Annotated in this window: 104 protein-coding genes and 4 tRNA genes (2 of these 108 only partly in view); 51 read left to right on the top strand and 57 right to left on the bottom strand. The window is 44.8% G+C overall.

Annotated features, from left to right (window positions below; genetic code table 11):
- A protein-coding gene (locus FRZ54_RS12640; RefSeq protein WP_228462466.1) for an EamA family transporter crosses the window boundary here: on the bottom strand, window positions 1-665 show its 5' portion. The gene continues 379 nt to the left of window position 1, outside the view; the window shows 665 of its 1044 coding nt (coding positions 1-665); it begins with the start codon at window positions 663-665; its stop codon lies off the left edge, out of view.
- A gap of 7 nt (window positions 666-672) precedes the next feature.
- On the bottom strand, window positions 673-1152 hold the full coding sequence (locus tag FRZ54_RS12635; RefSeq protein WP_187359616.1) for an Lrp/AsnC family transcriptional regulator: 480 nt from the start codon (window positions 1150-1152) through the stop codon (window positions 673-675).
- A gap of 211 nt (window positions 1153-1363) precedes the next feature.
- Here FRZ54_RS12635 and FRZ54_RS12630 point away from each other — a divergent pair, with 211 nt between their 5' ends.
- Window positions 1364-1852, top strand: a complete 489-nt coding sequence (locus FRZ54_RS12630) for a hypothetical protein (RefSeq protein WP_147031961.1) — start codon at window positions 1364-1366, stop codon at window positions 1850-1852.
- Between the two features lie 21 nt (window positions 1853-1873).
- Here the strand turns inward: FRZ54_RS12630 and FRZ54_RS12625 are convergent, their stop codons facing one another.
- From FRZ54_RS12625 to FRZ54_RS12610, 4 genes are all read right to left on the bottom strand, one after another.
- Window positions 1874-2236 (bottom strand): helix-turn-helix domain-containing protein, encoded by a 363-nt coding sequence (locus FRZ54_RS12625; protein ID WP_147031960.1) that lies wholly within the window; start codon window positions 2234-2236, stop codon window positions 1874-1876.
- A 110-nt stretch (window positions 2237-2346) separates the two neighbouring features.
- On the bottom strand, window positions 2347-2709 hold the full coding sequence (locus FRZ54_RS12620; RefSeq protein WP_147031959.1) for a hypothetical protein: 363 nt from the start codon (window positions 2707-2709) through the stop codon (window positions 2347-2349).
- Window positions 2710-2835: 126 nt separating this feature from the next.
- The gene (locus tag FRZ54_RS12615; protein WP_147031958.1) at window positions 2836-3627 is read right to left on the bottom strand and encodes a hypothetical protein; all 792 of its coding nucleotides are present in this window, start codon (window positions 3625-3627) and stop codon (window positions 2836-2838) included.
- Between the two features lie 90 nt (window positions 3628-3717).
- Window positions 3718-4422, bottom strand: coding sequence for a 3-keto-disaccharide hydrolase (locus FRZ54_RS12610; RefSeq protein ID WP_147031957.1), 705 nt, complete (start codon window positions 4420-4422; stop codon window positions 3718-3720).
- Between the two features lie 307 nt (window positions 4423-4729).
- Here FRZ54_RS12610 and FRZ54_RS24480 point away from each other — a divergent pair, with 307 nt between their 5' ends.
- The gene (locus FRZ54_RS24480) at window positions 4730-4885 is read left to right on the top strand and encodes a hypothetical protein (RefSeq protein WP_187359615.1); all 156 of its coding nucleotides are present in this window, start codon (window positions 4730-4732) and stop codon (window positions 4883-4885) included.
- Between the two features lie 55 nt (window positions 4886-4940).
- Here the strand turns inward: FRZ54_RS24480 and FRZ54_RS12605 are convergent, their stop codons facing one another.
- The 3 genes from FRZ54_RS12605 to FRZ54_RS12595 all read right to left on the bottom strand — a co-directional run bounded on the left by FRZ54_RS12605 (window position 4941) and on the right by FRZ54_RS12595 (window position 7268).
- Window positions 4941-5744 (bottom strand): DUF5995 family protein, encoded by an 804-nt coding sequence (locus tag FRZ54_RS12605; protein WP_147031956.1) that lies wholly within the window; start codon window positions 5742-5744, stop codon window positions 4941-4943.
- Between the two features lie 117 nt (window positions 5745-5861).
- Window positions 5862-6371, bottom strand: coding sequence for a GNAT family N-acetyltransferase (locus FRZ54_RS12600; RefSeq protein WP_147031955.1), 510 nt, complete (start codon window positions 6369-6371; stop codon window positions 5862-5864).
- Window positions 6372-6518: 147 nt separating this feature from the next.
- Complete coding sequence (locus FRZ54_RS12595) at window positions 6519-7268, bottom strand: adaptor complexes medium subunit family protein (RefSeq protein ID WP_147031954.1); 750 nt, start codon at window positions 7266-7268, stop codon at window positions 6519-6521.
- A 117-nt stretch (window positions 7269-7385) separates the two neighbouring features.
- On the opposite strand from FRZ54_RS12595, the gene FRZ54_RS12590 reads away from it, so the two are divergent.
- A complete protein-coding gene (locus tag FRZ54_RS12590; RefSeq protein ID WP_147031953.1) occupies window positions 7386-7955 on the top strand; it encodes a hypothetical protein in 570 nt (189 codons plus the stop codon).
- A 75-nt stretch (window positions 7956-8030) separates the two neighbouring features.
- Here the strand turns inward: FRZ54_RS12590 and FRZ54_RS12585 are convergent, their stop codons facing one another.
- Both FRZ54_RS12585 and FRZ54_RS12580 read right to left on the bottom strand, forming a co-directional pair.
- Entirely contained in the window at window positions 8031-8447 is a 417-nt protein-coding gene (locus FRZ54_RS12585; protein WP_147031952.1) for a VOC family protein, read from the bottom strand.
- A gap of 103 nt (window positions 8448-8550) precedes the next feature.
- Complete coding sequence (locus tag FRZ54_RS12580; RefSeq protein WP_147031951.1) at window positions 8551-9243, bottom strand: S24 family peptidase; 693 nt, start codon at window positions 9241-9243, stop codon at window positions 8551-8553.
- 266 nt (window positions 9244-9509) lie between these two features.
- Here FRZ54_RS12580 and FRZ54_RS24475 point away from each other — a divergent pair, with 266 nt between their 5' ends.
- Together FRZ54_RS24475 and FRZ54_RS12575 are read left to right on the top strand one after the other, a co-directional pair.
- Window positions 9510-9680, top strand: coding sequence for a hypothetical protein (locus FRZ54_RS24475; protein ID WP_187359614.1), 171 nt, complete (start codon window positions 9510-9512; stop codon window positions 9678-9680).
- Between the two features lie 85 nt (window positions 9681-9765).
- The gene (locus tag FRZ54_RS12575) at window positions 9766-10176 is read left to right on the top strand and encodes a hypothetical protein (RefSeq protein WP_147031950.1); all 411 of its coding nucleotides are present in this window, start codon (window positions 9766-9768) and stop codon (window positions 10174-10176) included.
- Window positions 10177-10251: 75 nt separating this feature from the next.
- Here FRZ54_RS12575 and FRZ54_RS12570 read toward each other — a convergent pair whose 3' ends face one another.
- Window positions 10252-11526, bottom strand: a complete 1275-nt coding sequence (locus FRZ54_RS12570) for a metallophosphoesterase (RefSeq protein WP_147031949.1) — start codon at window positions 11524-11526, stop codon at window positions 10252-10254.
- Between the two features lie 118 nt (window positions 11527-11644).
- Window positions 11645-13330 (bottom strand): patatin-like phospholipase domain-containing protein, encoded by a 1686-nt coding sequence (locus FRZ54_RS12565; RefSeq protein ID WP_147031948.1) that lies wholly within the window; start codon window positions 13328-13330, stop codon window positions 11645-11647.
- A gap of 251 nt (window positions 13331-13581) precedes the next feature.
- Between FRZ54_RS12565 and FRZ54_RS24470 the strand changes: the two genes are divergently transcribed.
- Window positions 13582-13725: a hypothetical protein gene (locus FRZ54_RS24470; RefSeq protein ID WP_187359613.1), complete on the top strand. Its 144-nt coding sequence runs from the start codon at window positions 13582-13584 to the stop codon at window positions 13723-13725.
- An 82-nt stretch (window positions 13726-13807) separates the two neighbouring features.
- On the opposite strand, the gene FRZ54_RS12560 is transcribed toward FRZ54_RS24470, so the two are convergent.
- The 4 genes from FRZ54_RS12560 to FRZ54_RS12545 all read right to left on the bottom strand — a co-directional run bounded on the left by FRZ54_RS12560 (window position 13808) and on the right by FRZ54_RS12545 (window position 17909).
- Window positions 13808-14083 carry a hypothetical protein gene (locus FRZ54_RS12560; protein WP_147031947.1) on the bottom strand — a complete coding sequence of 92 codons (276 nt, stop codon included), beginning with the start codon at window positions 14081-14083 and terminating at the stop codon, window positions 13808-13810.
- A gap of 117 nt (window positions 14084-14200) precedes the next feature.
- A complete protein-coding gene (locus FRZ54_RS12555) occupies window positions 14201-15415 on the bottom strand; it encodes a DUF1015 family protein (RefSeq protein WP_147031946.1) in 1215 nt (404 codons plus the stop codon).
- A 194-nt stretch (window positions 15416-15609) separates the two neighbouring features.
- Complete coding sequence (locus tag FRZ54_RS12550) at window positions 15610-16260, bottom strand: DUF998 domain-containing protein (protein ID WP_147031945.1); 651 nt, start codon at window positions 16258-16260, stop codon at window positions 15610-15612.
- 182 nt (window positions 16261-16442) lie between these two features.
- Window positions 16443-17909, bottom strand: a complete 1467-nt coding sequence (locus tag FRZ54_RS12545; protein ID WP_147031944.1) for an ATP-binding protein — start codon at window positions 17907-17909, stop codon at window positions 16443-16445.
- 160 nt (window positions 17910-18069) lie between these two features.
- Between FRZ54_RS12545 and FRZ54_RS12540 the strand changes: the two genes are divergently transcribed.
- The 4 genes from FRZ54_RS12540 to FRZ54_RS12525 all read left to right on the top strand — a co-directional run bounded on the left by FRZ54_RS12540 (window position 18070) and on the right by FRZ54_RS12525 (window position 22265).
- Window positions 18070-18471 carry a BlaI/MecI/CopY family transcriptional regulator gene (locus tag FRZ54_RS12540; protein ID WP_147031943.1) on the top strand — a complete coding sequence of 134 codons (402 nt, stop codon included), beginning with the start codon at window positions 18070-18072 and terminating at the stop codon, window positions 18469-18471.
- 4 nt (window positions 18472-18475) lie between these two features.
- The gene (locus tag FRZ54_RS12535; protein WP_147031942.1) at window positions 18476-20191 is read left to right on the top strand and encodes a M56 family metallopeptidase; all 1716 of its coding nucleotides are present in this window, start codon (window positions 18476-18478) and stop codon (window positions 20189-20191) included.
- A 154-nt stretch (window positions 20192-20345) separates the two neighbouring features.
- The gene (locus FRZ54_RS12530; protein ID WP_147031941.1) at window positions 20346-21209 is read left to right on the top strand and encodes a hypothetical protein; all 864 of its coding nucleotides are present in this window, start codon (window positions 20346-20348) and stop codon (window positions 21207-21209) included.
- A gap of 171 nt (window positions 21210-21380) precedes the next feature.
- Entirely contained in the window at window positions 21381-22265 is an 885-nt protein-coding gene (locus tag FRZ54_RS12525) for a cell envelope integrity protein TolA (protein WP_147031940.1), read from the top strand.
- Here the strand turns inward: FRZ54_RS12525 and FRZ54_RS24465 are convergent.
- The 3 genes from FRZ54_RS24465 to FRZ54_RS12515 form a co-directional block, all read right to left on the bottom strand.
- A complete protein-coding gene (locus FRZ54_RS24465) occupies window positions 22262-22402 on the bottom strand; it encodes a hypothetical protein (RefSeq protein WP_187359612.1) in 141 nt (46 codons plus the stop codon). The genes FRZ54_RS12525 and FRZ54_RS24465 overlap by 4 nt on opposite strands.
- 134 nt (window positions 22403-22536) lie before the next feature.
- Entirely contained in the window at window positions 22537-23328 is a 792-nt protein-coding gene (locus tag FRZ54_RS12520; protein ID WP_147031939.1) for a hypothetical protein, read from the bottom strand.
- Between the two features lie 342 nt (window positions 23329-23670).
- Entirely contained in the window at window positions 23671-24717 is a 1047-nt protein-coding gene (locus tag FRZ54_RS12515) for an alpha/beta fold hydrolase (RefSeq protein WP_147031938.1), read from the bottom strand.
- A gap of 154 nt (window positions 24718-24871) precedes the next feature.
- Between FRZ54_RS12515 and FRZ54_RS12510 the strand changes: the two genes are divergently transcribed.
- Window positions 24872-25357 carry a peptide deformylase gene (locus FRZ54_RS12510; RefSeq protein WP_147031937.1) on the top strand — a complete coding sequence of 162 codons (486 nt, stop codon included), beginning with the start codon at window positions 24872-24874 and terminating at the stop codon, window positions 25355-25357.
- A gap of 5 nt (window positions 25358-25362) precedes the next feature.
- Here the strand turns inward: FRZ54_RS12510 and FRZ54_RS12505 are convergent, their stop codons facing one another.
- Window positions 25363-26058 (bottom strand): CPBP family intramembrane glutamic endopeptidase, encoded by a 696-nt coding sequence (locus FRZ54_RS12505; RefSeq protein ID WP_147031936.1) that lies wholly within the window; start codon window positions 26056-26058, stop codon window positions 25363-25365.
- 92 nt (window positions 26059-26150) lie between these two features.
- Between FRZ54_RS12505 and FRZ54_RS12500 the strand changes: the two genes are divergently transcribed.
- Window positions 26151-27308 carry an MFS transporter gene (locus tag FRZ54_RS12500; protein WP_228462464.1) on the top strand — a complete coding sequence of 386 codons (1158 nt, stop codon included), beginning with the start codon at window positions 26151-26153 and terminating at the stop codon, window positions 27306-27308.
- A gap of 61 nt (window positions 27309-27369) precedes the next feature.
- Here FRZ54_RS12500 and FRZ54_RS12495 read toward each other — a convergent pair whose 3' ends face one another.
- The 3 genes from FRZ54_RS12495 to FRZ54_RS12485 form a co-directional block, all read right to left on the bottom strand.
- Window positions 27370-27957, bottom strand: a complete 588-nt coding sequence (locus FRZ54_RS12495) for a hypothetical protein (RefSeq protein WP_147031935.1) — start codon at window positions 27955-27957, stop codon at window positions 27370-27372.
- Window positions 27958-28090: 133 nt separating this feature from the next.
- Window positions 28091-29326, bottom strand: a complete 1236-nt coding sequence (locus FRZ54_RS12490) for a BamA/TamA family outer membrane protein (RefSeq protein WP_147031934.1) — start codon at window positions 29324-29326, stop codon at window positions 28091-28093.
- A gap of 144 nt (window positions 29327-29470) precedes the next feature.
- Window positions 29471-30709 carry a BamA/TamA family outer membrane protein gene (locus FRZ54_RS12485; protein ID WP_187359610.1) on the bottom strand — a complete coding sequence of 413 codons (1239 nt, stop codon included), beginning with the start codon at window positions 30707-30709 and terminating at the stop codon, window positions 29471-29473.
- 234 nt (window positions 30710-30943) lie between these two features.
- Between FRZ54_RS12485 and FRZ54_RS12480 the strand changes: the two genes are divergently transcribed.
- Window positions 30944-32665 carry a glycoside hydrolase family 13 protein gene (locus tag FRZ54_RS12480; RefSeq protein ID WP_228462462.1) on the top strand — a complete coding sequence of 574 codons (1722 nt, stop codon included), beginning with the start codon at window positions 30944-30946 and terminating at the stop codon, window positions 32663-32665.
- A 19-nt stretch (window positions 32666-32684) separates the two neighbouring features.
- Here FRZ54_RS12480 and FRZ54_RS12475 read toward each other — a convergent pair whose 3' ends face one another.
- Entirely contained in the window at window positions 32685-33938 is a 1254-nt protein-coding gene (locus FRZ54_RS12475) for a BamA/TamA family outer membrane protein (protein ID WP_147031932.1), read from the bottom strand.
- Window positions 33939-34151: 213 nt separating this feature from the next.
- On the opposite strand from FRZ54_RS12475, the gene FRZ54_RS12470 reads away from it, so the two are divergent.
- From FRZ54_RS12470 to FRZ54_RS12460, 3 genes are all read left to right on the top strand, one after another.
- On the top strand, window positions 34152-34685 hold the full coding sequence (locus FRZ54_RS12470; RefSeq protein WP_147031931.1) for a carboxymuconolactone decarboxylase family protein: 534 nt from the start codon (window positions 34152-34154) through the stop codon (window positions 34683-34685).
- Window positions 34686-34770: 85 nt separating this feature from the next.
- Window positions 34771-35184 (top strand): nuclear transport factor 2 family protein, encoded by a 414-nt coding sequence (locus tag FRZ54_RS12465; protein ID WP_147031930.1) that lies wholly within the window; start codon window positions 34771-34773, stop codon window positions 35182-35184.
- Window position 35185: 1 nt separating this feature from the next.
- A complete protein-coding gene (locus FRZ54_RS12460; RefSeq protein ID WP_147031929.1) occupies window positions 35186-36067 on the top strand; it encodes a helix-turn-helix domain-containing protein in 882 nt (293 codons plus the stop codon).
- A gap of 27 nt (window positions 36068-36094) precedes the next feature.
- Here the strand turns inward: FRZ54_RS12460 and FRZ54_RS12455 are convergent, their stop codons facing one another.
- From FRZ54_RS12455 to FRZ54_RS12430, 6 genes are all read right to left on the bottom strand, one after another.
- Entirely contained in the window at window positions 36095-37186 is a 1092-nt protein-coding gene (locus FRZ54_RS12455; RefSeq protein WP_147031928.1) for a fatty acid desaturase family protein, read from the bottom strand.
- A 216-nt stretch (window positions 37187-37402) separates the two neighbouring features.
- Entirely contained in the window at window positions 37403-37984 is a 582-nt protein-coding gene (locus tag FRZ54_RS12450; RefSeq protein WP_147031927.1) for a TetR/AcrR family transcriptional regulator, read from the bottom strand.
- A gap of 109 nt (window positions 37985-38093) precedes the next feature.
- A complete protein-coding gene (locus FRZ54_RS12445) occupies window positions 38094-38843 on the bottom strand; it encodes an SDR family NAD(P)-dependent oxidoreductase (RefSeq protein WP_147031926.1) in 750 nt (249 codons plus the stop codon).
- 36 nt (window positions 38844-38879) lie between these two features.
- Window positions 38880-39629, bottom strand: a complete 750-nt coding sequence (locus FRZ54_RS12440) for an SDR family oxidoreductase (RefSeq protein ID WP_147031925.1) — start codon at window positions 39627-39629, stop codon at window positions 38880-38882.
- Between the two features lie 166 nt (window positions 39630-39795).
- Complete coding sequence (locus tag FRZ54_RS12435) at window positions 39796-40257, bottom strand: RES family NAD+ phosphorylase (RefSeq protein ID WP_147031924.1); 462 nt, start codon at window positions 40255-40257, stop codon at window positions 39796-39798.
- Between the two features lie 38 nt (window positions 40258-40295).
- Window positions 40296-40808, bottom strand: coding sequence for an antitoxin Xre/MbcA/ParS toxin-binding domain-containing protein (locus tag FRZ54_RS12430; protein ID WP_187359609.1), 513 nt, complete (start codon window positions 40806-40808; stop codon window positions 40296-40298).
- 180 nt (window positions 40809-40988) lie between these two features.
- On the opposite strand from FRZ54_RS12430, the gene FRZ54_RS12425 reads away from it, so the two are divergent.
- Window positions 40989-41420: a terminase small subunit gene (locus FRZ54_RS12425; RefSeq protein ID WP_147031922.1), complete on the top strand. Its 432-nt coding sequence runs from the start codon at window positions 40989-40991 to the stop codon at window positions 41418-41420.
- 6 nt (window positions 41421-41426) lie between these two features.
- Here FRZ54_RS12425 and FRZ54_RS12420 read toward each other — a convergent pair whose 3' ends face one another.
- Complete coding sequence (locus FRZ54_RS12420) at window positions 41427-42005, bottom strand: lipocalin family protein (protein WP_147031921.1); 579 nt, start codon at window positions 42003-42005, stop codon at window positions 41427-41429.
- A 57-nt stretch (window positions 42006-42062) separates the two neighbouring features.
- Between FRZ54_RS12420 and FRZ54_RS12415 the strand changes: the two genes are divergently transcribed.
- The 7 genes from FRZ54_RS12415 to FRZ54_RS12385 all read left to right on the top strand — a co-directional run bounded on the left by FRZ54_RS12415 (window position 42063) and on the right by FRZ54_RS12385 (window position 50210).
- Window positions 42063-43289, top strand: coding sequence for a PBSX family phage terminase large subunit (locus tag FRZ54_RS12415; RefSeq protein WP_147031920.1), 1227 nt, complete (start codon window positions 42063-42065; stop codon window positions 43287-43289).
- 49 nt (window positions 43290-43338) lie between these two features.
- Window positions 43339-44031, top strand: a complete 693-nt coding sequence (locus FRZ54_RS12410) for a hypothetical protein (RefSeq protein ID WP_147031919.1) — start codon at window positions 43339-43341, stop codon at window positions 44029-44031.
- A 270-nt stretch (window positions 44032-44301) separates the two neighbouring features.
- On the top strand, window positions 44302-44748 hold the full coding sequence (locus tag FRZ54_RS12405) for a hypothetical protein (RefSeq protein ID WP_147031918.1): 447 nt from the start codon (window positions 44302-44304) through the stop codon (window positions 44746-44748).
- Window positions 44749-44796: 48 nt separating this feature from the next.
- A complete protein-coding gene (locus FRZ54_RS12400; RefSeq protein ID WP_147031917.1) occupies window positions 44797-45264 on the top strand; it encodes a hypothetical protein in 468 nt (155 codons plus the stop codon).
- A 67-nt stretch (window positions 45265-45331) separates the two neighbouring features.
- Window positions 45332-47404 carry a hypothetical protein gene (locus FRZ54_RS12395; protein WP_147031916.1) on the top strand — a complete coding sequence of 691 codons (2073 nt, stop codon included), beginning with the start codon at window positions 45332-45334 and terminating at the stop codon, window positions 47402-47404.
- Between the two features lie 97 nt (window positions 47405-47501).
- The gene (locus tag FRZ54_RS12390) at window positions 47502-49571 is read left to right on the top strand and encodes a hypothetical protein (RefSeq protein ID WP_147031915.1); all 2070 of its coding nucleotides are present in this window, start codon (window positions 47502-47504) and stop codon (window positions 49569-49571) included.
- Between the two features lie 78 nt (window positions 49572-49649).
- Complete coding sequence (locus FRZ54_RS12385; RefSeq protein WP_147031914.1) at window positions 49650-50210, top strand: hypothetical protein; 561 nt, start codon at window positions 49650-49652, stop codon at window positions 50208-50210.
- A gap of 62 nt (window positions 50211-50272) precedes the next feature.
- Here FRZ54_RS12385 and FRZ54_RS12380 read toward each other — a convergent pair whose 3' ends face one another.
- On the bottom strand, window positions 50273-50935 hold the full coding sequence (locus FRZ54_RS12380; RefSeq protein ID WP_147031913.1) for a hypothetical protein: 663 nt from the start codon (window positions 50933-50935) through the stop codon (window positions 50273-50275).
- A 150-nt stretch (window positions 50936-51085) separates the two neighbouring features.
- On the opposite strand from FRZ54_RS12380, the gene FRZ54_RS12375 reads away from it, so the two are divergent.
- Both FRZ54_RS12375 and FRZ54_RS12370 read left to right on the top strand, forming a co-directional pair.
- Window positions 51086-53386, top strand: a complete 2301-nt coding sequence (locus tag FRZ54_RS12375; RefSeq protein ID WP_147031912.1) for a coiled-coil domain-containing protein — start codon at window positions 51086-51088, stop codon at window positions 53384-53386.
- Between the two features lie 129 nt (window positions 53387-53515).
- On the top strand, window positions 53516-53746 hold the full coding sequence (locus FRZ54_RS12370) for a hypothetical protein (protein ID WP_147031911.1): 231 nt from the start codon (window positions 53516-53518) through the stop codon (window positions 53744-53746).
- Window positions 53747-53837: 91 nt separating this feature from the next.
- Here the strand turns inward: FRZ54_RS12370 and FRZ54_RS12365 are convergent, their stop codons facing one another.
- Window positions 53838-54131, bottom strand: a complete 294-nt coding sequence (locus tag FRZ54_RS12365; protein WP_147031910.1) for a hypothetical protein — start codon at window positions 54129-54131, stop codon at window positions 53838-53840.
- 331 nt (window positions 54132-54462) lie between these two features.
- Window positions 54463-55194 carry a hypothetical protein gene (locus FRZ54_RS12360; RefSeq protein ID WP_147031909.1) on the bottom strand — a complete coding sequence of 244 codons (732 nt, stop codon included), beginning with the start codon at window positions 55192-55194 and terminating at the stop codon, window positions 54463-54465.
- A 474-nt stretch (window positions 55195-55668) separates the two neighbouring features.
- Here FRZ54_RS12360 and FRZ54_RS12355 point away from each other — a divergent pair, with 474 nt between their 5' ends.
- The 9 genes from FRZ54_RS12355 (at window position 55669) to FRZ54_RS12315 (ending at window position 59887) form a co-directional block, all read left to right on the top strand.
- A complete protein-coding gene (locus tag FRZ54_RS12355; RefSeq protein ID WP_147031908.1) occupies window positions 55669-55980 on the top strand; it encodes an ATP-dependent Clp protease proteolytic subunit in 312 nt (103 codons plus the stop codon).
- 569 nt (window positions 55981-56549) lie between these two features.
- Window positions 56550-57035 carry a lysozyme gene (locus FRZ54_RS12350; protein ID WP_147031907.1) on the top strand — a complete coding sequence of 162 codons (486 nt, stop codon included), beginning with the start codon at window positions 56550-56552 and terminating at the stop codon, window positions 57033-57035.
- Window positions 57032-57301, top strand: a complete 270-nt coding sequence (locus FRZ54_RS12345; protein ID WP_147031906.1) for a hypothetical protein — start codon at window positions 57032-57034, stop codon at window positions 57299-57301. Before FRZ54_RS12350 ends, FRZ54_RS12345 begins: the two co-directional genes overlap by 4 nt.
- Before the next feature lie 64 nt (window positions 57302-57365).
- The gene (locus FRZ54_RS12340; RefSeq protein ID WP_147031905.1) at window positions 57366-57818 is read left to right on the top strand and encodes a hypothetical protein; all 453 of its coding nucleotides are present in this window, start codon (window positions 57366-57368) and stop codon (window positions 57816-57818) included.
- 103 nt (window positions 57819-57921) lie between these two features.
- Window positions 57922-58005: transfer RNA gene (locus FRZ54_RS12335), tRNA-Leu, on the top strand.
- 98 nt (window positions 58006-58103) lie between these two features.
- Window positions 58104-58187: transfer RNA gene (locus FRZ54_RS12330), tRNA-Leu, on the top strand.
- Window positions 58188-58267: 80 nt separating this feature from the next.
- Window positions 58268-58702, top strand: coding sequence for a DUF2147 domain-containing protein (locus FRZ54_RS12325; RefSeq protein ID WP_147031904.1), 435 nt, complete (start codon window positions 58268-58270; stop codon window positions 58700-58702).
- On the top strand, window positions 58699-59703 hold the full coding sequence (locus tag FRZ54_RS12320; RefSeq protein ID WP_187359608.1) for a WD40/YVTN/BNR-like repeat-containing protein: 1005 nt from the start codon (window positions 58699-58701) through the stop codon (window positions 59701-59703). The genes FRZ54_RS12325 and FRZ54_RS12320 overlap by 4 nt, the downstream gene beginning before the upstream one ends.
- Before the next feature lie 111 nt (window positions 59704-59814).
- Window positions 59815-59887 (top strand) — tRNA-Lys (locus FRZ54_RS12315).
- A 124-nt stretch (window positions 59888-60011) separates the two neighbouring features.
- On the opposite strand, the gene FRZ54_RS12310 is transcribed toward FRZ54_RS12315, so the two are convergent.
- From FRZ54_RS12310 to FRZ54_RS12275, 8 genes are all read right to left on the bottom strand, one after another.
- On the bottom strand, window positions 60012-63269 hold the full coding sequence (locus tag FRZ54_RS12310; protein WP_147031902.1) for a GH92 family glycosyl hydrolase: 3258 nt from the start codon (window positions 63267-63269) through the stop codon (window positions 60012-60014).
- Between the two features lie 2 nt (window positions 63270-63271).
- The gene (locus FRZ54_RS12305) at window positions 63272-64399 is read right to left on the bottom strand and encodes an acyltransferase family protein (RefSeq protein ID WP_147031901.1); all 1128 of its coding nucleotides are present in this window, start codon (window positions 64397-64399) and stop codon (window positions 63272-63274) included.
- A 14-nt stretch (window positions 64400-64413) separates the two neighbouring features.
- The gene (locus FRZ54_RS12300) at window positions 64414-67344 is read right to left on the bottom strand and encodes a beta-galactosidase (protein WP_147031900.1); all 2931 of its coding nucleotides are present in this window, start codon (window positions 67342-67344) and stop codon (window positions 64414-64416) included.
- Window positions 67345-67361: 17 nt separating this feature from the next.
- Window positions 67362-69557 carry an alpha-N-acetylglucosaminidase gene (locus FRZ54_RS12295; protein WP_187359607.1) on the bottom strand — a complete coding sequence of 732 codons (2196 nt, stop codon included), beginning with the start codon at window positions 69555-69557 and terminating at the stop codon, window positions 67362-67364.
- 115 nt (window positions 69558-69672) lie between these two features.
- A complete protein-coding gene (locus FRZ54_RS12290; protein ID WP_147031898.1) occupies window positions 69673-70545 on the bottom strand; it encodes an inositol oxygenase family protein in 873 nt (290 codons plus the stop codon).
- 110 nt (window positions 70546-70655) lie between these two features.
- Window positions 70656-72167, bottom strand: a complete 1512-nt coding sequence (locus FRZ54_RS12285; RefSeq protein WP_187359606.1) for a RagB/SusD family nutrient uptake outer membrane protein — start codon at window positions 72165-72167, stop codon at window positions 70656-70658.
- 73 nt (window positions 72168-72240) lie between these two features.
- Window positions 72241-75468 carry a SusC/RagA family TonB-linked outer membrane protein gene (locus FRZ54_RS12280; RefSeq protein ID WP_147031896.1) on the bottom strand — a complete coding sequence of 1076 codons (3228 nt, stop codon included), beginning with the start codon at window positions 75466-75468 and terminating at the stop codon, window positions 72241-72243.
- A 99-nt stretch (window positions 75469-75567) separates the two neighbouring features.
- Complete coding sequence (locus FRZ54_RS12275) at window positions 75568-78924, bottom strand: VCBS repeat-containing protein (RefSeq protein ID WP_147031895.1); 3357 nt, start codon at window positions 78922-78924, stop codon at window positions 75568-75570.
- Window positions 78925-79214: 290 nt separating this feature from the next.
- On the opposite strand from FRZ54_RS12275, the gene FRZ54_RS12270 reads away from it, so the two are divergent.
- Window positions 79215-80255 (top strand): LacI family DNA-binding transcriptional regulator, encoded by a 1041-nt coding sequence (locus FRZ54_RS12270; protein ID WP_147031894.1) that lies wholly within the window; start codon window positions 79215-79217, stop codon window positions 80253-80255.
- Window positions 80256-80315: 60 nt separating this feature from the next.
- On the opposite strand, the gene FRZ54_RS12265 is transcribed toward FRZ54_RS12270, so the two are convergent.
- On the bottom strand, window positions 80316-86978 hold the full coding sequence (locus FRZ54_RS12265) for a putative Ig domain-containing protein (protein WP_187359604.1): 6663 nt from the start codon (window positions 86976-86978) through the stop codon (window positions 80316-80318).
- Between the two features lie 571 nt (window positions 86979-87549).
- On the opposite strand from FRZ54_RS12265, the gene FRZ54_RS12260 reads away from it, so the two are divergent.
- Window positions 87550-88686: a DUF4249 domain-containing protein gene (locus FRZ54_RS12260; RefSeq protein WP_147031892.1), complete on the top strand. Its 1137-nt coding sequence runs from the start codon at window positions 87550-87552 to the stop codon at window positions 88684-88686.
- Between the two features lies 1 nt (window position 88687).
- Here the strand turns inward: FRZ54_RS12260 and FRZ54_RS12255 are convergent, their stop codons facing one another.
- The 3 genes from FRZ54_RS12255 to FRZ54_RS12245 are packed head-to-tail and all read right to left on the bottom strand — an operon-like array spanning window position 88688 to window position 94528.
- The gene (locus FRZ54_RS12255; protein WP_147031891.1) at window positions 88688-91075 is read right to left on the bottom strand and encodes a hypothetical protein; all 2388 of its coding nucleotides are present in this window, start codon (window positions 91073-91075) and stop codon (window positions 88688-88690) included.
- Entirely contained in the window at window positions 91075-93840 is a 2766-nt protein-coding gene (locus FRZ54_RS12250) for a TonB-dependent receptor (protein ID WP_147031890.1), read from the bottom strand. Before FRZ54_RS12250 ends, FRZ54_RS12255 begins: the two co-directional genes overlap by 1 nt.
- 1 nt (window position 93841) lies before the next feature.
- The gene (locus FRZ54_RS12245) at window positions 93842-94528 is read right to left on the bottom strand and encodes a hypothetical protein (protein WP_147031889.1); all 687 of its coding nucleotides are present in this window, start codon (window positions 94526-94528) and stop codon (window positions 93842-93844) included.
- A gap of 266 nt (window positions 94529-94794) precedes the next feature.
- Here FRZ54_RS12245 and FRZ54_RS12240 point away from each other — a divergent pair.
- A tRNA-Gln gene (locus tag FRZ54_RS12240) sits at window positions 94795-94865 on the top strand.
- 59 nt (window positions 94866-94924) lie between these two features.
- Here FRZ54_RS12240 and FRZ54_RS12235 read toward each other — a convergent pair.
- Entirely contained in the window at window positions 94925-95452 is a 528-nt protein-coding gene (locus FRZ54_RS12235; RefSeq protein WP_147031888.1) for an OmpA family protein, read from the bottom strand.
- Between the two features lie 237 nt (window positions 95453-95689).
- On the opposite strand from FRZ54_RS12235, the gene FRZ54_RS12230 reads away from it, so the two are divergent.
- The gene (locus FRZ54_RS12230; protein WP_147031887.1) at window positions 95690-96292 is read left to right on the top strand and encodes a DUF1684 domain-containing protein; all 603 of its coding nucleotides are present in this window, start codon (window positions 95690-95692) and stop codon (window positions 96290-96292) included.
- A 30-nt stretch (window positions 96293-96322) separates the two neighbouring features.
- Here the strand turns inward: FRZ54_RS12230 and FRZ54_RS12225 are convergent, their stop codons facing one another.
- The gene (locus tag FRZ54_RS12225) at window positions 96323-96553 is read right to left on the bottom strand and encodes a DUF4287 domain-containing protein (protein ID WP_147031886.1); all 231 of its coding nucleotides are present in this window, start codon (window positions 96551-96553) and stop codon (window positions 96323-96325) included.
- A 109-nt stretch (window positions 96554-96662) separates the two neighbouring features.
- A complete protein-coding gene (locus FRZ54_RS12220) occupies window positions 96663-97865 on the bottom strand; it encodes a glycoside hydrolase family 172 protein (RefSeq protein WP_228462710.1) in 1203 nt (400 codons plus the stop codon).
- 144 nt (window positions 97866-98009) lie between these two features.
- On the opposite strand from FRZ54_RS12220, the gene FRZ54_RS12215 reads away from it, so the two are divergent.
- From FRZ54_RS12215 to FRZ54_RS12205, 3 genes are all read left to right on the top strand, one after another.
- The gene (locus tag FRZ54_RS12215) at window positions 98010-98471 is read left to right on the top strand and encodes a DUF6252 family protein (RefSeq protein ID WP_147031885.1); all 462 of its coding nucleotides are present in this window, start codon (window positions 98010-98012) and stop codon (window positions 98469-98471) included.
- Window positions 98472-98615: 144 nt separating this feature from the next.
- Window positions 98616-99122: an OsmC family protein gene (locus FRZ54_RS12210; protein WP_147031884.1), complete on the top strand. Its 507-nt coding sequence runs from the start codon at window positions 98616-98618 to the stop codon at window positions 99120-99122.
- Between the two features lie 337 nt (window positions 99123-99459).
- Window positions 99460-100293, top strand: a complete 834-nt coding sequence (locus tag FRZ54_RS12205) for a hypothetical protein (protein WP_147031883.1) — start codon at window positions 99460-99462, stop codon at window positions 100291-100293.
- 79 nt (window positions 100294-100372) lie between these two features.
- Here FRZ54_RS12205 and FRZ54_RS12200 read toward each other — a convergent pair whose 3' ends face one another.
- A complete protein-coding gene (locus tag FRZ54_RS12200; RefSeq protein WP_147031882.1) occupies window positions 100373-100825 on the bottom strand; it encodes a hypothetical protein in 453 nt (150 codons plus the stop codon).
- Window positions 100826-101004: 179 nt separating this feature from the next.
- A complete protein-coding gene (locus FRZ54_RS12195) occupies window positions 101005-101538 on the bottom strand; it encodes a putative periplasmic lipoprotein (protein WP_147031881.1) in 534 nt (177 codons plus the stop codon).
- A 172-nt stretch (window positions 101539-101710) separates the two neighbouring features.
- On the opposite strand from FRZ54_RS12195, the gene FRZ54_RS12190 reads away from it, so the two are divergent.
- Both FRZ54_RS12190 and FRZ54_RS12185 read left to right on the top strand, forming a co-directional pair.
- Entirely contained in the window at window positions 101711-102244 is a 534-nt protein-coding gene (locus FRZ54_RS12190) for a hypothetical protein (protein WP_147031880.1), read from the top strand.
- 61 nt (window positions 102245-102305) lie between these two features.
- Window positions 102306-103400, top strand: coding sequence for a substrate-binding domain-containing protein (locus tag FRZ54_RS12185; RefSeq protein WP_147031879.1), 1095 nt, complete (start codon window positions 102306-102308; stop codon window positions 103398-103400).
- 5 nt (window positions 103401-103405) lie between these two features.
- Here FRZ54_RS12185 and FRZ54_RS12180 read toward each other — a convergent pair whose 3' ends face one another.
- From FRZ54_RS12180 to FRZ54_RS12160, 5 genes are read right to left on the bottom strand one after another with little or no spacing between them, the layout of a single operon-like run.
- Window positions 103406-103864 (bottom strand): QcrA and Rieske domain-containing protein, encoded by a 459-nt coding sequence (locus FRZ54_RS12180; RefSeq protein WP_147031878.1) that lies wholly within the window; start codon window positions 103862-103864, stop codon window positions 103406-103408.
- Window positions 103865-103882: 18 nt separating this feature from the next.
- Window positions 103883-104812 (bottom strand): DUF5777 family beta-barrel protein, encoded by a 930-nt coding sequence (locus FRZ54_RS12175; protein WP_147031877.1) that lies wholly within the window; start codon window positions 104810-104812, stop codon window positions 103883-103885.
- A 47-nt stretch (window positions 104813-104859) separates the two neighbouring features.
- Window positions 104860-105405: a YceI family protein gene (locus tag FRZ54_RS12170; protein WP_147031876.1), complete on the bottom strand. Its 546-nt coding sequence runs from the start codon at window positions 105403-105405 to the stop codon at window positions 104860-104862.
- A 1-nt stretch (window position 105406) separates the two neighbouring features.
- Window positions 105407-106801: a porin family protein gene (locus FRZ54_RS12165; protein WP_147031875.1), complete on the bottom strand. Its 1395-nt coding sequence runs from the start codon at window positions 106799-106801 to the stop codon at window positions 105407-105409.
- 57 nt (window positions 106802-106858) lie between these two features.
- Window positions 106859-107503, bottom strand: coding sequence for an RNA polymerase sigma factor (locus FRZ54_RS12160; RefSeq protein WP_147031874.1), 645 nt, complete (start codon window positions 107501-107503; stop codon window positions 106859-106861).
- A 269-nt stretch (window positions 107504-107772) separates the two neighbouring features.
- Between FRZ54_RS12160 and FRZ54_RS12155 the strand changes: the two genes are divergently transcribed.
- The 7 genes from FRZ54_RS12155 to FRZ54_RS12125 form a co-directional block, all read left to right on the top strand.
- Window positions 107773-108573: a glycosyltransferase family 2 protein gene (locus tag FRZ54_RS12155; RefSeq protein ID WP_147031873.1), complete on the top strand. Its 801-nt coding sequence runs from the start codon at window positions 107773-107775 to the stop codon at window positions 108571-108573.
- A gap of 91 nt (window positions 108574-108664) precedes the next feature.
- Window positions 108665-110074 carry a lipopolysaccharide biosynthesis protein gene (locus FRZ54_RS12150; protein ID WP_147031872.1) on the top strand — a complete coding sequence of 470 codons (1410 nt, stop codon included), beginning with the start codon at window positions 108665-108667 and terminating at the stop codon, window positions 110072-110074.
- A gap of 91 nt (window positions 110075-110165) precedes the next feature.
- A complete protein-coding gene (locus FRZ54_RS12145; protein ID WP_147031871.1) occupies window positions 110166-111815 on the top strand; it encodes a hypothetical protein in 1650 nt (549 codons plus the stop codon).
- A complete protein-coding gene (locus tag FRZ54_RS12140) occupies window positions 111805-112767 on the top strand; it encodes a glycosyltransferase family 2 protein (protein ID WP_147031870.1) in 963 nt (320 codons plus the stop codon). Before FRZ54_RS12145 ends, FRZ54_RS12140 begins: the two co-directional genes overlap by 11 nt.
- Window positions 112767-113855, top strand: a complete 1089-nt coding sequence (locus tag FRZ54_RS12135; RefSeq protein WP_147031869.1) for a glycosyltransferase family 4 protein — start codon at window positions 112767-112769, stop codon at window positions 113853-113855. The genes FRZ54_RS12140 and FRZ54_RS12135 overlap by 1 nt, the downstream gene beginning before the upstream one ends.
- Complete coding sequence (locus FRZ54_RS12130; RefSeq protein WP_147031868.1) at window positions 113852-114988, top strand: DUF1972 domain-containing protein; 1137 nt, start codon at window positions 113852-113854, stop codon at window positions 114986-114988. The genes FRZ54_RS12135 and FRZ54_RS12130 overlap by 4 nt, the downstream gene beginning before the upstream one ends.
- Window positions 114960-115343: the 5' portion of an O-antigen ligase family protein gene (locus FRZ54_RS12125; protein ID WP_187359821.1), read on the top strand. The gene runs 933 nt beyond the window's last position; the window shows 384 of its 1317 coding nt (coding positions 1-384); the start codon lies at window positions 114960-114962; its stop codon lies off the right edge, out of view. The genes FRZ54_RS12130 and FRZ54_RS12125 overlap by 29 nt, the downstream gene beginning before the upstream one ends.

The raw sequence follows: 115343 nt of genomic DNA, 5'->3' as shown, positions 1-115343 counted from the left end.
AGGTTAAGTCCCGAAAATTCGTGATTCAACAGGCTTCCTGGTAAAAATACTATACCCGCTATGATCATTTGCCACGCTACATTCACTGCCGCCGATCCTTCGCTTGGATGGTGTTTTGAATATATCGACCCGGCCGACCATGAAATTGACCCGAAAATAAGCAGTACCATTGAAAATATCTTTACGCCCGAATTACTACTTCCAAACATGCCATCCAGTTGTTCGCCAAACAGCAGCAAAACGCCGATAAATCCAACAATAAGACCGATGACGGTGGATCTGCTCCTGAAGTTGATGCCCCAGTTCTGCCTGTCCAGCAATACAAACCATATAGGTGCGGCCGAGACCAGTATGGCAACCATGGCGCTTGGCAGCGTTTGTTCTACCCATATTACAACCCCGTTGCCCCCACCCAGCAATAGCAAACCCACAATAGCCGACGTAATGAGACTTTTGCGGATAAATATTTTCTCTCCCTTTATAATACACCAGGTAAGCATAATGATACCGGCTGTGAAGAATCGCATAGCACCCATAAAAAGCGGTGGGATACCTTGTATAGCCATGCGAATAAAAAAGTACGTTGAGCCCCAAACCAAGTACACCGTTGCGAAGGCAATGATGACCATTAAAGTTGAGGTCTGTTTGGTTTTGTTGAGTGTCATGATAGATTTATTCTTCAGGTATTACTAATTGTTGTTGTTCTTTCACCGTCTCCAGCACAATAGTAGTACGTGTGCTTAACAGGTTCGGTATCTTGCTGAATTTGCCGCGCATCAGGCTCATCAGTGTCGATGAATCATAAGTACGTACCTTAACCAGGTAACAATCTTCGCCGGCTATGTGATGTACTTCCTGCACTTCGGGTATCCCGGCCAGCATCTTAGCCGTATCATTGCAGCCCGGCCCATCGGCGGCTTTCATAAAAATAAAAGCCAGCAGTTTTTGTTGCAGTGCATTCGGGTTAATGTGAGCCGTATATTGCAGTATAACGCCCTTTTGCTCCAATTTCTTTACACGTTCCAACACGCCGGATGGCGCCATGCCCAGTTCCCGGGCCAGGTCGGCATTGCTGATACGGGCGTTTTCCTGCATCAATCGCAGAATGTGCAGGTCAACTTTGTCAAGCGTAAATTCCGTTTCTGTTATCATACAATAAATGTACAGCACAATCGAACATAATTCATAATACTATTATAAAAAATGAATTTAATTCGACAAAAACTAGCAATATGTGTTTAAACGCCTATTTAAAGTTCTCATAACTTATCCGTTATCATCGGCTAAGCAGCACAAATTTGAAGAAATCTTCGGCCAGGCAATTCACTTTTCAATGATGATTATTTGTTAACTTTGGGTACTTATGAAAATAAAATCATCGCTCTTCGCTTTGCTGATCATTGCCTCATTCAGTGGCTGCCTGAAGGATAGTAAGCAACCGGTAAGCCATGGCAACGACGTAAATGTTAGTCTAACGGGCTCCTGGACCGCAGCTTCAGGAAAGATAGTTTATTATGATGCGACAGGCAATGTTGCATTTAATGCAATAGTGACACCAAACAACCTTGAATTTGACGGCAGTTCGTCAGTTAAAGAAACGGATGGAACTGGCTCATCCACGCCAGGAACCTACAACATCAGTACAACAGGCAATGTTGATTATATAACGATCCAGGAAGCTACAGTTAATGACAAATATGCTATAGTGAGTCTGCAGCCCAGGAAATTGACCTTATCCGAAACCATTTCGTATCCGGATGGGAATAGCCTGCAGGCCGGAGAAAATACTATCATTTACTATTCGTCCGTACAGATAAATACGTATGCAAAAAATGATTTGCCCAGGAACTGAGCGGGCTTGAGAACGTAACGATCAAACAGCTTTGCGCCCCTCACCTTCCAGGCTTGTGCGCAGTTCTTTCATTTCTATTTCATAAACGCGCATGCGTGCCTGTAGTATATCCACCTCGGTACGGAGCATTTGGATCTCGGTGATGAGCTTGGCCGAATCGGGCTTGTCGAGCTTTTTTTCACCGGTGCCAATAATCAGCCATTCAGGCGAATACTTGAGTTGGAAACACAGTTTACGGATAAGGTAATAGCTTACCTCCTGCTTTCGGTTGATCACTTTACTGATAAACCCCTGGTCGACGCCAATAGCATTCGCCAGCGCAAGCTGTCCACCATGATCCTTTACGATGATCTTTAACCTTTTTACTATTGCGTCGTCGGTCATGCCGCTCTTTTTCTGCAATAATAGTCAAAGCCTTTATAAAAGCAAATATTAAATAAAATCCGGATTGTCCTCAGTCCGCAGATGTGAAAATATGGGATTTTGAAATGAGATCAGGAAACCTCAACTCCATCGGATACACCCCGCAATTCGTTTACTTTTATAAGTAATGCGCCAAGCCGGGTATAATAAATTGCGAGGGTTATTTCGCGGTTTTTGTAATCGTCCATTAACTGGTCAAACTGTGCTCTTACTTCTTTTGCTCCCTGCTGATCGACCAATTCCATCGCCGGGTTACTCAACGCTGCTTTAATGGCGTTTACCTTTAATTCGGCCGACCTGAGCATAAAAAGTGGTGGTACGTTTTTATTGGCTCTTAAGATCACATCAACTTTATTAGAATTTTGCTTGTCGTAACGGGCAATCAGGTAGATGACAGCAAAACCTACTACCAGGAAAAGTATAACAACATTCATAAACCGTAATAAATAAGTTAAAAGAATACCACCGGTGGATATTTTATCCCCCTGTTCGTTTTCTACGTGAACACAGTCAATAAGTTACAGAAATATTCAGGATTTTTTGAATACCACCGCGTGTTATTACGGAACTCTCCAGCCGGTTGTGGTTTTTATCTCCTGGTAATCATAGCCGATATTACCGGCCATGGGTATGCCATTATAAAAGGCATAAAATGAAGTTTTTGTGTAATCGCCGCCAACATCAATAGAAAGCTCATCACCCTCCTTACCCACAAATTCGTAAGTGAACGTACCTTTCATATCTGCCCTGTTGCTTAATATGATCGAAGTATCGGCCGGAGCTGCCAATGCAGCATGGCGCACGGCAATTATTACACTATAAGTAACAGATGAATCGCTTTTAACCACAACCCTAACAATGTTTCCGTTAACATCGGCACCGGTTTGCTTTTTCAGCAAAATATTTGATATACTTTGCGCAGATACAGGTGTACTGTTTGTATAATAGATATAAGGCTGGCTTACAACAAGTTTCAGCGTTTGCCCATCGGCAAATAGCACTTGGTAGTTTACATCGGTACCATCCGGCTCTGTAACATCCAGGTATACAAAACCATTGGTGGTGCTAAGTGTGTAGGTGCCTTCTACTTTAGTTTGAATATCTTGAAAAATAGTTACGTGTGAAAACCCATCGAATTGTAACGCTGGCGAAGCAACATATTGTAAAGGCGCCAATGCTTTGCCTGTTGTATCCACTATCTTTTGGCTTTCAATAGGGAACAGCCAGATACCCTTAAGCTGGGCGTTGATGTGCGAAAGGTCGGCAGGTGTGATATTCACTACCGTGCTGATATCCTTTTTGCAGCCTGCGAAAATAGCCGCCGCAAACAAAACGTATAAAAACTTTTTCAACTTACTGAATATTAACTTACACTAAAGTATTTATACGCTGTTGCGGCGGTATTGTTACAGGTTTTACTAATAAGTAATGGGCAACAGGAATTATAACTGGCGTATTTTAATATTGCGGAACGAAATATGATGCCCGTGATCTTGCAAAGCGATATGACCTTTATGAAAAGCAGCAAAGCCTTTCCAGTTCTTGAATTTGCTTTTGGCGACCAATTCGGGCCAGTTAGCATCCCAAAGGTCTGTTTTTACCGTTTGCGTACCATTTAACCAAAAGGTCAGTTCGCCGTTTTTCATGCGGATCACGGTGTGGTTCCATTCGCCAGCCGGGTTCTCAACTTCTTTTGATGGTGCTATAATGTCATAAAGTGAGCCCGCCAGGTGATTTTGCTGTTTGTTGTCTTCAGCTTTTTTATCGTCAAGCAACTGATATTCCGGGCCGGTCAGGTAAGTGGCGTCGTATTGCTTGTCTTCATTCACCAAAAAGATTATTCCGCTGTTGCCTTCTTCGGATATATTCCAATCTATCGAAAGTTCAAAATTCTCATACTCGCCGTCGGTAACAATATCGCCCCTGTCGTCTTTAACCGACGGATCAAGTTGCAACACGCCATCGCTCACGGCCCATCCCGGCCCCGCCGTTGGTTTATGGAAAGTGTGCCAGCCCGTGGTGGTTTTCCCGTCAAACAGCAAGTGCCATCCCTGCTTCTTTTCTTTGGCGGTTAGCTCATTGTTGGTTTGCGCAAGCAGGCTGCTGCATGCAACAAGCATTGCAGGAACGATAAGTAGTTTTTTCATAAATAAATGTTTTGAGGTTATCTGGTAAAAATAGAAAAACCGGAATGATTTACCTGTCTGAAGAACAATAATTTTACATCGGCGGCAATGGCTATGCAAATTTTTCGCATAAATACTATTTAAAAGAGTAGAACCCTAGGCGTGAGTCAAAACCGGCTTTTCATTTGTAACATTTTTGTTATTGAAATTCAGTGATTTAAGCCTCTAAACAAAAAATTTCTTGAATTGAAATTAAATTTCTCAAAACATTAACAAAATTATCGTGTTGCTTTTTTAATTGTCTAATTGATTAACTTAATAAAACACTATGAAAAAGTTATTTGCAGCGTTGATCTTATCAACATTTACTTTAGGGGCATTTGCGGCGACCGGACCTGTGATGAAACAGGACACCAGTAAGCACAAAATGAAAAAAGACACCACGATGAAGAAGGATACTTCAAAAAAACCACCAAAGAAATAAGGTTCACTTCATCCTTTCGAAAGCCCGGAATATCAATATTCCGGGCTTTTTTGTGTTAGTCCTGTGAGTTTATAACTATTTTCTTTTTCCGGTAATCATTCAATATCCCTATTGCCTTTCTTACATTACCCGTCTCGAAAAGATGAATAACCCAAACAGTAAAACGAGCAAAACCTTTTGTGTGCGCCAGGCTTTCGCCTAACCTCCGGATGGTCGTATCGCGCCGGGCAATAAATTCGTCCCGGTCAGGGCCTTTTTTCTGCGAAAGATCTTCGGCAAAACACCACGCACCGTCCCTGGCATTATCGATACTGAATTGAATGAGCGCGAAATTGCTGTTGGACGCGTGCAGGCCCAGTAGCGACAGCAATGGTGATACTTGTCCCAGCTCGTTGAGTACCTGGTTGGTTAGCGACCCTATAACCAGGTTAATGGCATCAAAATCCGATTTTAAAACAGCTATCGGCCTGTCGCCGCAAACATCGGCGGCTGCTATGCCGAGATCGAAGTTGATATGCGCATTCATCCCCAGCAGCAAGTGCTGCAAGATGAGCACCTGCGAACTTTCGGCTTCCTCAAATGCAATGGCCCACGATTTTGACGTCGGCTGTTTATTTTTCCATTGGCTGTAAGCCTCCAGGTAGCGGTTAGCGAACATCACATCCAGTTCGCCCAATTGCTTTCCGTCGCTAAACTGGCCCGATTCAATACCTTCCTTTACCGCTTTGGTAACCTTCAGGTACAAGGCGGCAAAATAGCCCAGGCGGCTTTTGCTGCTGATACTTTCAGCAATGATATGATCAAGTGCCGTTATTACATCGTCGATAGTTTTTGCAGGGCCGGTCTGTTTAAACTCCATTTCAATTGGTTGGATGAATTGCAATTAAAGCTATTGTAATATTACCAATAAACCAATAGGTATTAAACGGTCATTCGAAACGCAATACAGCAATAAAACAATATAACAATGCGACAATTATTTCGTATCCAGCCTCTTTTCATAGCAGAAAAACCTCAAGCCCAGCCTGAAACCCAACCCTATCTCGCCTGCAAAAACATAACCCATCTTTGGGAAAAGGCGTTGGGTGGCAGCGTTGGCTGTATTGGTATCCACCCGAAGGATTTTGATGCCGTGCCTGATAGCTTCCTCTTCTGCCTGCTGCATTAACAGTCCGGCTATGCCCTGTCCCTGGTAGCGGGTGCTTACGGCAAGGCGATGCGTTACGATGGACGTCTCATTTATGTCCCAGCCCACCTCAGCATATTCAGGCTCCTGTTCGGTTGTAATGGCGGATACACCGGCTATGTCGCCTTCGGCATCGGCAACCCAAAGCCGGTTCAACCGGATATCTTTTTCAAATACAGCGGCATTAGGGTAGGTACTGTCCCATTGAAAGTTGCCGGCAGCATTCATAATGGGCACCACTTCGGCAATCAATTTCATTATACCGGGAATGTCTTTTAAAGTGGCCGGGCGAATGTTCATGCTTTGAAAATAGCTAAAGCGGAGTGTAGTAATTTTCTTACTTTGATGTATGACTTTTGATTGACGAAAAATTCCCCTAAGCCAATTTAAAGGCTTCTTTATTGGATTTCACAAAAAATCAGGCAATAATTTATAACGCAATTAAAATCACTTTTCCATCAATTTTTTAATCAAGGCAATTAGGATAATAAGAATAAAAACAGTTGGAGCTATCAATAACCGTTTATTAGCCACAACTTGATGGCGCTTTATTTTGTCATATCCTGACTTGAACACCAAGGCCACTCCGCTAATAATAAAAAGGGCGACAATGCTTTCAAGTATCTTGTTTGTCAAGGCAAGCATAGTTAACAGCATGGCAACAAACAAAAAGACCGTTGCAAGACTATATTTTTGATAAATAGAATACGGCCCATCAATCCAAATCGGCGAGCTTTCTGCAATTACCTTTTTTAGTTCATCATATCCATCAATGGCATAGGGTATCACTAAAATATTCTTTTTTGAGTCATAAACGAAAAGGCTTCCCCTGGAGGTCTTAACTACATACGCTATTTGGGAAAGCTCTATTATTTTGTTTTGGTTATTCTTATTGGTTTTTCCAATAACTCTGTCGTTCAATGTAATCATATAACCTTCATATTTCGAGCCTGCGGTAAAATAGATAATGACAACTGTTATTACGGAAAGGATAGTAAACTGAGCGACATTTAGCCAAAGGTTCAGAGTTGGGGATACATTTTTACCATCACTTTGCCAACTACCTGGTGCGATTTGATCTATTATAAATAGCAATACCCAAATTGATGTTGCGAATACGATGTATTTGCGTTTAATGCCTCGCACAAATTCACCATTTATATGGTATTGCTGAAGTAAGTCTGTATTAGCTGCCATAATTCAGGTTAGTTACCGCAAAATACAAATTTTCGGTTTTTGTTGCATGATACGGATATTTTACTTTACTTTGAATAACAAAGTACTTTTACAATAATCACTTCAATTATTCAAGTCATGAAAAAAATTGCTCCTGTATTCAAAAGCTGGTTCGCCTACGCGACGGCTATTACATTGGTATGCGGTATCATTTACGTTACCGTGCAGCAGAGTTACCGTACGTCGGCCAACGACCCGCAATTACAAATGGCCGAAGATGCCGCCAATGCTATAAGCAAAGGCGCTGCGCCTAAAACCGTTATCGGTGCGGCAACACCGGTTGAGATATCTGAAAGCCTGTCACCCTACCTTGTTATCTATGATTCGGCCGGCAATATGGTAGCCAGCAATGCCAGCCTGAATGGCGCACCGCTGAGGATACCCAAAGGCGTGGTGGATTATGTAAACAAGTATGGTAAAGACGCCGCCACATGGCAGCCCGAACCCGGAGTGCGCCAGGCCATGGTGGGAATACGAAGCATTGGGAAGGGTTTTATAGCTTTCTCCGGCCGTTCGCTCAGGAGGGTCGAAGAACGTATCAGCATCCTCGGCGAACAGGTGGCGTTGGGCTGGATCATGTCGCTTATCGGCATGGCGGTGGTACTGTTCATCATCAATGCATTTACCCCGCGGTCTGCCTTGTCATAAAAAGTGGTTTAATATAGTTGGTTGTGTTTAGATAGCCCGGCGAAACTTGTTAGTGATAGTTTTAGCCGGGCTTGTTTACAACACCTGGTTAAACTCCAGCCGTTCCCCGTCCGGACCCAGGATATTAAAATAACGGCAGCCTTTTTTCCAGAATGCCAGGAACACCGGCGCGGGCTCGCGAATGTCGAACCCTGCGTTTTTTAGTACAGCGTAGGTTTGTTCAATATCATCCACGTCGAAAGCAATATGATCGATATGACCGTTTTTCCGGCTGCGTATTTCGGGCAATTCTGTTTCGGGCAACTGATACAGCTCAATGGTAATATCCTTCAGCCGCATCATTACAGCTTTGCCCCTGTGTCCGTTAAAATCGAATCCGGCCGTCATTACGTCCGCAAAACCAAGCCGTTTATAAAACGCAACCGACACTTTCATATCGGTAACCGGTATGCCAATATGCTGCAGGCTATTTATCTTTAAATTGATTCTCAATTGTCAGGGAATTAATATCTTAAATATAATATGTGTTTTTCAAAAAACATTGTCTTTTCCCGGGAATCCTTTGATAACTAATCACTAATTAACTGATCTCTAATTAATGATTATGCTTCTTATGTATGTCCTTCACCAGGCATAGTTTCTTTATCTCTTCCAGTTTAATTACAAAAGGCGCATATTTAAGCCGGTTGCCTATCATTTCGGTAACATTATCGCTATGGGCTATCACTTCATCTTCCTTATCGCCGGCAAGCAATCGTTTATACATGCGGTAGTCGCCCCATTCTATATAATAAACCTCGCCGGGTAATATCTTTCTGTCATGTATCACTTTCAATGCTACCCAGCAGCCATTCTCCAGGTAAGGGTACATACTATGGCCCCATACAGGCAAGGCAAAATCACAATCTTCGATACCGGGAAAATTCATATGGCCGATGGGCGTCGTATCGTTAATATCCTTGTAAACTTCCACCCCCGATGCCGTTGCCACAACTTCATACATAGGTATGCCCTCAAAAGTACTTATCGTTTGGTTTACTACAGGAGTCTTTTTAACAGAAATAAATTCTTTATACTTATCTTTAAATATCTGTAACTTATCCGGATCAATATTCTGACGGCTCTTTATGATCTCTGTAATAGATGCCGGCGAATTAAAGCCCAACGCTTCTGCAAGTTCGGCATTGCCTTTAAAAGCCCTTCCCTTTAGCTGATTATAAAGGATTATAAATTCCAGGGTTTCAGGCCGCACCCTTTTCACTTTGTTTGATTTGGATTGCTCTTCCATAAATGTGGATAACTTTTTCGAATTATTTCTTTACAAGAATACAGATAATTCTTTACATTTGTTTTGTTATTCTTCACGAAAGTAATACAATTTCAAACAAAAGCAAGAATGAAAATTACAGAATTTAAAGAAAATTCATGGGATAGGTATGTCCCCGGATCATCAGCGGAAGGGCCGTAGCCGGTTATCACATTTTTCCGTTTTACCCGCGATATACATAAGTTTAAATAAAACGCCTAAACCTTATCACTTATATATAATATATCATGCACCTTATCTATTCCGCCTTGCGGCCTGAGCAGGAAAACGACACCCCGCCGCCCGACCCAAAACTCATGCAATGTTACAGCGCGTACCTGGCAGCCTGCGCAAAACATCGTGAGCACATCATCGAGATACAGAAGTATTTTCCTAAATGGCAACCTCGTTTCCGGTAAGAATTCGATAAATGAATCTTACCAGTCAAACAGGCCCGGCTGCGCTCATCCCATAACCTTATTCAAATAAATTAATTAACAAGCAATGATAAAACTAACTCAAAAACTGAAGGACGAGCTATGGTGGCTCGTGATCTCCGTGAACTATGATTATAGCCGTATCAGCATCGCCGACCACGAGATCAATGGCGACTTTATTACCCTTTGGCTCGAAGACAAGCAGGATTTCAAAAACTCGCTCGATGAATGCCTGCAACTGGACATCAGCCTGAAAAACTTTGCCAAAATGATCCGCGCTGATGGCCTCAATAGTTATGAGGGAACCAAAATGCATCCCAAAAAAGGTTTCGTTTACAAAACACGTATCGAAATAAACGAGCCTATTAAATGGTATCGTGAAGATGCAACCGCCGCCGAACAGCAGTGGGCCCGTGAAGCTGCCCTCAAAAGCGTGTTGACGCAACTGGTGGAAAGCGAGGTATATGACGAACGATGAAGGCGATAAAAAAATTTCCAACAGAATATGCCATATAACATATTCGGCATAAATATTAACCCGATCAGACCACTCCTATTTCGCATGGAATAAACTGTTTTGGAAATAGATCGGGTAGTTGTTTAAAGTCAGATTATTTGGATCGCTGCTGCGTGCACCGGAGTTGTAAAAGTAAATAAACTTAGAATCGAGCATAGAGGTATCGCTGGTGTTCTTTTTCGCGAAATCGTACAGCGCAGTGCTGTTCACAAGTTTCAGTCCGCCCACATTATTAATACTGTATCTATCGGTCCAGGTAGCCGAGGCAATATCTTTCGACGTCTTTACGTTCGCGATATTTAACGAATAGGTTTTCTCGCCGGTAACCTGGCATGTTCTTGCATCGAAATCTGCCACTTCAAACGATGGATTATTACCGTAATTCGGACTTACAGACGACACAACGCGTGCGTACGCAACGGGAGCACCTGCGACATTGCTAAAAACCAGGAAACTGTTGCGATGTGTGTGCCCCGCTATACCAAATGCGATATGGCTGCTATTAACGGCCATAATGCTGTCAAACGTGGTTGTGTACCCTGCGCTCCACATCAGGGTATCTGTCCGCCGTTTATCAGCCGGTTTTGATTGATTAGCTACGATCTTATAAGTATCATCACCCGGGGGCATATGATATATGATCCATGATTTTTTGGTCGAATCTTTTGACAGGGTACTATTTAGCCATTGAAGCATGGAAGCCCCGTCTTTGTAGGTAACCAGCGAGTCCTTGCCTTTATAACGATGGGAATTATCACTAACCAGCGTACTGTTCAGCGCGATAAAATTCAGGTTAGGGAAGTTGTCGCCTTTGATAGACGTGGCATAATAACCGCCTGCTTTTACAAATTCACCGGTATCAACACCAATACCGTTTAAATTCCACGACCGGGCAAATGCGCTTAAAAAGGCTGGCGATTGTTTTACATAATCGCCGGCATCGCTGTCGTTGTTGCCGAACACCGGGATAATGGGTATTTTCTTATCAAATGTTGCATGAAATATCTGTGCAACTTTGTCAATTATCGCAGCCTTCTGCCCGTCCTGCACCTCGTGCCCGACAAAGTCGCCTGCGATGACGATAAATTTGGGTTCGGGCAATACGTCATGCATCTTTTTTACCACGGCCTGTATCAATCCAAGGCTCGGGTCTTTGCCATAGCCGGTAGAGTCGTTATCAAGCTGCAGGTGAATATCCGATACAATAAGGCATTTTTCGGCTCCGCAGCCACAGTTCTTACACGCCCATAGCAAAAATGAACAAAGAACAAATGCAATAGCTGGCAGGAATTGGTTGTTAAGGTTTCTCATAGTGATAAGAATTGATGAGCCGCTATATAGCACACGACTTTTTATGCTAATTTACAACACATGCTGGCAGCAATCAAAGGGTGAAAACACGGTATTTTTAACGCGGAAAGTATGTTCCCTAAGGCAGCAATTTCCATTTCTGGAATTCGCTTTTTATCGTCCCTATGATCTTATCCGATAATTTACCATTGATAACAATTTTCGCACCTATCCAAAGCAACCCCCTGGTGAGCCAGTTAAACTCGGTTATATTGAGTAAAGCTGCCTGTATCCGCCCTTTGATGGCTGAACGATACTTATCAATATCGCTTTCTTTTAAAGTGGGCCAGTTAGTTCCTGAACTGAATTTAAAATCGGGGAAAGTATAATTTGTTGCATCTGCAAAAATCGGGATGATCTGGTAGCTGTTATCCTTTGTCGACTTAAAATCGTCTTTATTGGTGTTTGCATACCCGGCGGCAAATATCGGATTCTTATCCAGGTTTTCGGCCGGGATAGTAAAGTAATCACGAAGGAATATCTTGCAGTTGTATCGTCCAAGGAAGTAATCATGCACCCTAAACTCTTTATTAATAAAGCCACCAAAGCCGCCGAGTGCCCCGCAGGCAATGGCAAGGTCGCCGGCTAACTCAGTCTCATTTCCATCCGGCCCTTTTACTATCCTGGCCGGTGTTATCAGGTATTGCCCCGCGCAGTCGTCGTCAAGGGCATTTTCAAGGTTTATCGGTTTCGCCCGCATTTGCTTAAGCATGGTTGCCAGCGTATTACTGATAACATTGGGCAAAGCGGTTGAAAGGGCGATGATCGGTGGCGCCGATGTAGGGAATGGCTGGATCATCAGCACCGTCGACTGAAATTTATTGAAATTATTATAATCATCCGGGTTGTCCTGCCCGGTCACATCGCTTAATACATCGCGCACTTTGTCAAATGGTTCGTTATTGATAAGGCCGCCGTCTACGTTCAAAGTCTGGTACTTGCCTTCGGTCAGGGGATTTTGTTTAAGATAACCCTTAAGCCATTGGTTATTATTCACATACTGCGCATCGCGGGTAACTATCCTCGATTGCAGCCCAACGGGGAATGCACCGGTAGCCATAGCTGCGGCGGCCGCTATATCGGTATTGGTTTTATTTTTCAGGTTAAGTGGTATCCAGCCGCCATTGGGGCCGTCAATATTGCCCTCGGTCAGTTGGAAACAAGCATAATCATTATGGATAGCCATAATATACTTGCTTTTACCGGTGCTATTGACCGATTTGAATGGGATATTATAATCAAAGCCCTGCAGGTTGCTCAGGGTAGTAAACACCTTTAATCCCGGTGTGATGAAAGCGGGCAAAGGCTGCCATTTTGCAGGGTCAGCGTCAACCACGCGTTTAGCTATAGGATCTATAAAACTTGAGTTAAGCGCAGACAGCACCGCGCCAGGCTTAATGTCCGAAGTATCAAGCATGGTCGAAAACATATCCACCCCCGTAAGATCGACCCATGAATGATAAAGTTTATTTTCGGGATGCTCTGCCAGCAGGTCGGCTGCCGGTACGTCGATAGGCGTAAGCGGGTTGTTCATTGCTGAGGCACCCATTACACTGGTCATACCACCTGCAGAGGCCCCTCCCATTACGGGTATCTGTACCTTGTGTGCAGGAACACCGGGCTGTCCCCGGCGTCTTTCCCATTCGGTGAGCGCCTCTATCAGGTAATCCATTACCCCGGCCGTGTAAGCGCCCGCCGATACCGCGCCTGCCATACAAAGGCCAACATAAAATGTGTCTTGCCTGGTTGTCGTATCCGTTGCCATAAATAGTTAGGTTTTATCACATAAATTTCCAAATTAATTTTGACAGATACCTGCGTTAAAACACGGTATTTTATATAGTGTAAATACGCAATGTGAGCTCAAAATTTGCCCTATCCGTTCAAAAGCCCGCACGCGCTGTACAAAAAAACAGACACTTCAGATAAATGAAACAGCGTTTTTAGTAAAATTTGAAGGAGTGAAAACAATGGCACAATATTTTCAATAGCCTATACAACTAAACAACTAAAACCATGAAAAATTCAACTCAAACCACCGTAACAATAAAGTCCCTGGATCTCGAGCTTAAAAGCTTACTCGAACAGGATCTGAAAAATTTCAGGGCAACGCAGAATAAGAACAACCAGGCGCCCGGCAAACAACTAATGGCTGCCTGACCATCATACATCATCTGCCTTTGTGAAACGGGCCGCTTGAAAAATATCCAGGCGGCTTTTTTATTCCGTGGTTTTTGAGGATCTAATCGGCAAGCAAAGCATCTTCCATTGCTTCATCTGCTTCATCATACGCTAACGGGATGCCCTTAGAAGTAGTGATCAGTGGCGCGGAGAGGTTTCTTTCGGTCGTTTTGGTATTGATTACTTTCGTTGTTGTACGGAAGCATTTGGTGCACCGGATATTGTTCCCTTCCTCAACCCAGTTGTGGTCGCAAGGTACTTTTACATTAAGTTTAGCTGTGAATAAGGCAATAAGAATAACCAAAAGGCTAAAAGAAATCAGGATTAGCAGTAGCATCGTTGTAAGTTGAACATTTCACTTGCATAACAACAAATTGATACTTTTGGTTTTTATTTGTAATCCTACAGATAATTTTTTTCTTTAAACTATTGTTAGCAAGCGTGTTTAATTTTATCAATGTTGATACAACAAAAGTCCATACGGCACTTTTGGATCTATCCATGTCGATTTTGGCGGCAAAATTTCGCCGGCATCCGCCACATGGATCAACTGATCGATACTTAAAGGGCAAAGGGTAAAAGCGACAGCATCTGGGCAGCCATTTATCAAACCTCTTATTTCGCTCAATGCACCTGCGCCGCCTATACATTTGAGCCGTTTATCATTCACTGGGTCAACAATTCCGAATACCGGCGCCAGTAGTTGCTCCTGCAATATTGACGCATCAAGGCGCGATGCAAAATTACCAATTGGAATGTTTCGGGGTGTCAATTCGAACCATTCGCCAAAGGCGTACATACCTATCCTGTTAAAATCCCGCGGTTGTACCGGCGCATCTGCCCGGGTTAGTTCAAAACGTTCGCGTATCCTGTTCAAAAGATCTTCTTTCCCGGGAGCCGGATCAGGGAAAACCACCCTGTCAAACTCCTGGATACGTAATTGATCGGTGGCCATATAAAGCGCCGATATCGTATTAAATACAGGTTCGCGATTTTCCCGCTGCTCGTGGGCAAGCCGGTAAGCCGATTCAAGCCTGTGGTGCCCGTCGGCAAGGTAAACTGTTTTAACCCGCGCGAAGGCTGCTACCAATTCCTTTAAAGTGGCCTCGTCCTCAATTCGCCATAACACATGTGCGGCTTCATGATTACTTATAGATATTTTGTTATGTCCGGCGGCCATCGTTTCTGCAATAATACGGTTGACTGTGACACTCGGTGTATAGGTCATCAGGATGGGGCTGCCTTCAAGGCGTGTGTTTTTCCGGTAGTTCTTTATGCGTCGCACGCTATCGGCAAAAGTAAGTTCATGGGTTTTGATGGTGCCGTTCGTATAATCCTCCAAACCCGTTAAAGCCCATATCGCAGTTTGACGGTAAGTTTTATGCGTCACTTCGTATACATACATTGCCGGCTTGTCACCCGACTGCAGCAACCCTTGTTTTATAAGTTCATTCAGCGTATGCCTGATGTCTTCGTATGCTTTCGCCTGCCCCTCCGTCGTTTCAGGACGGTGACGAGCCCCTATTTCCAGGGCTATTTTCAGCACCGGCAAACCGTCAGCATAATGCGAGTCGCCGGCTACAGATTGTACCTGCGGGGATGTTTGTATCAAGCTGGTTGCGTACAGGGGGTTGGGCCGTAGGGCCCTAAAGGGTTTGATTGATGCCATAGAATATACCTGGGCACGAAAATAGATAAATTAATACACTTTGCCCACTACATTCTACCGTGCTCAGATAAACAATTTAACGAATATGAAGCTATTTAGTTGTTTTTTTTATTTGGTAATTCACCTGCTTTATGTTGTAACTGATACACTAAGTAGCTCCTCTGTCCCCAGTATTCAATAGCAAAACCATAGTGTTACCTGGCAGAAAATCGCACCCCGGCCGCCACTCGGATAGTAAAAATGATGAGCCATATCGCCCTGGCAAACATAGCCATACGCTCAAGCAAGCCGGCATAGGCGCCATGATTGTTGATAGAATACCCAAACATAATGATCAGAACTGCAACAATAATCCCGGTGATAAAGGAAAAAGTGGACCACCCTTTCCACCGGGTATCTCCTTTAAACCGCTGCGCAAACAGGAAGAAACTAACGATCATTGATGTGAAAATCACGACGCTCGCAATGCTGTGCATCGGGTTATGAACAAACACGCCTGCGATGATAAGCCCCAGGGCCGTAAGTTCGTGCATTAAAGGTAACATCTTTGAGCTGCCCCCTTCACCTAACTCCCTGCGTAAACCGGCAGCAAATGCCCACATAAAAAAACCGAAAATTATAAAATCAACTGATTGGATCCATCCGTTGGGTAGTAACTCCAGATCGCCGATAGGTTGCCGCACAATGATGTAATCAGGATGGAATGCCGAAAATGAGAAATTTATAAGGCCGAAAAGTGCAGAACCGATTATAGCGCAACAAAGCAAAAAAGTATTAAAGGGCGGTCGTTCTTCTTCGGCACGGTACGGCATAGCGGGCAGTTTCACGTTAGGTTGAATTGCCAAAAATACTTAATTAATAGGTAAGACGAAAGTGTCGCCACACGAAAGCACCTTTTCCCAGTTGATATGGCTGACAAAAGATACTAATGCCGGGGTTTGGTGAGATCGCTGGTGGAAGTAAAACAACATACCACGCCACAATATTGCTTTACTTTAAACGCATTGTTTTTCAGGTAATTATAAATTTATTCTGAGTTCTTCGATTCGTACAGCGGCAGCATAAACCAGAAAGTAGCGCCTTTCCCGGATTCGCTCTCAACGCCAATAGTACCTCCATGCTTTTTAATGATTTCCGAACTGATATACAGACCCAGCCCCAGGCCCGAATTGTGGTATGCAGGTTGTCCGGCACGATAATAACGTTCAAACAGGTGCGCCATTTTATCGGCTTCTATCCCCGGACCGGTATCCCGTACCGATACCTTTGCCATACCGCCCGCTACTTCGGCACCAAGGTAAATGGTATCCGATTCAGGCGCATACTTAACAGCATTATTCACCAGGTTGGTTATCACCTGTTCTATCCGTACTTCATCTGCCCAAACTATTATATTTTTATTACCGTTGAGCACCAGTTCGCGTTTCCCCGAAAGTCTTATGTCAGTACAACAGGTTTCCATCAGTTCCGTTATCCTGAAATTTGTTTTGTTCAGATGCAGTTCCCGCTGGTTTACCCGGCCTGCATCAAGTAATTGCTCAATTAACGATGTTATTTTTTCGGTGCTTCGGTTTGCCTGCGTCACCAATTTGGCGATGATCGGCGATGAAGGATCATTTTTAACATTGTCGAGCAACTGGAGCGAAGCTTTAAGGCTTGTAACCGGTGTTTTTAATTCGTGACTTGCAATGCTGATGAAGTCGTCCTTCTTTTGCTCCATCAAAATCCGTTCGCTTACATTATAAAAATTTGCAACTATCGCTTTAACGGCCTCATCTTCCAAAAGATTGGTGATCGAATTCTCCAGCCATACCCAATCGCCGTTTTTGTGCTTTATCCTGTGTACAAACGAAATGTTTTTGCCCGGGTGCTTTTTCAATTCTGCCATATCTCTTATCATTTCCGGCAATTCATCCGGGTGGGCCAGTGCCCATGGTGGCATGTCGATAAATTCATCAGCGGTGTAGCCAATTATACGTTCGATCGACTGGCTTACATATATTCTTTTATTATCTGCATCTGTCAGTACAATACCTTCAGTACCTTTTTCAATCATCGCCTTAAATAGCAATTGGTTTTGCCGTATTTGCCTGTATGCTACGGTTACGCCCGAACTTAGCAAGGTTATTAGGGAACATTCACATAAAAATATAATGGTTTTAACCAGATCCTTTGGCAAAAGTTCTATTGTGTCAAGCGGGGGTATAAACAGGTAGTCCGCTAGGAAAGCCGAAAAAAAAGCTGCAAATATCGCCGGCCCGATGCCGGAAAGAATGGCGCTAAGGCAAACAATACCAAAATACAACAGGTAGGGGCTGCTGATACCGATAGTTTGCTTGAAATACAATTTAAGGCCCGTTGCGGCCAGCACCAAAAATAAAGTGATCAGGTACCGGATATAAGCCGGTCTGCTTTTATTCTCGCCCATCCAGATAAGCGAACTGCTAAGCTGTCCAAATGTATTGAATATCGATCTATTCCTTTTTTGTGCCATGTTTCCAGACCGGGCCTTCCAGCAAATACTTTTTCAGAGCTCAAAATATTGAAGTTTTAACAACCACAATATGAGTATGTTTCAATAAATATATTTAAAAAAAATAAAATAATTGCACTTACCTGTTGCAACGTACGTTTTTAATACATACCTTTGATTTATGATGATGCCAAAAAAGGATAAAAGTGAAGGAACAGTGCCCACAAAGACCGAAATGGACGTATTGCAGGTACTCTGGCGATATGGCCCTTCGACAGTGCGTTTTGTGCATGATAAGCTGAACGAACAAAAGGAAGCGGTGATCTATACCAGTACGCTAAAATTGATGCAGGTGATGAAAGAAAAAGGTATGCTTAACCGTGACGAAAGCAACATGAAACACGTCTACAGTGCGGCGGTAGGCGAAGACAGTGTAAAGGGTAACCTGCTTGGCCGCTTTGTAGATTCGACGTACAATGGTTCCCCAAGCAGCCTTATGGTGGCCCTGCTGGGTAACGACAAAACATCGGCAGAGGAACTGCAAAAAATAAAGGATCTGTTAAACAACATGGATAATCAATAAAATAATGCAAACGCTACAGGCAACAGGCACGGTGTCACAACACTTCTTCCAGGCATTCGGCTGGATGCTTATCCACTCACTGTGGCAGGGCTTGTTGTTAGCAGTTATCACCGGGCTCATACTCACATTCGCTAAGCGCTCCGGCGCCGCTGTAAGATATAATGTAATATTGGCTCAATTGGTGCTATTTATTGTGGCTTGTGCGTCGACTTTTGTTTGGGAATGGAACAAAGCACCCCTGCAAACTACCGCCCACCCCTTAGCAGTTACCATCAACACAACCTCGCTCCCGTTCGATATTAATGCCGCAAGCATAAGAGCATTTGCGAAAATATGTATCGGCTACTTCTCTGCTAACGCGCCGATGATCGTCCTGCTGTGGTTTGTATTATTCATTTTCCGTTCGCTCCGGATGATGGGCGGCATGGTTTATATTCGCCGCGCCAGGAACCGCTTTATATATCAGCCGCCAGCTGAATGGAAGGACAAAATTGAGGTATTATGCCACAATCTGCAACTGAAGCGGGCTGTGACCCTGCTCGAGTCAGGCTATGTAAAAATGCCTATGGTTATCGGTCATCTCAAGCCGGTTATTCTTGTACCAGTGGGCTTAATAGCCGGTTTACCTGCCGGCCAGGTAGAGGCCATTTTGTTACACGAACTGGCACACATCCGCCGGCACGACTATATGGTCAATTTCCTGCAAACCGTTGCCGAAACCGTGTTCTTTTTTAATCCCGGCTTGTTGTGGATATCGTCGCTGCTGCGCGAAGAACGCGAAAATTGCTGTGACGACATCGCCCTCGGGCAAACCCAAAATAAGCGTGAATTTGTACAGGCTCTCATTAGCTTTAAAGAGCACGCCCTTTATGGTAACAATTACCAGGTAGCATTTCCCGGCAAAAAGGATCATCTGCTTAACCGGGTTGCACGTATCCTCAATAACCAGCACAAAGCTTTCGGGCCCGCTGAAAAAGCGTTTTTTATGGGAGGTGTGGTGGTACTGTCAATAGTCGTGGCTACGGCAGCCATAGCACAGGTAAAGAGCTCGAATTATGCCACATCGCATAAAGCTCATATCCCGGCCGTAAAGCAGATGGCCGTGAAACAACACAATGCCTTACAAAACGAACGTGTGTTTACAAACGGTGCTCTACCCGGGCATGAAGCGATAAGCAGGAGACGCGCATCAATAACGGTTACCGGGCGACTGCAATATTCAAATGCAATTAAGACATCCGATATCGTGTCGACTGTAATTTCCAACGGGCTGCAAAGCAATGGGACGTCCCCGGCGGCAACCGATCAGCTGAGCGCCAGGCAACAGCAGGACGAAGCGCTCCGAGACCAGGTGCAAGCTAAAAAAGACCAGGTGCAGGCGGTGATTGACCAGGCGCAGGCTAAGCGCGACCAGGAGCAGGCCCGTTTGGACCAGGTACAAGCTAAAGAGGACGAAGAGCGGGCCAGGAGGGACAGGGACGAAGCCCGGAAAGATCAGGCAACACAAAATGCTATTCAACAACAAAAGAACAAGGAGCAGGCTGACCTGAACCGTGACCAGGCAAAGAGAAATGCAGAGCAGAATGTTCGCAACCAGGAACAGGCTAAAAGGAACGCCCTGCAGGCCGTACGCAACGAAGAGCAGGTAAAACTAAATGAAATACAAGCACGCAAAAACCAGGAACAGGCCATAAAAAATCAAACCGGCATACAGCAATAAAATAACTGATCATAACATAATACTGGGTAATGTGCGGAACGCGCAACCGCAACTACCATTTTGCTAACAATTAAAATTTGATGTTTTTAATACCATTGCTTTTACGGCGATGCAGATAAGTATTGCCTGATCTTTAAACTTTAATTCAACAAAAATGAAAACAAATTACAGGAACAGCTTATGGCTGACAGGGATGCTATTGGCCGCATTTTCGGCCAGTGCACAAACAAGCGTATCAGATAAAAAGGCCGATAATGAAGGTATCCGCCATAACTACGATATCGTACATAATGAAAATGGCAACCGGACGGAACGAATTCAGACTGAACTCAACAACAGGATATACAAAATAGAATTTGTGAATGAGAAGATGACGTCGCTGTTTGTTGATGGTGAGAAGATTGCCCCGGCCGATTGGCATAATTACAATGAGGCAATTGCCACTATTCGACGGGAGATGAAGGAACAGGCCAGGCGTAACGCCGAACAGGCGAAAAGGAACGCCGAACAGGCTGTGCGGAACCAGCAGCAAGCGAAGCTTAATGCTGAGCAGGAAGTGCGCAACCAGGAGCAGGTGAAACGCAACGCCGAGCAGGCCCGGCTAAATGCAAGCCAGAACGCTGTAAACGCCGAACAGGCTGTACGGAACCAGGCACAGGCATTAGCTAATGAAGACCAAGCTAAGCGGAACGAGGAACAGGTAGCCCGCAACAAGGAACAGGCAAAACGCAATGCCGAACAGGCGCAGCAAAACGAACTGCAGGCAAAGAAAAATGCGGAACAGGCGCGTGCCAACGAACAAATGATGAAGGATATAACCGAGGACCTTGTAACCGATAAGATAATCCCCGATTCTTCGGGTTTGCGCGAGATGAAGCTAAACAAATTTGGGATGAGCGTGAACGGCGTTAAGCAACCCGAAGCCATATTCAGGAAATACAAAGAGAAATACAGCAAGTTCTTCGACGGCAATTTCAGTTACTCGAGGGATGGTGTTATCCGCGGAAGCGGTGACTGAGAATTTGGCACCCTTTAGGGCACCAACTATAACTTAGAAACGAAACAAAAGCGAATTAAAACTTTAGCCATATGCTCTGTTATTGCATCGCTATTTTTCTAACGCTCTGCACCACTTTTCTGATCTTAAAGTCGGGGAGGAGATAATTTAAAATAATCAGAATCAAAAAAAATGAAAACAAATCACATTAAAGGCGGCATGCTGCTGATAGTCACAACCGCCTTGACCATCAGCGCTTTTGCGCAGCAAAATGACACGATGAAACGTGCCTTCAACATGGGGCGGTACAACAATAGCGACGTCATCGATAACTCGGTACCCGGAAAAGCGCGTGAGCATATCAGTACCAACTGGAAAGGACGGTACTATGAGATATTGCTGGTAAACGACAAAATAACCGGTTTATATGTAGAAGGCGAAAAAATACCATCTGAAAAATGGGGGGCGTACAGTAAAACTATCGCGGCCATTCGCGAACAGGTACGCAAGGACCGCATACAGGCAAGGAAGGACCAGGAACAGGCCCGGCGCGACCAGCGGCAGGCTATGCTTGATGAGCAGCAGGCGAAGAAAGACCAGGAACAAGCGGCCCGCGACCAGGAGCAAGCTAAACGTGACCAGGAGCAGGCCCGGCGCGATGAACTGCAGGCTAAGGAAGAACAGGAGGATGCACAGCGCGACCAGGCACAAGCCAGGCTGGACCAGGAGCAAGCCGGCCGTGACCAGGAGCAGGCACGCTTAGACCAGGCTCAAGCGAGGAAAGACCAGGAGGAGGCCCGCAAGGACCAGGCGCTTATGAAGCAACTGATAGCTGACCTATTAAGTGATACGATCGTACCGAACGAGAAAAGCCTGCACGAGATGACCCTTAACAGTGAGGAAATGACCGTGAATGGCACCAAACAGCCGGACAACGTATTTCAGAAGTATAAAGAGAAATATAAACGTTTCGCCGGTGGGGAATTTTCATTCGAAAATTCCGGGAACAGGCACGGTATTCATATGAGCCGTCAAAGTATTAGCAGTAATATGTCGCAAGACGTACGAAGTTTTTAAAGACTTCGTACGTCTGTTTTTAATCCAGCGTGTAATTTTTTTGCAGTGCCTTCAGTAGCATCCGAAAAGCCTTCCAGCAAGTATTCCTTCCAGGGCTTGGGCTTATGTTCTAATTGCGGGTGGTGGTGTACTTCCATGGTGATGGTTTATTGGTTGATAAAATATTTCCGGCTTTAGACCTCAACTTCCCTTCATCGAATGCCAAATGTATGCTATCCCGAATCCCACGACAGTGTAAATTATGGCCCTGATCAAAAGCGCTTTGGTCTTGCTACTCATTGTTCAGCTTGTACTCGTAGTTTATTTTGCTTATCAACGCTGTGTCAACAGTTTTTTGTACCGTCAGCCGCCGTATCTCCCCCATAAAGCTCGACTTCCGCTGATGGATATAATAGATCAGCATATTGATCTTTTCCTTATCGTTACTGATCAGCTGCGGATTACCAGGGGGCATCACCAAATTATTGGTCGACCCGCCCGCATATTCCTGTGCCGTAAGTTCACTTGTTTTTACCGAAACCATTTGGTTAAATATTTTCGCATCAAACAACTGGCCCAGCAACGGGTAGCTTAAAACATCTTCTTTTTGCTCAATGTCCTGTAAATTGCGGTATTCCTGGACTACTTTTTCATAGTCCATCAAGCCATTCACTATCTCCCTGTTATGTATCAGCCTCAGGTTTCCTGAACTTTTCATTTCCAGGATAGTATTGTCTCTTGGCTCGAATACCTGGTTACGGGTGGATAACCTGGCCAGGTAATACATATTCGAGCCATTTTTCACCGGGCCTGAGGCTTCAAGGTAGTTGATGAGCGTATCGAATTTAGCTATCCTGGTCATAAGAGCCGGAATCCAAAAGTTGATATTAGCGGTATCACTCACCAGGTCTTTTTTTAAATTAACAGCATATTCATGTTCCTTCGAGCGTTCGCTCAGATGCTCCCGGTAGCTCTCTGCAAAAAAACCGGTCATTACGGCTAAAAAGATCATAAAATATTCCAGCAGGTATTCCTTCCAGGGCTTGGGCTTATGTTCTAATTGCGGGTGATGGTGTACTTCCATGTTTCCTGTTTTTGCGGATGAATTTGTTATGAACGTTTTCGGGCTTTGCGTAGCCGGACCCGTCTTTCTCGCAGTCATCTCTCTCCACCCTCCAAGCCGTGGCAATTGTGTTTGAAAAATGAAAAGCGATATGATTTTAATGACGAATAGCGATCGGGAACGACGCTGCGGAATATACCAGGTAATATCAATTGTGCAGGCAGGTAGGGCATTTGCTATCGGCTAAATGTTTATTGCCCTAATATATTCAAAATCAGTCAATCACAGGTAATTGAAATAATATTTATAAACATCGGCACAGCCGGAACAATCAGGGCGGCAATAGGTATAGATTTTGGCCAATTAAGGCCCATCGGCCATCATGGCCCTGATGCTTCGCTCCAATTGCTCATCCTCAAAATTTGGCGCCTGGTGGCCCAGGTCATTGTTCAGCACCACCAGTTTTGCCGAAACGAATTTGGCAAAAGCCATGGCCGGGACCGGATTTACAAAATGGTCCTGCCGCGAAACAATGATGAGCATCCTCGCATTGATATGATCGGCGGCTTTTTTCAGCGATCCATCATAATCGCGTGCTATATCATGCCCGATGATGGCATTCAACTGGTAATAGGTATCGTTCCAGTCAGGTTCCTCCAGGGTGTCAACGCGGCGTTGCCAAACGGAAAAACTGTCTCTCGACATGATACGCGTCTTATAATCTGGTGTCGTCGAAGCAAATTCAAGCATCATCGATGCAGCGGGAATTATGGGATTGACCTTGTATTTTCCATGCTGAAAAGCGGTATCAGCTTCAATTATCCTGCGAAATATATTATATCCTATCAGGTCGTAACTGGTGGGTTGCGGCGAACCCACAATGGGTATCAGCCTTTCCGAAAAATTAGGATAGCTTATCCCCCATTGAAAAGTTTGTGTCCCACCCATAGATATACCCAGCACAGCCTGCAAATGCTTGATGCTCATTTTTTTCACCAGCATTTCGTGTTCGCTCTCTACCATATCCCTGATACTGAAAGCCGGGAAATCGGCACCATGTTGTAACTGGCTGTTTGACGGCGACGAGGAAACACCGTTGCCCAGCGCGTCGGCTATGATGAGGTAAAAGCGATTGGTATCAATAACGTGCCAGGGCGGTGCATATTCCTCGATATTTTGCGAGGTACCTCCAAACCAGGTCAGGAATAAAACACCATTATCTTTCTTTTTATTAAGCTTACCAAAGGTTCGGTACCCTATATGGCAATCCTTTATCTTCGCGCCCGACTCAAGCTTAAAGTCCCCGATATTTGCAAATTGCTGCCGGTCAGGTTCGTCATCCGGATCTTTGCTTTGCGCCCGGCCCAGCACTGAACTTAGTATAAATAAAGCGGAAAGGATATATTTCATCCAATGGAATTTTAACCGCACAGCGGCGGCTTACCAATATGGGGCAATAATTGGCTGTTAAATATATTGAAATTGAATTAAATGGTGAAAGATTACCGTTGCCGGACCCATTATCAGGCGCCATTTAAAAAAAGATGAGTTAATTTGTGATGTTATGAAAAGCCTTGATGATCTGTTATTGCTTGGCGATCCGTGTCTTTACCAGGTTTGTGAACCGGTGATACAGGAAGAACTCCCGTTGGTCAAAACCTGGGTGGCCGATATGGACAACGTGATGAAACAAATAAGGGAGCGTTATCACTTTGGCCGGGCCATAGCTGCGCCGCAGCTGGGTATTATGAAAAGGCTTATCTACATGAACATTGATAAGCCTGTTGTATTCATCAACCCGGAACTGACCGGTTTAAGCGATGAGAAGTTTGAACTTTGGGACGATTGCATGAGCTTTCCTAACTTACTGGTAAGAGTATCGCGGCACGCTTCGCTTACCATCAATTACCTGGACGAAAACTGGCAGCCACAGCGATGGCACATGACCGGCAGCCTGTCCGAACTATTGCAGCATGAGTACGACCATCTCAACGGTATCCTTTGCACCATGCGGGCCATCGATGAAAAGTCGTTCAAATGGAGGCCCTGATAGCCTTATTTTTTTAACAGATGTGTTGCCAGTTCAAGGCTGATCATATCGATCAGGAAATGGACTACTATTAGTATCTTTATGTTCCGGTATTTTTGGTAAAACGTGCCAAACGCGACACCGATCAGGAAAGCGAAAATGAGCTCCTGCAAACTGTTATAGCCGTAGTGGAGCGCGGAAAAAAGTACAGCTGAAATTATTACCGGTAAATATTTACCCTTTAGCAGTTTCGTTAGCCTTGTTAGAATGTAACCCCTGAAAATGACCTCCTCTGTCACCCCGGCCGTAAGCGACATGAAAAATATTAGGGCATCATGACCGGTAAGCACTTTCTGGACCATTTTTATCACCTTATCGTTTTCGTGCATCCCGAATAGCCTTGGCAATGCCGACAATATGCCACAGGCTACACTGATAAGGTACAATACAAAAACTGCAATAATAAAAAAACCAACGTCAGAACTCCCTTTCTCCCATAGCAGTAAAGGCTGCTTTTCTATTTTATTAGCGTAAAAGAAAAGGAGCGCAACCACACCCCAAAATATAAAGCGCGAATAAAACAATTTGTCGTACAAGTCTATCGGCAAATAGCGTATTCCGAGGATCAATACTATTTGCGCCAAAAATGCTAAAGCAATACCGGCTGCAATTATACTTCTGTGCTTTCGGGTATATGAAATAAGGCCAGGTTCCGGGGTCATTCGTTATTAAAACAGTTTTAAAGTATCAGCAATATAATGGTTTTATCAAACAATCAATTACCCTATTTTAGCGAACTATAATTCGACTGTTAGTGGACACCGCATCAGCCCCCGCCATATCGCCCCGAAAGATCCGTATTGCCAACGCGTTCTTCTTTTTTGTTTCAGGTTTTGGTTACACCACCTGGACATCGCGCATCATCTATATTCAGCAATCACTGCATCTTAACGAGAGGCTGCTTGGCACTGCCCTTTTGGCCCTGCCGGCAGGCTTAATGCTTACCATGCCTATAACGGGGCGCATGCTTTCAACTATAAGCAGCAGCCGCATTATGCTCATTGGGGCACTCGCTTTTAACCTGATGCTGGGCCTGCTGGGTTTTACCAGCCAGTACTGGCAATTTATAGTGATATTGTTTTTCTTCGGCTCCTCACGCAATATTCTTAATCTCAGCATCAACACGCAATCGGTCAGCGTGCAAAAGTTATATAAGAAAAGCATCATCACCACATTCCATGGTATATGGAGCTTTGCGGGGCTGGCAGGGTCGGTTTTGGGGCTCATTATGGCTTATTTTAAAGTACCGCCTACGTGGCATTTGCTGGTGGTGAGTATAGGGCTTTGCATTGTGGCCTTGATAGCCTGGCCAAATACCCTGCATCAAAAACCCGAGCCGCCCGAAAAAAAACCTATCTTTTCATTACCGGATAAGGCCCTGCTCAAATTCGCGCTGATCTGCTTTTCGTCCATGGCATGCGAAAATGTGATGTACGACTGGAGCGGCGTTTACTTTTATAAAGCGGTGCACGCTTCCAAAGTTACCGCAACCGCAGGGTTTGTGATCTTTATGATAGCCGTTACCATAGGCCGCTTCTCCGGCGATTCGCTGGTCAATAAATGGGGAATTAAACATGTGATACAAAACAGCGCCATTCTTATCGTAGCCGGTTTTGCGGTGGTAGTTGGGTTAACCTATAATATCCCTGTGCTGCTGGGCTACGCGCTTATAGGTTTCGGCGTATCCTGTATGGTTCCGCTGGTACTTAGCGCTGCCGGCAGGTCAAAATCAATGAGCGGCGGGCCGGCCATTGCCGCAGTATCAACAGTTGGTTACCTTGGTTTTTTACTGGTGCCGCCGGTTGTCGGCTTCATAGCACAAGCCGCCAACCTGCGCTGGGCATTTGCAACCATTTCGCTTTTAGGGCTTGTAATTTTGTGGATGACCACGAAGATGCACGATGATGAATAAAAGAGTGGAAGGAATTCCCTGTCGCCTTCTTTATTGTTCTATAATATCCTGCAATCGTGTTTTATTTTATCTTCAGGTCAAAACTTCCGTCTACAACGTTAAAGTTCGACTCGGCCTTGTTACCCGTGGCCAGGTAGGTATGAAAGGTTCCTTTAGCCAAAATGCCGTCCTGGTTGTACTTATCCATTAATAAGGCGCCATAGTCCTGCGGCTTTGCATTTTGGGTCAGCGTATATTCAACATTGGTCTTTTCGTTTGGATGCAGCAGGAACTGGCAGCCGGATATATCGCCGGCCATTTCGGCGATGGGCGTGCCCGGCGAACTGATGCCGAAACTAACTGTATGTTCCTTGTTAATAGCGGTAATGCCGTAATATTCTTTGCCGTCCAGGTCCAGGTTTACAAAAACTATGGAATCGCGGGTCGCATCAAATACGTAGGTCGAATCTTTTAGCTTTACTTCTAACGTTCCCTGGATGGCCAGGTAATTCCCTGGTACCGGTGTTACATTTAGTTTTTGGGAGCTGTCGGTTAATAGCTGTACAGAGGTGTCTTTTGCGGCTTTTACACTCTCATCCTTCTGGCACGACGATAACACCGCCATCACAAGCAAAGCAAGACATACAAACCCGGTAAACAGCCTCCTCATAGACATCACATAAAAGGTCAATTAAATCTACGAATTAATTACGTTTTAAAAGTACAAACAGGTTGCTTTCGCAACAGATTTAACAATTTTTAACTTTTTAATTCGAAAATGATGCAGCGATGATAAGTTTATGCTAAAACAGCTCCCCTATCTTTACAAACAACCCTCTCGATCCTTCGTGGCCAAAACCATAGTCGATAGCGATATTGGTTTTTGAAACCTTATTAAGTTTTATACGCAGGCCGGGACCGTACCCTGGTTGTATAGCCTGGAAATGGGTGCCCGGCGCTGCCGAAAAGGATTGGCCGTTCAGGAAAACCACGCCCCCGATCAGACCATTGGCTGTAATGGCATACCGGTATTCTGCCTCGCCGTATACCATCTGTGCCCCGCGGAATCGCCCCTGCATGTAGCCCCGCCCGGTGTTATTGCTGTCCCAAAAAGTTGATGGCATATCCAGGTACGGGGGTCTTCCGCTAAGCGTGAGTACATTGTACGACCAAAATGCAAGCACGTTGGTTGAACTGGCCGGGAACCGGAAATACTTACGCACATCAAGTGTAACCGAGTTCCATGCCGCGGTGCTGCCTAACAAGGTCATGTTTTGACGAAATTGCGACATCGCGTAAAACCCGTGCGATGGATTGACCGAGTTATCCCTTGAATCGAACAAAGCGTTGAATGTAAAGCCCGATGACACCGTATGTTTTGCGGCGCCATAGGCTGAAAAATCAGAAACATCGGCATCCCCGTCCGCCTTTTGATGAATGCTCCAGTGATTATCCATAACATAACCTGCACCGGCATAAAAATTTCCGGCAACGCGGCGGAATGCGGTTCCCGAAAAGCGGAGACAGTTGTAATTCAGCTGGTCGCGGTCATGTGTCGTCGAGCTGCTGCCGAGCCCGAAAGTGCTTTGAGGATAGCTATAGAATTTCAATTCACCCGCAAAATTATAAGCGTTGTCCCGGTTCCAGATGTTCCATTTAATTGGCAAAGTAAATTGACCATTTTGATTGTAGGATGTACCAAAATCAACCAGCGAGATCCGCGACGCTGCACCCGCGCGAAATGCGATGTTACCTTTTAAAGAGGCCGACATGCGCGATTGTGTGCTGTAACTTAGTAACGGAATAAGGGACATTACAGGTTTTGTGCCAACCTGGCTGCGATGAGATATTGGCAGCACTCCCGAACGAAACAGCCCATGCATTACATCTACCAGGTCAAGTTGTTTAGTTGAATCCCGGTGTGTGTTAGGTAATTTCTGCTTGCTGGTGTCGGCCCTGGCGCCTGCAAAAACGGGTAAGGATAACAAACATGCGAATACTACCAATAACATTCTCGTCACACCCTTTGCTGTATTCATTCGCCGGTTCAAAAAAGCTTCGTTTAGTCTTACTTTTTTTACGTTCGGATGACATTGATTGTTGTTGCCGACACTCCCTTTTTGAACAAGAGTTTTCAACAATGAATTAACCTATGATAAACACTGATAAAGAGTCGGTTATGATCAAAACAACTCACCAACGTTAACAAAAAGTCCATGCGAACCCTGTGTACCAAAGCCATAATCGATGCTGATGTTGGTTCGCGAGACCTTATTCAGCTTCACCCGCAGGCCCGGGCCAAAGCCTGGTTGTACAGATTGCAGTCGCGTGCCCGGCGCCGCAGAAAATGTTTGCGCATTTAAAAACACTACACCGCCTATAAGACCGTTTCGGATTATACGGTACCTGTATTCGGCTTCGGCATATACCATCTGCGCACCGCGGTAACGTCCCTGTATGTATCCCCTGCCCGCATTGGTGGATGCATCCCACAATGTCGACGGCAGATCGAGGTAAGGGGGTGCACCGCTCAAAGTCAGCCAGTCGTACGACCATAGCGCCAGCACGTTTTTTGACCCGGCCGGAAAATTCACATATTTCCTGACATCCAGTATAAGCGAGCTCCAGGTCGACGTGCTTCCCAAAACTTTCATATTCTGCCGCAGCTCAAAAGTTGCGTAAGTGCCGGTAAAGGGATTAATGGGCGAATCACGGTTATCATACTGTCCGTTTAGCGTTAAGCCCGAAGAAGTGGTGTGACTTTTAACCCCATAATTAAGATAATCGGGTACGGTGCCGTTCTCGGTGCTCTCTATGGTTATATTGGTGTGATAGTCGATTATGTAACCGCCCCCGAGGTAAAAATTGCCGCTTATTTTACGGAGGACTATCTCAGAAAAACGCAGGTAATCATAATTCATCGGGGCTTCGCTCTCTATGTCCGAACTGCTTCCGAGGCCGAAGGTGCTTTGAGGATAATGATACAGGCGTATCTCTCCCACAAAGTCATAATGATTGTTGTGGCTCCATATACTTGATTGAATAGGCAGTGTTACCTGCTTGTTTTGCGTATAGGCCAGGTTCGAAACAATAGTCGATACTTTGGATTGTGGTGCCGTACGGAAAATAGCGTTCCCTGCCAGTAAAACCGCCAGTCGTGATTGAAGCGAATAGCCCAGCGCAGGTACAACCGATATTTCGGGCCGTGCACCTGCGGTGTCCTTTTTCTTAGCTGCGGGCGGAAGGTGAAAAACCGAATGCAGCACATCGCCCATGTCCGCCTCGGCCACGCTATCGCGCGATGAGCGCTGCGTAGCCGGATCGCGCAACGGTATATATTTTCGTCGTTGCGCACTCAACGAACCGGCGGCCAGCAGTCCCGGCAGGATCAGCATAAAAATTTTCTGAATGGTTCGCGCCATAAGATTGCTGATCGGGGGATGGGTTTTTTTTATATTTTCGACAGGCAGACCGGTGTTTAGTTTAACGCAATGTATAAAACGAATATTACCAAATTGTGCATCTTTTACTATCATTCGTTTTACCATAATATTTTTACAGGACCCGGCTTTAAGGCCATTCCCCTTCGGCAACTATACCAACAGAAAAGTTCTTATCTTGGTACCACAAACCATACAATACAAACTTCCGAACAAATGAAAAAGTACCCGGCAAACAGGCTTATTGCTATAGTAATATTTTTATTCATTTGGTCGTGGAACACGGTTGCCCAGCAACAAACCATCAACCGCAAATGGTGGAAAGAAGCCGTGGTTTACCAAATTTACCCGCGCAGCTTTATGGATAGCAACGGCGATGGCATCGGCGACCTGCAAGGTATTATATCGAAACTTGATTATATCAAAAGCCTTGGGGTGAACGTCGTTTGGCTTAACCCGATATACAGTTCACCCAATGATGACAATGGGTATGATGTAAGCGATTACCGCAACATTATGAAGGATTTCGGCACAATGGCCGATTTTGATGAGTTACTTAAAGGCCTGCATAAGCGGGGTATAAAGCTGGTTATGGACCTGGTTGTTAACCACAGCAGCGACGAGCACGAATGGTTTAAGCAAAGCCGTAGTTCGCGCACAAATCCATACCGCGATTATTATCATTGGTGGAACGCAGAACGGGGCAAGCCAACGCCGCGCTATAGTTTGTTTGATGTGAACCACGATGCGTGGCGGTATGATTCGCTTACCAATGCTTATTACCTGCACTATTTTTCGAGGAAACAGCCCGACCTCAATTGGGAAAATCCGAAATTGAGGAAAGAAGTTTACAACATGATGAAGTTTTGGGCCGATAAAGGGATAGATGGTTTCCGGCTGGATGCCTTCCAGTTTGCCGCCAAGGACATTACCTGGCCGAAATTTCCTGATGGCTATGAAAAGAATTTCTCAAAATACTATGCTATAGGCCCCCATTTGCATGATTACCTGAAGGAGATGAATAAAGAGGTATTGAGCAAATACAATGTAATGAGCGTTGCCGAAGGTGCCGGCAATTCCATGAAGGATGCACATAACCTGGTGGACGCCGACCGGAACGAGCTTAACATGGCCTACGCTTTTGACGGGGTCGATATTGCTAAACAAGGGGGGTACAGCCTGCTGCATTTCAAACAGGTATTTTCCAAATGGGATAGTGCCTTTGCTCAAAAAGGCTGGCTATCCATCTTCCTTGCTAATCACGACCAGGCGCGGATGGTAAGCCGCTTTGGTAACGACGGTCCCGATTTCCGTGATGCATCGTCAAAAATGCTTACCACTTTTATCATGACCATGCGCGGAACGCCTTATTATTACAATGGCGACGAATTGGGCATGACCAATGCAGGCTTCGATAAAATAGAAGACTATCGCGATGTTGCCACCCTGAACGAATACAAGCATCAGCAAAATATCGGCGGCGATATGAAGGCCTATATGAAACGTATAGCATTCGAGTGCCGCGATAATGGTCGCACACCTTTTCAATGGAACAGCACCGATAACGCGGGTTTTACCACCGGCACGCCGTGGATAGGCGTTAACCGCAATTACAAAACAATAAATGAAGCCGCTGAAGATAAGGACCCGAATTCCATTTTAAATTACTTCAGAAAGATGGTGCAACTGCGCCGGCAAAACCTGGTGCTGGTTTACGGAAAGTACACATTAATCGATAAGTCAAATCCTGATGTTTACGCTTATACCCGGCAACTGAATGGCAAAAAGCTATTGGTTCTGCTCAATTTTAAAAGCACATCGGCTTCGGTAAAACTAAGCTACGACCTGGAAAAGGCGAAGGTTTTGATCTGCAATTATCCGCAGGACTCAAAAGACGGAACATTAAAACCCTACGAAGCAGTTGTTTACGAGTTGTAAAGCTATTACTACTCTGCCGTCAAAATACTTCTCCTACCGTCAGGAAGAGCCCGTTCGACCCCTGCCGCCCAAAACCATAGTCGATATCCAGGTTGGTCTTCGAGGCTTTGCTGAGTTTGATGCGCAAACCCGGGCCATAACCAGGTTGTATCTTTTCCAGTTTGGAGCCGGGCGTTGACGACAGTGTCTGGCCGTTCAGGAACACCACCCCTCCTATCAAGCCGTTGGTCGTTATCTTAAAACGGTACTCGGTTTCCAGGTACAACATTTGAGCGCCCCTGAAACGGCTTTGTATATAGCCGCGGCCAGTGGTCGAATAAGTATCCCACGAAGTACTCGGCAGGTCGAGGTAAGGCGGCCGACCCCTTAGCACCAGCCAGTCGTACGACCAGAATGCGATCACATTATCTGATCCTTCAGGGAATTTGTAATATTTACGCAAGTCGACCACGATCGATTGCCAATTACTGTTGCTTCCCAACGCCGTTGTATAATTGTAATATTCAATTGCACCGTAAAATCCTTTCGACGCATTAACCGAAATATCGCGGCTATCGAACAAGGCATTAAGGCTGAAACCCGACGAAGCCGTGGAAACATCGTTCTCGTAACGTTCATAGTCCGACGTGCCCCCGTTTAGTGGCTCCTCGTGCGATATGTTCCAATGCTTTTGCAGCTTATATCCCACCCCTAAAAAGAAATTACCCCATACCCTTTTAAAAGCTATTTCAGACACCCTCAAAAAATTGTAACGCATAGGCTGTTCGCCGGCAATATCCGAGTTGCTTCCTAATCCGTAGGTGCTTTGCGGATATACGTAAAACCGGGTATCGCCTACAAAAAGCCAGCTATTATCGAACGCCCAAATATTCGATACGATGGGTAAAGTAAATTGCCGCCGCTGCGTAAAACCCATACTGGTGGTAATTGCCGATATTCTTGAATTTGGCGTCGACCTGAAAACGATGTTGCCGGTAAACGTAGCCGCTGTTTTTGTCTGGAGCGAATAACCCACGGCTGGCACAAACGATATAATAGGTTTGCTGCCGATAGTATCATTTTTGGCGGGCTTATAGTTTTTAGTGAAAATCGATTGTAATACATCGTTAAAATCCTTCTGCTCGGTAGTATCGGTCTCTGCCTTGCTCGATGTATCCTTTACTTTTTTTGCCGGGTACCTGGTTATCGGGATAAGTTTTTTATCCTGCGCATGCAGATCTGCCGCAACAAACACCACCGATATTGAAAGTACAAGAGCGAAAAACCGCTTCATTTATGGCGTATATGAGATAAAAGTTTACAATTGGACAGTGGTACGGCAATAATAAGCCTTTTGTCACAATTATGAAACATCCGTAGCCTTTATCACAAGGGAAAATTGTCCATGTGCTTACGCCTATCCTCCATTCTCCGGTGTCTTCAAACTGCACACCTTTGTACTGTAAATCAATCACGCCGAAAGGCTAAAAAATTAAAATTAAAGAACATGAAAACATTTTCAGTACCAACCCGCGAACAGGTTTCCCCGGCTAACCAGGCTATATTCGATAACTTACAAAAGGCCATCGGAATGGTTCCAAACCTTTATGCCGCCATGGCACATTCCGAACACGGGCTTGGCAATTATATCGCTTTTCAAAGCGGAAAAAGCTCGCTTCGCGCTAAAGAAAGAGAGATCATCAACCTGGTGGTGAGCCAGGTAAACGGCTGTATTTACTGTTTAAGCGCCCACACCGTATTGGGTAAAATGAACGGCCTGACAGACGATCAGTTAATCGAAATACGCAAAGGCAGCGCTTCTTTCGATGCAAAGCTGGACGCCTTGGTGAAGCTCGTAAAAAGCATAACCGAAAACAAAGGCCGCGTGGATTCGGCTTTAGTAGATAATTTTTACGCGGCAGGTTACAACGAAGGTAACCTTGTCGACGCGATAATGATCATCGGCGACAAAACCATTATGAACTACCTGCATAACCTGACCGGCATTGCTGTAGATTTCCCGCTGGCGCCATCGTTATAATAATTTTACTTTAAGCAAACCCGGCAATACCAGCCGACGGCTATATTTGCCGGGCTTGCTTCTTACCCGGAAAACCTGGAATATTATGGAAAAAAGATACCCTGTGCCTCCCTTTAATATGGAAACCGCACTGCAAAAAGTACAAGCTGCCGAGGATGCCTGGAACACGCGTGACCCTGAACGTGTCGCATTGGCCTATACCATTGATACCGAATGGCGCAACCGCACCGAATTTATTAATGGACGCGATGAGGTAGTTGCCTTTCTGAAACGTAAATGGGTAAAAGAACTCGATTATAAGCTAAAAAAGGAATTGTGGGGTTTCCGCGAAAACCGAATGGCTGTACGATTTGAATATGAATGGCACGACGAGTCGGGCCAATGGTACCGCAGTTATGGTAATGAACTTTGGGAGTTCGACGAAGACGGCTATATGCAAAAACGCTTTGCCAGCATCAACGACCTGCCCATCAATGAAAACGAAAAAAAATTGAAATAAAATGACGGCCGGGAAAGCGCTCACGATGGTTAACCCGAAGAACGGTAACCTTGCTTTTAAAATATTTTCGTTCAACGATGCCAGTAATTTCGATCATATCCAGCGAAATAATTATTACAGCATGATCCTGGTTTTATCAGGTAAAGGCAAAATAAAGGCTGATTTTTCTATGTACGATTTTGATGGTTCTTCACTGATGAGTTTCGCGCCCTATCAGCCTTTTATGATCAGCAGCGATTCGGCTTTTCACGGCATAGTGATCAATTTTCACCCCGATTTCTTTTGTATCCATCAACACCATAAGGAAGTAGCCTGCCATGGCGTGCTGTTCAATAATATCTACCAACCGCCATTTATCACACTTCAGCCAAAGGATGTTGACGCACTTTGTTTGCTGGTAGAACAAATGCGGACCGAGATGCAAAATGCCGGTCTCGCACAATATGAATTACTGATATCCTACCTGAAGATATTCCTGATAAACGCCTCACGATTCCGGGTCGATCAAACTCCTGCTATCCAACTTGACATTGCCGGAGCTAAGGAGCCTTTTGTTCTTCAAAGCCTGAAGGACGCCATCGAGGATAATTTCAAAACCAAGCATTCCGCAGGCGAATACGCCGATATGCTCAATATCTCGGCAAAGGCATTGGCAAAGATCACCCGCAGCCACTTTAATAAGACCTTGACCAATATGATAGCGGAGCGCATTATTATTGAAGCTAAACGGGAACTATACCTTACCTCGAAACCGGTTAAAGCAATTGCTTATGAGTTGGGCTTTAACGATGAGTTCTACTTCAGCCGTTTTTTTAAAAACAATGCCGATGTATCGCCCCAGCTATACCGCGAAACCGTAGGCTTCGCCCGCGCCGAAGCTTAAAAACCGAGTAACAGGAATGCTGTTGTGCTATAGCTGGCTCGTTTGTCCCAGTTGCTTCAACCGGCGGACATGTGAACCAAATGCATAGGCGAACGAAGGTTTCAGATTATAGCTAAGGCCAAACTCGCGTGCGGTCCTTTCTACAATCGGGGCTATCTTGCGGTAATGCACATGGCATATATTAGGAAACAGGTGATGTTCGATCTGGAAATTAAGTCCGCCGGCGTACCAGTTCAGCAGCCAGTTGTTCCGGGCAAAGTCCGAAGTGGTTTTCACCTCGTTCACCGCCCATTCAGTATGTATAATTCCGTCGGCGTCGGCCTTAACCTGTTCGGTGCCCTCAACAATATGGGCCATTTGAAAGATGGTGCTTAAAATAAAGCCGGCCGTCCAATGCATAATGAAAAAACCGATGAGTATCTGCCACCATGAAAACCCGGTTACAAGCATGGGCAGACCAATGAACAAAAACAGGTACATCGCCTTAACTATTACCATCTTAGTATACTCAAGGGTAGGCTTAATATTAAACTTCCGGGTTATACCCTCTTTGTTATAAAAGGCTAGCTGGCCAAAATCATTGGTCAATTTGGTGATGGACATTAGCCCATAAAACAAAAAAGCATGAATATACTGGTAACGGTGGATCCTTTTTAAAGGAGTATATTCTGAGAGCCGGATAGGTCCCTTCGCTACTATATCTTCATCGTAGCCATCGATATTGGTATAGGCATGGTGCATCACATTATGCTGTATTTTCCAGTTGAAAACGTTGCTGCCCAACAGGTACATCGAACTGCCCATCAATTTATTGACCCAGGCCTTGCTGGAGAATGAGCCATGAACGGCATCATGCATTACGCACATACCAATACCCGCCATGCCTATTCCCATAACGATCAGTAGGCCAAGCGCAAGCCAGGCGCTCATAGTAACTGTTAACAGCATCACGAACGGAGCCAGGTATAATACAAACATTGCCGAGGTTTGCGTAAAAAGAGTAAAATTACCTTTAGTGGATATCCCTTTCTCTTTGAAATAATTGTTTACGTTTTGTCTTACTGCGGCAGCAAAGTTCTTTTCCCACACTTCTTTACCTACAAATTTTATTGTTTTCATAACTATTTTTATTAACCACAGGTGTTAGCTGCGGCTTTAGATTTCCAACATAAATTTGAGGGAAAATTATTCTTTGTTGATGGTCCCCGTCAAACAAGATCACAATTAAGGACGATCTTTCGGGACCTTATAAATAAACGCGGATTACCTTCAATTGTTACAGCCAAACCGCAAGATAAATTTTTAAAGATCGTATGCGGCCTTTTACTATAAGGGTCAATTCAAAACAGACAGGGTAAGGCTGATGATATCGTTGAATACCCTCCTGTCGGCGGTAGAGCGTGCCGTAACACGCACGCCTTTAACATTGTTTAATATGAATTGCGCCAGTACCCTGGCATCCTGCTTGTTGGCTATCTCCCCGCTTTCCTGTCCATGCTTAATAATGTCGTAAAAATAACCTTCCACCTGCCGGTCGTTCTCGCAAAGCATGGTACTTACTTCCTTATCCTGCGACGCCATCTCAACACCGGCGTTCACCAGGAAACATCCTTTATGCTCCTTGTCCCTTACAAGCTCGCTGATAATATATTCCAGCATCCGCCTGATCTTTTCCCTTGCCGAGGGCGTATTTTGTATGATCTTGCCCATCTTCCCGGCGGTATGTTCCTTATAGTGTTCCAGCGACCTAAGGAAAAGCGTATGCTTGTCAACATAAGTATCATACAAACTCGACCGGCTTATCCCCAATCCATCCACAAGGTCCTGCATCGAGGTACCGTTGTATCCCTTCAGCCAAAAAAGGTTCATCGCCTTTTCAAGCACTTCATCTTCATCAAAATCTTTCGTTCTTGCCATAGCAAAAAAGCCTTGCCTGTTTCAAGGCAAAGCTATTTATTTATTATGATTTATTTACAACCGTCAAAAAGCCCCCCTCCTTTGAAGAGGGATTTAGAGTGTGGCCGCTTTACCTTATACCACCGCTGGCGAGCAAAGTCTCGCCTGTAAGCCAGCGCGAATCATCAGATGCCAGGAACACAACAAGCGGTGCAATGTCATCTGGCTGACCGATACGGCCCAGCGGGGTTGTCTTTTCGGTTTCCTTCTGAAAATCGCTGCCTATAAACCCTGCACTATGCGTTCCTTCGGTTTCAACCATACCCGGGTTGATCGAATTCACACGTATCTTTTTGGGACCAAGTTCCTTAGCCAGCACCTGGGTTATTGAATCAACTGCACCTTTGGTTGCTGTATAGATCGAACTTCCCGGAGGAGTGATCCTGGTAACCACTGAACCGATGTTGATCACACTGCCGCCATTTTCACCAAAACCCTTAACAGCAGCTTTTGTGGCTAATAACAACCCCAATACATTGGTGTTGAACTGGCGGTGAAATTCTTCTTCGTCTACTTCCTCGATGCCAACAAATTTATATACGCCAGCATTATTCACCAGGATATCGACGCTGCCAAATGCCTGCTTTGCCTCCGCGAATAATTTGTCAACATCGGCAGAACTCGAAACATTGCCCTGGATGGCTACAGCCTTACCGCCATTACTGATGATGTCGGCCACTACCTTTTCTGCGCCTTCTTTTGCTGATGCATAGTTAACAACTACCGATGCCCCCGCGGCGGCCAGGTCTTTTGCAATACCGGCGCCTATACCTTTTGAGGCCCCGGTAACTACTGCTACTTTATTTTCTAACTTTTTCATTTTCTGATCTTGATTATCGTGAGTATATATTTTTAATTAAAGTGTTTTGAATCCGCCGTCGAGTAAAAGCTCGGCGCCCAGCATATAGGATGAGTCGTCCGAAGCCAGGTATACATAGCCTTTCGCCATTTCCTGTGCTGTTCCCAAACGTTTCAACGGGGTCAGCGACGCCATGTAGTTCTTAGAGGCGTCGATTTCTTCCTTGGTGCCGCCGTTTTTCCCGAATATTGGTGTTTCTATAGGACCGGGCGACAATATGTTCACGCGTATTTTTCTGTCGAGCAGTTCTGCCGAGAATGTCCGTGCCAACGATGTTACCGCAGCTTTGCTGGCAGCATATGCCGATGCGGTTGGCAATGCTTTTTCATTTACTGTCGACGCGGTGATTATTACCGAGGCGCCATCATTCAAATAATTCAGGGCTTTTTGAACCGAAAAGAAAGCACCTTTTAAATTGATGTCAATTATCTCGTCGTATAGTTCTTCGGTAAAGTCGGCAAGCGGCGCTCCTTTAAACACACCTGCATTCACCACAAGCACATCAAACTTGCCGAACTTGTCCGAAGCCTCTTTGTAAAACTGGTCTATTTCTGCCAGGTTAGCCACGTCAGCCTTCACGCCTATCGCATCATGCCCTATCTCATCAACTGCCGAATTCAACGTATCCTTGTTGCGGCCCGATATGGCCACCTTTGCTCCTTCCAGCGCAAATTCTTTGGCCGTTTCTAAACCTATGCCACTATTACCGCCAGTAATAACAGCAACTTTGTTTTCTAATTTTTTCATTTTTACGAGTGATTATTTTATATATTTGGAACAATCGTTCCGCAAATATAAACACATATCGGAATGCTTGTTCCGGCAAAATTCAAAGATTATTTTGGAATGACAATTCCAATAAGAAATCACTACTTATCGCTTAAAAAGCCTGGAGTGAGGGCGGGAATACTTATTAAGGCTTTAGTCTCTTATCAAAAGTAAAGGGCCGCACTTCGGATATTTTTATCTTGGTAAAGTCGGCATGTGCCGGGTTAAACAGGAAATTGTATTCCAGGTCGATAATGGCCGATGGCACTTTCAGCACTGCAGTGTCACGCCGTTGCAGCCAGTCGTCCCCTATCGCCTGAGTAATGGGATAGTTGAGTACTTTGTACCATTCCGCATTTTGTTTTTGAAGTTGGTTCAGGGTGATCTCGGTGATCTTGATCCTTTCCGGAATCTGGTAAACAGTCACCGAAAAATTACCGGCATATAACGATGTTCCGGTAGTGTGGGCAAGTTTTTCGAGGCACGAAAGGGCAAGCGAGCCACCGGTATAGATCATATACTGCCCGGCAGAGTTCCAACGGCCGTCCACACCCGAGCCGTTGCGGTCATTGGCATATTTGGTCTGGCCTATCCGGTAAACTTGCATCAATCAATAATTCAATAACTCATTAAATCAATAATTGATCAGGCCGTCGCGCCGTAATCGATGCGGATAAGTTCGTTCATGATAATCCCTATACCGGTAATGGTATCCAGTAAGTCAAAGGGGACGGCATCAATACCTATGTTATAGCTTTTCAGCCAGTGTTTAAATTCAGTAAGCGAGCCAAAAGTATCTATCCCTTTATTAAAAAGCTCAAACAGCTGTATAATGTGTTCGCTAATACCCAAATTCAATTCCTTTGTATTTTGAATATGCTTGCGTAAGGTAGGTTCAGTGATGTCGAGCCAGCGCGATACATCGGTTTGGGTAGCGCCGGTAACTACTATCAGATCGTTGATAGCGCCCGGCTGCAGGCCCTTGCGTATAGCATCAAGTTTAGCTATCGGCGACTTAAAGTAGCTGGTATATGGCACAAGCAAATCAGAAAAGTAATTATCCCTGGTTACAGTATTTGTATCGTATGCTTTGTACTTTTTCCCGCCTTCGTAAATATACTCCGGCCTGGAGCTATGTCCCTGTTTCTTTTCGCTCATATACAAAGGTAATATTTTTCCTTTTGAAACGAAATTTTTTACCATTTTGTTTTCAAAAATTTATACCTCTCTTTTTCAATTATTTATATTTTCCTTTTAAAATTATTTGCACAAAACTAAAAATATTAGTATCTTTGATTATTCCATTATGCCAATTGGCAATATAATCATAATTTCCTGATGAGTTATAAACGACCTTTTAAATCGGTCAGGGAACTGGACCACCTGATCAATTATTATTTCACTTCCGCTAACGGTAACCCGCTGTCCGAAACACAGCAGCCGGGAGGTTATCCTATTCCGCCACCGGCCGGCCCGCCCACATTATCGGGCCTCGCATTCTACCTTGGCTTTAATACACTTGAAGAATTTGAGGCTCGCGAAGCCAAAGGCCGGTTTGCCTCGCGTCTGCAACGCGCCCGCTTATATATCGAGGCCATTTACGAATCGAGGCTGCATTCGTCTACCGGAGCTATATATGCACTAAAAGCAATGGGGCATGGCGAAAAAGCCATCGGCAAAACCCTGGAAGAACAGGATAATACTTTTAATATAGAAATAGTAGGCTCAGGCCCTAAACTTGCTGCTTCGGAAAAAGAGATAGTTATTTAATAAAGCTTATTTGCTGTAGCTGTAATCTCCTATGGTTTTATAAGTGTCCGTTACATTATTAACAGTTAGCGTATAAACAACTTCGATATGCAACTTTAGGCTGTTAGCTGTTAACTCATTTATCACAACCGAGTTCGATACAGCGGAATAAGTTGGAATGGCCACATTGCCTGCAAAACCATAAGAACCTACCGTTCCGTCCGCCAAACCGGTAACGTATGGCGCTGACATATGAAATGAATTATCACTAAAGCTATAAGTACCATGTGTAGTTGCCGACTCACTAGTGGGCCCGGCACCCGGGTTTGCCGCCGGGTCCGATGTATATGTGCTCGCACTGGCAAAAGTACCGTCTTTATTGAACTGCACAGTAGCAATATTGTTAGCCGATGTGGTCATCGTAACATTCTGTCGTTCTATCGCATCAATGTATTGCACGTACTTTTCCTGTTGCAGGCTCCATTTTCCTACAATAAGGTTTACCTGCAACTGGCTGGGCGCGACATTGTTTCCGCCCTTTCCGCACGAAGCCATGCAGATCGGAACCGATACTGCCAGGAGTAAAAAATAAAACTTACGCATCATCTTAATTTAAAGGTTATTGGCGTAATAAAATTAATTAAATCAAATAATAAAATCAATATGCACCTGGGATGGAAAGCCTCTGCCTTATTTATCGAAAACTATTATACCGGTGCACATACCATTGTTAACCAGGGCGGTACCAATTCAGGCAAAACCTATGCTATTCTCCAGGTGCTTTTTTGCCTGGCCGCTCAGCAATCCAACCAGGTTATCACCATAACCGGGCAGGATGTCCCCCACCTTAGATCAGGTGCGCTGCGCGACGCGCTTGGCATTTATTCGGGTTCGGTTCAACTGGCTAAAAAAATACAGGCTTACAATAAATCCGATCGTATATTCAAGTTTTATAACGGCACCATCATCGAATTTAAAAGCTACGCCGACGCCCAGGACGCCAAGTCGGGCAAACGCGATTACCTTTTTGTGAATGAGGCCAATGGCATAAACTGGGAAGTATACAGCGAGCTGACATTGCGCACCCGGCAACGGATATATATCGATTATAACCCCAACTCCGCATTTTGGGTACATGATAATTTGCTGGGGCAGCCGGGCGTTCAGCTCATTATTTCCGATCATCGTCATAACCCGTTTATCGGGCAACGGGTAAGGGATAAGATCGAATCGCTAAAAGAAAAAGACGAAAAACGCTGGCGTGTGTATGCACGTGGTTTGACGGGGCAGATTAGGGGACTGGTATTTGACAACTGGCACATTTGCGAAACCATCCCCCCGGGCGCCAGGTTTATTGCCGCAGGACTCGACTTCGGTTTTTCTAATGATGAAACAGGCTGCATAGAGGTGTATAAGCAAAATGGCGAACTATGGATTAATGAACTTTTATATGAAAAAGGACTTACTAATCCAGATATTTCCAGGAAACTTGTTGATGCCGGGTTACCCAAGAACGTAGATATCATAGCAGATAGTGCTGAGCCCAAATCGATAGAGGAACTAAGGCGCCTGGGTTGGCATGTATTTCCCGCAAAAAAGGGTCGCGACAGCGTAAAAAACTCTATTGATATACTAAGAAGATTCAAGCTGAATATCACCCGGGGGAGCACTAATCTTCGCGACGAATTAAGCAGGTATAAATGGAAAACCGAACACTCGGGCCGCGTTATTAATGAACCAGTTGATACCTGCAACCATTTAATTGATCCGCTGCGATATATTGCATTAAATAAATTAAAAATCAGTAACTTGGGTCGGTCTAAAACCATATTGCCGTCTATATCTCCGTCTTCTGCAGGCAACATGATTAAAGACATGCTGACCACGTAACTAAACAAACCATTATACTTTAAAACCTCCCTTTGGGGAAGGAGGCTTTATGATAGAAAAAACACTCAAAACCACCGATGGTAAAATATTGGTGCGCATACCTACTGTGCTTAACGAACTGACACTGGGTCAAATGATGGCTATGCAGGAAAAGCACTATCTCGATGACCTGGATGCCATAAGTATACTTTCGGGTGTACCGAAAGAGGAACTCAATTCGGTCAGAAATTTCGAAGATTTCCTGGTATTCGGCAACTATGTAATGGCATTATCCAACCAGATAAAATATTTGTACGACAGCGATCTTATCCCGTCGAGGATAACTTTTACCATCGGCCAAAAAAAGGTAGTTGTAAATGTCATCCGCAATCTTTCCGTCGAGCCCGCAGGCGCTTTCCTGGCTGCACGCGATATTATTGCCGACGAAATAAATGAACACATAAGTCTTTATGGTGAAGAAGACTGGCGCGAACACTTTCAGCCGTCATTAAAAGCTTGCTGCAGCGTACTGGCGCATTACTTCTTTTGCCGCGTGACGGGAAAAAGATACGACGAGTATGAAGCTGAGGACTTTTGCGAAGAAGTAAAAAAACTAAGGGTCACGGAGGCGCTGCCCATAGCCCGCCATTTTTTTACCTCTTATCCCAACTTATTGAAACAGAAAATAGCCTTCTCGCAACAGTTCCGACTGTACTGGAGAAAAAAGCAGGTATCCAGGCGTTTGAAAAATTCAAGTATATAAATACCGTCAACTCCCTTGCCGGTGGCGATGTTACTAAATGGGCAGATATTCTTAATCTGCCATACGAGCGCATGCTTACCAAACTTCTGCTCAATAAAACCGAAGCCGAATACCAGCGCAAATACAACGAACTACTAAGCGCACAACGCTAATTACGAATTTAGATTTACGAATTATGACTATAGTCTTATACACTCACTGATGTATTTGTCGTGTATTTCGTTATACTAAATCGTAAATCTGAATTCTTAAATCTAAAATCCAATATTCATGCCCATACGCAATCAAATTGAAGCGATAACGCAAACGCTTACCGGACAACCTGCTTTCATTTACGGCACTGTGAACGAGATCAATCAGCTCGCCGACGATGCCTCTTTCCCCTGCGTCTTTATGTACCCGCTGCAGCCTATCGGGATTTCGGCACAGGTCAATGGCTCCGTAGATAATAATTTCTCGGTCTACCTGGAGTTTCTTTACAAAACCGAATTTGATCAGTACACTTCGGATAACGAGACCTACGTTAATCAAGCCTTACGAATGGCCAACGAATTCATCGTCAAAGCCTCCAAATACCGCGAAGGTGATGGCCGCTATTTCAGGATAAAAGCCGGCGACAAGGCAAAATGCCTGCCTGTTTATAATAAATTCGACGTCAACTCCACCGGCGTCAACCTAACTATAACTTTATCTACCATGTACTATGAAGCCTTTTAGGCGACCAAGGCTCTAAAGGGGGAAATCTACTTTTTAATATAACGACCCATGTCCAACGACAATTTAAATTCGCCCTTCAGGGGATTAGAAGGTTTGCTCGAATCCCTCAAAACAGATGTCATCCATTCCCTGCAGGCAAATGGAAAATATGCAACAGGGCAAACTGCGCAGCAAATCACTATAACAAGTGACGGGAATGGTGTGCAGCTAAACCTGCCAGCTCATATACAGGCTTTGGAGACAGGGCGCCGGCCAACCGGCACAAATGCTACCCCAGGCAATCCACCCATGATCGAACGCATCAAACAATGGTGCCACGCAAATGGTATTCCCGACAAAGCAGCGTGGGCCATTAAAAAGTCGATCGATAAACATGGATTTAAGGGTACTCCCGGCATACTATCCGAACCATTAGGTATCGAAAACATAAATCTGCGTTTAAAACCAGTTGCCGAAGAAATTGCGCAAACTATTACGCAACAAATCGCCGGCGCTATTGACCCGCCGGGTATTTGATCGACCATTTCATATATCGCCAACACATTAACCTTTCAACATTCTAACCTTTCAACAAAACTACTCCATGCCCATTTTAGCACGAATAGCCTACGGTCCTACCACGGTTACAGGCACGCAGGTTAGCGGCCCCGTTTTTATCGAACTGCGCGATGCTGCCACCGGTCAACTGGTAAACGGAAATAACGTTACCGTTACCTACGATATGAATATCAATGGAACGGTCACCGAAAATTCGGTCACCATTGCCGGTCAATCGCAGCTTATTTATTATGGCATATTAAGTGACAGCGACCCTTTCTTCTTTACAAAATTCCAGGCCGGCACAGTAAGTGCCGCACCCAACCCTGATCCGCCGGTTAACCGCTGCGACCTCGTCGTCGATTATATTTCAGTCGACAGGCCCGAATCAGCACCGGGTTCGCTCGATGCACAGATCACGATCACTGCCACATCCAGTTATCTACCCATTCAATACAGTAACGATGCCGGCACTACATGGCAGTTATCGCCAACATTTGATGGCTTAACCGGGGGATTGCACCAATTCGATATCAAAGATGCCAACACAGCCGGCTGCATGACCACTCGTTCGGTCACCATCCCCGTACTTAGCAATTTGCTCGTCTCAGACCCTTCAGTCAACCTGGGCAATGGCAATGTATCGCGCTGGAATGCAGCCTTCAATCCTATCGTATTTACCTATCAGCGTAAGGATTTTGAGGTAACCTCTGTTTCAAACGATACCTTAAGCGGCAAAGCTTTGATATCGCTCAACGCGGCCCTATCCGATCCCGATACCGGCTATACCGTATTACCGGGCGATATGGTATATGTAAATGCCGGCAACTATAAAGGAATTTATGAAGTAAATAGCATAACAGGCAATGCCCTGCTGATCGAAACTGCTTTTAATGGCGATGCAACAGGTTTTATTAATATCAATCGCCTTCGCCCTTATTATAAACTTATTACCCGTATAACCTACCAGGACCCGCTTTCCGGCCAGCAGAAAACGATTACCGCGACCAACCGTCCGGGCAATACGGGTTTAGTAAAGGCCGATTTCTCTAATTTTCTCCAAAGCTTGCTGCGCCCTAAGGACGATAGCGATTATACCGAGGTCAAACACCGCGACTTAAACTTGAGCGCCAGTTATCAAATTCAATATGCCGAAAGCTGGGACGACGGCACTACCGGCGGGCACACGTCTGATTTTATATCTGTAAGCAATCCTTATTACGTAGTTTATGCAGCCAAACAATTAGGGCAGCTAAACGGTGGTAACCTCGCAGCTTATGTTCCGTTCGGCACAATCACCGAAGGCTTGCCATTAGCAAAATGGATAACAGATTTTGATGAGCCTGCCTTTTCAAACGGCTACCCTTTCGACATTAGCTTTATTTATAGCGAATATTTACTTGGCAGGGATATTTATTGCGAGGTCGTACCGCTGGATATTAACCGTGACCCGCTTCCCGGCGATTCCGAATCAAACGATCTGCTAAACGAAGATGGTTCGTGGCTGCTAAACCAGGATGGCAGCAAGTTTATCATCTCGGGGCAGTTACAGTCCGATACCATATTGCCCGCACAACTTGGCCTCAACAGGCTGCTGATCAATTCATTGTTCCCCGCAGAGGCTTTCTATTTTACAATAGTTTTAAAATATAACGATGAAGATGATACCAGCCATGCCATTATGCAAACGCAAACCATTCGCATTGATGATGCCGTAGACGAAAATTCGGTTTACCTGCGCTGGATCGGATTAACAGGCTCGTGGAATTACTATCGTTTTGTTTATAACCAGGAAATCTCGCTCGATGTCCAAAATGCCACCATCATCAAAAACTACGTTTACGATTGGGAAAACCAGCAAGGTGTCGAGGAGGTAATAGCCAAAAGTGCCGGGCAAAAAATGAAGGTAATAGCCGAAGATCTTTCGATTAATGATATCAAAGGCCTTCAGTCGATCAAATATTCACCCAAGGTACAAATGCTTGTAAATAAAAACCCGGTAAAGTGGCAAACCATCGTCATCAATACTGCCACCTACAGCGAGTATGAAACATTAAACGGCCGGGCCCCTTTCAGCATCACTTTCAATATGCCATCCATTAATATTCAAACGCAGTAAGCTCCCACCTACCGAATAGGAACACGGGGATGAATTACAATAAAATAATTAACAAAATGAACATTAAAAACTCCCCCTTTAGGGGGCTGGGGGGCCTATGAACCAACTACAATTATACATCAACGATCAACTCGTCGACCTGAACGACGACACGCCCATCGCTTTAACCTTCCAGATCAACAACCTCGCTGAGGTGCAAAATCAGCAGGGAAATACAAGCAACCAGTTTAAGCTTCCGCTAACCCAGCGTAATCGCATGATACTGGGCTTCCCTGATGACATAGCTTTCACCACCGCGGCGCCATATAAACAATATCCCGCCAAACTGGTGCAGGATGGTCTCGAAATAATACCTTATGGCGTTGCCGAGCTTAATAACATCGAGCAGGACAACGCCAACATAACCGTGCTGTCGGGAAACGTCGATTTCTTTGATGCCATCGACGGCAAATTTTACGACATGGGAGATAGCGCAAGCCAATGGAGTGGCTACGGTAAAAATTTACTGTGGAAACCTTACGATCATACTTGGAATGTGCATAATGTGGCAACATCCCAAACCAAAACCGACGGCTGGATATGGCCAGTGGTCGATTATGGGTTGATAAGCAATTCAGATTACGCTACACCTATTAACGTGCGGTACCAGCGGCCTGGCTTTTTTATCAAAACCGCCATCGACCTGTTGTTGAAGTCTGCGGGGTACAAGGGCTCAGGGTCGTTATTGCAGGATCAGTTATACCCGAAACTGATATGTCAGTTCGCCAATGATTCCTTCGATCATGGCACCGATGTTCAGAACAACGTCACCTACAAAAGCATCACAGTACAAACCGGCCAGAATGTCACAAGGTCGCACCCCACAACCGCTAATAATATTGGTTCAATTCCATTCGCTGTTATAATTTCAGACACCAGCCATTATTACGATGCCGCGCATAACGGGTACTTCGTCTCAGAAATCACCAGCGTAACAGCCTCTGTAGCTTTTGGAATTTCCTTATCTGCAACAAATCCATCCCGAAGTCACGACTATTCTTCTAAAATTGCCATACAAATACGCCTGTATGATAATATAAATGTGAACATCAATGCAGGACAGGTGCTCGTGGACACTATTGTTGACTATGCCGACCGGGGCGATCAAACCACCATCACATTAAAAAATCTAACGGTTTCATACGACCAGGTTTTGCAGCCGGGCCAGGGCATTCGCATAACATACGAATTTTTAGGTTATACCGGTGGAACATTTACTTTGTACAGCGGCGCCACGTTTAGCATTCAAAATAAGGCTCAGGGTGTACAGTACGGCCAGCAAATACAATGCGAACGCATTTTCCCCGATATCTCGCAAAAAGATCTGTTAAAAGATATTCTTCAAAAATTTGGCATTATCTGCCAAACTAACAATGCTGATCGTACCATACATTTCAATTCCCTACGGGATATTGTAAACAACATCCCCGCGGCAAAAGACTGGACTACGAAATGTATCGACCAGGGTAAACAGGTATCATTTAAATTGGGAAACTATGCACAGGCTAACAATATGAAATATAAGGATGATGATGGTGTGCAGCCAAAAGGGTTTGCCGATTCGCAGATCAGCGTCAGCGATACTACGTTACCCGCGTCGGCTGATTTGTTCCAAAGCCAGTTTGCCGCCACGCTGAACAGGCCATTTTATGGCGGCTCAATAAGTCAAATACTGAAGAAGGACCCCAAAAGCGATGAGAACGATTTTTCATTAAGCACGCAGCCACGTATTCTGATCGATCAAAAGTTCAACCTGATGTCTATTGGAAAATCGGTCACCTTTAGCGATGGGAATATGTCCAACAATGTCGTTGTCAATGATTGGATTTCCATCCCCTACTTTTACAAACCCGATGGCGAATTCAACCTGTGTTTTGGGGACATGCCGTCTGTTAACAATAAAAAAATACCCGGCCTCAAAACCATGTATTATCCCGAGCTGGAAAAAGTACTTAAGCAAACCAAAAAGGTTATCAGGTATATCATGCTTACACCCCGCGATATTTTAGAGCTGAACCTGATGATACCCGTATATCTGCAGCAGGATAATGCTTACTATTATATTAATAAGATAGATGCATGGAGAAAAGCGCAGCCTTGTAAGGTGGAGTTGGTGAGGATATCATGAAAAATTAAAAAAGATTTGCTGGTAAGTATTTTAATTTTTAATTTTACTAAAAAAATTAGCACCCTAAATCGCAATCTCATGAAAAAGAATTTATTTGTCACTTTATTACTTTTTACACCGTTATTCAGTTTTGCCCAAACCTTTAAACCAATAGATGGGGCAATAGGAATAAAATTTGGTGATGAAGGCTTGAAAGCCAAAAACATAATAACTGCACATGGAGGGGAATTCGATATCCTCGGCAGTCATTATCCCGAATCCCTACACTTCACACATGTAAATTTCGGGCATTTTGCGTCCGAACTGGCCGCTGTAAAATTGTTTCGGGGAAAAGTGTATGAAATGGGTTTCATTTTTCGTGTCGACACCGGGGCGAAAACCATTTCTTATTATAACGATCTCGTAGCAAGTTTGAACAAAATCTATGGGGAAGGTAAATCTACGTGGGATTTTAAATCTCCTTACACCAAAGGAGACGGAAATGAGGTTGAAGCGATCAAAACTGGCAATGCCGACGTCGAAACACTTTGGATAGACAAAACCAATGCTATCCAAGTCAAAATAGTGCCCGATGCCTACGTTATCATGCTTACGTTTCAGGATAGCAAAGTAGCCGAGCAGGCTAATGCAAAAAAATAGATTTGCCCGCCACATTTATTCCGCTTGCGGATGCCAATCGTGTCAAAATCGGTGGACTAAAATCAAATATCTTTTTGGGTGCTTAATTTTGCACTATCGGCATCAGCTTTCCCCTTTTGGTCAAGGGCTTGCTCTACAGGCATATTAATGTAACTAACTATTGTGCCTTCAATGGTCTTGTGTTGATATATATGAAGATTGTTTTTTATCCAGTGATATTGTGGGTTATTTGTATTTATGAGATCTGGCTCCTTAAAAAAATCAAAGCTCGTATACTTTTTCATATACAAAAGAGCAGTTTGCTGATAAACCAGATCTTCAGTTATAATATCATCGGTCGGGGTAATAATTAAAGTTAATTTGTATAATTTATTGTCCTTGTAATCTGGCGCAATACTTGCGTTTGCCTTTATCAAACCTAAACTCAGCCGATATTCATAACGCTGATCATCCTCGTTAATAAATAATTTTTTTTCTTTTATCAAAAGATTAACATGTGAATTTACATCCTTCCTTGTCATACCAAAAATAAAACCAAGAAAAACGGTGTCCGTCGTGGGTTGTTTGCGAATGTTCGCATTGATGATCGCCTGCAGCGTATCTTCTGATTTTACAGCTTCCTTAACCGCTTCATTTGATATGCTTTCTGCTGGCGTACGTTTAGGTTGCGACTGATTGCATCCCAGTGTAATGGCTAAAAATAGGTAACCAACTACTTTCTTCATAAAGATAGGCAGGCGATATGTTTCAGACATGTGTAAAAATGAATAATAAATATCAAAGCAACAAAAAATACGAATTATTATCGTCAATGGCCCATTGCCTTTCTGTTCACCAAGATAACTCAAATCAAAAAATCAAATTACTTTAAAATTATGGCAGACGACATTAATAAAAAAATAACCGTTGACGTACAGGTAAACACCGACGCACAGAGCCAGGTCGACCAATATCAAACAGCGTTCGATAACTTGCGCATCTCGATAAACAAATTGGGTAAACCTATCGGTGATCTTTCAAAAAATATCAATTCGCTTGGTAAGGAGGTATCAAAATACACCGATTCAATAGTTGATTTAGCAAAGCAAAACCAGGAATTTAATTCAACAGGCGAAAAAACCAAAAAGCAGGTTATTGAGCTGGCAGAAACGTTTACAACACTTAAAGAAGCAACCGAAGCAACTGAGCTTGTATCTGGCGGCTGGATAACCGCTATTGCCGCTGCATTATCAGTAATAGTTACTTATGGGTCAGCAATTGCAGATTGGATTGGGAAACTGGTTCAGGGCGAAACCACCTTGTCTGCTTTTAACAAAACACTTAAGGACAACAAGATCATAACGGAATCAGTAAACCGAGCAAAGGACGAAGGTAATGCCAATGCTCAGGAAGAGTTGGTTCACCTTAAAATGCTTTACACAGCTGCTCAGGACCAGAATTTATCATTACAGCAACGGAAAGCAATAGTTTCTGAACTAAAAACCCAATATCCGGATTACTTCAAAAACTTATCCGATGAGAGCATAATGACCGGAAAGGCATCAAAGGCATATAACGATCTGGCCGCATCAATTATCGCTTCGTCCAGAGCGCGTGCTGCTGAAGATATGATGGTAAAGAATAATCAGCGAGATTTGAGCAATAAGCTCAAACTTGAGAAGATCGACAAAGAACTGAAAGCCAAACAAAAGGAGCTGCGGGATGCAAAAAAGGAGCATGAAGATATTCTCGAAGCAATGCAAGGTTCACCCGGCGGTAACACATATAGCACAGGTCCTACTGACTCAGTTGGCGATGCAAAAATACAACGGCTTGAAGCTGAGCAAAAAGCCATGCAAAAACTGCATGATGATATAAATACTGATTCAAAACTCCTCGACGGTCAAAACGCGGCATTGGTAAAAAATGTTATTAAAGACACTGAAAAATACGGCGCAACGGTTGTCGGAGTTACAAAAACGGCGAGTGTTCACCACGCTAAAGCTATCGAAACCACTACAAAAAAAGAGCAGGAAGCTTTAATAAAGCGGCTGCAAGCCACGAATGATGCCTATGCAAAACAAGCAGTTGAGGAGAATCAACATTACAACGATGAAAAACAAAGGCTAGATAAACTATTGAATGAAAAATATATCAGTATAGAACAATATCATAGCGCGGTTGAAAGACTTGAATCTGAACATCGATCTAATATTTCAAATATCATTGATTCCTATGTAAAGCACGACTCAGCAAAAACGCAGGAAGCACAAAAAGAGTTAGTCGCAAGTGCGATGGGCATAAAAGACATCGAGAACAAGCTTGCAGAAATTCCGGTTGTAGCTAAGGATATTGTAGGTCCTTACATCAAACACAGAACCGCCGAAGAATTAAAAGCTATACAGGATCGCGCCGACTTCGAGATCCAAACTACCCAAAAAGTTTCGGACACGGCATTTTCCATTTTGAGTAAAGGCCTCCAATCGCGCAGTGATGCCAAGATCAAATCGTTGGAAAATGACAAGGCCAAAGAATTAAGCAATACAAGCCTCACCTCCGCGCAAAAACAGACCATCGAAGCTAAATATAAAAAACAGGAAGACGCCCTGAAACTGAAAGCTTTTAAATCCGAACAAAAAGCGTCGATAGCGCAGGCAATAATCAATGGCGCTATTGCAATAACCAAAGCCGAGGCTCAAACAGGTGTCTTAGGCACATTCGTTATTCCGGCTATCATCGCGCAAACTGCCATACAGGTAGCCACAATTGCTGCTCAAAAACCGCCCGCTATGGCAAAAGGCGGCTACTTCCACTCTGACGGTAAAGGCGCTGTACTATCCGGTTACAGCCGCACGGATAATACAAATGCTTACTTGCGCTCGGGCGAAGCGGTAGTTGTTTCCGAAGCCATGCGCGACCCCTGGGCGCGCAACCTCGTCAGTGCCATTAATGTAGCTTATGGCGGGCGCGATTTCTCGGTCCCCAATCCGTCACGCGGGTATGCTGTGGGAGGTATATTTACCGACGGCGGCAATGCCAATCGTTATTATAGCCAGCCTGTTACCGATCAAAAAAACCTCGCCAACACTCTCGCGTACCAGATGATTAATAATTTTCCTCCTGTTTACGTTGATGTAAAGGACATTAACAACCAGCAAAACATTCTCGCCCAAACGGTAAATAGGGCAACCCTTTAAAAATCTGTTTCCTCCGGAGAGTAATTCAGGATGATGCTGAAGTAATTGGACCTGATCAATATGTCTACCTTTCGGCTATTCCAACCATTCAACTTAATCAACTTAATCCAACCTATTCAACTCACCTCAATGAATATCGAACTTGCAAACACGCTATTTGACAATGGCATATTCTCTGCCATGTATAAAGCCGGTTTTATAACCGACAAAATATTTAATTACCGCGAAATGTACCTGTGGGTGCATGCTCAGCTAAAAACCCGCAGCATAACCAAGCATCAGGCAGTGCTTGAAGCTGCAGCCAAATTTAACCGTGATGAACGCACGATTTGGCGGGCGTTGAATTGTTTTGAGGAATAATTCATCTGAAAATAAAGCTCGATCATTGTTGCTTTGTGGCTCAATGATAATTAAAAATGAGCCACAAAACCACGCTCCATGAGCTCTAATTTTATTTAAAGCTCATAACCCGTAACTGGCATTCAAGCGTAGCATCCCAAAATTTAATGGCATTCTTTTCTCCGCAGGCAGCCAGCACAAATTCAGAATAAAACGTTCTGCCTTCAGCTACCTGGGTATCCCTGTAACCGCACAAAGCAATTGACCTTCCGTTTGACAAATGAAAAATAGTATCGACTTTCCTCGAACTCGAAAAGCCAAAATCGTTTGGGCAATTGCAGTTCTGCGCTCGGGCATAGGAAAAGTTTAAAATAAATAAAGGCAATAATGTCAGAATGATTTTCATAACGATTTAGGCTATAATACGAAGTTGTAATTTTTAAACAGATTAAAAATTCAACCTACTGACAAAACACTGTCACCGCTTTAATAAACTTCTTTTCCGACATTTGAATATGCTAATCTTCATAACAATCATTCAATATCTTCTGGCCGTGCTGGCCTGGTCCCTGCGCGAAGAATCAGAAGAAGCAAAATAAAAATCAGTGCTTTCAAAAAGATATTTATAGATCAGTTTGAATTTGCTGTAAACACCTATTTCTAAAGTTCTTGAAATCCAAATTGCCGGACTGTTTGGCGGGCATCAAGCTGTTTTGAGGGTGGAAAATAGGTTAACTTTATTTTTTTGCAGGTTCCGTTAATGCGCCTTCTGATTTTGATCCGTTCAGAAAATCATTCCGGGTCCATGTCATCTGATCTTTGTATAACTCTTTCCGATTCTCATCCGCAGTATTATATAGTTCTTGCAATATTTTTTGAGCCTCCGGTATCCGGTTCAGCATAACAAGGTCCTCAGCTTTAGTGGCCTTGATGTTATTATAATGTTTATTATTAATACTCATCGAGGCCAGGGCCCTATCCAGTTGCGTCAAAGCAATATTGTAATATTTCATTGCTGTTAACGTATCGCCTGATCTTTCGTAGGTCATTCCCACAATTTGTGTGACCGTTCCATCGTTAGGAAGCAGCCTGGTCATTTCCTTGCCACTTGTAAGAGCATCTTTATATAGTTTTAAATGTGTTTGAGCACCCATTTTATTCAAATAAGCAATAAAGTAATCACCATCAATTTGTGTGGCTTTATTCAACAAATCGATCGCTTTTTTATATTGACTTTCATCGTTTATAACAGTATCCTTCAGTTTATTTCTACTGTGACGTCTTTCACCCCGTTGCTTCGCTTGTATATTAATTTCATTTAATATAGAGCTATCCTCATTAGAGATAACCGGCGATGCCATCATTAATTCTACAGCAGAGTCATTCAACTTGATCGCTTCGGGGTTAGGCTTGTGTTGGCTGCAAGCCAAAAAAGGAATTTGCAACAAAAGAATCAATAACTTTTTCATATGCTTTAAAAAAAATTCAGGACGGTGTGCTTCAGGATGGTTTTCATGACGATTTAGGCCATAACACGAAGTTAAGACTTTTCATAAATAAAAATCTCTGATACTGACAAAACACTGTCACCACTTTAATAAACCATTAACCCGATATTCGATTATGCCAATCTTCATAACAATCATTCCTTATTTTTTGGCTTTACTGGCCTGGCTTTTGAGGGAAGAATCTTTCGAATCAAAGTAACCGAATCGATGAAATCTCACTCATAACCGGTGAAATCATCAACTGACAAAACACTGTCACCACTTTAACAAATAATTCTCCCGATCTTTGAATATACCAACCTGGTAAGCCGGATCAAACAACTTCGATCCTGAAATCTTCCAGACCTTCTGACTCCTGCCTGCCGGCAGGCAGGTATGCGGACTTTCGGACTCAAAAAACTCAAATCTCACATCTAAAATCTCATATCTAAACAAATGAGCTACAAAATCTACCTATACGATACTGATACCGACAGCATCGGGACCGGAACCTTATCATCAGCCTATATACAAACCCAATTAGAAGCAGCAGCCGGCCAGGATGTCGATTTGCATATCAGCTCAGCGGGCGGCAGCGCCTTCGACGCCATTGCCATATACGATTTGTTAAAAAAATACCCGGGCAATGTTACTACCTATATCGATGCGCTTGCCGCCTCAGCTGCTTCTATTGTCGCCATGGCGGGTGAAAACATTATCATGAGCAAGTACGCCTTGCTAATGATACACAAACCCATGGTGATTTAATTTATTTTTTGGAACGTTCGAAAGGGTCTTATACGTGGCTGCCTTTAACATCCTGTTTATATTAATCGTAAATAAAAAAGCGAGTTTTTTAAAAATCCGATGGCTTTTATTCCTGGGTGGAATTTCTTATGCTTTATATTTAACTCATGAAAGCCTTGGTATAAACGTGAGTATTTACTTATTTAATGCTATCAATATACCTTCAGCTTTAATTTGCGGTTTTATTACATCAGTGGGCATGGCTACTCTAATTACCTATTTTTTTGAACGGCCTATTCAAAAATGGCTAAAGAGAAAATATTTTACCCACTAGGTCGGAGCCAATGTACAATTCGATTAACTCGGACTGTAAGAAAACAAATTCAACCAAACTTACCTTCGTGCCTTACGGCAGCTCAAAAACAAGTATAATCCTATAAATTCTCCTAATCGGAAGATTTCTTGTCTCGAAATTTCCAAACCAATTAGTCTTTAAAAATCACCTATCAAGGGTGTGTTTGCAATAGCATGTCCCTGCCCCTTTTGGTGCAGATGTGGCCCATGCCGGCTAATTCAAAACCATCCTTCCCATGAAAACAAGTACCTCGGGCGTTAGCCTTATCAAAAATTTCGAGGGGCTCAGCCTCTCTGCCTATCGCGATGTCGCCGGTGTGTGGACCATCGGCTATGGCTCCACACGCTACCACGACGGCAAACCCGTAAAACCCGGCGACAAATTAGCCACACGCGAACAGGCGGACGCCCTGTTGCTAAACACCCTGTCGCAATACGAGGAAGCGGTAAATTATTACGTAAAAGTTCCGCTGCAGCAGGCGCAGTTCGACGCCCTGGTATCTTTCACTTATAACGAAGGCACCGGCGCGCTAAAAGAATCGACCCTGCTCCGAAAACTTAACGAAAAGAATTATGCCGCCGCCGCCGACCAACTGCTGCTTTGGGATAAGGTAACCGACCCTAAAACAGGCGAGAAAAAAGCCTGGCCCGTCCTCTCCCGCCGTCGCCGCCAGGAACGCGACCTGTTTTTTTCCGTCTCACCAAACCAAATCCCAGTATGACAACCATTGAACATAAAGAGCTGAGAGGCATCACGCTCAAAAATCTCATCGTCACCATCGTAAGCACCGCCAGCATCGTTGCATCGGTGATGACAACCTATTTCCAACTCAGGAATGATCTTCACGATATCCGTCAAAAACAAGAAGCCGATGCCCGCGTAAACGACCTGCGGCTGAAAGTTTTGGAAAGTGAAGTATCCATACTCCAGCAACAGGTTGATGAGATCAAAAACGAAAGAACGGTCGCGTTCCGGCAAAAAAACTGACCAAATTCAATAACACCCTGCAAATCAACCATTCAATAATTCAGTAAATCAATAACTAAACAGCATGAGCTTAAAATCTTTTCTATCAAAAATCTGGGCCGAAGCAAAAAGACTATTTGAAGGCATTCCGCCCGAATTAAAAACGGCCATCAAAATTGGCGTAGTAGTGACGGAGAATATCAAAAAATTCACCGATTCGCCTGCGGCAGATGTTTTAACGGCCATCATTCCCGGCGACATTGACGATAAAATAAAGGACCTGCTTCGCGCTAAACTCCCCGCTATCCTGGCCGAACTTAAACTGGCCGACAGTTGCGCCGGTTTGACCGATCCGGCTGCTATTACATCGTGCGCCGTAAAAGTACTGCAGGGTATCGGAGGCGATACCCAGAGCGCCTTTCTGCATAACCTCGCCATACTGGTAGCCGAAGTTGCTGCCGACGGTAAATTATCGTGGAGTGATGGAGTGTATTTACTTGAGTGGTATTACAAACATGAGTACAAACCGGCGGCGTAAACCAGCGGCACGTTGTGATTTTTAATTTTAACAATTTACGCGAAAAACATATATTTGCAGCCTCGAAACCAGGAGCCGGTAATTTCGGCTTTTGGTTTCATAGGCCCGGATGGCGAAATTGGTAAACGTTGCGGTCTCAGAAGCCGTTGAGAATTGTCTCTTGAGAGTTCGAGTCTCTCTTCGGGCACATCCGTTCGAGGTGTTAGATATAGCTACTGAGATGTGAGATAATAAATTTATTGTTGTCTCATATCTCAAATCTAACATCTCAAATCTCATTTTAAGGCCCGGGTGGCGAAATTGGTAGACGCACCATCTTGAGGGGGTGGCATTCGTAAGGATGTACGAGTTCGAATCTCGTTCCGGGCACTCCCTGATTCTTCTCATCTTCCGTCTCTTTGTTTGAATAATAGTAAAAGTTAAGTTCGTTAAACCAATTGATAAGCGAAATGATAAAGAATTACTGCTTAATAGTCCTGCTGGCTGTCATCTCCTTTACCGCCTCGGCTCAAACCGCCGACGCCATATTAGGTTCGTGGGCCAACCCCAGCGGCGAGGACCATATCCTGATCTACAAAAAGGGCAACAAATTTTATGGCAAGCTCGACTGGATAAAATACCCGAACGATGAAACGGGGAAGCCCAAGACCGATAAAAATAATCCTGATGAGTCCTTACGCTCCCGCCCGGAACTGGGGTTGGAATTGCTGAAGGATTTCACTTACGACGGCGACAGTGTGTATGAGGACGGCACCATTTACGATCCCAAAAACGGGAAAACCTACAGTTGCAAAATGACCATCGACGGCAATAAACTTAAAATAAGGGGTTATATAGGCATCTCGTTATTCGGACGATCAGAAGTATGGACACGTGTAAAATGAAAAAACTACGCTACTATATCGGGCTGCTTCTGTTTTGCATAACAGCAGCACAAGTGAAGGCCCAACGCATCGAAACGTTACAACAAGGCAAACCAGCGAGCTTTCGGGGGTTATCCGTGGTTGATGATAAGGTGGCCTGGGTAAGCGGCAGCCGGGGCACCGTAGCGCTAACAAACGACGGCGGCAAAACCTGGGACTGGAAACAGGTAAAGGGTTTTGAGAAATCCGATTTCAGGGACATCGAAGCCTTCTCGGATAAAGAAGCTATTATCATGAGTTCGGGCACACCTGCGTTGATATTAAAAACAACCGATGGCGGCAACAACTGGCAGGTAAAGTATAATAACGCCGATAGCGCCTATTTTTTCGACGCAATGGATTTTGACACGCCAAAGCATGGCCTGGTTTTAGGGGACCCGATAGCGGGAAAATTCGTGCTGATGGAAACGAATGACGGCGGCGAAACCTGGCACCCGTTTAAAAATCCACCCGAGGCTTTACCCGGCGAAGCAGCTTTTGCCGCAAGCGGTACTTGTCTGCGCATTTCGTGCGGCCTCACTTACATAACGACCGGTGGCAGCGCGGCCAGGTTGTTAACTTATCACGGGAAGAAGTCGTGGGATTATCAAGATGCCCCGCTCCCCCACAGCAAACCAAGCCAGGGAGGATTTTCTTTTGTATGTGGCAACGACCGGGGGATTATGGTTGGCGGGGATTATGCAAAAGACAAAAGGGCCGACTCGGTTTCAGCCACCCAACTTACCCGCAACATTTTTGAGCCTGCCGAAAAAGGGCCTGCCGGCTTTCAATCGTGTGTAGAATATATTTCCGGGAAAATTTTCCTTTCCACCGGCACCCCGGGAAGCAATATCACCACTGATGGTGGCAAAACATGGAGCAAGATCGACGATGCCAGCTATAACGTTTGTCGTAAAGCAAAACACGGCAGCCTGGTGCTTTTGGCCGGCGACAAAGGCAGAATAGGAATTTTTAAACCATAGTTTATTGGTATTTAGGTGTTTATTTTACACCTGAAAAATATTTTAAAAACAGGTTGCGGGCTATGCGAATAAACTCTATATTTGCACCACTTTTAACGGAAACGTTATTAGGATTCCGTAGCTCAGCCGGTAGAGCATAACACTTTTAATGTTGGGGTCCTGGGTTCGAGTCCCAGCGGGATCACAAAATCTCAGCAAGAACCTGTAAGTTTAATACTTACAGGTTTTTTTGTTGTAATGGCTTTTGCGATACGTTTTGGTGAAGCATGCTGCATATCCGAACGATCGCAAAAAACATGCTACCCGACTTATTTAATCATCAACGTTCTGTCGTTGCTGAACACGGCCAAAACTTCCTCCGCGGATAATGGTTCCTTGTATATTTTAACATTTCCTATATATCCCTGGAACTCCCTTTCTGACGGGAACTCATCATTCCGCCCAAGCACCCATTTATTATTAACCGATAGGTTTGCGGTTTGATCTGTTGTGGTTGTTCCTTTTAATATCCCGTCGATATAAACATGAAGAATCCGGCCTTCACAAACTCCGGCTATATGATGCCAATGGTTGAGCCAGTGAGGTGGCAAGTCAACGGTACAATCGCCCCTGCCCCAGCCCCCAGCAAAAAAAGTAAGTGACTTGCCCTCCGCTACCTGCAAAACATTGGTATCTCCTTTGGTAAAAATATCCGTTAATCCGCTATTTGAACTGGTTGGGTAAACCCAGGCCATCATGGTGATAGTTTCCCCAAGCTCATCCAGGCCTGGCGATGAAGGTAATTCGATAAAGCAGTTTTTGCCGAATAACAACCTGTTATCCGGAGTTTTGGTGTGATCGGCTACAAATATGATACGCCCCTTATTACCCAACCCCGACATATCGTTCACGAGGGTATCCTTATCGTTATATTGGGGTGAAAGGTCAAGTAAAACAGACTCCCTGTTATACTGATAAACCTTGTAAGGAATTTTGTTACTGCCGATCTTGACATATTGAAACCCAGGCTTGCCTGCCACCATATCGTGATTCACTATTTTTTTCTCCCCGGGCGCAAGCATGACCTTATCGTCGAAAACGAGAGAATCGCCGCTCATTACCGGGATGGTGAAAGCATGTCCTGCACCTCCGGTGTTCTGAATAGTATAACTTACCCGTTGCGTGTTGTGCAGCTTCACCAATGGGGTAGCGGAATACGCTGTTATCTTATAACATTGAGCTACCGGACGATCAGGGCTTTTAACACGAACCTTTAGCGGGGGCAGGCCTGCAATTTGCAACGTGGTTTCTCCCGTTGGGTATAACCGGCAGGGGATAGAATCTACAAGCGCCTTGCCCGAAGCCACCAGGCAATTTTTACGGGCGTATACTTTTTTATTAACTATCAGATCAACTGTCTTTGTGCCGGCGCTGCCTGTATTTGAGATGGAGAATTTCAGGAAAAATAGTTCATCCGGTTCAACGGCTTTTTTTGTTGCCGAGAAACCTGAGATTTTAAATACCGGATAGCTCGCGGTCTCGGAAAGCTCGTTAGTATTTATTTTCGACGACGACTTAGCGGGTTTGTTGTCCATATCAAAGATCATTTTACCTCCCGCCGTTAATGTGGCATGCGACAATGTCAAGTGATGCCAGGGTTGTCCATTGACAAATAGCCTGTTCACATATCTGTCTTTCACAGACAATCGAAAGCTATTGATGATAAACTTTTTCCCATTCGGGAGGTTTAGTGTTGCCGATTCAAATAGCGGCGAGCCTATTGCGTACAAGGGCCGGCCAGGGCATACCGGGTAAATACCGATTGCGCTAAAAACATACCAGCTGGATGTTGAACCCAGGTCATCATTCCCCGGTAAGCCGCCAGGCGCATCGCTAAATCGCTCCTGCATAATTTTTCTTACCCATTTTTGGGTTAATTCAGTTTTACCAGCCTGGTTGAACAGGTAGGGTATATGAAACACTGTTTCGTTGTCGAACAAAATAACATTGTGAGTAAGGGCTGAATCGAGTCTTGCCGCAAATTGATCATTACCGCCCAGCAAATTGATAAGATCCCTCATGTTATGGGGCACGAAATAGCTGTAAACCCATTGATCGCCTTCCTTGTACCCAGACATTCCGGGCTGTATTTTAAACTCATTTTTATTTCGTGGAAGCAAAAACAATTCGTTGACGTTCAAAAGATTGCGATAGTTAAAGCCGCGATCATGCAAAAGTTTAAAATCGCTGTCATCATGAACAATCTGCCGTGCATATTGCGACAATGCCCAATCGTCGTAAGCATATTCGACCGTCCGGGTTACTGATTCGGAGTGAGTATAGGGAATATAACCGCTTTGATGATAGGCTTCCATATCACCCTGTAGAAAGGGGGTATCGACAATATTGCTTTTCATCGCGTTGTAAGCCAGCTCCTTATCAAACTTATCCACTCCTTTCAGGTAACTATCCACAATAACAGGGATCGCATGGTTTCCGGTCATCGATTCGGTTGGTAAATGGCCCGTCTGCTTATAAATATCCAGCATGGATAGTATAATATCGTTTTCCTTATCGGGGTAAAGGAGGGTAAGCAATGGATTGAGCGATCGGAAAGTATCCCAGGGAGAAAACCCGCCGTATTGGTTTTGTCCGCTTTTTTTATGCACTTGCCCATCTGCGCCAAGATATTGCCCATCTGCGTCGTCAACTACCCAGGGTATAAGCAGCGAGTGATAGAGAGCCGTATAAAAAATTGTTTTATTCTGCTCGTTCCGGTCCGAAATATCTATAATACTCAGTTTCTTACCCCACTCTTCCTGCGTTTGCCGTCGAACGGCGTCAAAGTCTTTGTCACCTATTTCCTGGTCGATATTTTTTTGCGCACCGGTAACACCAATTGTTGAAGCACTTATTTTCAGGGTGATCGTCTTTTCATTGGTAAATGAGACGATCCACCCGCCGGATACTTTTTTTAGATCGCTATAATCAACGTTAAGATTAACAACCGTATTACCGCGTGAGAATTGCAGTATTCTTTTCGACTGCTGCCTGATATCACCCGCATCGCCTATAAATATGCGTGGCATAACGGTTGCCGGGAACGTAAACCGGAACATACCTGTCCTGGTTGTTGCTGTTGCTTCTGCACGAGTGTGGTCGTCATCAAACACGACCTGGTAATAACCCGGCGAGGCCATCTCACTTTTGTGCGAAAAACGCCTGCTATATTTCCTTGGTTCCAAATCATTTACGCCGCTAACCGGCATCACCTGGAATCGCCCCGCCGAACCGCCGGGAAAGCCACAGAAATGCCTGTAGCAACTGAAATAACAAATGGTGCTATCGGTATAATCGTATCCTTTCCCCGCTTTCGTTTCGGGGCTTAATTGAATAGCGCCCGAAGGTGCAACGGCGCCCGGATAGGTACCACCTTCATTGCCCCATTTGGTAGGCACATTGCTTTTTGCTGTGCCGATAAAGGGATCTACAAATCGGATATTATCGCGATGCTGGGCAGAAAGCCTGACGCTAAAGCCCATCAACAACACTGAAGCTATTAAAAATCGGGAAAATGCGCCGGGCATAATTATATTTTGATGTATATCTTATTTTTATCCAGCAGGTAAGCTACCAGCCAGCATACAAACATATAGCATAGTGCAAACATAAGCGTACCCGGCGGCCCGGGGAACAACCGCTGATAAAACACCTGGTTTATCCAGTCGTAAAAGCTTAACTGCGGCCGTAGCCATATCAGTTGCAATGTGGTTAGCAGCAGTTCGGACAGCAGGTAAATAACCAATGCATTTTTTCCAAAGGCGAGAAAAAAACGGGTACCCGTTTTCATATTTTCAATCTCAATAGCATAAACCAGCAGAGCCAGTATTGCCAGGTCGGTACCAATCGTCAGCAACGTAAAAGAGCTGGTCCACAGCTTCTTGGCAATTGGGAAAAATTGGCCAAAAAACAAGGCAAGAATAATGAGCAGTCCGCCGCAAATAAACAATTTGGCTACAGATTCATAATTTTTACCTTTTCGCTGGACAAAGGCCCCCGCCAGGTAACCGGCGATAACATTGACAATTGCAGGAAAAGTGCTCAATAAGCCTTCGGGATCAAAGGCGATCGGACCGCCCTTGTCGTGATATAGATGTGCGTTACCCATGATCAGGATATCCAGCTTTGTGCCCGCATTACCAAGCATCGTAAATTCTTTACCCGGCTCGCCAAATAAAAATAAAAACACCCAATAGCCCGCCAACAATAAGGCAGAAATAATGACGGCTGCTTTTTGCGAGGAATAATGAACAATTAATGCCCCAAAGAAATAACAAAGCGCGATACGTTGCAGCACACCCATAATGCGCGTGTTTGCCAGGGTATTGAACACCCATGTGCCACCGGTTCGGTGAAAGAAAGGGAACCAATACATTAGGTAACCGAGGAGGAAAATAATGACGGTCCGCTTAAATACTTTGCCCAAAAATGCCGAATCATTATCAAATTTATTTTTTGAAAAACTAAGCGCGTTCCCTACGGCAAACAGAAACGAAGGGAACACCAGGTCGGTGGGTGTAAAGCCAAACCAATAGGCGTGATCTAAAGGTGTCCAAACATCAGCCCCCGAGCCCGGTGCGTTAACAATGATCATAAAGCATATGGTCATCCCGCGGAAAACATCGAGCGCGGTAAATCTTTCCTGTTTTGCTGGCATATTTTGCAAGGAGCTTATTTGATAGTTGCAGTTAAATTCGTTATTGTTCGTCCGGCGGCAGGTTCAGCTATGACGTTTATATCTTCGGGTGTTTTTCCATCTTCGTCATAGATCAAAAGCTCATTCGGACCGTTCCTTAGCCAGCATTCGGGGATATATAACCCCGGAGCATCTATTTTTTCGGGATACCGGCCAAGATTATGCCCATTTACCCAAACGGAACCGTGGCCCATATTCTTCGTATCGACCCGCCAGATGAAGGTATGCGAGACTGAAAAATGAACAGTAAATTTGGAACGATAAAAGCAGGGGCCCGGATTACGTTTAGGAGAAAGGGCAAGCCATTTTTCCGCAGCCGGCGAATTGTCAATGCCGCCCTTCATCGCCCAGTTATTTACCATCGCAGCATTGCCTATGGTATTAACCTTTACCGGCTGATCGATACCTCCCTCGTTCGAATAATTCTCTACAAACACATCCAGTCTCACCGGCGCCTTTAAAGCTTCCGGGTCGGTAACTGTTACCTCGAACGGGTCGTTCCAGCCATCATGATGATATACCTGCTTACCATTTATAAAAACCGTTGCATTTTCGTCAACACTCCGGAACGACAAGGTGATCTTTGAGGTCCCGGCCGGTGGCTGCGCGATAGTTGTTTCGAACCAGCCGTAGCCTTCACGCTTATTAAAAACATCATCGCCTATTTTATATTTTTTATAGAATGCTGTATCAAATTTCGGCGGTCCCGATCTGGCATCTTCTTTGCGATCTGCCCTGGCAAAATACCAATTGCTCAACCGGGTGATAAAAGGGCCACCCTGCTTAATAAACGCCGTACCAAAAATTCCCTTATTATCGACGCTTTCAATTGGGCCTATGTAACCGGCGAGTTTATCCCTGCCGTCGTGAGCGGTAAAAATCGCTAGTGTATGCCTGCCTTTTGCAAGGTTAAGCGACACTTCTCCATCATCTAGTTTCCATTTCGCAGCAGGCTTTCCGTCAATATAGGCTTGTCCCCGTCCGCCTCCTTTTACCTGCATGGTATAGTTACCAGCAGCGGGTACGGTGACCTTCGTTCTGTACCAGGCATTTGGTGTAAGGTCGCCATCCGCGCCCATCTGTAGCGGAGTTCTGCTATGCAGCCAATTCCCGGTCTTGAATCCTGGCAAAGCGGGAGCGGATGCATCGCTTTGCATCCACTTCGTTAATTTAAGTTTTTGCGGCTGGCTAACTGCTTGCTGGCCACCCTTTTCCAAACGCAATGTTTTATTGGCAGTATATAGCCACACCTGCCCCTCGTCATTTGCCAATAAAGGTGTTTCTGCTGCGACTTTAATCGTCCTGTCATCAATCCTCACCGTACCCAAATAGCCGGCACCGTTTACCACATAATTTTCTCCGCCGCTATCCACTATCCACGTTTTATCGGTCTGTTGCCTGTTCATTGCCAATATGCGAATGGTTTGCGAACCTGCGGTGAAAGCATATTCCAACAGTTTATCACTGTCAGGCATTGCCACATCTAAATCTATCTTATTCCCGGTTACTTTTATTCCCGGCGACCGTGGCTTTGCCATCATCCCTGGTCCAGTAATAAAATGCATAGAGAAATTCATTCCCTTTTCACAATCGGCTATGATGGTTGCTGTATTGTGTTGTTTTACTACGGCAAATATCCGGGTGTATGCCCACTCGAGTGTGATCCCGGAGCTGATCTTAAAATTATGTACCAGCGGGTATAGTTCGCCGGGAGCTACCTTTATCGTCACCCCACTTTGTTGCAGTTTGGCGCTAACCGGGTTTTTACCCGAATTGTCAAGGAAAATGATATCGCCCGAGGGGCTCGTTCTTGCACTTATCTTTAAGCCCGTATCCCGGCTTATATCGCTGTATACAAGTGTCGCGTCAGTACTGTTTTCCAAAATATCCTGGAAACTCCGGGCAAACCACGCCGCCCGTTTAAAGGTATAATAGATCGGCCTCAAATCCCCGGCCTGCCCTATGGCTGCTCCATAGTCGTACGATGCAGCATCTTCGTCGTTATTGGTATAACCAAAATTGGAACCGCCGTGAGCCATATAGTAATTATAGCCGTTACCGCCATGCGCTATGATCTTCCATGTCCGGCGATCATACACACCCGCGTCACCTGGTTTCGGGCCATATTGCGAGTACCATACACTCCAAAACTCGGTACTGAACCAGGGATTTGGTCTTTTTGCATCATCCGGCTTGCCCTCGCCACCGGGGTCGCTGGAATGGTGCAGTCCGCTAAAAAAATAAGGTACCTCCAAGCCCAAACTCAGTGCTTTGGCCTGCAAATGCCTGAAATATCCATTTGGCATAACAGTACCCCATCCCTGCGTATGCTCGTTTTCCAACTGCACCAAAATAACCGCCCCTCCCCGGTTGACCTGATTTTTGAACACAATGGGCAATAACTTGTCAAAAAAACGGTCGACGTAATATTCGAACACTTTGTTGTCCTCACGCACTCCCAGTCCTTTTTTAAATTTGAGCCATAACGGGTAACCACCGTTATTCCATTCGGCGCAATAGTAAGGCCCTACACGAACGATGGCGTACATGCCCATTTCTTTTACCATTACCAGGAACCGCCCCAGGTCATGGTCGCCCGTAAAATCAAATTGATTTTCCTTCGGCTCATGAAAGTTCCAGAAAGTATATATCTCAACACAATTGAACCCGGCCCGTTTTATGCGAAGCAGCCTGTCGTACCAAAGCTGATGCGGTACACGGGCATATTCCATCCCGGCGGACACGATAAAGGTACGTTTACCATGGATCAAAAACCCCTTATTATCAAAGTCGATACCCGACCTGGCTACCCTGGCAGCGGGAAATATATGATCGTTACTGCTTTGACCGCGGGCAGCAAAAACAGGGGTGAATAACAATAGTACCAGGTAAATCCACTTATACATTTGGAGAAGATAAATTCTTAGAAAGATTGTTGAATAATACTATGGTATTTTTCGAACAGTTGTTTTGACTTCGAAACCGCATTACCTTTGATAACATCCGGATAGGTGTCGTCGTGTGTATTAACCCACTTCCATTCCCAATCCTTTACCTGTTTGTCAAATTCTTTTGCATCAAAGGACACGCCCGCGGCTAACGCTTTATCCATTTGTTTAAAGAACATAGCCCACCGCTGTTTATAATAACCTTTTATCAGCCCGGCCCATTGCCTGTTCGAATATTCGCTCAGGCCACTTTCTTTATCTCCCCAAAGCGTCACAATGTCGCGTGCATTAAATTCATACAGGTTTTTCTCCTGTTCCGTTATGCCATTCGCCCTCGCTTCATTGATCCATTTACCTAATAAGAAGTCTTTCCTCGTACTTAGCAGGTCGTCCATATCATCCATCAGTTCCAAAAATGCGGCGCTATACTTTTTGGATAGAACCCCATCCCTGTTATTGTAAGCTACGGCTAATTTTTGTTGCAAAGGCGATGCATAATTTGCCAGCACCTGCCGTGTTACGTCCACAAGGTCGTATTGAAAACCGTCACTTTGCTTCAGGCTATCCGACGCGTGTACCAGCAGATACCATGCTTTAAATAATTGTTCCGGGTCGTAATCCAGTTTGGTCAATACCCTGTCCACCGATTTCTTCAACGTAGGCCTGGCGACGATGATCGATTCGGGCCCGCCTTCGGTAAGTCCGCTGCTGTAAACGGTATTCAACAGAATATGCCAGGCCTCATCAGCCGATTGGTTGGGTTTGCCATAACGCCTGCGAGCGTAATCTTTCGCCCAGGCATCGGCATCAATGGGAGTATCGCGCCAGACATTTTCGAGCATCAATTCAAACAGGGCCGGGTTTTGTTCTATCCCTTCCGGGGTGACACCAATGCCTGTCATGTTTTTTGATTCCGGATCGTGCAGGGCTATGGCCGGGTCGGCAGCTACGTGTCTCATACGGCCAAAAAGGCTTATGTTACCGCCAAAGTTCTGCAACATGCTCCATATCCAGGGCTTGCCATAGTAAGCTTCGGTACGATTCCATACCGGGTGCGATTCACTGTAGAGATCCAAAATTATCATTTGATCGTCTGGCACCGCGTTGAGCAAAGCCTTTATCTGCTGTTGTTGCCAAAACTTACTGTTATAATGAAACATCCATCCCTGCATTACCCAAACGGCCTTAGGGTCGGCTACCGTCATCGAGTGGAATACTTTTTTGCTCATTTTATCCAAGTAAGTCGAATCGTTGGTCGGCGGATCATTCTCATTAAATGTGTCGGCCGAATACAAATGATCGGTACCAAATTCAGCAGTTTGGGCCTCGATATATTTTTTCCCTACCGTTTCAAACATAGGGTCCTCAGGGTCGAGGATATATACATCCGGGAACCCTGCGCCCCAATTTGTTTTTTTGACTTTCGCCGAAGGGAACCTGTCTTTAAATGACGGCGGCACATGCCCGGTAAATGAAGATAAGACAGGGGTCATCCCAAATGAACGTTCACGTTCCAATATCTTTTTTTGTAACGTCTTGTGGGTATCCATCCAGTGTTGCGGCAGAGGGCCACCCCACGCATCGAGGTTACCCATCCAAAACCATGAAAAATAGGCCGGTCCGCAAAAAAAATCATCCAGCTGTTTGCCGGTAAATCCCATGCTTTTGTAAACGCCCTGCCAAATGGCTTCTTCGCCGGTGATAGCCAGCGGCATATTGATACCATTTAACGCCATCCAGTCTATCTCCTTTTGCCAGCGGTCCCAATCCCACCACGACATGGAGTAATTGAATGTGCAGTAATTAAGATAATAGCGGTATTTGTAAGGGGTATTTTTATGTATCCTTTTTGTAACGGGCGGCAGGTTAACCGGCAAGTCCAGGTTGGTACCATTCCAGCCTATATCGCAAAAGCAATAGTGTTTAAGATAAAAACTCAATGCCGAGGCAATGGACAACCCGTTATTGCCCCGCAATATAATTTTTCCAGCTTTTCCATCCAGTTCGAAAACGTCTTTGCCGTTTTCCTGCGGGATGCTTTCTATTAAAAACGAACCTGACCGGCCCGGGATCACCCGTTCGATAAATGCCTTTGAATCGGCCTGGCTGACCTGGCCGTAAGAATAACAACTTAACGAAAGAATAATCAGAGTAAACAGGTGTTTTTTCATGCGGATAATATCGGATTTTCTCCGTTAGTTAATATAGACACCCCCTCCTTCAGGGGTGTCACCGGTTACCCGGAAACACCCCAGGGGGACTGCTTATCAGTGTGCTATGATATATTTATAATTTAACCGTTGAAGGCAGGTATTTGGCGATCAGGTCCTCGTAATACGGCTTCAGCTCAGATACTACCGGCGCAACGGGGCTTTTTGAATAAAGATCATACGGGTTGAATTTATCTACCCATTTAAACATCTCCTGGTCATGGCCATTTAGTAGGTGGTCATAAGCGTGTTCGCGGTGCTGCGAATAAAAGGAGTGGTAACGGATCATATACAAAGCGGGCTCGGGAAGGTAATCTTTAACCAAATGGTACAGGTACTCATCGTGCCCCCACGACATATGCACATTGTCCAAACCACACTGGTGCGAATAAACCCCATATTGCGTGTTAAAACGCTCGTCATGAATATCAGGATTAGCCGCAAAAAATTCAGGATAAACAATCTTGTCTGAAAACTTGCAGCCCACCGGGAACGAATCCCCTACCACATTCCATTGCGGTTCGCCAAAAAGGCAAAGCACTTTTCCGAGATCGTGTATGAAACCGGTAAGTATAAACCAGTCGGGGTAACCGTCGGCCCTGATGGCTTCGGCAGTTTGCAGCAAATGCTGTAACTGATCGAGCTGGGTATCGGGGTCTGAATCATCTATCAGGGTATTCAGGTATTCCATAGCCGACCACCACGGCATTTCTTTTTTATCGAATTGCAAAAAGTTCGCTTTTTTGGCCAGTACATTATCATAGGTTTGGTATTTGTGGTTAAGACGATAAAACTCGCGTACGCCGTCTATTTCCGGGCTGTCGTAATTCCTGTACTCCTCCTTGCTTTTTGCCGGCTTGCCAGGTTCGGGGTATCTTTTCAATACATCGTTGTCCCAATCTTCAAGTGACGACATGGGCGACATCTCATCTTGATTTTGATTTTTCATAGTTATGTTATTATATCATTGATTAAATAGTTCTTTAAGAAAAAATTAATGGGCTCCTTGCGGATCACCCATTAATCAATCAACTAATCTTAGAATTAATACAGACCCTGTTAATAATTAGGGTTTTGCTTGATAACTCCTTTACTTTCATCAATTATCTTCTGCGGTATTGGCATAAAGTAATCCTTTGGCCTTTGGAAGGTCCTCGCCGGTACAATAACGGCGCCGTTATAAGGCGGCAGCGGCGACGCTTTCTTTGGCTTACCTACAATGGTATCAAGATTTACTATCTGGTCTTTATCCCAGCGCAGCAAATCCTGCCAGCGTACATTTTCGCCGCCTAATTCCACTCTTTTTTCATGGATGAGTTGCTTCATGCCGGCTCCGGCTACCGGCTCAAGACCGGCTCTTACTCTCACGGCATTAATTTCCGCGTCGCCGCTGCCTGCGCCTGATTGCCTGATCTTTGCCTCGGCAACAATCAGGTATATCTCGGCCGTTCTTAGCAGGGGTTGTTTCAGGTCAAAATTCAGGTTGCCGTCGCCGCTTGGCATATAGGCCGTATATTTCCGGATATAGTAACCTGTGGTAGACATACTTGGCAGCATCCTGCCCGTTGATTGCCCCGCTTTGCCCGTAAACATCTGTACAGCGTCTTCAGGCGATATAACCGATAGGTTGGTTTGATAAGGGATAGAATCGCCCACTGCTAAAACAGTGGTTTTTTCCCGCTTATCACCGGTTTCAAATTCATCTACAAAGTTTTGTGTAGGGTGATGAAAGCCCCATCCCTGCCATGGCCGCGGAGAGAAATAGATAGCCATAGGCGATTGTAATGAGCCCGAAATTTCGCTGTTTTGGTTCCACACGGCAAAAAGCAATTCGTTGCTCGTTGTTTGCTGGATACCCGGGGTAAAGTTATCGTCATAATTAGGCGCCAGTGAATAATTGGCATCATTAATTACCGCGGTACCATATTGAATAGATTTGGCAAAATCATCTTCAAACAGGTACAATTTACTCAGCAGTCCTTCGGCTGCGCCTTTACTTACCCGCCCTTTATCTGCAGCGTCATAGGTTTCGGGGAGCAGGTTTATCGCTTTCAAAAGATCCGACTCAACCTGTGCTCTTACCTGGTCCAATGTTGCTTTCGGAACATTGTAGTTGCTGGCCTGGACATTCGCTTCTGTTATTATCGGCACCTCGCCATATATCTGGCTCAGTAAAAAATATGCGTACGCCCTCAGAAAATACGCTTCGCCCATCGACCGGCTGCGGATGGCATCATCCATAACCGGAACTTTTGGGATATAAAATATAGCATTATTTGCCCTGCCGATCTGTTCGTAAGCGAAAGGCCATGTGTAATAGATCACCTGCAAAGATGGGTCGGCGTTCAGGTTTCCAACTGCCTGGAAGTCGGAGTGGTCGCCCGCCACATAAATATCATCAGACTGGTCGTCGTACGTATATAACGCGTGGCCCACCCAGTCTTCGACGTAAAGGACATTATATATGCCCAAAACATTGGCAATAACATCATTTTGGTTACGCCAATAGGTTGCCGTAGTGTACGAGCCCGTCGGTTTTTGGTCGAGGGGCTTTTTAATACAGCTTTCCATACATATCATGCTAATACATAATATGCTTAATAATTTGTATCTGTTTGAATTCATAATTCTTTGCTCTATTAAGTTAAAAATTAGCTGTCACTCCAAAGGTTACGTTTCGGGCGCTTGGGTACTGGGCAACGTCAACCCCCTTTTGCGAGTTTGCCGGGTTATTGCCCGAACTCGTGTAGCCCAATTCAGGTGTATAACCTTTATACCCCGTGATCGTGAAAACATTATATGAACTAACATATACCCGTATATCAGGCAACTGTACGCCAGCTATGCTCTTTTTGGCGAAGGTATACCCGAGTGAAACGCTCTTTAAAGCTAAATAGGTCCCGTTTTCAACCCACATATCTGATGAGCGGTAGTTATTATTCAAATTTGAATTGGACAGCCGCGGGATAGTATTACTGGTGCCCTGCCCATGCCATCTTCCCTCCTGTTCTGCATACCAGTTGAAAACCTGGGTTGCGTCCAAACCTGCAAGGCGGTCGGCATTATATAATTTAAAACCCGCTTCGCCGGCAAAGTTGAAGGCAAAATCAAAATTCTTGTAGGCCAGCGAGCCATGAAAGCCGAATACAACCTTGGGATTAGGATTGCCGAGATTGGTACGATCCTTATCATCTACAACGCCGTCACCGTTCAGGTCCAAAAACCTTACATCGCCCGGTTTGATGTTACCCTTGTTCGGGTCGTTCTTGATATTGGGATCATTGTCTATGTCTGCCTGAGTTTGATAAAGACCATTGGTTTTAAACCCATAGAACGATGCGATGGGCTGCCCCTCGTAAGTGCGGGAAATATCAACGTTCTCCCTGCCGTACGACGTGGACCCGATATAATCTGACTGCCCGTAAAGTTTGGTCACCTTATTTTTCAGGAAGGATGCATTTGCGCCGAACGAGTATTTTAATTTCCCGGAGTTGTTGTGATAGTTCAGATCTATCTCGATACCATGATTATTCATTTCACCAATGTTTTGATTTGGCAAAGTGATGTTTCCGGGATCATCGGGCAGGTTGGTTTGAGCGCCGAAAGTTTCAACAAGCTGGTACGGGATCAGCATGTCGGTGGTGTTCTTGTTAAAATAGGTGACCGATCCAGTTAGGTGATCCTTCAAAGCGGAAAACTCTAACGCGATGTTAGTCTCGCTGGCCCTTTCCCAGGTTATGTTAGGATTAGCCAACCCCGTTATAAACGCACCGCTTTGTAAAACCGTACCTGTGCCCAGGGCATATCCATAGTTAGTGGCATAGCCCAGCGTGCTTAAATATTGAAAATTGCCGATGTTTTGATTCCCTAACTGCCCCCAGCCGCCGGTAAGTTTTAAGGAGTTGAAGATGTTTTTCAGGCCATCGCCATAAAAGTTCTCGTCAGAGATACGCCAGCCGGCAGAAAACGCAGGGAAATAGCCCCATTGTTTACCCGGTGCAAATTTGCTCGAACCGTCGGCACGCATGGTTACTGTCAGCAGGTATTTGTTGTTGTAAGCGTAATTGCCCCTTACAAAATACGACTGCAAGCCTTCGGTTGGGTTATTGTTGCCGCTATTGTTGGCGCTATTGCCCAGGTTCAACACACGCTGATCTGGGTCAATATCTGTAAAGCCCGAACGTGAAGCGTTTACATAATTCCCCTTGATCAACTGTGCAGAATACCCCCCTGTAAGTGTTACTTCGTGCACATTGTTGAATATTTTATTGTAAGTCAGGAAATACTCCTCCAAAAGGGACGAGCCTTTGCTGTACCCCTGGTTAAGGGACGCAATGGAAGGCCCGCGGGTTTGATCGGGCATTGGTACCTGGAAATTATAATAGTCTGAGTAATTACTATCATAGGCATAATTAGCTTTTATTTTTAATCCTTCTACTATTTCAACTTCGGCATAACCGTTGGCGAGCAGCCTGTTCACTTTGTTGTAGGCATCGGTCAGCCGTGCCGTTGCAACAGGGTTATTGATGTCGCCGAGCTGGTTATCTGCCTGGGACGAACCGTATGAGCCATCGGGATTCATGACCGGTATGGCCGGGTTGAAACGAATGGCGCTCCAAACTAATCCTGCCTGGGTCGATCTGGTGTCGGGCGATGTACTGTTGGAATTTGAATAAAGTATATTCTCGCCGACTTTTATTCTCGAGGTAACCTTATGTTCGGAGTTGATCCTGAAATTATATCGTGTAAACAACGAGTTTGGGATCATCCCTGTTTCGTTATAGAAGTTACCCGAAAAGCTGTAAACTGAACTTGCGCTGCCTCCCCTCACGGCAAAATCAGCATTTTGCACATGACCGGTACCCATAAGTGCGCGTTGCCAGTCGGTCCGCTGAACGGAGTAATAAGGGTTACCCCAAATTGTCGGCGGGGTCAGATCATCATTGGTATACGATTCGATCTTAAGTTTCGCCAATTCAGGCGCCGTCAGCATCTTGATGAATTTTACAGGGCTGTTTTCACCCGCATAAAGGTTCACACTGGTTTTCAGCTTTTCATTAAAGTTTCCTTTTTTCGTTGTTATGATAACCACGCCGTTAGCCGCTCTCGAACCATAGATAGCAGATGCAGACGCGTCCTTCAAGATATCGATGGTAGCGATATCGTTGGCATTCACATCATTTAACCCTCCTGCGGGTACGCCATCAATGATCACAAGCGGGTCAGCATTATTGATCGTACCGGTTCCCCTGATACGGATACTTGGGGTACCGCCTGGCGCTCCGTCATTCCTGACAATATCCACGCCGGAAGCGCGGCCCTGTAAAGCATCGGCAGGGTTACTCACCGGCAGGTTTTTCAGGTCTTCGCCTTTTACGCTGACAATAGAGCCGGTAACATTACGCTTTGACTGCGAGCCGTAACCGACAACGACAACTTCGTTCAGGACGCCCACTGCAGCGGGAAGAACAATAACGATGTCGGCCGGCGTGCTGTCGCCTACGATGATGTGTTTGGTAACCGGTTTCATGCCTATGTACGATACGTACAGGTCATATTCGCCCGGCGGCACGTTCAGTTGAAACCTGCCGTTAACATCGGTAGTTCCCGCTACGCCTAGCTTTTTAATGGCGACGGTAGCGCCCGGAACCGGGGCGTTGCTTTCATCGAGCACTACGCCTTTGATGATCGTTCCGGCGGATACCGCAGGACGCTTCAGATCTGCCGGAACCCGTTCCCCGGCGATCCCGGATGCCCTTGTTTGCACGATCAAAATCGCGACAAAAAAGAGAGTAAGCACACTCGGCTTTAATAAAGATCTTTGATAAAATCTTCTCTCAACAAGGAATTTTTCTTTTAAAATTTGAATCATGGAGTTTGGTTTTATTTCAAAAGGTTATTAATAATTAATTAGTGAATATGTGGTTGGATAGTTATTTCAATCTGTTTTAATTCAATTCATGCTTTGTTTCTAATGGTCCCTCTCCCAAACTTGTATCGCATCATTACTTTTAGCGGCAATCAGCCAATAGCCCTCCTTTGCGTTATTAACCCGTACCAGGTTCCTGACATCACCGCCTATATTTAAACCCGTTTCGTAATATCCGGCGGATGAAAAGCCCCCTTTTCCGTCTGTCCTTAAGATGGTCCCGATACCGGCATCCAACGGGCCAAACTGTACCCGGAACGGATAGAAATTACCCGCCACGATAATGTCCTTTTTCCCGTTCGGGTCGATATCTCCCGGCACAATACCGTTAACCATACTTGTTTGCGCCGAAGACGGTAATTTTTTTATGGTAAAATGATGATTACCAGAATTTTTGAGCGCAACAGATTCCAGCATATTGATCTTCACGGTTGTGGCTGCGGCAAGTTTTTCCGGCGGGAAAAGATCAGTCAACTGTGCATCTGCGAAGTCGGCGTAACGCGCGAATTTCTTTTGCAACCAGGGCATTTGATCCATTAGTTCATCGCGGGTGTAATAAGGATAGCTTTTGCCCTGGATATAGTAACACAAAACCGGCAGCATCAACCCGTCGTTGTTAAAGTCGGAACAAGTAATGGTAACGGGCTCGGTTGCGGAAGCTTTAAGCTGGGTGTTCAATCCCAGGTTCCCTACAACCAGGTCGACATTACCATCTCCGTCCAAATCCGTAGCGACTATACGGCTCCACCATCCATTCGTCCCGGAAAGACCGTATTCCTTAGTCTGGTTAACCAGCGATCCTTTCTGATTTTCAAATACCGTGACTGGCATAAACTGCCCGGCTATAACCAGGTCCATCCATCCGTCTTTATTCAGGTCAACCCAAACGGCGTCCGTCACCATGCCGGGATTGCGGAGCGTAGCATCTTTTTGAGAATTATCTACCTCAAATTGGATATTCCCTTTGCGGCTGATATTTTTCAGTATGTAGCTCGAAGGCGCCATTGGGAACATGCCCGGCTTGTACCTGCCACCGATGAAAAGATCGGGTTTCCCGTCATGATCAATATCTGCTGCGCGGGCACAACTCGCGCTGATGAATTCTTTGGGCAGGGCATTCAAAACTTGTTTAAAATTGCCCTTGCCATCATTTTCAAATATCCGGTCCTGGTAATTCTCGTTTCCCGACGGATATTCAGCGCCGCCACTTACCAGGTACAGGTCCATATCCCCGTCACCATCCGCATCAAAAAACAAAGCATCAGCATTGAAAGGAAGCGTGTTGTTATTCCATGGTTGAGATGGCGCAAGTACAAAATGCCCATCGCGCGTTTGAAGATAAAGCTGGCTGGACTGGCCCACACCCGCGCCAATAAACAGATCTTCCAATCCATCACCGTTTACGTCGGCTTTAGCGATGCAGGGTCCCATCTTTGAAACCTGGTAAGGCAGCAGTGGGGATATTTTAAAATCGACGTAAGACGATGCCTTATCGGTAAAGTTAATTCCCGATGTTGCCGTTACGTCTTTAAACAGGGGTTTAGTATTTTCGTTGTCAGTAGCGGGTGCACTTTTACCCGGTGTGGCATTTTTTTGCTCAACTACAATTAAGCGGTCGGCTTTGATATTCTTTAACTCAGATACTTCACCGGTCGGCCACACCACCTTTAATGACTGTACAATACTGTCTTTTCCCAAGCCAAAGTGCAAAACCGGGTCGACCGAGGACTGAAAACCCCTGTTGAAATATTGCTCCTGGAATTGGTTGTTGTGCGTAGTTGTTACGTAAACCTTAGCGCCAATGCCCGATGTGTTTTTGTTAGCGCCTTTAAGTTGAAGGCGTAAAAAGGCAGGTTTTTTTGACTGTTCCGAAGTGTTATTCCTATAAACTGTGGCAACACCGTCCAGCTGATTGATGACAAGGTCCAGGTCGCCATCACCATCCAGGTCAGCATAAACAGCACCGTTGCTTACGCCCAATTTGGTAAGCCCCCAATCGGCAGTAACGTTTGCAAATGTTAAATTCCCGCTATTTTTGAAAAGGTAATTGGTCAGCATGGTTGTAGGCATCTTTTTAACCAGCTCCCATATCTCGCTTTTATCCTGTTTTTCCTTAATGTACTGCGGCGAATAGCCCGACGAATACTTCACAAAGTCGAGGTTTGTCATATCCTTCAGGATACCATTGGTGACAAAGAGGTCTTTCCAGCCATCATTGTCCAGGTCGGCGAAAAGCGGCGCCCAACTCCAGTCGGTGTTCGATACACCGGCCATCTGTCCTATTTCAGATAATACAGGGGTACCATCGGCATTGTTCCCATTATTAAGCTGCAGGGAATTCCGCATCAGCTGTTTATGGAAACCATGTTCTACCAGCAACTGAAATTTATCATAATTATCGGCCCCACGCAGCAGTTTTTGCCGATGATTGTCCTCGGGCAGCATGTCCAATTCCACAACATCCGGGCGGTTGTCGTTATTGAAATCCGCTATGTCGCTACCCATGGCGAATTCCGAAATGTGCCTGGTTGCTTTGGTCAATACCTCCCTGAAAGTCCCATCGTGGTTATTCAGGTATAAAAAATCGCGTTCATCATAGTCATTTGTAACATAAATATCCGGCCACCCGTCGCCGTTAATGTCACTTACCGAAGCACTTAGGCTGAAATTGAGTCCACTTCCATCAATATGCGCCTGCTCGCTTATGTCGGTAAAATGGCCGTTATCGTTCCTGTACAGCCTGTTCCCAAATTTTGCATTTCTCGTCTTCCGGAGTTTTTCAGTATTGAAAAAAGGGTTGAAAAACTCATTCGCATGGTCGACCAGGAACATGTCCAGGTCGCCGTCGTTATCCATATCAAAAAAAACAGCCGAGGTTGAAAAAGTGCCCGCAGCGTCCAAACCATAGGTCTTAGCGCTTTCGGTAAACGTGGGGATGCCATTTTTGCTGCCGTTGTTAATGTATAATTCGTTTGCTCTTGCTGCGTCGCTACCGACGCCCGAATAGCAAACATAAATATCCATCAGCCCGTCGCCGTTCACATCGGCCATTACCACCCCGGTTTTCCACCTATCGCGACCCTTAACGCCGGCCCGGTCAGTGATGTCTTCAAATTTGAAGTTGCCTTTATTGAGATAAAGTTTATTTGGCGACATATTGCCGGTAAAAAAAACATCGGGCAAGCCATCGTTATTCAAATCGCCGACGGCAACTCCGCCGCCGTTATATAAATACTCGTAGGTAAGGATATTTTGCTCTTTGGTTTCTTCTATATCATTCCTGAAATTAATATTTGAATAGGAAGGTTTGACCTCGGTGAACACCGTACCCGGTTTGCGTGTGCACGCAAACAACGACAAGCAATAAAGAATAAGAAATAGTTTTAGTAGAGATTTCATTACATGTCAGGGCAACACTTATTGTAAATTATACACTAATTCTTTATTCATTTTTGTGGCTCAACTACTTGCAATCCGCTAGTTTTGCTATACGAATGTAATTTTTGATAAGACAAATTCGCCGTGAGTAAGCGAATTTATTTACGAAACCGGTTGCGTTTGTGTGTAATTTTTTAAAAAGATCAAAATCTTTTTAAAAAGATAAATAAAGTAAGGCTTCGATCATGATCTATTGTTTTTTAATATTATTTTGATAACTTGTTATACTTTTATAACTCCTTCCGGACCTAATGAGTGGTTTTCAAAGCAATACTTCCATCAAACTCCTTGCTGAAAAGCTTGGTTTATCAAAAGGTACTGTCTCCAAAGCATTGAAGGATAGCCATGAGATCAGCGTTGCAACCAAGGCGAAAGTATTGGCAGCTGCGCAGGAACTTAACTATATACCGAATCATTTTGCGAGCGGGCTCAAGAGCAGGAAAAGCAGGACCGTCGCCGTTATTGTTCCGGAAATTGTAGATAGTTTCTTTTCACTGGCCATAAAGGGTATCGAAGCGGTAACCCAGGAAAAAGGTTATCATATTAACGTCTACATAACGAACGACCTCCGGTCGAAAGAGGAGGAGATCATTAAAGTCCTGTCGGATGGACGGGTAGATGGGGTCCTGATATCGGTGTGCAGGGAGACTACTGATAACTGTCATCTGAAAAAGCTGGTCGATTACGGTATTCCCCTGGTTTTTTTTGATAGGGTAGCAGATGATATTGAGGCAGGTAAAGTAGTAACCGATGATTTTGAAGGCGGTTATATTGCCGCCCGGCACCTGGTAGAACAAGGCTGCAAAAAAATTTATTTCCTTTCTATATCGGAAGGGCTGTCTATCCTGCGAAAGAGAATGGATGGATTTATCAGGGCACTTCACGAAAACAACGTTGAGGACCCTTCGAAAAATGTTTACCAGATACCCACAGATAAAACAAAAAGTGAGGAAGCAATTAGAATACTTTTATCAAGTCCGCATCATCGTCCCGATGGTATCGTCGCTTCTGTTGAATTGCTGACCATCCCAATGTATAATGCCTGCAAGCAATTGGGCATTGTGATGCCCGACCAATTGAAAATCGTTTGTTTTTCGAATCTTTTGTACGCATCTCTTTTGTCCCCATCTTTAAGTACCATTACTCAGCCCGCCTTTGAAATCGGGCAACAAGCCGCCAGCCTTATCTGCAATTCGATTGAAAGAGATACTTTTATCAAAAATGAAAGAATCATCTGTCCGTCAAAGCTTGATGTGAGAGAATCGACATCCACAGCAGCGCTATCTAATTGAGGGGACACAAAAAAAGGAATAAACTTACGCCCGCCCCTATCCCGCGTTAAATGTTCAGGTTTATAATTTCACAAAAGTGGTCTCACCTACAAGATTGTTGTTGTTATCAACCACCTGCAGGATATATGTCCCCGGCAACAACCTGCTTACATCGTTTTGCCAATTGGTTTGTGTAGTTGTGGCAGTTTTCATCAAGCCGCCGGTGGAACTAACTATCCTTATATTGTAAACTGATGTAACCGGTGTGGCTGCAAGATTCGTCATTCCGATGCCCGATTGACTTATCTTCTGGCTTGAGCCGAAGGCAGCATTGATAGTCAGGTTGATGGTGCTTTTGGCAGGATTCGGATAAAGGGAAATATTACTTTTTGCAATGCCGTTCACATTCTCCGTATACATAAGCGTAACCACATTTGAATAAGTAATATTACCATTCAGGTCTTCAATCTTCAAACGATACATGTCTTTGGAAGCCGGTGAAGTATCCCAAAGGTTATATACCCCCGTTGCATTAGAAGGTGTACCACCCAGCACGTTGAACGTTGCACCGCCATCCGTGCTTCTTTCAACGGTAAAGCGGGTGTAGTTTTGTTCATTTTCGGTTGTCCATGACACCTTCGATCCCTGCGTAACCTTAACCGCAGTGAAGTTGAGCAAATGAACCATTAGAGCAGGATCTTCGCGCAACACCAGTTTAAACCGGCTTTTGCCGAATGTCGTCGTATCGCTGGTAATATTAAATGCGTAGGTCTGGTTGTGACGCATATCCAATGAATCCTTTTTATAACTATCCATCAGCCAAACCTGGTAAACCTGGGGTATTGCTTCCAGTTCGGTCATATTAAGCGAATAAACTCCGGGCGTGCGGGCTGTCACGTTCAACGGGATTTCGGTTTGCTTCGCGGCTGCAGGGAGAGGCAGCCTGTTGATAGCAAGGTTAACGCCATCGCTCGAAATACTTGATAAACTTACTTTCCCGCTTCCCTGCCTGTACGGCGCATCTTCGTTGCTGATGAACTTCTCGGTTGCGGCTGAGTTGAAACCGATATAAATATCATCAGTATTTATCGTATCCATGGCCATTTGCAAACGGAGATGCTGATCGATCATATTATTGCTTAAAGCAGCAAGGTTATCCTTAGACGACATAAAGAGATTAAGCCCGGTATTTTGCGCAGTAGACTTAGATGTCTCATTGAATATAAGCTGAGCGCTGCTGTTGCTGGCAACTACAAAAAAGCCTTCACCGCTTACGATATACCGGCGGCCGTGATTAGTATAGACGCCGCCTTTCTGATAAGTATCAAAATTGCTTGTCAAAGGGTTTAATTCGTATACTGTAGTCCCAACATTGCTGCCGTATATGCCACTTGTGGTGGTGGTTGTATTGAACGATTCCCAATCGATAGTACTTGCATAGGGATTACCAACCAAATTGAACCCACGTACCAGTGCATTTGTGCCCGCGCCTGAACCGGTGTAATTTAATGTTGCCGAAGCTGCATTGTTCCACGGATGGACTATTACCTGGCCCTGGTTAAGCGTACCGGAGGCGGTAAGTGCAACCGAACCCGGGGTATAGGTAGTTACCGTTTCATTGGCAACTGTTGTTGCGGCCCTGTTTCCACGGTAGAAGAACAGATAACCATTGCCTACCGGAATATTATAACCGGTTGAACCGCTATTAAGATAATACGTGTAAGAAGGCGAGTTATTGATCTTGCTGATACCCCACCAGTTTCCGCTGATATATGTAGCGTTTGAAGGAGTTATGTCTTCACGATACAGGTATAACGTCGGGTTGCCTGTTTTGTCAAACCCGCCTCCTGCATCGCCGGTAAGGTAAATACTGTTTTGCAAATAGTTAATGCTATATACATTATTTGAGCTTACCGTTCCCGCGTATACCGGCGACGATGTAAGGCGGTAGCTGCGATAGCCTGAGCCGCCCGTTATATAACGCTGTACATTTACCGTGCCTGTAATGCTTGGCCCGGTGGGTATAGCAGCGATCGATGCCGAGCCCGACGACACTGAGAGCAATGTAAGATTACCATTGGCAGCCAAAATAGTGGAGCTGCTACTGCCCTGCATGGTCAAAACACCGGATTTTGAGATATAAAACATACCGCTGCTCATAGTTTTTGTCCCGGCTCCACTAAAGTTCACGTTGGTAAACGTCGTACCATTGCCCGATCCGGCGCTCAAAGTTTGGGTTGTCCCGTTAAATGTAACTGTAGCACCTGTGAAGTTGACATAATTTGACGCGTCATTTGCAAGGGTATTGGTAAAATTACCGGCAATATTCAAATTGCCCGACGCTGTTTTTATACCTGTGCCCGAAAAAGCAATATTCTGGTAACTGACACCCGAAGACAAACCAGTAATGCCCGTTGCCGTGTAAACGGTTTGTGCCGCGCCCGAATATTCCACAGTCCCATTCGTGGCATTAAAAGTAACAACGTTGGTTCCGGTGGCTGACAAACCAGACAACGCGGTTGAGCTGGCCAGCTTTAATGTGGTTGCGGTTGTGGGCACCAGGGCAAAAGTTGAAGTGGTACCCGACGCATTTGTAGTTTGAACAGTACCCGTTAGCACGGTTGTACCCCCGGTGAGGTTAAAAGTTGAATTAAAAGTAGTGGCACCTGAAGCCGTGGACGTTAACGCTATATTGGTAGCTATATTCAGGTTAGTAACGGACGAAGCCATCGTACTTGTGTACGAACTTCCCAGCGTCGTATTCGAAATAACGCTTATGCTATTCGCTGTTATTGTTCCCGAACCGGTCAATGTCGCATTGTATCCCAGGCCCGAGCTTGCATCGCTTTGGTAAGTTATGGCGCCCACCACGTTCAATGTGGCTCCGCTATTTACATTGACACCAGGCCACTGGCTGCCAACATTGCCAAATTGTATCGAACCAACATTCACTGTACCAGACGCCGTCAATACATTCGGAAAATAGTTAAATGACTCGTTAACACCGATGAGCGCTGATTGCGCACTGTTTGGCACCACACCGCTCCTCCAGTTTGAAGCCGTATTCCAGTCGGTACTTGTCACACCTATCCAGTCATTCGATTGAACACACGACAGGGTTACGGTAGTTGAACCGCTGCCTGTAATGTTATAAGCAGTTATAGTATACGTTGTTGGCCCAAATGTAACAGCAGGTGTTCCGCTGATCTCGCCTGTTGTAGTGTCGAAACTCAAGCCCGATGGAAGTGGTGAACTGATACGATACCCGCCGTTTGCCGCAAATTCCTTAACTGTATTATTGGTAAAATCCGAAACATAGAGGTTACCGTTGCCGTCGGCCACAAAACCTTCCACGTCGTTAAAGCCGCTGATGGTATTAAGCAATACACCGTTTGAGCTGTATATCTTAACCTGGTTATTGTGCGAGTCGGCAACAAATACGTTACCGGATGGGTCGCAGGAAATAGCTAAAGGATCTTCGTACCCGCTGCTGAATACCCCAAGGTAAGTACCTGACGAATTATATTTAGTTACGTAGCCTTTGTTGGTACCGGCCTGGTCCTGTGCACGGTTCAATACATAAATATTTCCTGAACCGTCTACCGCAACACCGTCCGCCTGGTCCATTTGTGAGTTGTTCAGGGTCATAAGCAATGTACCCGAAGTGTTATATTTTGTTACCGAACTGGTGTAAGGTGATGTATAAACATAGGTAGCAATATATAAATTGTCGGACGGATCGATGCTGATCCCAAGTGGGTGGTTTAAGCCCGAAATAATAGTGGACTGGTAGACCCCTGAAGAATTAAATTTATAAATAGCACCAGCCCCTGTATCTTCCACATAACAATTGCCCGCCGAGTCAAAAACTATACCTTCGGGGTTGGTAAAGGTTTTGCCTGATGTATATGTCCCGACGTACACGTTGCTGGAATTATATTTGCTTATCGTTTTATTATAATAATTGGCCACATAGATGTTGCCTGACGCATCAATGGTCATCAAACTTGGCCCGCTTAAAGATGCACCGGTGAGCGACGTGCCCGAAGGAGAATAACTGTAACCCGTAACCGCACCACCGGTATTAGTTGGGTCCAAATTAGGTATGGTCGCATTAAGCCGGTAGACATTTGTTGACGGCGTATAGCTAATAACCGGAGCATGCGGACTAACAGTGATGATCAGGTTAGTGCTCGAGTTACCTGATGAGTTAGTTGCCTTGATGGTAAACGTCGTTGTCGGAAATACTGCCGTCGGAGTACCGGATATTACACCGGTGCTGGTATTCAACGATAACCCGGATGGCAGCGAACCTCCGGCGGTAATGGCCCAGGTTGACGCGGCGCCGCCTGAGTTGGTTGGCGAAGCAGGTGTTATCGTGGTACCTACCGAGTAGGTAACCGTTCCAGGCGAGTAGCTGATATTTGGAGCATTATTATTGACGCTGATAGTGACCGTTGTGTTTCCGCTCCCCGTAGCATTCGTGGCGGTTATGGTATACGTAGTTGATGCCTTTGTGGCCGTTGGTGTACCGGATATTACACCTGTGGATGTATTAAATGACAAACCTGAAGGCAACGCCCCGCCGGCGGTAATGGCCCAGCTTGTTGCCGCGCCGCCCGTATTGGCCGGAGTTAGTGAACTTATTGTGGCTCCTACGGAGTAAGTGTTTGTTGATGGCGTGTAACTAATAACCGGCGCCTGGGGGTTAACTGTCAGGGTTATGGTTGTACTGGCACTGCCCGCGGCATTTGTAGCGGTTACGGTGTAAGTAGTAGCCGATGATGTAGCAGTAGGTGTACCGGTAATCGCACCGGTGCTGGTATTGAAGGATAAACCGGCCGGCAGCGGTGTATTGATAGACCAACTGGTAGCAGTTCCTCCTGAATTAGTTGGTGTCCAGGCTGTAATAGCCGTACCTACTACCGCAGTTTTGGTAGACGGGCTGTAACTGATGTTAGGAACGGACGGGTTGTTACACGTTATAGTAACAGAAGTCGTACTTGTACCCTTGTCATTATCGGCTGAAATAACATAGGTTGTCGCCGGGGACGTTGTTGTAGGCGTGCCTGAAATTACACCGGTCGTTGTATTGAACGACAAACCGGCAGGCAATGACGGACCTATCGAATAGGTATCAGCCGGCCCCCCTGTATTGGTCGGCGACAACGGGCTTATCGAAGTCCCTACAGTATAGGTCACTGTTGATGGCGAATAACTTATCACCGGAGCTTTCGGAAGCACGGTAATATTTATTGTAGCAGTCCCGCTTCCGCCTGCATTGGTTGCTGTAATTGTGAAGGTTGCTGTATCAGTTACAGTCGGCGTTCCGGAAATAGCTCCCGTAGAAGTATTAAATGATAAGCCAGTGGGTAACGACGGACTTGCAGACCAGCTTGTAGCCGCACCGCCGGTATTTACGGGTGTCCATGAGCTTATTGCGGTTCCTACAGTGTAAGTGTTAGAAGATGGCGTATAACTTATGACAGGCGGAACAGGCAATATAGTTATAGTTATACTCGTACTGCTGCTGCCGGCGACATTAGTTGCTGTTACGGTATATGTTGTTGCAGAGGATACCGTTGTTGGCGTTCCGGTTATATCGCCGGTACCAGTATTAAGCGACAAACCGGCAGGTAAGCCAGGGCTTACAGACCAACTTACTGCAGCACCTCCTGTATTTACCGGTGACCATGTGCTTATTGCGGTGCCGGAAGGATAACTCTTTGTTGCAGGTGTATAGCTAATATTCGGCGGCCCCAGGTTAACTGTAATATTAATTGTTGTTGTAGCAGTTACCCCGGCAGCGTAATTAGCCGTTACGGTGTAAACAGTTGACGCCGATGTTGTAGTTGGGGTACCGGATATAACACCGGTGGATGTGTTGAACGACAGGCCCGCCGGCAATGCAGTACCTATCGAATAACTCGACGGGCTTCCCGTTACGGTCGGAGTCAACGACGAAATCGTTGTTCCTGTTAAATAAGTGTATGGCGATCCTGTGTAACTTATAGTCGGCGACAATACGGTGATATTGATCGTAGTATTGCTGCTTCCGCTTGCGTTTGTTGCAGTTACGGTATATGTTGTAGCTGATGACGATGCAGTAGGCGTCCCGGAGATAACTCCTGTCGACGTGCTAAAAGATAAACCAGCCGGGAGAGCCGGGCTTATGGAATAGCTTGTCGGGCTGTTCGTTACTGTTGGTGTTAACGATGATATTGCCTGGCCGGCATAGTAAGAAAACGGCGAGCCTGTATAACTTATCGTAGGTACTCCTCCATCAACCGTTAGGTCTAAACCGCTGCTTGTCCAGGGGCCACCACCACCGTTATTATCCGTAAATTTCAATGTAAAAGGATAAGTTCCGGCAGGGGTTGAATTTGATGTTGTAACTGTAAACGTGATCGTAGTGTTACTACCACTTGGTGTAAAAGTTGGTGTAGTAGTTGTCACACCTCCGCCCATTGTCTGACTGGATGAAAACAGCCAGGTCACCCCAGTTGGTGTCCCGCCTGCCCAGGTTAGTAATATATCGTCGGAGGATGTTCCGAACCCGAATGTGCTTCCTTCAGTAACCGTTATGGTATAAGTCACGGAAGTGCCCGTTCCTGCGGTTGCTGTTCCCGTCTGGCTGCCGTAACTTATGTTTGTTACTCGTTTGGTAGAAGCAAATGTAGTCCCCCCCAAAAATAAGGAGCCAACGATCAAAAAAATAATGCTAAACAGTAAACTTCTTTTCATATTCAACATCTTAAATAAGTTAAAGAACAGTTTACGATCCAGGTATTGGCCTGGGAATGGCTGAAAAACCGGTGCGCTTTTATATTGCCGGTTTTAATAGCCTTAATATAAAATTGAGTTAGGTAAGTATTTTCACACTGTTCTAAATCAGCAAGTTGCGGAAATATGTTACGAAGAATTTTTGAGCGTGTCATCTGTTTACCTTGATATGGTATGTTTAGCCGGGTGTAAAATGGGTAAACCAGAAGGAGTAAAATGGGCAATAAGCCGCTCATATTCATTTTTAATTAGTCAACGTGCTTTTCACGGGGAAAAACAGGTACTATACGGAGGCCATAAAAAAAATGTTTCGTCAAAAAATAAATGTGCAAAAATTCTGTTACAAAATAAATTATTGAGAAATTTATTAACCATAGATTACTAAACAGTCCCCGGACCTCACCCGGACAGGCCGTTCCCGAAACGCCTTGCAGACGTAATAGTACTTATGAGCGCACCTTATTTGGTTATATAACCTTTTAGAGATAAATTGTCGACACATTACGTATAAACCTATATAAGAATTGCTTTGATGTCGAAGTGGCCGATTTTAATATTTGCAGCCTTATTGGCGGTTAGCTGCAAAAAGGCATTTGAGCCTAAAGATGCCCTAACCAATACCAACAGGTACCTGGTTATAGAAGGTGCAATTAACACCGGACCCGATTCGACTTTTATCACATTGAGCCGTACAAAAAAATATGGCCCGGGTATCCAGATAGACAGGGAAACAAACGCGCAGTTAATTGTTGAAAGCGACGCCAACAATACTTATTCCCTATATGAAGTAAGGCCGGGCGTTTATTCGGCTGCACCGCTAAATCTTAACGATGCGCATAAATACCGGCTGCATATTAAAACTGCCGACGGTAAAGAATATCTTTCTGACTATGTGATTGTAAAGAATTCGCCCCCTATAGACAGTGTAGGTTTTTCGCAGGAAACAGACGGAGTACATATTTATGTTAACACGCACGATGATGCCAGCAGCACGAAATATTATCGCTGGGAGTATACGGAAACCTGGCAATTTCAAAGCTTTTTTAAATCCTACATGTTAGGCGACGAACCGCGCCATGTTTGCTATGCGACCGACACATCAACTGCCATTCTACTGGCAAACTCGAACAAGCTTTCAAGCGACCTTATATACCAGGCCCCTATAGCTTTTATACCGGGAACTTCGGAAAAAATAGAAGCGAGATATACCATAATCGTCAAACAATATGCACTTACAGCCGACGCTTACGATTTTTGGCTGGGTTTACAAAAAAATACCGACAGGCTGGGCAGCATATTTGACGCACAGCCGTCAGTAAACCAAAGTAATTTTTATTGCGTTACCGATCCGCACGAATTTGTTGTGGGCTACTTAAGTGCAGGTCGTGCAGCTACCAAACGAATATTTATTTCAGCCAGCCAGTTATTAAGCAGCTACCAGGTAAAATACCCGGTTGGTTGTAAGCTTGATAGTGCCTTTTATTATCATGAACCTTTTTACACAGACCCAAAAGTACTCGGCCCGGAAGCCGGAACTATACCAATCGAACCCTTTTACATTGCACCCCTTGGGCCTTTTGGAGCTCCCAACTTTATAACCTATTCAACAACTACGTGTGTCGATTGCACCATACGCGGAAAAACCGAACCGCCGCCTTATTGGAGATAAGTTATTTATTCACTTCGAAATAGAAATATCTGTAACCTGTTTCTCCATCCCGTGAAATACCTTCCACTATACCCATATAGCTTCCTGCTCTGTCGCCTGTATAAAAATTTAATTTAAGGTGACCGCTTTCGCCTGTCCGGATATCAGGATTCCAGTAGAGCGTATTCCTGAAATCAGGTGTGGTGCTATTCCCTTTTGCTTCAGTATCATAAACCGGCGAATAAAACTTTCTTTCCAATTGCAATCCATCAAAATCAAGTACTACCGCCCGGGGATCCAGTTCCGTGTTTATGCTGGCTGCGTCGTAGCTGGTAAAGCTCAATATGCCATTTAACGTCGCCGGTCCATAGACGTAGTTGCCAGTAACCACTTCAAGCTTATTTATCTTTAGGGGATCTATATTTAAAACTTTGGCCGCGTCGAATATTGGCCGGGAATCGAGCATTGCCAGGGGTTGTCCCGGCAAAGTTTTTTTGTCGCTTATTATTTCAAAGCGCACCCTGTCGCGCTGTCTTTCCACGCCTACCAGCCTCACGTATTCATGTATCACATCTTCCATTTTGGGAAAACGGGTATAATCATCCAATTTGTAACTATAACCGGGTTCACCATAAAACGCCGCATTTTCAGGTGGCGCCGCATCAAATTTTATTTGGTTTCCCGAAAAAATATTCTGCACCTGCATATCGATGTTCCCGCTAATCAAACCAGTGCTCATACCAGCGCTCATATTAAATGGCGATAGTTTACTTTTATCGTATTCCTCGCTGTACGGATTCGGGATACTAATTCGATAGGTACTGTCTTGCAGCCAATTCGTCTGCACGACTATCTCTCGCGGCCCAAAAAAGTCGCGGGTATTAAACATCAACCTGCCTGCCGTATCGCTTTTAGAAATATACAAGTGGTGCTGTGATCCTGTTACGGTAAGATAAGCCACAACGTTTGGCGCAGGCATGTTAGTGAGCGCATTGGTGAGATTACCGGTAACTACCGGGCCATTGTATTCAGGCAAGAAGGTAAAATGCGGTTTGCCGGATGATACGGCCCTGTTCCAGTCAAATTGTGTCCAGCCCTGCGACAGCAACAGGTTATCCAAAGCCTGGTTACCATCTGCATCATTATTTTCAAGGTAGTAATCCGGCGATTTGACGTATCCTTTCAGATCGGAGTTGAGCCACATGTATCCCGGTATATTTGCCGCTGGCTTTTTTTGCAGCGAATCGATACGAAAAACAGAGACTGACAAGTTAGCCGGAATGTTTTTACCATTCGCATTGAATGTGGCAATATCTACATCTGCCTTTTTCCTGGTACCATAGCTTTTGACATCTGCCGATGCATTGACCATGAGTTTATTGACCGGGCGTTTAAATATCAACCTTTCGCATATAGGATTGCCACGCCCGTCAAAAATAGTAATATAACTAAGCCCCTGCTCCAGCTTTGTCTTGTCGAAGACGAAATGCGCCTTGTTGTCCACCATTTTTAGTTGGGCGGCAACTTCTATGTTGTGCCTGTTATGTACTAATAGATATAAGTTTTCGCCTGGTTCAAGCCCTGATTGGGTAATTCCGGCGTCCAGGCTGTTATCGTTATCGGTTACGCGAACCACATAGCCTGTGGCACTTATTTCGGGCAGTGGTGGGGTAATTATTACGCTCCCTATTTTAACTACTGCCCGGTAGCCCGTTTGGGCCGATGGGGTGAAACTAAAGCTACCGATACCAAATTTCCCGGTTACAAACCTGGCGACAGTATCATTTGACGGGCCGATCACTGCACCTGCCCCATCGCGGCCCGTCCCTTCAGAAGCTGTTATTTTGAACGCTATTTTACTTTGGAGGCCTTTAACCAAGTGTCCTCCTTCCGGAAAAAATTGCACATCATATTTCGCCGAATCAGCAGCCAGTGAAGGCGGTGAGGTCCTGGTTGTGTTGATAATGGTAACCTGCTTATTGAAATAGTAGGCCGGGTCGAAATTTTTCATCCAATTGGTGTAGGCGCGCAACTGGTAATTTCCGCTTGCGATAGAAAAAGGGAGATAAAAGGAGCCATTACCCATTCCTTCCCGCAATGCTATCTTGCCCTGCAAAACCGGGTTATGTTTGCTATCTAAAATTTCAATATAAGCTACTTTACTCATGTTCAATGGCTTATTATCGGTCCCGTCGGTACAATAGATTTTGAACCACAATAATTCACCCGCTAAATAATTTTCCTTGCTCGTATGAACATATAACTTTTCGTGTAACCGCCCCGACTGCCAGGCAAACTTGTTTTCTAATACAGGTAATACCTGGGCCTGGCTATTAGCAGCCAAACAAGCCGTTGCAATGATAGCGAGCGCAATTGCTTTTAGTGAGTTATATATTCTTTGCCTCTCCATTAAAACCTGATATTATAATTTACAAAAGGTATGGGCCTGGCAAATATCGATAGCTGGTAGCCGTTGATGACGCCGCCCTGCTGTGCAAAGTATGTTGAATAAGCATTTGCCCGGCCGGTAAGATTATATACCCCAAACGTCCACGAGTTGTGAAACCGCTGATGTATTTTGTGATTACCTTCGATATTCATTGAAAAATCGGACCTGAAATAATCGGGTATCCTGTATGCGTTCCTGTCCGAATAAAGCACCCTTACCGACCCGCCGTAATAATATTCGGTAATGGGATAAGTAATGGGTCTGCCTGTACTATAGATCACATTGAGGGAAATGCTGAAACGACGGCTGAAGCGATAATTACCTGTAAAATTAAAGTCATTCGGCTTATCATAATTGGCAGGATAAAATTCGCCCCTGTTAATGGTTTCACCCGCGTTGGGGTCGTCCTGTTTAAGGAAGGTACGCGAATAAGTGTAACTTATCCACCCGTTCAGGTTGCCTTCCGTTTTACGGACCATGAATTCAACGCCGTAAGCCTTGCCTTCCGTATTGATCACATCGCGCTCGATGTGCGGGTTCAGCAGGAGCACTGCGCCGCTTTTATAATCGAGGTAATGGCCGATCTTTTTGTAATAGACCTCAATTGATGTTTCGATACTGTTCTGTTTAATATTCCTGTACAGTCCAAGGGAGACCTGCTGACCAAACTGCGGTTTGATATTAGGATCGCTTAACTTATAAACATCGGTCGGGGAAATAGCGGTTGTATTAGATAAAAGATGGATATATTGTCTTAGTGTATTATATGACGCTTTTACCGACGTATTATCATCCAGGGTATAACGCATCGACACCCTTATCTCGGGACCTTTATAGGTATTGATAACCTGGTTGTTCCTGTATATTGTACTATCCTGAACATTGGCAGCATTTTTAGGTGAATTGGGTTGATAATGATCTACCGTCTGTGGTCCGAGATAGGCGTAAAGCGAATACCGCAGGCCCGCGCTAACAGAAAGATCCTGGGTTATATCATATTTATCTCCTATGTACAGGGCACTTTCAAGCGCCTTCTCCAGTGGCACCCGGAACGGCGTAACCTGCGACTGTGAACTATTCGGTTCGTTATCACCCGGATTGAGATTATAATAGATCGAACTCAAACCAAAGTCAAGGGTGTTCCGGGGGTTCAGAAAATAACTAAAATCTGCTTTCAGGTTAGTTTGCTTTACGGAGAAGTTCAGTTTATATGCATTTACAGCATTGGATGTACTGGCGATGCTGTATTGATAATCATCGATGCCGGCGGTGAGCGTACCGAACAATTTCGGGTTGAAATTGTGCTTCCATTTGATATTTGCGTTACGGTTGCTGTAACCGTAGGCGGTATCGCTGTTCAGCCTGAATTTATCATTACTGAAGTACCCGGTTACGTACAAATTATCGCTTTTACCTATTTGATGACTTATGCTCAAGTTAAGGTCATAGAACGAGGCCGAGCTGTTTTTATATTCCTGGGGAAGGGATTTCAGCAGCCAATCGGAGTAAGTTGTCCGTCCCCCAAAAATGAAAGATGTTTTATCCTTTACAATGGGCCCTTCAATATTCACCCGGCTGGTTATCAGACCGATCCCTGCCGAACCGGTATATTTCTTCTTATTGCCTTCGCGGTCAGTCACATCCAATACCGATGACAGGCGACCGCCAAACCGTTCGGGAATGGTGCTTTTATACAATTCGATATTGCTTACGATGTCGGGGTCGAATGCGGAAAAGAAACCAAAAAAATGTGAAGGGTTATAAATGGTTGCGTCGTTCAGCAGGATCAGGTTCTGATCGGCCGAGCCGCCTCGAACGTTGAAGCCGGTTGTGGCCTCTCCTACGCTTTGCACGCCGGGCAAAGTCAAAACCACCCGCAAAACATCAGCTTCGCCAAACGCCGATGGTATTTGTTTGATACTGCGGATATCCAATTTATTTACACCCATAGTGGTATTGCGCACGTTTGCAACTTTTTCGGCAGACACGGTCACCTCTTTCAATGATGTCACTTTTTCCTGCAAGCCGATATCCAACCGCCCGCCCGAATAAAGGATGACCCTGCGTCGCGTATCCTGCATACCCAGGCCCTTTATCAAAAGTGTTTGCTGACCACGCGGAAGTGAAAGCGTATAATACCCATTTTTATCAGTCGCCATGCCGGTTTTCGTTTCCGGATCATAAATGCTTGCACCGTTTATCCCTTCGCCTGTTTTGCGGCTGCGTATATAACCCGACAAGGTGACGTTGCCCGGCCTTATCTTATTGGTCCGCGCTCCTATCTCGTATATCTTATTTTCGGCACTGGCCCCTGCGGTGTTATTGTTATCCTCGGGGTAAGGGGACACACTGCTTTGTGCATTGGCTGTTGTGGTTTCCACGGTGTTATCAAAATACCCGGACGGAAGCGAAGTGGTTATTTTTGCACCCCGCGTCAGGATAACTTCCCTGCCGGCAGTTATAATATAGTGATATGGTGTCCCCTCGAATGCCTTTTCAAGTACGAAACTCAAAGTTTTCCGGGCAATGGCGAGCGTTACCCTTAAACTATCAAATTGGACGGGATCGTAATAAAACGTGTAACCTGTCTTTACTTTCAGTTCCCCAGTCATTTGCGTGATAGTCGCCTTCTTAAAATCCACATCTATTAACTTGCTGTCCTGCTGCGCACTTGATTTAAGCGCGAAACAGATAAGGGCAGCAAGTGCGATGTAAAATTTCTGCATATTAATGGGTCAATTGGTCGTAATAAGCGGTTATTGCAACTGTCACCGCTTCCTTGTCAGCTTTATAATCAAGCTTATGGTCGCGGATATATTGATTGATGTCTTTCCTTCTATCTTTAAAAATCCCCAATAAAGCCCCTTTGCTTGTAACAGGATAATATTTGCCTTCTTTCTTGATAAACAGATCGCTCCTGTCTTCCAGGATAAACTTTACTGTTTGTGATTGAATGATCTCATCCTCATTAACTTTCGTACGTTTTGCCAATACCTGTGATTTTCCGCTATAAAGCAGGTCATAAAAACCTGGCGATAATCCGGCGGTAAGGCGGACAAAATGATGATCCAGCAGGAATACATCGGAAAGGTATTCTGTTTTCAGTACAAACAGATCATTACCCGAAAAAGATATCATTTCGTCATTAAAAACATCATACAAAACGGGAACGTCTTTATACCAGGTGTTATTGAAACGAATAAGGGATGGCGTACAATAATTCTTATCCTGGAAATAATGAGAGCCTTTGTTGGCCGGCGGAGCTAAAATATACTGCGGACCATTAACAAATTCGGCCTGGCTGCCGGCGGTGGTGTTAAAATAACCGATTGCTTCAACAGCCTGCTTGCTGTAGGCAGCACTGTCGGGCTGCGGCGCCTGCGCGATAACCTTTAGAGTTACTAATATAAGCAAAATAAACGTTAAAACAAAGGCCTTTGAACCCATATTTTAGAAAGAATGTGGCGTAAGTTTATAGTTGGCGCGCATTTATTACGGCAAGGACTAATGTATCAAAATAAAGCTTAATTAATAAATTAGTTGACAGATACTGACGATTTCGTATTGACAAATGAACGGATTTATCTGCGAGGACTGTGTTGTTGAGGCCTTTTTTAGCTTTACACACTTTGAAAATTTTTGTATTATTGCAGCCCCGGAGCAATTACGGCGCCGGATACTCCCCTGTTGTGTAACGGTAGCACATCAGACTCTGACTCTGCTAGTCGTGGTTCGAATCCATGCGGGGGAACAAAAAACCCCTCGGGCGTAATGCCCGAGGGGTTTTTCTTTTCCGGGTTTTGCAACCAATTATTCTTTTTTCATTTCGACGCGGCGGTTTAATACCCTGCCTGCCTCTGTCGTATTATCGGCGATAGGATTTGCCTCGCCATAGCCGTCGGCGTCTAAGTTATTAACGCTTACTCCTGAATTGACCAGGTAAGCCTTAACAGCATTGGCCCGGTCTTTTGACAATTGCATATTGTGCTCATCCGTACCTTCGGCAGAAGCATAACCACTTAGTTTAAATTTAACTGAAGGGTCTTTTTTCATTTCTGCGGCGGCTTTATCCAATATCGGGTATGATTCTGTCTTTAATATCCCCGAGTCGAACTCGAATTGGATATTGCTGAAATTATAGTTTGGCGCAGGCGGCGGAGTTGGTGCCGGTGCGGGCGCTGGTTCCGGTGCCGGTGGTGGTGGCGGAGTTGGTTTGGCAGTAGTATCTGCCGGCGGCGGTGGCGGCTGCATCACTTTCTTTTTGGCGTGGCACGCCGAAAGTGTGATCAAAACGGATAAGATAATAACAGGTGTGAAAGCTGATCTTAAAAATTTCATAATAGCATTTTGTTTAGTGTAGAAAAAAAACGCCATACCGCACGGCTTATTGCCGTGATATCTGGCAGCGTTGCAAATTAAAACAAATTTTTAAGTAAAGAGTTTGTGATACTACCCTTTTCGGCGCTTTAACAGATGAGGTTTTAGCGCCTGTTAATTAGCGTAAATAGCCTTCCCATACCATTTAAAGCAGAAAATAATAAATATATTGGTCCCTGGATTTATATATAAAAAAATATGAAATATTTGCTCGGATTGCTTTTATTGACAAGCCTGAACTGCTTTGCACAAGACTACAAAGACCAGATAACCGAATACCGGAAAAAGTACATGGACGACTTTCTGACCGACCAAAATTCGCCGCTAAAAAAGGACGATCTGCAATTTCTCCGGTTTTACGACGCCGACAGCACCTACCGTGTTACCGCACATGAAGAGATATTATTGAACGAACCGGGATTCATTATGCCCGTATTTAGCGGTAGGGGCCGCGAATATGTACGATATGCCACTTTAAAATTCACGCTTAAAGGCAAATCGCTGCAATTGACCGTATACCGCAATGTAAACCTTGCGAAAATAGCCGAATACAAAGACTACTTGTTCCTGCCTTTTACCGATGATACCAATGGTAGCGAAACGTATGCAGGCGGCAGGTATATCGACCTTCGGGAGGGCGATTTTAAAGGCAATACCGTAGTGATCGATTTTAACAAAGCTTACAACCCGTACTGCGCTTTCAGCGGTGGATATGCCTGTCCAAAACCACCTGATGAAAATCACTTAACCATAGCAATTGAGGCAGGCGAAAAACAGTTTGCCGGGGAAAAGAAACATTAAGATTGCCCCGGACGGAATGCCGGTATGAAATTAGTCGCTATCCTCGTTTTTTATACCTTTCAGCAAGGCATAAATAGCCATAGCATGCCCATGACCAAGTTCAAAGTCGTCTTTCAGCCATTGTACAATATCGCCTGCCTTTGTGGATGCCTTTAACTCCCCGTTTTGAGTAAAGCCCTTTTCTTCGGCCATTTTCCGGAAGCCAGCGGCATCTTTGCCAGTTTTTGATTTGATGGTTTTTAAATATCCCTGGAACGACATAATGTTTGTGTTTTGATCACTCAAAGATAGTAACAGGCATTAAGGTTGATGCGGGGCGTATCCGGCAAAACAAAGGGGCGATAGCAACAGTAACGATGACTTCAACCATTTATTTCACCCGCTCTTCCACGGGCGCCAGGGGTTTTAAATTACTTACAGGTTTATCCAAATAAAAATAAGCCGTGGCTGAATAATCGTCTATGCGATAAAAGTTTATCCAGCCCTTCGGAAATTTGCTGTCCGTAAGTGCTACCGGGTTATCCATTAAACGGGTAAAGCCGTTAACGTAGCCTGCCACCGAAACCGGGGTTAGGGGTACTCCCCTGGCCGCCAGGCTTTTTACTTCCGTATCACTCCCTCCGCCTATCTCCTGTATGGTGGCTTTAAAATCATGGTTAAAATAAATAGCATCCGGGATATGGAAGCGGTAAAAAGCATATTGATTTTTGGTGGTATCGGCAACGCTGCAGCCCTGGTATTGGTTTGTAAAGGCCCCTTCGCCCCAACCGGTACCAATGTAATCTTCAGCGCCGGTGCCGTTAATGGTTGGGTAAGTGGTATCTCCGTCAATATACATTTTCACTTCGCCTTCGCCCCACCAGGTGTGGCCGTATGCCGCATCGACATTTACGCCTACATTTACACCAAGAAAACGCCCTCTCCCGTTCACCCGTGGCAGCAATTCAAAATCTTTTCCCAAAGTTGATCTGATGGCCCTGTTCCAGCAGGCATGGAAATAAAGCATGCCGGGCTGTGGCTTGTCCATAATAATGTAGTCGATATCAAAAAACAGTAGCGACAAGTCCGATTTGCTTTCGTTTGTCAAGGTAACTTTTGCTCCTGTTTTGAAGGGCATGGGGACATAACTGTTAAAACTGCGGCCCTCCGGATCGCTGAATAAGGCCGACTGGAACGCCACAGGCCTGCCCAGTCCGGCACAAAAGAAATCGCCTAAGGGCACGTCAACGGCAGGCTTATCCGAACCATCCCAATACATACGTAAACGCAGCGCTCGCAGCATGGCCGGCGAGCGATCGTTAACCGTAACCCACATCCGCTGAATGATGCCGGCGGAACTTATGTTGAGCAAACTTTTGGTTTGCCCCGCCGCCAGCGATTCAAAAGCATTGCCTTTAGCCGTTTTGTTGGTTTGCCCACCTGCGCCTTTAACACCGTTCAGGTTCTCAAAACTACTGACACGCGATCGTATGCCTTGCGGCATGGTATATAATTCCTGCGCTGAAAGACTGCCTGCAGACAGCAAAGCAAATACGGCCGGCATAAGCTGCGAAAAACGACTAAATAGGCTCATAACTAATTGGTTTATCAATAATATTAAAAAATAATCAGAAACAGTAACAGTGACAAAAACTAAAAAAATTAGCATTTGATTAAACCTTTACCCTGCCGGTACACTCTATAAGTTATAAACCAAAACTTTTGAGCTATGAACCTTATGATGAAAGTACTGATTGCAGGCAGTTGTGCAGCGGCATTCAGCGGATGCAAAAAAGACAACATTCAGCCCGACAATTTTCTTATCTATAAAATAGATGAGGGCCCTTTAGTATCTGTAGAGGGAGAAGCTGATTATTTTTATGACGATAACAGTATTATGGTTACAAACGGCAGCGGCGGCAACGACCTTTATATTTTTATCGACACCAATATACGGGTAGGCGCCTACCCTATCGGGAACCTTAGTTCGGGTATCGGGGCTACTTACTATGATAGCCGATCAAGATCTTTTAATAGCGATACCGGGCTTATTGTTATTAAAGAGTATGATGATAATCACATTGCGGGTACTTTCCATTTTACTGCTACGGATGGAAACACCACAAAAAAAAATAACCGAAGGGCAGTTTTCGGCGAAATTATCTTATCTCTCGTTTTCAACGGATACTACCTGCGATGATTGGTAATTCTCAATGACGCGAAAGCAAAAGTTGATGCAATTGAAACGGACATCTCCCATGGCAAGGTAAAATTTTCGATGTGAACATATTTTTGCAACGAAGCCGACTACATTTGAGAACCCAATAACCCTAACACTACAACAATGAACGCTTCTGAATTAAAAGACCTGCAGGCGCCGATAAAAGAAAAATACAAAGCCGATCCCTCTGCAGCGATGATCACTTTAAAAGCCGAAGGCAATATCGGCGAGGGTATATCCTGCAAGGTGGATACTGGAAAGGCAATGGTCGAGGCCGGGCTTCATCCCGCAACCGGGGGCAATGGCATGTTGGCCTGCTCGGGTGATATGCTCCTGGAAGCGCTGGTGGCCTGTGCCGGTGTAACACTTAGCGCGGTAGCTACAGCTATTGGGGTAGACATAAGAAGCGGCTTGGTCAGAGCGGAGGGCGACCTTGATTTCCGGGGAACGCTGGGTGTCTCAAAAGAGGCATCTGTGGGCTTCAGGCAAATAAGACTCAGCTTTCAGCTGGATACTGATGCTAATGACGAACAAATGGCCAGCCTGGAAAAACTTACCGAAAGATATTGCGTGGTGTACCAAACTATTGCTGGCGGGACGCGGATAGATAAAAGTTTTTCCAAAATTTGACTAAAGCCCCTGCTTTTATTTGCTTTAAGTTGCTTCTTAACGTCCTGTTTGGGGTGTAAAACTGCCTCTTTTTGTCCCTGTTTTGTAAAATCCTATTTACAATCCTATTTAATTTATTGGTTAAAAAAACAGCAGGTGGAAACATTTTGTTCTGTAAACACGTATCCACGCCAGGCTTGTTTAATTATTCTTAGCAATTACTTAATATTCAAGCAGTTTTATGTTAACAACGAGCATGATTGTCGATAAATTTTTGTGATTTACATCATATATATTAAAAATCTTTTTAGTTAATTTTAGAAAGTAAATTCTACACGTACTACCAAACAGAACAGCTATGAAAAATTTGCTATTATTTAACGATTTCTCGTCAGAAGCTGAACACGCTGCAGAGTTAGCGCTGCTATTGGCAGGCAAGACCAATGTCAACCTGTACGTATGGAATACCATTGAGTATGAGGCCGTACCCGCCGCACAACCTGTTATGGCAAGTACGAACGAAAATATACCCGAAGTACATGCCGACAAAAATAATTGGTTAGAAAAACTGGAATCGAAACTAAACTGGGAAACAGGCTTACGACCTGTGGTCCACTTTATCGAAGGGATAGACTATTTAACAGACAATGTATTATCCGTTGTTAAAAAATGTGATGCAGGGCTGCTGGTGAGGGGTATTGCAGAGGATAACGAGAAAAAAGGGTACATTGAAGCCAATATTTTAAAAAGTGCCACAAAATCGGGCTGCCCTGTTTTGTTAATACCCAGGGACTTCTCTTACAAAATGTTTGAGAAAATGGTGTACGTGACCGACCTGCGTTTTTGCCGCCATGAAGTGGTGACATTTCTTACCCAGCTTGCCAAAATAATAGATGGCAGCGTGCTTATAGCCAACATTTCAGAAAAAGGCATACCCCTGATGGAAGAGAATTATGCGATATCTGTTTTTGAAGATGCTGTTTTGGATGCCTCAAACCGCGATCATGTTTATTTCAGCAATATTAAAGAAAGAAACGTGGCTAAAGCCATTGATATATTGATAAACGAAATGAATAACGAATTGCTGGTAATGGTCAATAATAAATTTCATTTCAACGAATTGCTCGGGCATGACAGCCCTTATGCCATTCCGGAAAATATCCGCATACCGATGCTCATTTTTCCATCCTAACGATGAGCCATCGGATGGCAAAAGAGCTGCCCCTTTAAGGGCAGCTCTTTTTATTGGAACACCGGCGTTAGCCTGCGGGCTATGATTTTGCCCAAACCCAGCCTCCGGTAGCTGTCATTCTTTTGAACATTACATAAAGTACCGCAAGCGCTATACCAACATGGTAATACCCAAATTGAGCGGCAACTGCTGCCTTTAAATAAAAAATGAATACTATCCCCCCAATATTGATCAAAAGGATAGCCAGCGCTATTTTGCCCGTTAGTTTAGAGGCCGCGACATTATCGGAACCGTAGGTAATATTAGTGGGCATAGTCAATACCAGTTGCACGAGAAATATAAAGATAACCAGCACGTGGACAGGTGCTTTGTCGGTGCTATAAGCTATGCTTTCGCCGATAAGCGGCAGAATACTAAAGAAACAAATACCAGACAGAAAAAATTTCCTGTTTAATGTTGCCGCTCCATAAAGCGTTAACAGTACGAGGGCGCCGCCCACGATCGTAAAAATTAGTTCAACTGTTGGATTCATGATAATTTGGTTTTTAGGGTTAATAATTGGTTTTGCAGAAAAAGAGTAAAAAATACCTGCAGCAGAGATCCATACCTGTTCAAACGTTTTGTTCGAGGCCCATCAGGTAACGGATCACGCTATGTAATTGCAAATAAGGGTTCGGGCAACCATGCCGACCCCTTATTGTAACATACATCCTATTTTGCTGGCTTCAATGCCTGGCGCAGCGATGTCCAATAATCAATTTTCCCGCCCTTCATGTGATTAACGTCGTTATAGAGCGATGAATCGATCTTTCCATCTTTGTGGGTATCGGTTTGTTTGTACCAAACGCTTACCCAGTCCTCGTTTTTGTCGGTCGCGTGAAGATTGACAACCGAGATCATGTCAATCTTTGAACTGCTTAAACTATCCCTGAATTTTTGGGAAAATTTCACAAAACTATCCCGTGCCATTTTGTGACGCGCACCATTAGAAAAATCAAAAGCGATCGTGTCAGCAAAATAAGCAGCTGCATTGCCCAGCTTGCCGTCTTCCCAATCCTTGTAGGATTGCAATACGGCCTGTTCATTTTTGGAATTGTCGGAAATTGCGAATGAAGAAGAATAAGACGCTTTATAAGGCATTACTACCGAATCGGCTTTAGCGGCTGTGGAACCGGAAGTGGGGGTGCCGCTTTTACAGGCTGCCAGCAAGGCAACCACTGTAAATAAATACAGGGTCTTTCTCATTGTAATTGGGTTTAAATTGTTTAGTGTGGAGGTTAATTACATAAATATATATAACATTTTGATATTCAGCAAGAAATATCTATTATTATAACCGGTATAACCTGTATCCGGGTTATATTGCTAACCCGGCAATTGGTTATTCAAAAATTATTCAATCAATCAACCTGAAACCATGAAACAATTATTTTTCCCTCTCCTGCTTGGCATTGCATTATCCGGATGCACCGGTAAACCGACCGGGGAACAAGCCAAAACGGACACTGCAAAATTGGATTACCCGTTCCCTCATAAATATTCTATCGACTGGCAACCTGGTGATGAAAAAAATGCGGTGATCGTATTGAACGCCCTCAAAAAATATGTTGCCGGCGATTTGCAGGGAACGTTTGAACCTTTTGCGGATTCAGTTGAATTTATAGGCGACCAATTCTTTTTTAAGGGCAAAAAAGACAGCCTGGTAAGGATATTTACCCAGATACGCGGCGACATGACCAGCATATCAAAGGACTTTGATACCTGGCTGACCGTTTACTATCCCGATAAAAAAGAAACCTGGGTTACTTTATGGTATACCGAAAAATGGACCGACAAAAAAGGCAAGTCCGATTCTTTGTATTATACCGATGACGTGATGTTAAAAGACGGGAAGATACGCATCTACGACGAAAAAATACGCCGCTTTCCGGAGCCGCCTGCAAAGAAATGACATGCTTTATTTTTCCCGATTTTCGCTCGTATTCAATATTTAAATTATTTTTATCCGCATAATGAAAAGTATATCTGTCAGGATAAAAGACGTTGCGGAAAAAGCCGGTGTATCTACAGGTACCGTCGACCGTGTATTACACAACCGTGGTAAAGTAGCGGCCGATGTGGAGCGCCGGGTGTTGCAGGTGCTTAAAGAAATGAACTACGAGCCGAACCTTATTGCACGGGCCCTTGGTTCAAACAAAACTTACCGCGTTGCCGCTTTGCTGCCTGATCCGGCCTACGACGATTATTGGAAAGCGCCAAAAGAGGGCGTTGAGGCTGCTGAAGTTGCTTTGAAGCAATACGGGCTGCATGTAGAACAATACCTTTTTAATCCTTACGACGTAAGTTGCTATATCGAAAAAGCAAAGCAGGTAACGTTAAGTGGTGCCGATGGCATCTTTCTCTCCCCCATTTTTTACAGGGAAACGATGCCTTTTTTCAGCCAATGGCAGGAACAAAATATCCCTTATGTGCTTTTTAACACACATATAGCCGAGGCTGAAGCTTTGAGTTATGTTGGGCAGAATTCATACCAAAGCGGCGTGCTTGCAGGGAAACTGATACATTACGGCCAACCACAACCATGCTCCATTTTAGTGGCTCATATTGACGAGGAAATAAGTAATGCGGCTCATCTTTCGAAAAAAGAGCAGGGCCTGAGGGATTATTTTAAACAAAACGACCCTGAAACCCGGTACAACATCGTCGTCATCAGCCTTAACCGGTGTGATCAGGCGCAATTCAGCAGGGAATTGGACGATGTGCTTGGCAAAAACCCCGGTATCCGGAGCATATATATTACAACGTCAAAAGCATACGACATAGCCGGACATCTCGAACAAAAGCAACTCAGCCATATTAAGTTAGTTGGCTATGACCTGTTGCCAAAAAACCTGCATTACCTTAATACGGGTCAGATAAGCTTCCTGATCAATCAAAACCCGAAGGGGCAGGGTTATTGGGGTATTCATCAATTGGCCAACCATCTTGTGTTTAAAAAAGAAACGGCAGAATTAAAATATCTGCCGCTCGATATTGTGACCAAAGAAAACGCTTCGTACTACACCCGGCCCGAAGTTATCTACGGTAACCACGTTCAGGCAGTATAGATCAATCAGGCTGAAACAGTAAGCGTGGTACCATCTACGGATACCGTATACTGGTGCAGCGATGTAGAAGCAGGACCAACCAATACTGCTCCTGACTTGCTGAACTCGCTTCCATGAGCCGGGCAAATAAATCGTTGCTGCCCGTTGTTATAGTTAATTGCTGTTCCCTGGTGTGTACACGCAACCTGTACAGCGGTAAATGAGCTCGGGTCGTTCCCATCTGCTATCCTGACTATAATTACACCCGATTGAGTTTTCGAACTTCCTATGCTGGTAAGCTGGCTACTCAGATCGACCGTAAATAAGTTTCCGCTCCCTGTCGTCGGGGGCGGTGTGGCCCCGCCTATGTTAACCCCGCCCGGATTAGGATCGCTGCTTTTTGATCCGCAGCCGGCGAGGCTGCAACCGGCGCACACGGCGGCCATAGTAATGCCAAACTTGGCTAAAAATTCACTTCTTTCCATATTTCTTGTTGTTGTAATTTACCACTTCTTTTCCTTTTTCCTGTTAAAATCAAACATACGTGATATGGTAAAGCCGAAACGATACTCGCCCCTGCCCCAACTGGCCTGCGAGTTACTTAAGCTATTGATCTGAGAAACAGCCCTTGCGTTGGTAAAGTTAAGGGTAAATACGTGGCCGCCTGTTTCAAACTCGGCGCCAAAACCCAGCGGGTCCTGGAAACCATTCGTCCCTGTCCGATAACTTGAAAAAGGGTGCTCCCAGTCTACCAGGATGCTCATGTGCTTGGTTACCTTTAACCTTCCTGCCGCTGTTAACGAAAAAAAAGAATTTTCATTGCCGGCCTCGTTCGGAATAGGCTGGTTATCTGAAACAAAGACCGGTGACACTTCCAGCGAAAGCGCTTGTGTAAACTTTCGCGAAAAAACAGCCTGGGCAATGTACGAAAGACGATCGCTAAAGGAAGCAAAATTGCCATACGGACGAACCCCTGTACCGCCCATCAGCGCAATACCGAGCGGCGAACTATTGTCATTGGTTTGGTGCAGCAACGCATATTTCAATTGCAGTTCCACCAACTGCCCGATGGTACTACGGCCAAAGTTGATATTAAAATTATCCGACACGCCGTACTCAAAGCCGATATAAACATCGTTAACGGCGTCAAGGCCGAATAAGGTTCGGGCGCCACCGGGACCAGTAGCAATATCGCCGAAGCGGTGTATCACAAGAAAGTTAAGGTTCTTTTTTCTCACCATCTCTGTGGTCGGCGAAAAAATGAGCCGCGTGGCTTTAAATGCCGAAAGGATGTACGCATGCTTATCATCGCCGGCGCTAAGCGAGTTCATCAGCGAGTCGGCAGACGGTTCCTTCTTTGCAGTATCTGTTTTCTGCGCCTTCACCCCAATACAAAGGGCAAGCAGTGCAATAAGGATAATTGACTTTTTCATGTTTGGGTAATTAGTTGGTTGTTGACTGAATATGTTTGTTAAGCTTATCAATTTTTATAAGGTGCGTATGTTGCGGCTACGCGTATGCGAATGTTTTCGGCAATGTGATGAAATACGATCTGCGGTATATCTATCTTATGGTCGGCGCATTTTACAATAAACTCCGAAGTCATTGAGATCACCCCGCCATTTACCTTTATTTCGCCTTTTATGGTACGAGCCTGTTTAACGCCGTGTACTTCCAGGTCGCCGGTCACGTTTACCGGATAAGTGCCGTCTTTTGAAATATCGGGAGGAGACAATACCATTCCCTTGAAGGAAGCCTTCGGATATTTGTCGCTCTCCATGTAGTTTTCGTTAAAATGTTCCTCCATCAACGATTTCTCGAAGTGAAGTGAGCGGATGGGCAGGCTAAAACTTAGTTCGCCCGTTGATGCCTTATATACGGATACAGCTTGTGATGAATTGGCCTCTATATCCTCAATAGGGGCACTTGAATACAGGTTTATCTTTGCATTTTTACAGATGTAGATATCCTGTCCCGCCTGGAAAGCTGTGAGCCAGGCAAGTAAAAGCATACTTAAATATTTCATTTTAATCCGGTTTTTTGAATGAATTAAGGTTCCAGCTAAGGCCTACAGCTACACCGGCCGATTGCAGCTTAGCCTGACTGGCCCCAACGTTTGACAATGGTAGTTTTAAATAGGGTTGAAATGATATCCCAAATTTGGAATTGATCTGATGATCATAGGTCGCATCCAGGTTAAGTACACCTAATATATTCCTGTTCTTGTTGATCACACTGTAGCCTGCAGGGCCATAGGCGTATGCCCCGGCATAGTTAAATTTATAATCCTCGCGCAAAATAATGTAAGATGACAGTCCTGAACCTACGGTAATTTTGTTACCGCGGTTTTTGTAAACCTGGTAATTCACATTCAATGGGATATCCAGCATTCTACAATTTACCCCAACCGATAACGGGTTTGTTTGGAACGGGTAATTAGTGTGATAATCCGCAAAGTTTTCCTTATACGGTTTGATAGAATACATCACACCGGTAGTGAACGTCCACTTATTAACATTGACCGAGAATAATCCGCCTATATTCCCTCCAACCCTTGCACCTTGTAACGAATTTACGCCGTTCATATCGGTGGTGGCAATGGCGCTTACGGCAAATATGGCCCTATTTGCTCCCGGATATCTCAGCTTTGATTTTGACTTTGCGACCGATTTATCAGTTGCATCATCCGGCCTGGCCTGGGCCGGAGTTTCATCTTTTTTGCTGTTAGTGGTTGCTGCTGTTGTATTTGCCGCCAAATTATTGGTCTCCGCCTGGTTATTTTGCCCATCCACAGTCCCCAATTCCTTTTTATCCTTATCCGCGGTTTTAGAAGAAGCATTAGCCGCTACTGCATTAATAACGGTCGGGTTACCGGCGGCATCAACACTGCCTGGTGCTTGCTTATCCTGGGCTTCTTCTTTTTTGTTAGAAGCTAAAGCAGTATTATTTTGATCTTTAGCTGCCCCTTTAACCGGTAATGAAGCGGCCGGCCCCACCGGCAAATAAGGTAAAGAACGATTTGCATTTTTTTGCCCCCCGTGGTGAACCGGGTTTGTGGCGTAATTGGCAGGAGTGAGTATTTTCTGTTTGCTGCTATCTGCCGATTCATGCCGAATGGCGCCGCCGCTTGTACCGGTATCTTTCTTTGAAGGCCCGGCAACAGTTAATTGCGGCTGACCTTTTTTATTGTTGTCGGTTTCAGTCTTAGGCCTGAAAAACAACCAGCCCAACACCACCAGGACGATAGCCGCGGCAGTGCCTAGCCAGGGCAATAAGAAAATTATAGCAGGGCGTTTTTTGCCCTGTTCGAGGAGTTGTTCCATGGCTTCCCAATCGGCCTCCCTGTATACAGGTTCGCCGGCCGGGTTTTCGAGCCCGGTTTTGAACAACTTATCTAAATCCTCATCCTTCTCTTTTTTCATCTTCTTTTCTCAACGGGATTGAAACTGCCAGGAGCCTTATTGGCCCGCTTAAACGTTTCAGTCCCTGATATTTTTATTGAAACCCACCCCTGTAACATCTGCTTTTTTTATAGCTACAATAGGTGTGTAGTCCATGCCATTGTCGTAATTACCACTTGACGAAGATTCAGAATCGGCATCAAGTATCATTTGCTTTAGTTTTTGCCTGGCCTTATGCAAATTTGATTTCGACGTACCCGGCGACACATTTAAAAGTTCGCCTATCTCTTCGTGCGTATAGCCCTCAATTGCAAAAAGGTTAAATACGGTACGGTATGCCGGCGGCAGCTTTTGTACCATTTTCAAAAGGTCATCATAATTAAGCTTCCTGTCGGCAAGTTCGCCATCGCTTATACCTTCGGCTTTATCCAGGTCGTCGGTATACGCCATTTTCAAATTGGCCCGGTAATAATCGATGGATACGTTCATCATGATCTTTCCGAGCCACGCCTTGAACGGCCTGTTGCGATCGTAAGTTTCGATACGGGTGAACACCTTAAAGAAACCCTGGTTCATCACCTCGGCCGCTTCATCCCTGTTGTTGGCGTATCGCAGGCATATACCCATAGAGAAGCCGTAAAATGCTTTGTACAACATTTTCTGACTACTTCTGTCCTTGCTTATACAGCCGCTGATCAGTTGGTGTAACTCTTGTTCACCCATAGGGTCATCACCGTTTTATTATATTAACCTTATCACACTTTATCACGTCGGATCGCAAACAAAGGTTGCCTAAGCCCGGCAAATGTCACGTAAAATAATGATTATCAGTTTGTTATTTTTAACAAATCCAATTCTTGCCCTCAAACAACCGGCGTATTAATTTAAATTTAGGGATAATAAACGGATCAGGGTCAAACATCTTTAAATAATTTAAGGGCACAGGCAACCTTTATTTTGGGAGATGCGTGATAACTACAAACACATTTCTGATGACCTCTATATCTGTTGTTATCATTACAAAAAACGAGGCTGATTCCATCGCCCGATGTATTCAGGCATGCAGATTAATAAGTGATGATATTATTGTAGTTGATAACGACAGTACCGATGGAACAACAACCATTGCCTTTCGCGACGGGTGCTATATTTATCATGAGCATTGGGACGGGTATGGCGCCAATAAAAATAAGGGAATTGATTATGCCCGGCACGATTGGATATTAAGCATTGACGCCGACGAGTTACCTGACGAGGAGTTGATACGTACTCTGCGGGAAATGAAGCCCGACAGCCGGGAGGTAGTTTATGATATCGCTTTCAAATCGTATTATGGGAAAAAACCCATTCGCTTTGGTACATGGGGCCGCGACCATCATATCCGGCTGTTTAATCGCCAATTGGTGCGATGGAACGAACCGCCTGTGCACGAAACATTAATACTGCCACCAGTAATTAAAGTAAAAAAGCTGAAGGGTCATATTCACCACTTTTCAGTAAAAGACAAGCAGGAATGTCACAGCAAAACAGTCCATTATGCTAAATTAAGTGCCGAAAAATATTTTTTATTTGGCGAGCGGGGAAGCTTAATGAAGATATACCTGGCGCCCGCTTTCCATTTCTTTAAAAACTATATTGTATTTTTAGGTTTCCTGGATGGGCGCGAAGGTTGGGAAATTGCCCGGAGCATTGCCAGGCATACTTTCTTAAAATACCACCTGCTTCAAAAGCTTACCAAAAACAGTTACCACGAATCGCGAGCTGTTAAGGATAATTTGGTGGTAGAATATTAGTAGCAGCGCATTAACAAAATTGGAAATGTTAAGTTCGTGGCCCGCCAGGACGGCTTTGATTGCTTAGGTACAAAGCTAACCCAAATCCTTAATGAAAGCAAAGCTGGTAAAAAATCTTTCGGCCAATACCTTACAACTTGTCATCAATCAAATATCCGGGCTGGTTATTTTTTATGTCCTGTCTGTTAACCTTGATAAAAATACCTTCGGCGAAATAAACCTGGCACTGGCGCTGATGCTAACCTCTTTCAGCATCCTGGCGTTTGGGATAGAGCAGGTTTCTGTACGCAAAATTGCTGCAGGAGATCATCCCCAGCAGGTTTTATCGCTATATATTATCCATGTATTGATAACAGGCTGTATATTTTACGGACTGCTATTATTAGGCAGCCTGTTCTTTTCGTCCCGCATTAGTTATTATAACATTGTACTGCTTATTGGTATCGGGAAAACGGCCATCCATTTTTCCATGCCGTTTAAGCAGGCAGCCGTGGGGATGGAGCGCTTTGGCCTGCTTGCACGCATGTGCATTATTACTAACCTGTCGCGTGCAGCAGGGCTCAGCATTCTTGCCCTGTCGCACCTGGTAAATTTGCAAACCGTCCTGTTCGTTTTTATCGGCGGCGATGTACTGGAACTGCTTATTGGGTTTCTTTTCTTTAAAAAAGAAACCGGCTTACCAGTTGCGCTGCAGTGGAGCTGGCAGGCTAACATCGCTCTCTTAAGGGAATCACTGCCGCAATTCGGGGTGGTGCTTATTGCTGCGACCCTGGCCCGGTTCGATTGGATATTCATCGGGGTATTTGTATCTGCCATAAAATTGGCCGAATACAGTTTTGCTTATAAAGTGTTTGAACTATCCGGCGTACCGTTGCTGGCTATAGCATCGGTTTTACTACCGTGGTTTACCAGGATATTAAAAAGGGGCACCCCGGATATTGGGAATCTAAAGCTATTGGCGCGCATGGAAATGGTAATGGCATCAGCCACTGTTCTGCTGCTAAATATTTGCTGGACACCTTTAGTCGACCCGCTCACCCATGGCAAATATGGACTGGTGGATGAGCCGGTCATATTTCTGCTGTCGTTATGTATTCCGCTGCAATATCTCTGCAACCTGCTTTGGACCATCTTTTTCGCTAAAGGACAGCTAAAACTGATACTTACAGCATTCATCATTACTTTTTGCGTGAATATAGCCGGTGACGTCATCCTGATACCTCTGTATAAGAATGAAGGCGCGGCTATTGCATGCCTTGCCGGATTTGTCGCCCAGGCCGCGTACTACCTTGCCAGGAATCAAATCAAAGCAGTTAATACCGCAATTTACAGCCTTTTAATTTGCACTGTTAGTGCCTGCGGATGTGTGTTTACAGCAAGGATACTTTTCAGGGATAACTTACCGTCGATAACGTTTTCAATAGTAACCTTTTTCATCCTGCTGGTGGTAACGTCGCGAATAAGATTTTCTGATATAAGAAGTATAAAAGCTTTATTCTAATCTCCGCGCCTCCCCGTTCATATTACCATTCGCGCAGGCAACCAATCAAATTTTCCAGCCGTAACCTTTTATAAAAATAAGGATACGCTGAATGATCACGGGCACCGCTTCTTATCATTTTAAAAGACTAAAAAGCATGGCCGATTGGAGGCTACTTTTATTCCTTGTCTTATTTCTTGATGTTAAACTACTGGTAAAAGCAATAGCCATTGTTATTATTTACCTGCTTCATTCCGATTTTAAATTTGGCTTTAGTCTGAAAAATTCAAGATTGCCTCTTTTTTATCCCGCGGTTATCGGTATAGCCATAATTGATTGGCTCATTGGCAGAGATTACGGTGTTAACTATAGTTTGGTGCTTCTTACGGGCATCGGTTTCTGGGCGCTGTGTATCCTGGCTATGCACCAGGTAAAGCTTTCGGTAGATAACAACGATGCCGAAACTATCAATCGCACCATTGTCTTATTCTTTGTCCTGAATGCACTGTTGTCGTTTATCAATATCGCGGGTATTATTTACGAATCCGGCTACCTCAATCCTTACACCTACCAGGGCCAGCATCAGAAATACTTTATTGGTACGGGCGATTACATCAGGGGGCTCACCTTTGATACCTCGACTACCAATGCGATTTTAAATGCCTTTGGGGTCATTTATTTTCTAAGTAAAAAAAACTCGGCCATGCTGTTATTATGCATGGCTGTTATGTTGCTTACCGGGAGTAACTTTATCAACATTTTGCTTTCGGCGATATTGCTGGCCATACTCACCTTTAAAAGCAGCCGCGAGCAAAAAAGCCTTATCTCGGTATGTTTTATGTGCCTTGTATTGTTTGCGGTCAAGATATCGCCACAGAATTATACCTATGTACACGAAACCATTAAGAACAACTTTTTCCCACAACCCATAGTAAAAAAATCACCGGTAAAGGCACTGCCCTATATTACACTTCGGCCAGACAGTACCCTTACACCTGAAGAAAGAAAGGAAAAAACAGCTCGCTATTACCTTGACAGCGTTTTTCTGGCGGTTCACCCCAACCCCTCGCCCAAACCACCCCGATACCTTATAAAGACATCCACCGGACGAATAATTGTACCCGGGGTAAATATTGATGCGATGCCTTACCAACACATTGCCGAAACAACTGCTTATCAAAAACAACTTTTGGGTTACGTCGACGAGCATAAGGCTGGATTGCCTCTTTCAGGAAATGAAGGTGCTGCTCCACACAAAATGGGTAAAGAGGTTGCTTCCGTACAGACCATTAGTTTTTTAAAAAAGCACCCGTCTAAATTGATCATGGGTGCCGGTATAGGTAATTTCTCGTCAAAGCTGGCTTTCAGGGTAAGCGGCATTGGCTTAGCTGGAGGATATCCGCACCAGTATGCTTATACAAACGCTGATTTTCTTTCGAATCACCTCGACCTGTACCTGGCGTTCTTCAGTAAAAAAAGCGACTACCATTCGCTAACCAACGATCCTGGGTCGGTATACGACCAGTTACTGGCCGAATATGGACTGCTTGGTGTTTTTTGCTTTTTGGCTGGATACGTGGGTTATTTTTTGAAACACTACAGGAAACTAACCTATGGCATTCCGTTGCTTATCCTGTTGCTTGGCGTATTTATGACAGACTACTGGTTCGAACAGCTATCTGTTATCCTGTTTTTTGAATTACTGATGCTGCTAAATATCAAGGAGAATTCCACTAAACCTAATCCCGGCTATGCAAACTGAGCACCCCGAAGTAACTGTATTAATGCCCGCATATAACGCGGCCAAATACTTGCGCGAGGCGGTAGACTCGGTGTTGCAGCAAACTTTTACCAATTTTGAGCTGCTTATCATCAATGATGGTTCGACAGATGAAACAGCAGAGACAGCGTTGTCATTTGCCGACCGGCGGATTACCGTTGTAAACTGCGAACATAAAGGAGTTGCAAATGCACTGAATACCGGGCTAAAACTGGCAAATGCACCGTTAATTGCCCGTTTTGATGCAGATGATATCTGCCTGCCTAACAGGTTGGAACAACAATTCAACTTCCTTTACGATCATCCCGAATATGTTTTGGTGGGCAGCGACGCTGAATATATACTGGAACATGGCGAATTCCTGTTCAGTTTTAAATGTATCGCCCACTCCAACGAGGAAGTGCAAAACAACTTGTACGTCTATTGCCCGTTCATTCATTCGTCTGTAATGTACCGCCGGGAGGCTGTGATCAAGGCCGGAGGCTATAATATTCATGCTCATAATTTCGAGGATTACCTTCTCTGGACAAACCTGGCCAAAACGGGTAAAATGCAAAACCTGCGTGAACCCCTTATAAAAGTCAGGCTGAACGCCTCGTCGGCAACTATCGATGAAAAATGGCGGGGAGAGCGTTTCAGGCAATTGAAACGGCAAGCTACTAACAGGGGATCAATTACCGTGGAGGAAGGCGATGAGCTATTGGCGATCATTAGGCGCCAGGATATTCGCAAAGTAAAAGAAGGCGCTTATCATGCGCTGTGCGGCAAAAAATTCTTGGCTAATAATTACCAGCCGAAAAAAGCGCGCATCCATGTAAAACAGGCCATCAGCATAAGGCCGCTACGCTTTGACAACTACTTATTGTACCTCGTGAGTTTTCTGCCGGAATCGCTGATAACCTGGCTGCACAAATTAAGCCCGAACCGTTTATAATGAAGAAATTGGATATAAAGGTGGCTTTTATTACGCGGTCGACTCTGTACAGTGTCCCCGGCGGTGATACTGTACAGGTAAGAGAAACTGCGCGGCACCTCCATGACATGGGAATCAAAGCGGAAATAAAGCTGGCCGATGAATATATTGAATATGACCGGTACAACCTGCTGCATTTTTTTAATCTTACCCGCCCGGCAGATATTTTATACCACAGCAAAAAAGCACAAAAACCGTTTGTAGTATCCACCATTCTGTGTAATTACAGCGAATACGATAAGCATCATCGCGGGCGAATCGGGAAATTCTTCAGCCTGTTGCCCGGAGACCATATCGAATATTTGAAAACTTTAGCACGCTGGGCGAAGGGGAGCGACCATCTTGCAAGTTCGGAATACTTGTGGCGGGGGCAAAGGAACAGTATTATCCGGGTATTGAAAAACTCGGCTATGATATTGCCTAATTCGGCCTCCGAATACAGACGCGTCACACAAACCTATCCCTGCGATGCTAAATATGCGGTCGTACCCAACGGAATTGACGCTAACCTTTTCAAGAGGAACTGCTCGGCGGTAAAGGATTACAACCTGGTGCTTTGTGTTGCACGGATAGAAGGCATCAAAAATCAATTGAATCTGATAAGGGCGATTAATAATACGCGTTTCAACCTGGTGCTTATTGGGTCGCACGCTCCAAATCAAAAAACTTATTACAACGAGTGCCGGCGTATAGCAGCGGCAAACATCACTTTTATTGATCATATCCCCCAGCCGGAATTGGTGAGTTACTATCAACAAGCTAAAGTGCACATACTGCCAAGCTGGTTCGAAACAACGGGCCTCAGTTCACTGGAAGCTGCTGCCATGGGCTGCAACATTGTGATAACCGACAAAGGCGATGCAAAGGAATATTTCGGCAACCATGCATTTTACTGTAACCCAGGCGAGCCGGAAAGCATATTGGGCGCAGTAGTAAAAGCCAGTCGGAGCAAATACAACGAGGCCCTGAACGAAACAATACAAAAAAAATACACCTGGAAACAGGCTGCCCTGGAAACTTATAAAGCTTATCAAAATATTAACTTATGAAGAGTTTGAAAATCGCCATTTTAGGAACACGCGGTATCCCGAATCATTACGGGGGTTTTGAGCATATATCCGAATATGTATCAGCGGGCCTGGTAAAACGCGGGCATTCGGTAACAGTTTATAACTCGCACAACCACCCTTATACCGCCAATACATGGAACGGCGTCAATATTCGGCATTGCTACGATCCTGAATACGTAGTAGGCACAGCGGGCCAATTTATTTACGACCTGAATTGCCTGATGGATGCGCGCAGGCAAAAGTTCGACGTGGTATTACTGATGGGCTACACAAGCAGTTCAGTTTGGGGAAGACTGTACCCTGCAAGCAGTGCTATTATTACGAATATGGACGGCCTGGAATGGAAACGTTCAAAGTACTCGAAACCTGTTCAGCAATTCCTGAAATATGCCGAAAAACTTGCGGTAAAACATAGCCAGTTCTATATTTCCGACTCAAGAGTTATCAAAGAGTACCTTGAAAGCAAGTACCATATTCATAGTGAATATATTCCCTACGGCGCCGATGTGTATACAGAACAGGAGCGTGAACAGGTAAGCAAAAGCGATGCATTGAAAGAAGATTATTTTTTGCTGATGGCACGTATGGAACCCGAGAATAACATCGAAACGATACTGGAGGGCTTTAATAACAGCAATTCGCGGCGCGAGTTCGTTGTTTTAGGCGATACCGGCAACCGCTTTGGCCAGTTTATAAGGCATCGTTTTAAAAATGACGAGCGCATCAGTTTCAGGGGAGCCATATTCGACAATACCAAAGTAAGAGCGCTGCAGAATAACTCCTACCTGTATTTCCATGGGCACAGCGTAGGTGGTACCAACCCATCGTTGCTGGAGGCAATGGCCAGCGAGGCGCTGATAGCTGCGCATAATAACCCGTTCAATAAGTCGGTGCTGAACGCCGATGCATTCTATTTTTCAAACGCTCATGAAGTACGCGAAATAGTAGAAACCGTGCAGCGCACAGGAAATGAGCAACTGATGGTGAGGAACAATCTTAATAAAATAGCTTTCCAGTTTAACTGGGGGAAGATAGTTGATGAATATGAATCGTTTATTGTGGAATGTTACGAGCGTAAGAACAGTGAAAGAATTACTGCTGCCCGGGGGTAGCCTGGCAAACAGGATAAGCTATTACCACTTAGCGCTTTTGTTACTCAGCCTGCCATTTGACCGGTTTTATAGTCATTTGATACTGGGCAGCTTTGGCATACATACACTGATCCATTTTGACAGGCGTAAACTAAAACCGTTATTTACCTGGCGGACAATGGTTTTGCAGTCGGTCTTTTTTGTGACGGTTGTAAGCACGATTTACGCGACAGACAAAATTTCGGCCCTAAGGGAGTGGGAGCTTGATGTAACCATCTTTCTGATACCCTTCCTGTTTTGCATCAATCCGATCGATCTGAACAAACATGGGTCTCGCTTATTGCTTATTTTTTCATCGGGCATCGCGGCCACTATT

Origin of the sequence: Mucilaginibacter ginsenosidivorans (assembly GCF_007971025.1) — a bacterium.
Lineage (GTDB): Bacteria > Bacteroidota > Bacteroidia > Sphingobacteriales > Sphingobacteriaceae > Mucilaginibacter > Mucilaginibacter ginsenosidivorans.
The sequence above is the reverse complement of the archived record's forward strand: the minus strand, read 5'-3'. Positions and strand labels throughout refer to the sequence as shown.

Excerpts from the sequence above, each read along its gene's own strand:
- FRZ54_RS12325 (WP_147031904.1), top strand. The coding sequence starts at position 58,268 with ATGATAAAGAATTACTGCTTAATAGTCCTGCTGGCTGTCATCTCCTTT.
- FRZ54_RS12145 (WP_147031871.1), top strand. The coding sequence starts at position 110,166 with ATGATCACGGGCACCGCTTCTTATCATTTTAAAAGACTAAAAAGCATG.
- FRZ54_RS24465 (WP_187359612.1), bottom strand. The coding sequence starts at position 22,402 with ATGGAAGTACACCACCACCCGCAATTAGAACATAAGCCCAAGCCCTGG.
- FRZ54_RS12140 (WP_147031870.1), top strand. The coding sequence starts at position 111,805 with ATGCAAACTGAGCACCCCGAAGTAACTGTATTAATGCCCGCATATAAC.
- FRZ54_RS12465 (WP_147031930.1), top strand. The coding sequence starts at position 34,771 with ATGGAAAAAAGATACCCTGTGCCTCCCTTTAATATGGAAACCGCACTG.
- FRZ54_RS12470 (WP_147031931.1), top strand. The coding sequence starts at position 34,152 with ATGAAAACATTTTCAGTACCAACCCGCGAACAGGTTTCCCCGGCTAAC.
- FRZ54_RS12540 (WP_147031943.1), top strand. The coding sequence starts at position 18,070 with ATGATGATGCCAAAAAAGGATAAAAGTGAAGGAACAGTGCCCACAAAG.
- FRZ54_RS12430 (WP_187359609.1), bottom strand. The coding sequence starts at position 40,808 with ATGAGCGAAAAGAAACAGGGACATAGCTCCAGGCCGGAGTATATTTAC.
- FRZ54_RS12630 (WP_147031961.1), top strand. The coding sequence starts at position 1,364 with ATGAAAATAAAATCATCGCTCTTCGCTTTGCTGATCATTGCCTCATTC.
- FRZ54_RS12525 (WP_147031940.1), top strand. The coding sequence starts at position 21,381 with ATGAAAACAAATCACATTAAAGGCGGCATGCTGCTGATAGTCACAACC.
- FRZ54_RS12510 (WP_147031937.1), top strand. The coding sequence starts at position 24,872 with ATGAAAAGCCTTGATGATCTGTTATTGCTTGGCGATCCGTGTCTTTAC.
- FRZ54_RS24470 (WP_187359613.1), top strand. The coding sequence starts at position 13,582 with ATGAAAAATTCAACTCAAACCACCGTAACAATAAAGTCCCTGGATCTC.
- FRZ54_RS12390 (WP_147031915.1), top strand. The coding sequence starts at position 47,502 with ATGAACCAACTACAATTATACATCAACGATCAACTCGTCGACCTGAAC.
- FRZ54_RS12170 (WP_147031876.1), bottom strand. The coding sequence starts at position 105,405 with ATGAAATATTTAAGTATGCTTTTACTTGCCTGGCTCACAGCTTTCCAG.
- FRZ54_RS12150 (WP_147031872.1), top strand. The coding sequence starts at position 108,665 with ATGAAAGCAAAGCTGGTAAAAAATCTTTCGGCCAATACCTTACAACTT.
- FRZ54_RS12590 (WP_147031953.1), top strand. The coding sequence starts at position 7,386 with ATGAAAAAAATTGCTCCTGTATTCAAAAGCTGGTTCGCCTACGCGACG.
- FRZ54_RS12635 (WP_187359616.1), bottom strand. The coding sequence starts at position 1,152 with ATGATAACAGAAACGGAATTTACGCTTGACAAAGTTGACCTGCACATT.
- FRZ54_RS12385 (WP_147031914.1), top strand. The coding sequence starts at position 49,650 with ATGAAAAAGAATTTATTTGTCACTTTATTACTTTTTACACCGTTATTC.
- FRZ54_RS24475 (WP_187359614.1), top strand. The coding sequence starts at position 9,510 with ATGCACCTTATCTATTCCGCCTTGCGGCCTGAGCAGGAAAACGACACC.
- FRZ54_RS12600 (WP_147031955.1), bottom strand. The coding sequence starts at position 6,371 with ATGAACATTCGCCCGGCCACTTTAAAAGACATTCCCGGTATAATGAAA.
- FRZ54_RS12395 (WP_147031916.1), top strand. The coding sequence starts at position 45,332 with ATGCCCATTTTAGCACGAATAGCCTACGGTCCTACCACGGTTACAGGC.
- FRZ54_RS12250 (WP_147031890.1), bottom strand. The coding sequence starts at position 93,840 with ATGCAGAAATTTTACATCGCACTTGCTGCCCTTATCTGTTTCGCGCTT.
- FRZ54_RS12605 (WP_147031956.1), bottom strand. The coding sequence starts at position 5,744 with ATGGAGTTTAAACAGACCGGCCCTGCAAAAACTATCGACGATGTAATA.
- FRZ54_RS12210 (WP_147031884.1), top strand. The coding sequence starts at position 98,616 with ATGAACGCTTCTGAATTAAAAGACCTGCAGGCGCCGATAAAAGAAAAA.
- FRZ54_RS12255 (WP_147031891.1), bottom strand. The coding sequence starts at position 91,075 with ATGGAGAGGCAAAGAATATATAACTCACTAAAAGCAATTGCGCTCGCT.
- FRZ54_RS12295 (WP_187359607.1), bottom strand. The coding sequence starts at position 69,557 with ATGAAAAAACACCTGTTTACTCTGATTATTCTTTCGTTAAGTTGTTAT.
- FRZ54_RS12270 (WP_147031894.1), top strand. The coding sequence starts at position 79,215 with ATGAGTGGTTTTCAAAGCAATACTTCCATCAAACTCCTTGCTGAAAAG.
- FRZ54_RS12415 (WP_147031920.1), top strand. The coding sequence starts at position 42,063 with ATGCACCTGGGATGGAAAGCCTCTGCCTTATTTATCGAAAACTATTAT.
- FRZ54_RS12455 (WP_147031928.1), bottom strand. The coding sequence starts at position 37,186 with ATGAAAACAATAAAATTTGTAGGTAAAGAAGTGTGGGAAAAGAACTTT.
- FRZ54_RS12285 (WP_187359606.1), bottom strand. The coding sequence starts at position 72,167 with ATGGAAAGCTGTATTAAAAAGCCCCTCGACCAAAAACCGACGGGCTCG.
- FRZ54_RS12130 (WP_147031868.1), top strand. The coding sequence starts at position 113,852 with ATGAAGAGTTTGAAAATCGCCATTTTAGGAACACGCGGTATCCCGAAT.
- FRZ54_RS12375 (WP_147031912.1), top strand. The coding sequence starts at position 51,086 with ATGGCAGACGACATTAATAAAAAAATAACCGTTGACGTACAGGTAAAC.
- FRZ54_RS12360 (WP_147031909.1), bottom strand. The coding sequence starts at position 55,194 with ATGAAAAAGTTATTGATTCTTTTGTTGCAAATTCCTTTTTTGGCTTGC.
- FRZ54_RS12405 (WP_147031918.1), top strand. The coding sequence starts at position 44,302 with ATGCCCATACGCAATCAAATTGAAGCGATAACGCAAACGCTTACCGGA.
- FRZ54_RS12265 (WP_187359604.1), bottom strand. The coding sequence starts at position 86,978 with ATGAAAAGAAGTTTACTGTTTAGCATTATTTTTTTGATCGTTGGCTCC.
- FRZ54_RS12380 (WP_147031913.1), bottom strand. The coding sequence starts at position 50,935 with ATGAAGAAAGTAGTTGGTTACCTATTTTTAGCCATTACACTGGGATGC.
- FRZ54_RS12175 (WP_147031877.1), bottom strand. The coding sequence starts at position 104,812 with ATGAAAAAGTCAATTATCCTTATTGCACTGCTTGCCCTTTGTATTGGG.
- FRZ54_RS12410 (WP_147031919.1), top strand. The coding sequence starts at position 43,339 with ATGATAGAAAAAACACTCAAAACCACCGATGGTAAAATATTGGTGCGC.
- FRZ54_RS12575 (WP_147031950.1), top strand. The coding sequence starts at position 9,766 with ATGATAAAACTAACTCAAAAACTGAAGGACGAGCTATGGTGGCTCGTG.
- FRZ54_RS12435 (WP_147031924.1), bottom strand. The coding sequence starts at position 40,257 with ATGCAAGTTTACCGGATAGGCCAGACCAAATATGCCAATGACCGCAAC.
- FRZ54_RS12460 (WP_147031929.1), top strand. The coding sequence starts at position 35,186 with ATGACGGCCGGGAAAGCGCTCACGATGGTTAACCCGAAGAACGGTAAC.
- FRZ54_RS12425 (WP_147031922.1), top strand. The coding sequence starts at position 40,989 with ATGAGTTATAAACGACCTTTTAAATCGGTCAGGGAACTGGACCACCTG.
- FRZ54_RS12400 (WP_147031917.1), top strand. The coding sequence starts at position 44,797 with ATGTCCAACGACAATTTAAATTCGCCCTTCAGGGGATTAGAAGGTTTG.
- FRZ54_RS12595 (WP_147031954.1), bottom strand. The coding sequence starts at position 7,268 with ATGGCAGCTAATACAGACTTACTTCAGCAATACCATATAAATGGTGAA.
- FRZ54_RS12580 (WP_147031951.1), bottom strand. The coding sequence starts at position 9,243 with ATGGAAGAGCAATCCAAATCAAACAAAGTGAAAAGGGTGCGGCCTGAA.
- FRZ54_RS12505 (WP_147031936.1), bottom strand. The coding sequence starts at position 26,058 with ATGACCCCGGAACCTGGCCTTATTTCATATACCCGAAAGCACAGAAGT.
- FRZ54_RS12350 (WP_147031907.1), top strand. The coding sequence starts at position 56,550 with ATGAAAACAAGTACCTCGGGCGTTAGCCTTATCAAAAATTTCGAGGGG.
- FRZ54_RS12535 (WP_147031942.1), top strand. The coding sequence starts at position 18,476 with ATGCAAACGCTACAGGCAACAGGCACGGTGTCACAACACTTCTTCCAG.
- FRZ54_RS12225 (WP_147031886.1), bottom strand. The coding sequence starts at position 96,553 with ATGTCGTTCCAGGGATATTTAAAAACCATCAAATCAAAAACTGGCAAA.
- FRZ54_RS12560 (WP_147031947.1), bottom strand. The coding sequence starts at position 14,083 with ATGCTACTGCTAATCCTGATTTCTTTTAGCCTTTTGGTTATTCTTATT.
- FRZ54_RS12475 (WP_147031932.1), bottom strand. The coding sequence starts at position 33,938 with ATGAAGCGGTTTTTCGCTCTTGTACTTTCAATATCGGTGGTGTTTGTT.
- FRZ54_RS12275 (WP_147031895.1), bottom strand. The coding sequence starts at position 78,924 with ATGAAATCTCTACTAAAACTATTTCTTATTCTTTATTGCTTGTCGTTG.
- FRZ54_RS12190 (WP_147031880.1), top strand. The coding sequence starts at position 101,711 with ATGAAACAATTATTTTTCCCTCTCCTGCTTGGCATTGCATTATCCGGA.
- FRZ54_RS12480 (WP_228462462.1), top strand. The coding sequence starts at position 30,944 with ATGAAAAAGTACCCGGCAAACAGGCTTATTGCTATAGTAATATTTTTA.
- FRZ54_RS12235 (WP_147031888.1), bottom strand. The coding sequence starts at position 95,452 with ATGAAATTTTTAAGATCAGCTTTCACACCTGTTATTATCTTATCCGTT.
- FRZ54_RS12370 (WP_147031911.1), top strand. The coding sequence starts at position 53,516 with ATGAATATCGAACTTGCAAACACGCTATTTGACAATGGCATATTCTCT.
- FRZ54_RS12300 (WP_147031900.1), bottom strand. The coding sequence starts at position 67,344 with ATGTATAAGTGGATTTACCTGGTACTATTGTTATTCACCCCTGTTTTT.
- FRZ54_RS12420 (WP_147031921.1), bottom strand. The coding sequence starts at position 42,005 with ATGATGCGTAAGTTTTATTTTTTACTCCTGGCAGTATCGGTTCCGATC.
- FRZ54_RS12565 (WP_147031948.1), bottom strand. The coding sequence starts at position 13,330 with ATGGCAACGGATACGACAACCAGGCAAGACACATTTTATGTTGGCCTT.
- FRZ54_RS12205 (WP_147031883.1), top strand. The coding sequence starts at position 99,460 with ATGAAAAATTTGCTATTATTTAACGATTTCTCGTCAGAAGCTGAACAC.
- FRZ54_RS12180 (WP_147031878.1), bottom strand. The coding sequence starts at position 103,864 with ATGGAAAGAAGTGAATTTTTAGCCAAGTTTGGCATTACTATGGCCGCC.
- FRZ54_RS12280 (WP_147031896.1), bottom strand. The coding sequence starts at position 75,468 with ATGATTCAAATTTTAAAAGAAAAATTCCTTGTTGAGAGAAGATTTTAT.
- FRZ54_RS12515 (WP_147031938.1), bottom strand. The coding sequence starts at position 24,717 with ATGAAATATATCCTTTCCGCTTTATTTATACTAAGTTCAGTGCTGGGC.
- FRZ54_RS12320 (WP_187359608.1), top strand. The coding sequence starts at position 58,699 with ATGAAAAAACTACGCTACTATATCGGGCTGCTTCTGTTTTGCATAACA.
- FRZ54_RS12610 (WP_147031957.1), bottom strand. The coding sequence starts at position 4,422 with ATGAAAAAACTACTTATCGTTCCTGCAATGCTTGTTGCATGCAGCAGC.
- FRZ54_RS24480 (WP_187359615.1), top strand. The coding sequence starts at position 4,730 with ATGAAAAAGTTATTTGCAGCGTTGATCTTATCAACATTTACTTTAGGG.
- FRZ54_RS12345 (WP_147031906.1), top strand. The coding sequence starts at position 57,032 with ATGACAACCATTGAACATAAAGAGCTGAGAGGCATCACGCTCAAAAAT.
- FRZ54_RS12355 (WP_147031908.1), top strand. The coding sequence starts at position 55,669 with ATGAGCTACAAAATCTACCTATACGATACTGATACCGACAGCATCGGG.
- FRZ54_RS12450 (WP_147031927.1), bottom strand. The coding sequence starts at position 37,984 with ATGGCAAGAACGAAAGATTTTGATGAAGATGAAGTGCTTGAAAAGGCG.
- FRZ54_RS12135 (WP_147031869.1), top strand. The coding sequence starts at position 112,767 with ATGAAGAAATTGGATATAAAGGTGGCTTTTATTACGCGGTCGACTCTG.
- FRZ54_RS12165 (WP_147031875.1), bottom strand. The coding sequence starts at position 106,801 with ATGAAAAAAGAGAAGGATGAGGATTTAGATAAGTTGTTCAAAACCGGG.
- FRZ54_RS12305 (WP_147031901.1), bottom strand. The coding sequence starts at position 64,399 with ATGCCAGCAAAACAGGAAAGATTTACCGCGCTCGATGTTTTCCGCGGG.
- FRZ54_RS12290 (WP_147031898.1), bottom strand. The coding sequence starts at position 70,545 with ATGAAAAATCAAAATCAAGATGAGATGTCGCCCATGTCGTCACTTGAA.
- FRZ54_RS12520 (WP_147031939.1), bottom strand. The coding sequence starts at position 23,328 with ATGGAAGTACACCATCACCCGCAATTAGAACATAAGCCCAAGCCCTGG.
- FRZ54_RS12495 (WP_147031935.1), bottom strand. The coding sequence starts at position 27,957 with ATGAGGAGGCTGTTTACCGGGTTTGTATGTCTTGCTTTGCTTGTGATG.
- FRZ54_RS12340 (WP_147031905.1), top strand. The coding sequence starts at position 57,366 with ATGAGCTTAAAATCTTTTCTATCAAAAATCTGGGCCGAAGCAAAAAGA.
- FRZ54_RS12440 (WP_147031925.1), bottom strand. The coding sequence starts at position 39,629 with ATGAAAAAATTAGAAAACAAAGTTGCTGTTATTACTGGCGGTAATAGT.
- FRZ54_RS12570 (WP_147031949.1), bottom strand. The coding sequence starts at position 11,526 with ATGAGAAACCTTAACAACCAATTCCTGCCAGCTATTGCATTTGTTCTT.
- FRZ54_RS12160 (WP_147031874.1), bottom strand. The coding sequence starts at position 107,503 with ATGGGTGAACAAGAGTTACACCAACTGATCAGCGGCTGTATAAGCAAG.
- FRZ54_RS12490 (WP_147031934.1), bottom strand. The coding sequence starts at position 29,326 with ATGAATACAGCAAAGGGTGTGACGAGAATGTTATTGGTAGTATTCGCA.
- FRZ54_RS12530 (WP_147031941.1), top strand. The coding sequence starts at position 20,346 with ATGAAAACAAATTACAGGAACAGCTTATGGCTGACAGGGATGCTATTG.
- FRZ54_RS12310 (WP_147031902.1), bottom strand. The coding sequence starts at position 63,269 with ATGCCCGGCGCATTTTCCCGATTTTTAATAGCTTCAGTGTTGTTGATG.
- FRZ54_RS12185 (WP_147031879.1), top strand. The coding sequence starts at position 102,306 with ATGAAAAGTATATCTGTCAGGATAAAAGACGTTGCGGAAAAAGCCGGT.
- FRZ54_RS12215 (WP_147031885.1), top strand. The coding sequence starts at position 98,010 with ATGATGAAAGTACTGATTGCAGGCAGTTGTGCAGCGGCATTCAGCGGA.
- FRZ54_RS12620 (WP_147031959.1), bottom strand. The coding sequence starts at position 2,709 with ATGAATGTTGTTATACTTTTCCTGGTAGTAGGTTTTGCTGTCATCTAC.
- FRZ54_RS12200 (WP_147031882.1), bottom strand. The coding sequence starts at position 100,825 with ATGAATCCAACAGTTGAACTAATTTTTACGATCGTGGGCGGCGCCCTC.
- FRZ54_RS12260 (WP_147031892.1), top strand. The coding sequence starts at position 87,550 with ATGTCGAAGTGGCCGATTTTAATATTTGCAGCCTTATTGGCGGTTAGC.
- FRZ54_RS12195 (WP_147031881.1), bottom strand. The coding sequence starts at position 101,538 with ATGAGAAAGACCCTGTATTTATTTACAGTGGTTGCCTTGCTGGCAGCC.
- FRZ54_RS12485 (WP_187359610.1), bottom strand. The coding sequence starts at position 30,709 with ATGGCGCGAACCATTCAGAAAATTTTTATGCTGATCCTGCCGGGACTG.
- FRZ54_RS12445 (WP_147031926.1), bottom strand. The coding sequence starts at position 38,843 with ATGAAAAAGTTAGAAAATAAAGTAGCAGTAGTTACCGGGGCCTCAAAA.
- FRZ54_RS12625 (WP_147031960.1), bottom strand. The coding sequence starts at position 2,236 with ATGACCGACGACGCAATAGTAAAAAGGTTAAAGATCATCGTAAAGGAT.
- FRZ54_RS12365 (WP_147031910.1), bottom strand. The coding sequence starts at position 54,131 with ATGAAAATCATTCTGACATTATTGCCTTTATTTATTTTAAACTTTTCC.
- FRZ54_RS12230 (WP_147031887.1), top strand. The coding sequence starts at position 95,690 with ATGAAATATTTGCTCGGATTGCTTTTATTGACAAGCCTGAACTGCTTT.
- FRZ54_RS12220 (WP_228462710.1), bottom strand. The coding sequence starts at position 97,865 with ATGAGCCTATTTAGTCGTTTTTCGCAGCTTATGCCGGCCGTATTTGCT.
- FRZ54_RS12555 (WP_147031946.1), bottom strand. The coding sequence starts at position 15,415 with ATGGCATCAATCAAACCCTTTAGGGCCCTACGGCCCAACCCCCTGTAC.
- FRZ54_RS12155 (WP_147031873.1), top strand. The coding sequence starts at position 107,773 with ATGACCTCTATATCTGTTGTTATCATTACAAAAAACGAGGCTGATTCC.
- FRZ54_RS12545 (WP_147031944.1), bottom strand. The coding sequence starts at position 17,909 with ATGGCACAAAAAAGGAATAGATCGATATTCAATACATTTGGACAGCTT.